The sequence below is a fragment of the Ciceribacter sichuanensis genome, assembly GCF_024055605.1.
GTDB classification, from domain to species: domain Bacteria; phylum Pseudomonadota; class Alphaproteobacteria; order Rhizobiales; family Rhizobiaceae; genus Allorhizobium; species Allorhizobium sichuanense.
The window spans coordinates 56463-171805 of record NZ_JAMXLX010000009.1; the positions used below are offsets into that span (position 1 = coordinate 56463).

At 61.5% G+C, this 115343-nt stretch carries 96 protein-coding genes and 3 riboswitches (2 of these 99 cut by a window edge); of the genes, 65 read left to right on the forward strand and 31 right to left on the reverse strand.

From position 1 onward, the window contains the following. The 4 genes from NBH21_RS21810 to NBH21_RS21825 all read right to left on the reverse strand — a co-directional run. Window positions 1-679, reverse strand: partial view of an ABC transporter permease gene (locus NBH21_RS21810; protein ID WP_250915052.1) — the 5' portion only. It extends 182 nt beyond the left edge of the window; only the first 679 of its 861 coding nucleotides appear in the window; it begins with the start codon at window positions 677-679; its stop codon lies off the left edge, out of view. Beyond that, window positions 676-1734 carry an ABC transporter ATP-binding protein gene (locus NBH21_RS21815; protein ID WP_250915053.1) on the reverse strand — a complete coding sequence of 353 codons (1059 nt, stop codon included), beginning with the start codon at window positions 1732-1734 and terminating at the stop codon, window positions 676-678. Before NBH21_RS21815 ends, NBH21_RS21810 begins: the two co-directional genes overlap by 4 nt. 141 nt (window positions 1735-1875) lie before the next feature. After that, a complete protein-coding gene (locus NBH21_RS21820; protein WP_250915054.1) occupies window positions 1876-2913 on the reverse strand; it encodes an ABC transporter substrate-binding protein in 1038 nt (345 codons plus the stop codon). A gap of 66 nt (window positions 2914-2979) precedes the next feature. Then, window positions 2980-3948 carry an isopenicillin N synthase family dioxygenase gene (locus NBH21_RS21825; RefSeq protein ID WP_250915055.1) on the reverse strand — a complete coding sequence of 323 codons (969 nt, stop codon included), beginning with the start codon at window positions 3946-3948 and terminating at the stop codon, window positions 2980-2982. 130 nt (window positions 3949-4078) lie between these two features. Here NBH21_RS21825 and NBH21_RS21830 point away from each other — a divergent pair, with 130 nt between their 5' ends. The 3 genes from NBH21_RS21830 to NBH21_RS21840 are packed head-to-tail and all read left to right on the forward strand — an operon-like array spanning window position 4079 to window position 7021. Next, window positions 4079-5197, forward strand: a complete 1119-nt coding sequence (locus tag NBH21_RS21830) for a carbohydrate kinase (protein ID WP_250915056.1) — start codon at window positions 4079-4081, stop codon at window positions 5195-5197. Between the two features lie 33 nt (window positions 5198-5230). Beyond that, complete coding sequence (locus NBH21_RS21835; protein WP_250915057.1) at window positions 5231-6172, forward strand: pseudouridine-5'-phosphate glycosidase; 942 nt, start codon at window positions 5231-5233, stop codon at window positions 6170-6172. Window positions 6173-6196: 24 nt separating this feature from the next. Next, window positions 6197-7021, forward strand: a complete 825-nt coding sequence (locus NBH21_RS21840; RefSeq protein ID WP_113339971.1) for an enoyl-CoA hydratase/isomerase family protein — start codon at window positions 6197-6199, stop codon at window positions 7019-7021. Window positions 7022-7107: 86 nt separating this feature from the next. On the opposite strand, the gene NBH21_RS21845 is transcribed toward NBH21_RS21840, so the two are convergent. The 3 genes from NBH21_RS21845 to NBH21_RS21855 are packed head-to-tail and all read right to left on the reverse strand — an operon-like array spanning window position 7108 to window position 13089. Next, complete coding sequence (locus tag NBH21_RS21845) at window positions 7108-8085, reverse strand: nucleoside hydrolase (protein ID WP_250915489.1); 978 nt, start codon at window positions 8083-8085, stop codon at window positions 7108-7110. 43 nt (window positions 8086-8128) lie between these two features. Beyond that, window positions 8129-11617, reverse strand: coding sequence for an indolepyruvate ferredoxin oxidoreductase family protein (locus tag NBH21_RS21850; RefSeq protein WP_250915058.1), 3489 nt, complete (start codon window positions 11615-11617; stop codon window positions 8129-8131). After that, a complete protein-coding gene (locus NBH21_RS21855; RefSeq protein WP_250915059.1) occupies window positions 11614-13089 on the reverse strand; it encodes an FAD-binding oxidoreductase in 1476 nt (491 codons plus the stop codon). Before NBH21_RS21855 ends, NBH21_RS21850 begins: the two co-directional genes overlap by 4 nt. A 132-nt stretch (window positions 13090-13221) precedes the next feature. Here NBH21_RS21855 and NBH21_RS21860 point away from each other — a divergent pair, with 132 nt between their 5' ends. The 24 genes from NBH21_RS21860 (at window position 13222) to NBH21_RS21975 (ending at window position 36856) form a co-directional block, all read left to right on the forward strand. After that, the gene (locus tag NBH21_RS21860) at window positions 13222-13983 is read left to right on the forward strand and encodes a FadR/GntR family transcriptional regulator (protein ID WP_250915060.1); all 762 of its coding nucleotides are present in this window, start codon (window positions 13222-13224) and stop codon (window positions 13981-13983) included. A 44-nt stretch (window positions 13984-14027) separates the two neighbouring features. Next, a complete protein-coding gene (locus NBH21_RS21865; protein WP_250915061.1) occupies window positions 14028-15023 on the forward strand; it encodes an MDR family oxidoreductase in 996 nt (331 codons plus the stop codon). 158 nt (window positions 15024-15181) lie between these two features. Then, window positions 15182-16195: an NADH-quinone oxidoreductase subunit B family protein gene (locus NBH21_RS21870; protein WP_280924246.1), complete on the forward strand. Its 1014-nt coding sequence runs from the start codon at window positions 15182-15184 to the stop codon at window positions 16193-16195. After that, window positions 16192-17634, forward strand: coding sequence for a nickel-dependent hydrogenase large subunit (locus NBH21_RS21875; protein ID WP_250915063.1), 1443 nt, complete (start codon window positions 16192-16194; stop codon window positions 17632-17634). Before NBH21_RS21870 ends, NBH21_RS21875 begins: the two co-directional genes overlap by 4 nt. A 248-nt stretch (window positions 17635-17882) precedes the next feature. Continuing rightward, window positions 17883-18965: a hydrogenase small subunit gene (locus NBH21_RS21880; RefSeq protein WP_250915064.1), complete on the forward strand. Its 1083-nt coding sequence runs from the start codon at window positions 17883-17885 to the stop codon at window positions 18963-18965. 27 nt (window positions 18966-18992) lie between these two features. Continuing rightward, window positions 18993-20783, forward strand: a complete 1791-nt coding sequence (locus NBH21_RS21885) for a nickel-dependent hydrogenase large subunit (protein ID WP_250915065.1) — start codon at window positions 18993-18995, stop codon at window positions 20781-20783. Between the two features lie 12 nt (window positions 20784-20795). Beyond that, window positions 20796-21515: a Ni/Fe-hydrogenase, b-type cytochrome subunit gene (gene cybH / locus NBH21_RS21890; protein ID WP_250915066.1), complete on the forward strand. Its 720-nt coding sequence runs from the start codon at window positions 20796-20798 to the stop codon at window positions 21513-21515. Between the two features lies 1 nt (window position 21516). Further along, entirely contained in the window at window positions 21517-22116 is a 600-nt protein-coding gene (locus tag NBH21_RS21895; protein ID WP_250915067.1) for a HyaD/HybD family hydrogenase maturation endopeptidase, read from the forward strand. Window positions 22117-22126: 10 nt separating this feature from the next. Further along, complete coding sequence (gene hupE / locus NBH21_RS21900; RefSeq protein ID WP_250915068.1) at window positions 22127-22702, forward strand: nickel permease HupE; 576 nt, start codon at window positions 22127-22129, stop codon at window positions 22700-22702. A 96-nt stretch (window positions 22703-22798) separates the two neighbouring features. Next, complete coding sequence (locus tag NBH21_RS21905; RefSeq protein WP_250915069.1) at window positions 22799-23095, forward strand: HypC/HybG/HupF family hydrogenase formation chaperone; 297 nt, start codon at window positions 22799-22801, stop codon at window positions 23093-23095. Window positions 23096-23265: 170 nt separating this feature from the next. Continuing rightward, the gene (locus NBH21_RS21910) at window positions 23266-23715 is read left to right on the forward strand and encodes a thioredoxin domain-containing protein (RefSeq protein WP_250915070.1); all 450 of its coding nucleotides are present in this window, start codon (window positions 23266-23268) and stop codon (window positions 23713-23715) included. Beyond that, window positions 23712-24560 (forward strand): hydrogenase expression/formation protein, encoded by an 849-nt coding sequence (locus tag NBH21_RS21915; RefSeq protein WP_250915071.1) that lies wholly within the window; start codon window positions 23712-23714, stop codon window positions 24558-24560. The genes NBH21_RS21910 and NBH21_RS21915 overlap by 4 nt, the downstream gene beginning before the upstream one ends. Next, window positions 24557-24772, forward strand: a complete 216-nt coding sequence (locus NBH21_RS21920; RefSeq protein WP_250915072.1) for a rubredoxin — start codon at window positions 24557-24559, stop codon at window positions 24770-24772. Before NBH21_RS21915 ends, NBH21_RS21920 begins: the two co-directional genes overlap by 4 nt. Then, the gene (gene hybE / locus NBH21_RS21925; RefSeq protein ID WP_250915073.1) at window positions 24762-25283 is read left to right on the forward strand and encodes a [NiFe]-hydrogenase assembly chaperone HybE; all 522 of its coding nucleotides are present in this window, start codon (window positions 24762-24764) and stop codon (window positions 25281-25283) included. The genes NBH21_RS21920 and hybE overlap by 11 nt, the downstream gene beginning before the upstream one ends. Continuing rightward, window positions 25280-26392: a nickel-dependent hydrogenase large subunit gene (locus tag NBH21_RS21930; RefSeq protein ID WP_250915074.1), complete on the forward strand. Its 1113-nt coding sequence runs from the start codon at window positions 25280-25282 to the stop codon at window positions 26390-26392. Before hybE ends, NBH21_RS21930 begins: the two co-directional genes overlap by 4 nt. Next, window positions 26385-26726: a hydrogenase maturation nickel metallochaperone HypA gene (gene hypA / locus NBH21_RS21935; RefSeq protein ID WP_250915075.1), complete on the forward strand. Its 342-nt coding sequence runs from the start codon at window positions 26385-26387 to the stop codon at window positions 26724-26726. The genes NBH21_RS21930 and hypA overlap by 8 nt, the downstream gene beginning before the upstream one ends. Then, window positions 26726-27661 carry a hydrogenase nickel incorporation protein HypB gene (gene hypB, locus NBH21_RS21940; protein ID WP_250915076.1) on the forward strand — a complete coding sequence of 312 codons (936 nt, stop codon included), beginning with the start codon at window positions 26726-26728 and terminating at the stop codon, window positions 27659-27661. The genes hypA and hypB overlap by 1 nt, the downstream gene beginning before the upstream one ends. A 3-nt stretch (window positions 27662-27664) precedes the next feature. Further along, complete coding sequence (hypF, locus tag NBH21_RS21945; protein ID WP_250915077.1) at window positions 27665-29941, forward strand: carbamoyltransferase HypF; 2277 nt, start codon at window positions 27665-27667, stop codon at window positions 29939-29941. Beyond that, entirely contained in the window at window positions 29932-30159 is a 228-nt protein-coding gene (locus tag NBH21_RS21950) for a HypC/HybG/HupF family hydrogenase formation chaperone (RefSeq protein ID WP_250915078.1), read from the forward strand. Before hypF ends, NBH21_RS21950 begins: the two co-directional genes overlap by 10 nt. Beyond that, window positions 30156-31313 carry a hydrogenase formation protein HypD gene (gene hypD, locus NBH21_RS21955; RefSeq protein ID WP_250915079.1) on the forward strand — a complete coding sequence of 386 codons (1158 nt, stop codon included), beginning with the start codon at window positions 30156-30158 and terminating at the stop codon, window positions 31311-31313. Before NBH21_RS21950 ends, hypD begins: the two co-directional genes overlap by 4 nt. Then, window positions 31310-32362 (forward strand): hydrogenase expression/formation protein HypE, encoded by a 1053-nt coding sequence (gene hypE / locus NBH21_RS21960; RefSeq protein WP_250915080.1) that lies wholly within the window; start codon window positions 31310-31312, stop codon window positions 32360-32362. Before hypD ends, hypE begins: the two co-directional genes overlap by 4 nt. A 3-nt stretch (window positions 32363-32365) precedes the next feature. Then, window positions 32366-34051: an enoyl-CoA hydratase-related protein gene (locus NBH21_RS21965; RefSeq protein ID WP_250915081.1), complete on the forward strand. Its 1686-nt coding sequence runs from the start codon at window positions 32366-32368 to the stop codon at window positions 34049-34051. Next, complete coding sequence (locus NBH21_RS21970) at window positions 34048-35502, forward strand: sigma-54-dependent transcriptional regulator (RefSeq protein WP_250915082.1); 1455 nt, start codon at window positions 34048-34050, stop codon at window positions 35500-35502. The genes NBH21_RS21965 and NBH21_RS21970 overlap by 4 nt, the downstream gene beginning before the upstream one ends. Beyond that, window positions 35486-36856 carry a sensor histidine kinase gene (locus tag NBH21_RS21975; RefSeq protein WP_250915083.1) on the forward strand — a complete coding sequence of 457 codons (1371 nt, stop codon included), beginning with the start codon at window positions 35486-35488 and terminating at the stop codon, window positions 36854-36856. Before NBH21_RS21970 ends, NBH21_RS21975 begins: the two co-directional genes overlap by 17 nt. 50 nt (window positions 36857-36906) lie before the next feature. Here NBH21_RS21975 and NBH21_RS21980 read toward each other — a convergent pair whose 3' ends face one another. Further along, window positions 36907-37986, reverse strand: a complete 1080-nt coding sequence (locus tag NBH21_RS21980; RefSeq protein WP_250915084.1) for a LacI family DNA-binding transcriptional regulator — start codon at window positions 37984-37986, stop codon at window positions 36907-36909. A 269-nt stretch (window positions 37987-38255) separates the two neighbouring features. Between NBH21_RS21980 and NBH21_RS21985 the strand changes: the two genes are divergently transcribed. The 12 genes from NBH21_RS21985 (at window position 38256) to NBH21_RS22045 (ending at window position 52668) form a co-directional block, all read left to right on the forward strand. Then, entirely contained in the window at window positions 38256-39050 is a 795-nt protein-coding gene (locus NBH21_RS21985; RefSeq protein ID WP_425340467.1) for an ABC transporter substrate-binding protein, read from the forward strand. 67 nt (window positions 39051-39117) lie between these two features. Beyond that, window positions 39118-40635, forward strand: a complete 1518-nt coding sequence (locus tag NBH21_RS26125) for an amino acid ABC transporter permease/ATP-binding protein (protein WP_280924990.1) — start codon at window positions 39118-39120, stop codon at window positions 40633-40635. A 60-nt stretch (window positions 40636-40695) separates the two neighbouring features. Further along, window positions 40696-41703 (forward strand): Gfo/Idh/MocA family protein, encoded by a 1008-nt coding sequence (locus NBH21_RS22000; protein WP_250915086.1) that lies wholly within the window; start codon window positions 40696-40698, stop codon window positions 41701-41703. Window positions 41704-41749: 46 nt separating this feature from the next. After that, complete coding sequence (locus NBH21_RS22005) at window positions 41750-42877, forward strand: NAD(P)/FAD-dependent oxidoreductase (RefSeq protein ID WP_250915087.1); 1128 nt, start codon at window positions 41750-41752, stop codon at window positions 42875-42877. Window positions 42878-43142: 265 nt separating this feature from the next. Next, a complete protein-coding gene (locus NBH21_RS22010; RefSeq protein ID WP_250915088.1) occupies window positions 43143-43367 on the forward strand; it encodes a hypothetical protein in 225 nt (74 codons plus the stop codon). Further along, window positions 43364-43906, forward strand: coding sequence for an RNA polymerase sigma factor (locus NBH21_RS22015; protein ID WP_250915089.1), 543 nt, complete (start codon window positions 43364-43366; stop codon window positions 43904-43906). Before NBH21_RS22010 ends, NBH21_RS22015 begins: the two co-directional genes overlap by 4 nt. Window positions 43907-44025: 119 nt before the next feature. After that, on the forward strand, window positions 44026-45030 hold the full coding sequence (locus NBH21_RS22020; protein WP_250915090.1) for a FecR family protein: 1005 nt from the start codon (window positions 44026-44028) through the stop codon (window positions 45028-45030). 136 nt (window positions 45031-45166) lie between these two features. Then, window positions 45167-47989 (forward strand): TonB-dependent receptor, encoded by a 2823-nt coding sequence (locus NBH21_RS22025; protein WP_250915091.1) that lies wholly within the window; start codon window positions 45167-45169, stop codon window positions 47987-47989. A gap of 125 nt (window positions 47990-48114) precedes the next feature. Next, window positions 48115-48858 (forward strand): hypothetical protein, encoded by a 744-nt coding sequence (locus NBH21_RS22030; protein ID WP_250915092.1) that lies wholly within the window; start codon window positions 48115-48117, stop codon window positions 48856-48858. 13 nt (window positions 48859-48871) lie between these two features. Next, complete coding sequence (locus NBH21_RS22035) at window positions 48872-50713, forward strand: type I secretion system permease/ATPase (protein ID WP_425340466.1); 1842 nt, start codon at window positions 48872-48874, stop codon at window positions 50711-50713. Further along, a complete protein-coding gene (locus NBH21_RS22040) occupies window positions 50700-52010 on the forward strand; it encodes an HlyD family type I secretion periplasmic adaptor subunit (RefSeq protein WP_250915093.1) in 1311 nt (436 codons plus the stop codon). Before NBH21_RS22035 ends, NBH21_RS22040 begins: the two co-directional genes overlap by 14 nt. Before the next feature lie 61 nt (window positions 52011-52071). After that, a complete protein-coding gene (locus NBH21_RS22045; protein WP_250915094.1) occupies window positions 52072-52668 on the forward strand; it encodes a biliverdin-producing heme oxygenase in 597 nt (198 codons plus the stop codon). A 97-nt stretch (window positions 52669-52765) separates the two neighbouring features. Here the strand turns inward: NBH21_RS22045 and NBH21_RS22050 are convergent, their stop codons facing one another. The 7 genes from NBH21_RS22050 to NBH21_RS22080 form a co-directional block, all read right to left on the reverse strand. Continuing rightward, window positions 52766-53839, reverse strand: coding sequence for an amino acid ABC transporter permease (locus tag NBH21_RS22050; RefSeq protein WP_250915095.1), 1074 nt, complete (start codon window positions 53837-53839; stop codon window positions 52766-52768). Beyond that, window positions 53836-55026, reverse strand: coding sequence for an amino acid ABC transporter permease (locus NBH21_RS22055; RefSeq protein WP_250915096.1), 1191 nt, complete (start codon window positions 55024-55026; stop codon window positions 53836-53838). The genes NBH21_RS22050 and NBH21_RS22055 overlap by 4 nt, the downstream gene beginning before the upstream one ends. 17 nt (window positions 55027-55043) lie before the next feature. Continuing rightward, window positions 55044-56030 (reverse strand): amino acid ABC transporter substrate-binding protein, encoded by a 987-nt coding sequence (locus NBH21_RS22060; RefSeq protein WP_250915492.1) that lies wholly within the window; start codon window positions 56028-56030, stop codon window positions 55044-55046. 250 nt (window positions 56031-56280) lie between these two features. After that, entirely contained in the window at window positions 56281-57633 is a 1353-nt protein-coding gene (locus tag NBH21_RS22065) for an LLM class flavin-dependent oxidoreductase (protein WP_250915097.1), read from the reverse strand. A 31-nt stretch (window positions 57634-57664) separates the two neighbouring features. After that, window positions 57665-58423 (reverse strand): ABC transporter ATP-binding protein, encoded by a 759-nt coding sequence (locus NBH21_RS22070; protein WP_250915098.1) that lies wholly within the window; start codon window positions 58421-58423, stop codon window positions 57665-57667. Between the two features lie 2 nt (window positions 58424-58425). Next, the gene (locus tag NBH21_RS22075; protein ID WP_250915099.1) at window positions 58426-59262 is read right to left on the reverse strand and encodes an ABC transporter permease; all 837 of its coding nucleotides are present in this window, start codon (window positions 59260-59262) and stop codon (window positions 58426-58428) included. A gap of 11 nt (window positions 59263-59273) precedes the next feature. Beyond that, window positions 59274-60236, reverse strand: coding sequence for an aliphatic sulfonate ABC transporter substrate-binding protein (locus NBH21_RS22080; RefSeq protein ID WP_250915100.1), 963 nt, complete (start codon window positions 60234-60236; stop codon window positions 59274-59276). 327 nt (window positions 60237-60563) lie between these two features. Continuing rightward, window positions 60564-60798: riboswitch (cobalamin riboswitch) on the forward strand. Window positions 60799-60991: 193 nt separating this feature from the next. Here NBH21_RS22080 and NBH21_RS22085 point away from each other — a divergent pair. From NBH21_RS22085 to NBH21_RS22145, 13 genes are all read left to right on the forward strand, one after another. Then, a complete protein-coding gene (locus NBH21_RS22085) occupies window positions 60992-62026 on the forward strand; it encodes an ABC transporter substrate-binding protein (RefSeq protein ID WP_250915101.1) in 1035 nt (344 codons plus the stop codon). Beyond that, window positions 62023-63051: a FecCD family ABC transporter permease gene (locus tag NBH21_RS22090; protein ID WP_250915102.1), complete on the forward strand. Its 1029-nt coding sequence runs from the start codon at window positions 62023-62025 to the stop codon at window positions 63049-63051. Before NBH21_RS22085 ends, NBH21_RS22090 begins: the two co-directional genes overlap by 4 nt. Next, window positions 63048-63833, forward strand: a complete 786-nt coding sequence (locus NBH21_RS22095; protein WP_250915103.1) for an ABC transporter ATP-binding protein — start codon at window positions 63048-63050, stop codon at window positions 63831-63833. Before NBH21_RS22090 ends, NBH21_RS22095 begins: the two co-directional genes overlap by 4 nt. Then, a complete protein-coding gene (locus tag NBH21_RS22100) occupies window positions 63830-64273 on the forward strand; it encodes a pseudoazurin (RefSeq protein WP_250915104.1) in 444 nt (147 codons plus the stop codon). Before NBH21_RS22095 ends, NBH21_RS22100 begins: the two co-directional genes overlap by 4 nt. Next, window positions 64270-65052: a class I SAM-dependent methyltransferase gene (locus tag NBH21_RS22105; RefSeq protein ID WP_250915105.1), complete on the forward strand. Its 783-nt coding sequence runs from the start codon at window positions 64270-64272 to the stop codon at window positions 65050-65052. The genes NBH21_RS22100 and NBH21_RS22105 overlap by 4 nt, the downstream gene beginning before the upstream one ends. A 99-nt stretch (window positions 65053-65151) precedes the next feature. Next, a riboswitch (cobalamin riboswitch) is annotated at window positions 65152-65362 on the forward strand. 102 nt (window positions 65363-65464) lie between these two features. Further along, the gene (gene metE / locus NBH21_RS22110; RefSeq protein ID WP_250915106.1) at window positions 65465-67810 is read left to right on the forward strand and encodes a 5-methyltetrahydropteroyltriglutamate--homocysteine S-methyltransferase; all 2346 of its coding nucleotides are present in this window, start codon (window positions 65465-65467) and stop codon (window positions 67808-67810) included. Then, window positions 67807-68616: an acyl-CoA thioesterase gene (locus NBH21_RS22115; protein ID WP_250915107.1), complete on the forward strand. Its 810-nt coding sequence runs from the start codon at window positions 67807-67809 to the stop codon at window positions 68614-68616. The genes metE and NBH21_RS22115 overlap by 4 nt, the downstream gene beginning before the upstream one ends. Window positions 68617-68654: 38 nt before the next feature. Beyond that, a riboswitch (cobalamin riboswitch) is annotated at window positions 68655-68868 on the forward strand. Window positions 68869-69136: 268 nt separating this feature from the next. Then, window positions 69137-69358, forward strand: a complete 222-nt coding sequence (gene nrdH, locus NBH21_RS22120) for a glutaredoxin-like protein NrdH (protein ID WP_099059117.1) — start codon at window positions 69137-69139, stop codon at window positions 69356-69358. A 13-nt stretch (window positions 69359-69371) separates the two neighbouring features. Continuing rightward, window positions 69372-69770, forward strand: a complete 399-nt coding sequence (nrdI, locus tag NBH21_RS22125) for a class Ib ribonucleoside-diphosphate reductase assembly flavoprotein NrdI (RefSeq protein ID WP_250915108.1) — start codon at window positions 69372-69374, stop codon at window positions 69768-69770. Further along, window positions 69758-71911: a class 1b ribonucleoside-diphosphate reductase subunit alpha gene (nrdE, locus tag NBH21_RS22130; RefSeq protein WP_280924992.1), complete on the forward strand. Its 2154-nt coding sequence runs from the start codon at window positions 69758-69760 to the stop codon at window positions 71909-71911. Before nrdI ends, nrdE begins: the two co-directional genes overlap by 13 nt. A gap of 17 nt (window positions 71912-71928) precedes the next feature. Next, window positions 71929-72918, forward strand: coding sequence for a class 1b ribonucleoside-diphosphate reductase subunit beta (gene nrdF / locus NBH21_RS22135; protein ID WP_250915109.1), 990 nt, complete (start codon window positions 71929-71931; stop codon window positions 72916-72918). 218 nt (window positions 72919-73136) lie between these two features. Continuing rightward, a complete protein-coding gene (locus NBH21_RS22140) occupies window positions 73137-74342 on the forward strand; it encodes an adenylate/guanylate cyclase domain-containing protein (protein ID WP_250915110.1) in 1206 nt (401 codons plus the stop codon). A 193-nt stretch (window positions 74343-74535) separates the two neighbouring features. After that, window positions 74536-74919: a response regulator transcription factor gene (locus tag NBH21_RS22145; protein WP_250915111.1), complete on the forward strand. Its 384-nt coding sequence runs from the start codon at window positions 74536-74538 to the stop codon at window positions 74917-74919. A gap of 61 nt (window positions 74920-74980) precedes the next feature. Here the strand turns inward: NBH21_RS22145 and NBH21_RS22150 are convergent, their stop codons facing one another. From NBH21_RS22150 to NBH21_RS22160, 3 genes are all read right to left on the reverse strand, one after another. Then, on the reverse strand, window positions 74981-75682 hold the full coding sequence (locus NBH21_RS22150; protein WP_250915112.1) for a pirin family protein: 702 nt from the start codon (window positions 75680-75682) through the stop codon (window positions 74981-74983). Between the two features lie 95 nt (window positions 75683-75777). Beyond that, window positions 75778-76380: an alpha/beta hydrolase gene (locus tag NBH21_RS22155; protein ID WP_250915494.1), complete on the reverse strand. Its 603-nt coding sequence runs from the start codon at window positions 76378-76380 to the stop codon at window positions 75778-75780. A gap of 72 nt (window positions 76381-76452) precedes the next feature. After that, window positions 76453-77385, reverse strand: coding sequence for a VOC family protein (locus tag NBH21_RS22160; protein WP_250915113.1), 933 nt, complete (start codon window positions 77383-77385; stop codon window positions 76453-76455). Between the two features lie 126 nt (window positions 77386-77511). Between NBH21_RS22160 and NBH21_RS22165 the strand changes: the two genes are divergently transcribed. The 6 genes from NBH21_RS22165 to NBH21_RS22190 all read left to right on the forward strand — a co-directional run bounded on the left by NBH21_RS22165 (window position 77512) and on the right by NBH21_RS22190 (window position 82096). Continuing rightward, window positions 77512-78411: a LysR family transcriptional regulator gene (locus tag NBH21_RS22165; RefSeq protein WP_250915114.1), complete on the forward strand. Its 900-nt coding sequence runs from the start codon at window positions 77512-77514 to the stop codon at window positions 78409-78411. A 308-nt stretch (window positions 78412-78719) separates the two neighbouring features. Beyond that, complete coding sequence (locus NBH21_RS22170) at window positions 78720-79550, forward strand: alpha/beta fold hydrolase (RefSeq protein ID WP_250915115.1); 831 nt, start codon at window positions 78720-78722, stop codon at window positions 79548-79550. 118 nt (window positions 79551-79668) lie between these two features. Further along, window positions 79669-80355 (forward strand): YoaK family protein, encoded by a 687-nt coding sequence (locus NBH21_RS22175; protein ID WP_250915116.1) that lies wholly within the window; start codon window positions 79669-79671, stop codon window positions 80353-80355. A gap of 57 nt (window positions 80356-80412) precedes the next feature. After that, window positions 80413-80601 carry a hypothetical protein gene (locus tag NBH21_RS22180; RefSeq protein WP_250915117.1) on the forward strand — a complete coding sequence of 63 codons (189 nt, stop codon included), beginning with the start codon at window positions 80413-80415 and terminating at the stop codon, window positions 80599-80601. Between the two features lie 55 nt (window positions 80602-80656). Then, entirely contained in the window at window positions 80657-81172 is a 516-nt protein-coding gene (locus tag NBH21_RS22185) for a Dps family protein (RefSeq protein ID WP_250915118.1), read from the forward strand. Window positions 81173-81505: 333 nt separating this feature from the next. Then, on the forward strand, window positions 81506-82096 hold the full coding sequence (locus tag NBH21_RS22190; RefSeq protein WP_250915119.1) for a sugar transferase: 591 nt from the start codon (window positions 81506-81508) through the stop codon (window positions 82094-82096). A gap of 356 nt (window positions 82097-82452) precedes the next feature. Here the strand turns inward: NBH21_RS22190 and NBH21_RS22195 are convergent, their stop codons facing one another. The 7 genes from NBH21_RS22195 to NBH21_RS22225 all read right to left on the reverse strand — a co-directional run bounded on the left by NBH21_RS22195 (window position 82453) and on the right by NBH21_RS22225 (window position 91441). After that, window positions 82453-83262: a TIGR04325 family methyltransferase gene (locus NBH21_RS22195; RefSeq protein ID WP_250915120.1), complete on the reverse strand. Its 810-nt coding sequence runs from the start codon at window positions 83260-83262 to the stop codon at window positions 82453-82455. Window positions 83263-83319: 57 nt separating this feature from the next. Beyond that, window positions 83320-84843, reverse strand: coding sequence for an oligosaccharide flippase family protein (locus NBH21_RS22200; RefSeq protein ID WP_250915121.1), 1524 nt, complete (start codon window positions 84841-84843; stop codon window positions 83320-83322). A gap of 363 nt (window positions 84844-85206) precedes the next feature. Next, on the reverse strand, window positions 85207-85386 hold the full coding sequence (locus NBH21_RS22205) for a hypothetical protein (RefSeq protein WP_250915122.1): 180 nt from the start codon (window positions 85384-85386) through the stop codon (window positions 85207-85209). A gap of 180 nt (window positions 85387-85566) precedes the next feature. Continuing rightward, the gene (locus NBH21_RS22210; protein ID WP_250915123.1) at window positions 85567-86856 is read right to left on the reverse strand and encodes a glycosyltransferase family 4 protein; all 1290 of its coding nucleotides are present in this window, start codon (window positions 86854-86856) and stop codon (window positions 85567-85569) included. 2 nt (window positions 86857-86858) lie between these two features. Beyond that, window positions 86859-87803: a glycosyltransferase family 2 protein gene (locus NBH21_RS22215; protein WP_250915124.1), complete on the reverse strand. Its 945-nt coding sequence runs from the start codon at window positions 87801-87803 to the stop codon at window positions 86859-86861. A gap of 28 nt (window positions 87804-87831) precedes the next feature. Then, window positions 87832-90141, reverse strand: coding sequence for a GumC family protein (locus NBH21_RS22220; protein ID WP_280924995.1), 2310 nt, complete (start codon window positions 90139-90141; stop codon window positions 87832-87834). 43 nt (window positions 90142-90184) lie between these two features. Then, window positions 90185-91441 carry a polysaccharide biosynthesis/export family protein gene (locus NBH21_RS22225; RefSeq protein WP_250915126.1) on the reverse strand — a complete coding sequence of 419 codons (1257 nt, stop codon included), beginning with the start codon at window positions 91439-91441 and terminating at the stop codon, window positions 90185-90187. 424 nt (window positions 91442-91865) lie between these two features. Between NBH21_RS22225 and NBH21_RS22230 the strand changes: the two genes are divergently transcribed. Next, window positions 91866-93041 (forward strand): glycosyltransferase, encoded by a 1176-nt coding sequence (locus tag NBH21_RS22230; RefSeq protein WP_250915127.1) that lies wholly within the window; start codon window positions 91866-91868, stop codon window positions 93039-93041. A gap of 29 nt (window positions 93042-93070) precedes the next feature. Beyond that, complete coding sequence (locus NBH21_RS22235) at window positions 93071-93271, forward strand: hypothetical protein (protein ID WP_250915128.1); 201 nt, start codon at window positions 93071-93073, stop codon at window positions 93269-93271. 231 nt (window positions 93272-93502) lie between these two features. Here NBH21_RS22235 and NBH21_RS22240 read toward each other — a convergent pair whose 3' ends face one another. The 4 genes from NBH21_RS22240 to NBH21_RS22255 all read right to left on the reverse strand — a co-directional run bounded on the left by NBH21_RS22240 (window position 93503) and on the right by NBH21_RS22255 (window position 98188). Beyond that, window positions 93503-94183, reverse strand: a complete 681-nt coding sequence (locus NBH21_RS22240; RefSeq protein ID WP_250915129.1) for a response regulator transcription factor — start codon at window positions 94181-94183, stop codon at window positions 93503-93505. 413 nt (window positions 94184-94596) lie between these two features. Then, window positions 94597-95136 carry a Crp/Fnr family transcriptional regulator gene (locus NBH21_RS22245; RefSeq protein WP_250915130.1) on the reverse strand — a complete coding sequence of 180 codons (540 nt, stop codon included), beginning with the start codon at window positions 95134-95136 and terminating at the stop codon, window positions 94597-94599. A 428-nt stretch (window positions 95137-95564) separates the two neighbouring features. Continuing rightward, window positions 95565-96740, reverse strand: a complete 1176-nt coding sequence (locus tag NBH21_RS22250; protein ID WP_250915131.1) for a polysaccharide pyruvyl transferase family protein — start codon at window positions 96738-96740, stop codon at window positions 95565-95567. Then, the gene (locus NBH21_RS22255) at window positions 96737-98188 is read right to left on the reverse strand and encodes a hypothetical protein (protein WP_250915132.1); all 1452 of its coding nucleotides are present in this window, start codon (window positions 98186-98188) and stop codon (window positions 96737-96739) included. The genes NBH21_RS22250 and NBH21_RS22255 overlap by 4 nt, the downstream gene beginning before the upstream one ends. A 339-nt stretch (window positions 98189-98527) precedes the next feature. On the opposite strand from NBH21_RS22255, the gene NBH21_RS22260 reads away from it, so the two are divergent. From NBH21_RS22260 to NBH21_RS22280, 5 genes are all read left to right on the forward strand, one after another. Further along, window positions 98528-99310: a glycoside hydrolase family 16 protein gene (locus NBH21_RS22260; RefSeq protein ID WP_250915133.1), complete on the forward strand. Its 783-nt coding sequence runs from the start codon at window positions 98528-98530 to the stop codon at window positions 99308-99310. Between the two features lie 393 nt (window positions 99311-99703). Beyond that, on the forward strand, window positions 99704-101635 hold the full coding sequence (locus tag NBH21_RS22265; RefSeq protein ID WP_250915134.1) for a non-ribosomal peptide synthetase: 1932 nt from the start codon (window positions 99704-99706) through the stop codon (window positions 101633-101635). Continuing rightward, window positions 101632-109770, forward strand: coding sequence for a non-ribosomal peptide synthetase/type I polyketide synthase (locus tag NBH21_RS22270; RefSeq protein WP_250915135.1), 8139 nt, complete (start codon window positions 101632-101634; stop codon window positions 109768-109770). The genes NBH21_RS22265 and NBH21_RS22270 overlap by 4 nt, the downstream gene beginning before the upstream one ends. Further along, window positions 109767-112295: a condensation domain-containing protein gene (locus NBH21_RS22275; protein WP_250915136.1), complete on the forward strand. Its 2529-nt coding sequence runs from the start codon at window positions 109767-109769 to the stop codon at window positions 112293-112295. Before NBH21_RS22270 ends, NBH21_RS22275 begins: the two co-directional genes overlap by 4 nt. A 1-nt stretch (window position 112296) precedes the next feature. Continuing rightward, window positions 112297-113934 carry a glucosamine inositolphosphorylceramide transferase family protein gene (locus tag NBH21_RS22280; RefSeq protein ID WP_250915137.1) on the forward strand — a complete coding sequence of 546 codons (1638 nt, stop codon included), beginning with the start codon at window positions 112297-112299 and terminating at the stop codon, window positions 113932-113934. Between the two features lie 28 nt (window positions 113935-113962). On the opposite strand, the gene NBH21_RS22285 is transcribed toward NBH21_RS22280, so the two are convergent. Both NBH21_RS22285 and NBH21_RS22290 read right to left on the reverse strand, forming a co-directional pair. Continuing rightward, complete coding sequence (locus tag NBH21_RS22285; RefSeq protein WP_250915138.1) at window positions 113963-114685, reverse strand: 4'-phosphopantetheinyl transferase family protein; 723 nt, start codon at window positions 114683-114685, stop codon at window positions 113963-113965. 1 nt (window position 114686) lies between these two features. After that, on the reverse strand, window positions 114687-115343 hold the 3' portion of the coding sequence (locus NBH21_RS22290; protein WP_250915139.1) for a DegT/DnrJ/EryC1/StrS family aminotransferase. The gene runs 534 nt beyond the window's last position; the window shows 657 of its 1191 coding nt (coding positions 535-1191); the start codon falls outside the window, past its right edge — the gene reads right to left on this strand; its stop codon occupies window positions 114687-114689.

Consider the following 115343-nt stretch of genomic DNA (forward strand, 5'->3'; position numbering starts at 1 on the left):
CATAGGCTGACAGCGACAGGACGAAGGTCAGGATGCAGCCGGCCTGGATGCCGGGCATGGCGAGCGGAAGGACGATGCGCCGGAAGATGGTCGTCTTCGATGCGCCGAGCGAACGAGCGGCCGATTCCAGCGAGGGATCGATGCCCTGGATGGCGTTCATGATCGGCAGGATCATGAAGGGCAGGAAGACGTGGGACAGCGCGATGACGATACCGAGCGTGTTGTACATCAGGCCGACCGGGCGATCGACGATGCCGAGGTTCATCAGCGTACGGTTGATGACGCCGTTATTGCCGAGCAGGATTGTCCAGCCATAGCTGCGGATGACGATGCCGACCAGAAGTGGCGATAGCACGATGCCATAGGCGAGGCCGCGAAAACGCGAGGTGCCGCGGGCAAGCTGCCAGGCAACGGGGAAGCCGAGCACGAGACAGACGATGGTGCAGATGAAGCCGATCATCAGCGTGTTCAGCGTCTGTCCGATGTAGAAGCTGTCGGACAGGAAGCGAATGTAGTTCGCCAGCGTATAGCCTTCGCCATAGGGCGCACCCTGTCCCGGCGTGCGAAAGCTCATCACGACGATGGTGAGATAGGGCAGCACGATGAAGACGAAGAGCAGGATTGCGGCGGGTGCGATCAGGAGAAGCGGTGCGTGACGTCTGAAACCTGCCTCCGTCATGCGCCGGCCTCCAATACCCAATAGCGATCGGAGGGGACGGTCAGCTTCACCCGTTCGCCATCGGCGAAACGGTGGCGCGGGAAGGTCTGCACGTCGATTTCGGTGCCGCCATCTAGCTTCAGGCGATAATCCATGAGGCTGCCGGAATAGTAGCTGGACAGGACGGTCGCCGCAGTCCCTTCGCCCGACGTGGCGATCTCGATACCTTCTGGGCGGACTGCAAGGGTTATCGTCTCTCCCTGTTTCAACGCGCGGTCGCAGGCGATTTCGGCCGGGCCGAGCGCGCTCTTCACACCGTAGCGGCCATCGCCAGCAACCGTCTCGACCGTTGCTGGCAGGAGGTTGACCTGACCGACGAATTTCGCCACCTCGGTGCTGGCGGGACGCTCATAGATATCCGAAGGGCTGCCGCACTGGGCGATCCGTCCGCCGAACATGACGACAACGCGGTCGGACATGGTCATCGCCTCGGCCTGATCGTGGGTGACGTAGACGGTGGTGATGCCGACGCGGCGCTGGATGTCGCGGATGAAGACGCGCATTTCCTCGCGCAGCTTGGCGTCGAGATTGGCGAGCGGTTCGTCGAGCAGCAGGATCTTCGGCTCGATGACCAGCGCGCGAGCAAGCGCCACACGCTGCTGCTGGCCGCCGGAAAGCTGGCGAGGATAGCGGTCGGCATGGCTCGACAGCTGCACCATGTCGAGCACCTTTGCGATGCGGTCGCGCATCTCGGCCTTCGGCACCTTGCGCATCTCCAGCCCGAAGGCGAGATTGCCGGCAACCGTCATGTGCGGAAACAGCGCGTAGTTCTGGAACACCATGCCGATATCGCGCTTTTCGGCGGGAACATGCACGACATCCTTGCCGTCGAAGCGGATCGCGCCGCTTGAGACATCCTCGAAACCGGCGATCATCTTCAGCGTCGTGGTCTTGCCGCAACCGGATGGTCCCAGCAGCGACACGAACTCGCCTTCGCCGATGCGGATGGAGATCCCGTCCACGGCGCGTGAGCTGCCGTAGTCCTTGGTCAGCCGCTCGATGCTAACCTCTGTCATGGTGTTCAACTTTCCCTGTGGCCCACGAGAAAAAGCGCAGGCATGCCTCGATGTCGAAAATCCAGGCCGGCGGAGGGATTGCCGGCCTGGCATGCATGGGGACGGGGATACGCTGCCGTACCACCCGCCCTTCCGGCAAGATTACTTGACGGTCTTTGCCCAGGTCTCGGCGAATTCGGCCTGCTTGCCGTTCATGAATTCCCAGTCCCAGGTCAGGATATTGTCCATCTGGGCGCCCGAGATCGGAACGTCGGCCTTCAGGTCATCGGGAACCACGACCTTGGCATTGGTCGGCGAGACGAAGAATTCCTTCATCAGCAGCGTCTGGGCTTCCGGCGACAGCATGAAGTTCGCGTATTCGTAGGCGAGTTCCTTCTCCGGCGCGTTGACGAGGATGTTGAGCGTCTGGTCGAACATCAGCATGCCTTCCTCCGGCACGACGATATCGATCGGCAGACCCTGCTTGCGCAGGCGAGCAACTTCGCCGAAGTCGAAGGGGGCGACGACGAATTCACCGGCGGCGATGCCGGTGGAGAGGTTGAAGTCCGCCTGGATCACGGGGCCGAGGTTTTCGAGCGCCTTGAAGCCTGCGTCGACGTCATACTGGTCCTTGCCGAAGATCTTGGAGAAGAGCATCAGCTCCATCTTGCCGGCGGTATTGGCGAAGTTGTAGAGGCCGATGCGACCCTTGAATTCCGGGTTGTTCCACAGATCCTTCCAGCCCTTCGGCGGCGTCGATACGAGGTCCGTGCGGTAGGCAAGGCCGATCGGCGACACCATGGCGACTGCGCCCCAGCCGTCGGTCTTCTTGGCGAGCGGATAGAGGTCGGCGTAGTTCGGCAGCTTGGTGAGATCGAGCTTTTCGAAGAAGCCCTCCTTGCGCAGGCTGTTGGCGAAGGCCTCATTGGTCATCAGGAACGAATAGGGCGGCTTGTCGACGCCGGCGGCGCGCAGGTTGGCGCTCCAGACGCGGCCATTGCCGGCGTCGAGCGTTACCGCGGCTCCGCTCTTGGCCGTGAAGGCCGGGGCGAGCGTTGTGCGCCAGAACTGTTCCCAGGCGCCGCCCAGCGTCGGCACCACCAGGGTCTTTTCCTGAGCGCGCGCCGGCAGGCCGAACATGGCGGCGGCGGAAAGTCCCGCCATCGCCGAAAGCGTCTGGCGTCTCGTCAAATTCGTCATTTCAGTTCCCCTTGTTGTTCAAATCGTTCAGTGCATGCGTATGCGGGTCTTGTGTTGCTCTTTCCGTCAGGACTTCGAGAAGGCCTGGCTGGTCTTCAGCGCGATGTATTCGCCGTAGGTGATCGGCTGGTATTTCGCGGCCTTGCCGTCCCGGGTGAACGGCTCGAGGCATTCGATCACGGTTCCGGCGTTCGGGTTCAGGAAAAAGGGAATGGACTGGCGCCGTGCGCTGCCCTTGCGGTCGCCGGGCGGGTTTGCCACCCGATGCGGCGTCGAGACCCATTCGTCATTCGTCCAGCGCATGAAGGCGTCGCCGATGTTGACCACATAGGCGCCTTCGATATTGGGTGCATCCAGCCACGCTCCGTCGCGGCGCTGGACCTGAAGTCCGCCGGGGGACGCTTCCGAGCGCAGGATAGTCATGAAGCCGTAATCCGTATGCATGCCGGCGCGCATCTGGCCGGGCAGGGGCGTTTCTTCCTGCTCCGGATAGTTGATGACCCGAAGTGCCGAGAGGTGATCGACGAACGAAGGCTCGAAGTATTCGGCCGGCAGGCCGATTGCCGCGCAGAATGCCCGGCGGAGATGAAATGCCAGCCGTTCCATTTCGCCGAAATAGTCGATGAAGGCCTGCCGAAGCCCGGCCGGCTGGTCGGGCCAAGCGCCACCCTTGAGACGGGGGCCGAAGTTCAGGCTTTCCTTGTAGTCGCCGGGGGTCTTGATGCCGAGCGTTGCGGCAAGCGCCTCGTCCGCGATGGGCGAGAATGCGACGCCGCCGTCGAGATCCGTGGTCCGGCCCTGTGTCACTTTCCATTCCTGCGGGAAATCGAAGAACGAACGGGCGAGATCGTAGAGCCGCTTTGTGATTTCCGGTGAGACGCCATGGCCGGTGACGAGGAAGAAGCCGGTGTCGCGAGCCGCCGTTTCGAGCTGGCAAACCACCTCGGAAGCGCCTTCGGCTCTCGCGATGAACGGAGCGACATCGATGACCGGAATGGTCTGTTCAGAGACCTGTGGCGTTGTCTCACGCTGCATGACGACGATTTCCCTCTGGCATGGAGCGATCTTGATCGTTGCTCCTTTTGTAAACAGATGTTGACAAAAACATCTGTTGTTGTCCATATCCCGATAGCAGCAATTTTTCGAAAAACGCGGTCGGGCAAGGATGGAAGAACTCGGAGAGCAGGAACGCGCGGTTCTGGAGCTGGTGAAGGCCAATCCCTTTGCCGGGCAGCAGGAGATCGCCACCATGATGGGGCTGGCGCGCTCCACCGTTGCCGCACATATCGTCCAGCTCATTCAGAAGGGCTACATTCTCGGTCGCGGCTATGTGCTGCCGGCTGTCCGGCGTGTTGCCTGCCTTGGCGGTGCCGTCTTCGACCGCAAGTATCGCGCACTCGATCCGCTGGTGGAGGATACCTCCAATCCCGTTCAGGGATCGCGCACCAGCGGTGGCGTCGCCCGCAACGTGACGGAAAACCTTGCCCTGCTCGGCACGGAAACGAGCTTCATCTCGATCATCGGCAATGACGAGCCGGGCCGGGAGATTCTCGGCCATCTGCGCGAGCGTGGCGTCGATGTCAGCCAGGTGCAGATCAGTGACAAGGGCCGCACCGCCGAATACGTGGCGCTGCTGGAATCGACCGGCGCTTTGCGCTTCGGTCTTGCAGACATGGCCATCTTCGAGGAGTTCCAGCCGGCTGTGCTTGACCGCGTCTGGTCGCATATCGGCTCGGCCACCTGGATTTTCGCAGACTGCAACCTTCCGGCCGAAACCCTCGAAGCGCTGATCGTGCGCAAGCGCGGTTCGCGCGCCAGGCTCGCGATCGATGCCGTTTCGACACCGAAGGTCGCCCGGCTGCCGAAGGACCTTTCCGGCGTCGATATCATCTTCATGAACATCGGCGAAGCCTACGCCTTCCTCGGACGGCATCTGCCGGCATCCGGCGTTTCGCTGGACGAGGCGCGCGACGCCGCGCGGGCGCTTCAGGCTGCGGGCGCCACGGAAGCCGTGGTCACGCTCGGTTCCACTGGTGTTGCCGTTGCCGCGCAGGACGGGATTGCGAGCTTCGCAGCCGTGCCGGCCCGACCGGTCGACATGACCGGCGCCGGCGACGCGATGATCGCGGCGACGCTCAACCGGATCATTTCCGGCGACGATATCGTCCGCGCGGCCCGCATCGGCAGCCTCATGGGCACGCTTACCACCGAATGCACCACCAGCGTTCATCCAGCACTTTCGGCGCATTTCATCGAGGCGAACCTTCATCGCCTCGAAGACTGACGCGCCTGCATACTGAAAGGAACATCTGAAATCATGCCTCTCCTGAAACCCGAAATGAGTGCCGAAGTTGCCGCAGCGCTTGCTGATGGCCGGCCCGTCGTGGCGCTCGAATCGACCATCATCACCCATGGCATGCCCTATCCGGCCAATCTGGAGACCGCGATTGCGGTGGAAGACACCATCCGGGCGAACGGCGCGGTACCTGCGACCATCGCCGTGATCGGCGGCAAGCTGCATGCTGGCCTCGATCGCGACACGCTTGCCGCGCTTGCCGCTGACAAGAGCGCGGTCAAGGCTTCCGGCCGCGACCTTGCCTCGGTCATGACGCGTGGCGGCACGGCCGGCACGACGGTTTCGGCCACCATGCGCATTGCCGAGCTTGCCGGCATTCCGGTTTTTGCGACCGGCGGCGTTGGCGGCGTGCATCGCGGCGCCGAGGAGAGCTTCGATATCTCTGCCGACTTGACCGAACTCGGCAGGACCGGCACGGCCGTCGTCTGCGCTGGCGTAAAGTCGATCCTCGATATCCCGAAGACGCTCGAGTTTCTCGAGACGCAGCGGGTTCCGGTCATCGCCTATGGCACGGATGCCTTCCCCGCCTTCTTCACTCGCGATAGCGGAGAAAAGGCCGATCATCGCCTCGACAGCGCCGAGGAGATCGCCAGGGCCATCATCAGCCATCACGCGCTCGGTTCGGGAACGGGTCTGCTCATCGCCAATCCCATTCCGGAAGAGGCGGCACTCGACCCAGCCTTCATCAATGCGACGATTGCCGATGCTTTGGCAGAAGCCGAGGAGCGCGGCGTGACCCGCAAGGACGTGACGCCCTTCCTGCTCGCCCGGATCAACGAACTGTCCGAGGGCCGCAGCCTCAAGGCAAATATCGCGCTGGTGATGAACAATGCCGCGCTTGCCGCGAAGATCGCCGTCGCGATCAGAGCGTTGGCCCCAAGTGTGTTGGCCAGCGGTCGCTAGAGATTTCACGAAAGGAACGCCCCCATGAGCGACATGCCTGTTTTCGAGACCATTCTTTTCGAGAAGGACGCGACCGACAAGTTCGCGACCATTACCCTCAACCGTCCTGACAAGCTGAATGCGATGAACAAGACGGCGATCCGCGAGATCGACGCTGCCGTGGCTGCGGCCGTCGCGGATCCGGATATCAATGCGCTGGTCATCACCGGCGCCGGCCGGGCGTTTTCCGCCGGCTATGATCTGCAGGGCGCCGACTACGACGTCGATATCGAGGACTGGCATGCCGATATGGGTGAGAACACCCAGGCGCTGCTGAACATCTGGAAGGCGCCGATCCCGGTCATCGCTTCCGTCAACGGTTACGCGCTTGCCGGCGCTCTCGAACTGATGATGGCTTGCGACCTTGCGATCGCCGCCGACACCGCCAAGTTCGGTGAGCCGGAAGTGCGGCACAATTCCGGTCCGCCGTCGCTGTTCATGCCCTGGCTGCTCGCCACCCGCGATGTTCGCTGGCTGATGTATACCGGCGATGTCGTGGATGCCGAGGAAGCATTGCGCATGCATCTCGTCAACAAGGTCGTGCCCGCCGCCGAACTCAAGCAGAAGACCGAAAACCTCGCCCGTAAACTGGCGCGCATGCCGGTTCCGGCGATCAAATACGCCAAGGCTTCGATCAACAACCAACAGATCGCCGCCGGCCTGATGACCTCGATGGACTATAACGTGCATGCGATCGCCGCACTTCACGTCAGCCGCAAGGGCCAGGAGTGGATGGCCAATCTCGGCAGGATGTCCCTGAAGGAATATCTCGAGGTGCGTGACGCGCCGTTCAAGGGGCTTGACGACTGAGCTTCCCCCGGCCTTCTCATCCCCCGAAGGCCGGTCTTTGGGGCGGTGTCCGGTAGCTTTCGGCACCGCTCCCTCTTTCCTTCGGTTCATGCGCCGACCCGCTGGCGCGGTGCAATGGATGTCGCAGACGCCAGCACCGCAAGACGCTCCGTGAGAAGCGAGAAGAATGCCGCGTCGTCGACGTCGCGAATGAAGAGCGCGTTGGCCGGGCGGCCGCTGACTTTCCACCAGTCGACCACGGTCATGCCCTTGGTCAATTCGGATTCGGTTTCGATCTCGACGTTGCAGTGGCGGCCGCCGTAGATGTCCGGCCGGATCAGGTAGGCGATCACATTCGGATCGTGCAGCGGGCCGCCGTCGGTTCCGTATTTCTCCTCGTCGAAACGCTCGAAATAGTCGAGCCAGCCGGCAGCCACCGCGCCGAATTCACCTTCCAGCGCGCGGATGTGTTCTACCCGTTCGCGCGTCGTGCGCACCTTGTGGGTGACGTCCAGCGGCATCATGACGATCGGGACGCCGGAGGCGAAGACGATTGCTGCTGCCTGTGGATCGACGAAGATGTTGAATTCCGCGGCAGGTGTGATGTTGCCGCCTTCGAACAGGCCTCCACCCATCAGCACGATGCGACGGATGCGCGAGGCGATTTCCGGGGCCTTGGTCAGCGCTGTCCCGATATTGGTCAGCGGACCGAGCGGGCAGAGCGTCACTGAACCTTCGGGCTCCTTCATCAGCGTGTCGATGATGAATTCGACGGCATGGCGATCCTGCAGCGGCATGACGGGTTCCGGCAGTTCGGCGCCGTCAAGTCCGGTCGCGCCGTGCACATGTTCGGCGGTGACCAGCGGCACGGCCATCGGCCTTGCGCAGCCGGCGAAGACGGGGACTTCGGAGCGTCCCGCGAGTTCGAGCACCTGCCGCGCATTGCGATGAGTGAGGTTGAGTGGAACATTGCCGGCGACGGTGGTGATGCCCAGCAGTTCGACTTCGGGGCTGGCAAGCGCCAGTAGAATGGCAAAGGCGTCGTCCTGACCCGGATCGGTGTCGATGATGATTTTCTCAGCCATGGGCTTGTCCTTCGGTACCAGTTTCATCCTCGACGCCTCCTGTTCATGCCGTCCGGGAAAGCGGCGCTTCGTTGCGCCAGCGTCCGACCAGTTCGCTCTTGCGCGTTTCGTATCGACCGGCGCTCTCAAGTTTGACCGGTCCGAACCCGCGCACCATGTCCGGCAGGCCGGCAATCTCGACGGCGGCGTTCAGGCCGGCTCGGGAAAGGTTTGCGGAGAGTTCCTCGATAAGCGCCGCATAGTCTTCGATCATGCGGCGTTCCATCCGACGCTCCTCCGTCCGTCCGAAGGGATCGAAACGGGTGCCGCGCAGGCCCTTCAGCTTTGCGAGGATGCCGAAGACGGGGCTGATCCATGCGCCGAGCGCGATCTTTGCCGGCCGGCCGGTGCGCGCGTCGATGCGGCGCGACAGAAGCGGCGGCGCCAGATGATGGCGGATGCGGAAATCGCCCTCGAACTGTTCGGAAATCGCTTTGGCGAAGGATGGATCGCGATGCAGGCGGGCTACCTCGTATTCGTCCTTGTAGGCCATGAGCTTGAACGCGTTGCGGGCGACGGTCTCAGCGAATTCGCCCTTGCCGCCGATGGCTGCTTCGGCGGTGCGCGCCCGTTCCACCAGTGTACGGTAGCGCCGGGCATAAGCCGCATCCTGATAGTCGGTCAGGAAGGCGACGCGCTTGTCAATCAGCATGTCGAGGGTTTCCGCCTCGGGCACTTCCTGCGAGAGGCCTGCGGCCTTGGCAACAGCATCGGGCTCGACGGCGAGGCGACGGCCCCAGTCGAAGGCGGCGCGGTTCATTACGACGCCGGTGCCGTTAAGTTCGATGGCGCGCTGGATGGCGTCGAGGCTGATCGGGATCAGCCCGCGCTGCCAGGCGTTGCCGAGCAGCAGCATGTTGGCGGCGATGGCATCGCCGAGTAGCGCGGTTCCGGCGGTCGTCGCCGGAACCAGCGCGAGAGCGTCCTCGCCGGCCGCCTTCTTCAGCGCGCGCAGCGTGGCTTCCTGACGAAGGTCGATTGCGGTGTTCTGCACGAAGGCTGCGGTCGGGGCGAAATGATCGTCGATGACGGCCCGGGTGCGGCCCTTGACGAAGGTCGGAAGCGCGGTGCGCCCGGCTGATACCACAACGTCGAAGCCCAGCACGACATCGCTTTCGCCGGGGCCGATGCGTACGGTGTTCAGCGCCTCGGGATTGGCGGCAATGCGAAGGTGAGAGACGACGGCGCCGTTCTTCTGCGCAAGTCCGGTCTGGTCGAGCGTCAGCACAGCGAGGCCGTCGATATGGGCTGCCATCGACAGGATGGCGCTGACCGTGATGACACCGGTGCCGCCGATGCCGGCGAGCAGCATGTTGTAGGGCTGGTTGAGGTCGGCCTCGATCACCGGCAGCGGCAGGTTTGAGGCGTCGATGCTTGCCGCGCGGCCCGCAGGCTTGCGGATCTTGCCGCCCTCGACCGTGACGAAGCTCGGACAGAAGCCCTTGATGCAGGAAAGGTCGGTGTTGCAACTCGACTGGTTGATCCGCCGCTTGCGTCCCAATTCGGTTTCCTTCGGCTCGATCGAAATGCAGTTGGAGACGGCGGAACAGTCACCGCAGCCTTCGCAGACGAGTTCGTTGATGAAGGCGCGCTTGTCGGATACCGGGAATGCGCCGCGCTTGCGGCGGCGGCGTTTTTCTGCGGCGCAGACCTGATCGTAGATCAGTGCGGTCACGCCCTCGGTTTCGCGCAGGTCGCGCTGCACGGCATCCAGTTCGTCGCGCGGATGAATGGAGACTTCACGCGGCAGGCGGCCGATCCAGGCATCGGGATTTTCTGCCACGACCACGACCCGACGCGCACCCTCGGCGAGCATCTGGTCGACGACGGCGGGGACGCTGAGTTCGCCGTCGTGACGCTGGCCGCCGGTCATGGCGACCGCGTCGTTGAACAGGATCTTGTAAGTGGCATTGACCTTGGCAGCGATGGCCGCCCGGATGGCGAGAAGGCCGGAATGGAAATAGGTGCCGTCGCCCATGTTGACGAAGATGTGCTTCTCGTCGGTGAAGGGCGAAAGGCCGATCCACGCACCGCCTTCGCCGCCCATCTGGGTGAAGGTCGATGTGTTACGATCCTCGACGCCGATGATCATCATGTGACAGCCGATGCCGGTCGTGGCGCGGCTGCCATCGGGGATGCGCGTCGAGATGGAGTGCGGACAGCCCGAACAGAAATAGGGTTCTCGCTTGAGGGCAGGGGTGTCGTCTGCCACGGCGCCGGTGATTTCCTCGAGCCGCAGTGCTGCCGGACCGAGCGGGCCTTCCTTGCCGCCGAGGCGCTGGACCAGAACGCGGGCGACCGCGACCATCGAGATTTCCCCGATCGACGGCAGCAGCCGTTCGCCGGCGTCACCGGTCTTGCCGAAGACGCGCGGACGCCGGTCGGCGGGCAGATTGAAGAGCAGGGCCTTCAACTGTTCCTCGATCACCGGGCGCTTTTCCTCGACGACGAAAATCTCGTCGAAATCCAGCGCGAAGCGGGAGATGCCTTCCGGCTCCAGCGGCCATGTCAGGCCGATCTTGTAGAGGCCGATGCCGAGCCGTTCCAGATCGCCTTCGCTCAGCCCCAATGCAGCGACCGCGCCGAGCAGGTCGAGCCAGGACTTACCGGTCGAGATGATGCCGAGCCGGCCGCGCGATGGAGTGCCAGAACGGCGGTCGAGATTATTGGCGCGCGCAAAGGCCTTCACGGCCTCGATCTTGCGCTCAAGCCGCAGCTCCATCGCGTGCGGGCCATCGGGCCAGCGCAGCGACAGCTCGCCCGGCGCGGGTCCGTCCGTGGGAAGGATGATCGAGGGACGGCCGGGGCCGATCTCTACCGTCGCCGTGCATTCGACGATTTCCGTCTGGCATTTGTAGCCGATCCATGCGCCGGAATAGCGGCTCATGGCCCAGCCGTAGAGGCCGTAGTCGATATATTCGGCAATGCCCGCCGGTGAAAGCAGTGGCACCATGGCGGAGATCAGGTTGTGTTCGCTCTGATGGGGCAGGGTGGAGGAGGCCGCGCCATGATCGTCGCCGACGAGAAGCAGCACACCGCCATGCTGGCTGGTGCCGGCGGCATTGGCGTGACGGATGACGTCCATGCTGCGGTCGACGCCAGGGCCTTTGCCGTACCACATGGAGAAGACGCCGTCGTAGCGGTTGCCCTTGAATATGCCGGTCTGCTGCGTGCCCCAGACGGCGGTGGCAGCCATGTCCTCGTTCAGGCCCGGCTGGAACTTGATATGCGCCTTTTCGAGATATTTGCGCGCCTTGACCATTTCCCGGTCGAAGCCGGCAAGGGGAGAGCCGCGGTAGCCCGAGACGTAGCCCGCCGTATTGAGGCCGGCGGCGAGGTCGCGTTCTCGCTGGATCATCGGCAGGCGGACGAGGGCCTGGGTGCCGGAGACGAGGATGCGGCCTTCCTCCAGCCGGTAGCGGTCGTCGAGGTCGATGCTCTCGTTGATCTGGTGGCTGGCGGCAATGCGCGACGGAGCGACGGGAAGGTTCATCTTGCGGCCTTTCCAGCGGCTTCGGTCTCCATGTCGAAGACGCGACCCGGATTGAGGATGAGATTGGGGTCGAATGCGCGTTTCATGCGGCGCATGGCGGCAATCTCGGAGGCGCTGCGCACCAGCGGCAGCCATTTCTTCTTTTCGAGACCGATACCGTGTTCGGCGGAAATGGCTCCACCCGTTTCGGCAACGACGGCGAAGACGGCATCGGCTATATCCTCGTAGCGATCCGTCCTGACCATGTAGTGCAGGTTTCCGTCACCAAGATGGCCGAAGACATAGGGGCGGGCGGAGCCGTCTATCGCAAGCAGGCGGACGGCCGCATCGGTCAGGAAATCCTGCATGCGGGCGAGCGGAATGCTGACGTCGAAGCCGACCATGCGGTCCATGCTGAAGATGAAGGCGCTGCATGCCTCGCGAAGCGCCCAGAGGCCACGATAATCCCTCGGTGATTGCGACACGACCACGTCATCCACGAGACCGGCCTCGACCGCGCTCATGAGCGTTGCGGCGAAACGTTCGTGGTTCTCGCTTTCGTCCTGCCCCTGAATCTCGACGAGGGCATAGAGGCCGGCGCCGACGGGAAGCGGCGGTGTGGCGAAACCGCCGGCGGCCACCCCCGCATAAACCTCGGGAAAAATCACCTCGAAGGCGGAGAGCAGCGGGCCGAGCTCCTGGCGAAGACGTGCAAGCAGCGCCTGGGCGGCGGCAAGCGACGGCAGAGCGCAGAGCGCGTTGACCTGCAGCGGCGGCAGCGGATGCAGGCGCAGGCAGGCTTTGGTGACGACGCCGAGCGTGCCCTCGGAGCCGATGAAGCACTGGTTGAGGTCGTAGCCGGAATTGTCCTTTGGCAGTCCCTTGAGTGAGGAGAGCACCGAGCCATCGGGCAGCACCGTTTCAAGCCCGAGGACCTGGGCGCGGTACATGCCATAGCGCAGGACGCGAATGCCGCCGGCATTGGTGGCGATGTTGCCGCCCACTGTGCAGGAGCCCCGGGCGCCGATATCGACGCCGAACAGGAAACCGGCCTCTTCTGCCGCCTCCTGAACCGATTGCATGGTGACGCCGGCTTCCACGACGACCGTTCCGGCCCGCAGGTCCACGCTCTCAAGACGCGTCATGCGCTCCAGCGAAAGCGACACCTCGCCCTCGCATGGGCGTGCGCCGCCGGAAAGGCCGGTTCTGCCGCCCTGGATCACCAAGGGCTGGCCGAGATCATTGCAGGTGGAGAGAATGAGGGAAACGTCCGCGGTATCACGCGGTCTCAATACGAGAGCCGGGCGAGGGCCGCGTGCATCCGTGGCGTCGCCGAGATAGGCGTCACCGACATCGTCGCCCATCAGCAACGCGCCTTGGTCGAGGCGTGCGGAAAGCGCTCCGATCAACGCCGAGAGCCTCGCCTCCTTGGCATCGCTGGTCGCCGGGCGCACGTCGCCAACGGCCGGGTTTGAGCCCGTCCCGCTATTCATTTTTTGTTGTTCCCCTGAATGGTTAGGGGCATCGTTATACAGGTTCCCATATTTGTCAAACCTATATTTAAAAAGCTATGGTGTTCCCTCGGCAATCATGGCATGCTCGCAAAAATCAAGGGGAGATGGGCAATGATCCTGAAATATGACGAGGTCGTGCGAACGGGCATTGCCAAGCAGGTGTCCGACAATATCCGGTCGGCGATCATGGACGGACGGCTGAAGATCGACGAGCGTCTACCGAGCGAGGAAGAGCTTGCGCGCAGCTTCGGCATCTCCCGCCCGACGGTGCGCGAGGCGTTGAAGCGACTTGCCGCCCAAAACCTCATTCATTCCAAGCGCGGCCCGACCGGCGGAAATTTCGTCAAACGACCCGACCCCGAGGGGCTTTCCAAGGCGATCACCGGTGCGGCGACGCTTCTGGTTGGCATTGGCGCTTTCGATATCGACGAGATCGTGGTGGCGCGTCGCGAAACCGAGACGATCTGCTGCCGGCTGGCTGTCGAGAACCGCAGCGACGAGCACCTTGCCCTGATGGAAGACGAGATCCGGGTTCAGGAAGACGAAACGATCAGCGACGAGGATTTCTGTGCGTCCGACGTGCGCTTCCATCGCGCGCTTGTGGATTCGACCGGCAATGGGCCGCTGAAACTGATGATGTACACCGTCATCGAGTCCTTTATTCCGATCACCAACATGATCGTCTTCCGGGTGCGCGAGCGCCGTCAGGTTGCGGCCTTCCACCGGGAAATTCTCGACGCCGTCCGTCTGAGGGACGCCGACCGCGCGATTGCGGCGCTTGGCGCTCTTCTCGACTATGTCAGCCAGTCCTATGCGACCGCCGTTTCTGCGCGTGAGAGCCGTGCGGCTTCCGCCGGCCACGCTCCCGCGTGAATTCAAACACCATCATCATCCAAGGCCAGGAGCATCACCCAACCATGACCGAAACCTTTACCGCGATCGTCATCGATGCCGTGGATGGAAAGCCGAAGCCGGAATTCCGTGAGCTTTCCCTGTCCGATCTGCCTGACAATGACGTGCTGGTCGAAATCGCGTTTTCGACGCTCAACTACAAGGACGGCCTTGCCGTCTCCGGCAAGGGCCGCATTGCGCGTCGTATGCCACTGGTGGCTGGCATCGATCTCGCGGGTACGGTCGTCGAATCCCGGTCGCCGCTGTGGAAGGCCGGCGACAAGGTCGTGGTCAACGGTTTCGGTCTTTCCGAAACGGAGTGGGGCGGCTACTCGCGCTTCCAGCGCCTGAAGCCTGAATGGCTGATGCGTCTGCCGGAGACATTTTCGTTCGAACAGGCGATGGCTATCGGAACCGCCGGTTATACGGCGGCGCTCTGTGTCAACGTGCTCGAGGATTGGGGCAGCATCAAGCCGGGTGAGGGCGAAGTGCTCGTCACCGGCGCTGCAGGTGGCGTCGGTTCGGTCGCGATCAGCCTTCTGGCGGCGCGGGGTTACAAGGTGACCGCTTCGACCGGACGTCCCGAAACCCATGACTACCTCGCCTCGCTCGGTGCTTCAGCCTTCATCGACCGTGCGAGCCTTTCCGAGAAGGGTGGGCCGCTGCAGAAAGAGCGCTGGAGCGGCGCGGTGGATAGCGTCGGCTCGACCACGCTCGCCAATGTTCTGGCACAGACGGTCTATGGCGGCGGCGTTGCGGCTTGCGGACTTGCCGGCGGTGCGGATCTTCCGGCGACGGTTCTGCCGCATATCCTGCGCGGTGTTGCCCTGCTGGGCGTCGATTCCGTCATGGCGCCCATGGCGAAGCGCGTGCGGGCCTGGCAGACCCTTTCGGAATCGCTCGACATCAAGCATCTCTCGGCGCTCACCACTGTCGAACCGATGTCGAAGCTTCCCGAACTCGCCGACGCCATCGTCGCCGGCCAGATTCGCGGCCGTGTCGTCATCGACGTCTCCCGCTAAGCGAGGTGTCTGCTTTCCGGTCGAGCTTGGTTTTCGTGGGAAAGCAAATGGATTGCCGGATCGAAATCCGGCAGCCCCGGAATGCGCGAGCCGGCGTCTCGAACGCCGGTTGACCGCTTCGTGCCGGGATGCGACATTCCGCCATCATGTTTGCCGGAATGACAAAAGACAAGCGACCGATGACGCTGCTGTGGCTGCAAGCCGGCAGTTGCGGCGGATGCACGATGTCTGTGCTGGACAATGGCGCGCAGGGCTGGGCTCGTGAACTCAAGTCATTCGGCATCGAACTGCTGTGGCATCCTTCCTTGAGCGAAGAGAGCGGTGTCGAGGCCATCGAGATCCTCGAGGCCGTGGCCGAGGGCCGAACACCGCTCGATTTCCTGTGTATCGAAGGATCGATCCTGCGTGGACCCAATGGCAGCGGGTTGTTCAACCGGCTGGCAGGGACGGGACGTACAATGCTGGAATGGGTGACCCGGCTTGCGCCACACGCCCAGTACTGTCTGGCGGTCGGCACCTGTGCGTCCTACGGGGGCATTCATGCTTCGGCGCCCGACCCGACGGAGGCCTGCGGGCTGCAATATGAAGGGTCTCTTTCCGGCGGTGCGCTCGGCGGCGACTATCGTTCGCTTGCCGGCCTGCCGGTGATCAATATCGCCGGCTGCGCGCCGCATCCGGGCTGGATCATGGAAACCATCGTCGGCCTGCAGATGGGCGACTTCGACGAACGCGACCTCGACAGTCTGGGGCGGCCGAAGTTCTATGCCAAGACGCTGGCCCATCACGGCTGCGAGCGCAACGAATATTACGAGTTCAAGGCGAGCGCCGAGAAGCTGTCAGATCTCGGCTGTCTGATGGAACATCTCGGCTGCAAGGCGACGCAGGCGGTCGGCGATTGCAACCAGCGCGGCTGGAATGGCGGCGGTTCCTGCACCCATGGCGGCTTTTCCTGCATCGCCTGCACCTCGCCCGGTTTCGAGGGCACGACCGGTTTTCTCGAGACGCCGAAGGTGGGCGGTATTCCGGTCGGGCTGCCGCTCGACATGCCGAAGGCATGGTTCGTGGCGCTGGCCGCGCTGTCGAAATCGGCAACGCCGGATCGCGTGCGTGAAAACGCAACCTCCGACCGCGTTATCCTCGATCCCAAGCGCAACGGGAAATCAGGCGAATGAGCCGCGTTGTTGCCGGTCCCTTCAATCGTATCGAGGGCGATCTCGAGGTTGCGCTAGACATCAAGGACGGCGTGATCGAGAAGGCCGAGGTCACCACAACGCTTTATCGCGGCTTCGAGCAGATGCTGAGTGGTCGTCCGGGGCTGGACGCGCTGGTGATTGCGCCGCGCATCTGCGGCATCTGTTCGGTGTCGCAGTCGGTTGCTGCGGCCACGGCACTGCGCAATCTCGCCGGCGGCAGGGCAGCTACGAATGGTTATCTGGCGACCAATCTCGCGCATGCGGCGGAAAACATCGCCGATCATCTTACCCACTTCTACCTGTTCTTCATGCCCGATTTCGCCCGCGACGAATATGCCGCCAGAGGCTGGTTCGGGCATGCCGTCGAACGCTTCAAGGCGGTCAGCGGCGGCGGTTCGGCGCAGTTCTTGCCCATGCGCAAGCGGCTGTTGGAAGTCATGGGGGTGATTGCTGGCAAGTGGCCGCATTCGCTCGCCATCCAGCCCGGCGGCACGACGCGTGCGATCGACGTCGGGGAGCGGGTGCAGCTGGCGACCCTTCTGGGCGAGTTCGAGGTTTTCCTCGCGCAGACGCTTTATGGCGCGCCGCTGGAGCAGATGCTTGCCATGGAGACGCCGGAGGAGCTTGAGGCCTATGCGCAGGAACCCGGCGGCGACTTCCGCTTCTTCCTGAGGCTGGCCGACGATCTGACGCTTTCGCGGCTTGGCAAGGGGCCGGGCAAGCTCCTGTCCTACGGCGCCTACCACACGGCGGAAAGCTCGCTGCTGCCGGCGGGTGTCATGCGGGCGGACGGTACGATCTCGCCGCTCGATATCGAGGGCATCTCCGAGGATGTCGCCCACTCCTGGTTCGTGCGGACGGGCGACCGCCCATGGGACGCCGAAACCATTCCCGTTGCGGAGAAGGAAGGAGCCTATTCCTGGGCCAAGGCTCCACGGCTGGATGGCTTTCCGGTGGAAACCGGCGCTGCCGCACGGCTTGCGGTGGCAGGGCATCCGCTGGTTCAGGCGCTGATCGCCCGTGATGGAGGCACTTCCGTCAGAACGCGCGTCGTCGCGCGACTGATCGAGACGGCGCTGCTCGTCTACAGCATGCAGGGATGGCTCCGCCAGCTTCGGCTGAAGGACGAATTCTGCAGCCATTTCGCCCTGCCGGAAGAGGCGAGCGGCGTCGGTCTGGTGGAGGCCGCCCGTGGTGCGCTCGGCCACTGGATGGCTGTGCGTTCAGACCGGATCGAGCGCTACCAGATCATCGCTCCCACCACCTGGAACTTTTCGCCGCGCGATGCCGCGGGTGTTCCGGGGCCGCTCGAAAGTGCGCTTGCCGGTCTCGATACCGGCTGTTTCGGCGCAAAGTCGGCCGCATTGCAGCATGTTATCCGTTCCTTCGATCCCTGCATGGTCTGCACTGCCCATTGACGACGGTCAGGCGGTCATGAAGCCGACAACACGGCTTGCAGCGGTGTAATGCTGCTTTTCATGTTGTCTGCGGCAGCGGATATTTCCTGCGACTCTTTTTCATAAAATAACGCAGTTATATCAATCTCATATCCAGAAAAATCTCGGGTGCATCCAAAGTGGTCCGCTTCTTGCTGTGCGTTGCTTTGACGCAGCCGCGATGAGTTCGAACGGCGCGGCCACGGAATGGAACTGCCGGAGGGATACTTATGGCAACTGCTGAAACTTTCTATGACGTCATTCGCCGCCAGGGGATCACCCGGCGCAGCTTCACCAAATTCTGCAGCCTGACGGCCGCGAGCCTGGGCTTCGGTCCGGGAGCTGCAACCGCCATGGCCGAGGCGCTGGAAACCAAGGAACGCGTTCCGGTCATCTGGATGCACGGGCTGGAATGCACCTGCTGTTCGGAGAGCTTCATCCGCTCGGCCCATCCGCTGGTCAAGGACGTCATCCTGTCGATGATCTCGCTCGACTATGACGACACGATCATGGCGGCAGCCGGTCATCAGGCCGAGGCGATCCTCGAAGAGACCAAGGAAAAATACAAGGGCAAGTATATCCTCGCCGTTGAAGGCAATCCGCCGCTCAACGAGGACGGGATGTTCTGTATCGACGGCGGCCGGCCCTTCGTCGAAAAGCTGAAGTGGATGGCCGAAGATGCCTTCGCCGTTATCGCCTGGGGCGCCTGCGCTTCCTGGGGCTGCGTGCAGGCCGCCAAGCCGAACCCGACCCAGGCCACCCCGATCGACAAGGTCATCCGCGACAAGCCGATCATCAAGGTTCCCGGCTGTCCCCCCATCGCCGAGGTCATGACGGGCGTCGTCACCTACATCACCACCTTCGGAAAGCTGCCGGAACTCGACCGTCAGGGTCGTCCGAAGATGTTTTATTCCCAGCGTATTCACGACAAGTGCTACCGCCGTCCGCATTTCGACGCCGGCCAGTTCGTCGAGGAATGGGACGACGAAGGCGCACGCAAGGGCTACTGCCTCTACAAGATGGGCTGCAAGGGTCCGACGACCTACAACGCCTGCTCCACCGTTCGCTGGAACGGCGGTGTCTCCTTCCCGATCCAGTCGGGCCATGGCTGCATCGGCTGCTCGGAAGACAATTTCTGGGATCAGGGCAGCTTCTATGACCGCCTGACCAATATCCAGCAGTTCGGCATCGAAGCGAATGCCGACAAGATCGGCATGACAGCAGCCGGCGTCGTGGGCGGGGCGATCGCCGCGCATGCGGCACTGACCGCCGTCAAGCGCGTTACCGCCAAGCGCGAAAAAGCCGACGCATAAGAACCAATCCGGGCAGGAAACAGCACCATGACAATCCAGACTCCAAACGGTTTTTCGCTGGACAATTCCGGCAAACGCATCGTCGTCGACCCCGTTACCCGTATCGAGGGTCACATGCGCGTCGAGGTCAATGTCGACCAGGACAATATCATCCGCAACGCGGTCTCGACCGGCACGATGTGGCGCGGCATCGAGGTGATCCTGCGCAATCGCGACCCGCGCGACGCATGGGCCTTCACAGAACGGATCTGCGGCGTCTGCACCGGCACGCATGCGCTGACCTCGGTGCGCTCCGTCGAGAATGCGCTTGGCATCACCATTCCGGAAAATGCCAACTCGATCCGCAACCTGATGCAGCTTGCGCTGCAGGTGCATGACCATGTGGTGCATTTCTACCACCTGCACGCGCTCGACTGGGTGGATGTCGTTTCGGCGATTTCCGCCGATCCGAAGGCGACCTCGGCGCTGGCGCAATCGGTATCCGACTGGCCGCTCTCGTCGCCGGGCTATTTCAAGGACATCCAGACCCGCTTGAAGAAGTTCGTCGAATCCGGCCAGCTCGGCCCGTTCAAGAACGGCTACTGGGGCAATGCCTCCTACAAGCTGCCGCCCGAAGCCAATCTGATGGCCGTGGCGCACTATCTGGAAGCGCTCGATTTCCAGAAGGAAATCGTCAAGATCCACACCATCTTCGGCGGCAAGAACCCGCATCCGAACTGGCTGGTCGGCGGCGTTCCGTGCCCGATCAACATCGACGGTACCGGTGCCGTCGGCGCGATCAACATGGAACGCCTCAATCACGTCACCTCGATCATCGACCAACTGATCGAGTTCAACGACAAGGTCTATGTGCCCGACGTCATCGCCATCGGCTCGTTCTACAAGGACTGGCTTTATGGCGGCGGTCTCTCCAGCAAGAACGTGATGTCGTACGGCGACGTGCCGGAGCATGCCAACGACTATTCCGAGGCGAGCCTGAAGCTGCCGCGCGGCGCGATCATCAACGGCAATCTCGCCGAGGTCCTGCCGATCGACCACGCCGACCCCGAGCAGATCCAGGAATTTGTCGCGCACTCCTGGTACAAATATCCGGACGAGACCAAGGGTCTGCATCCGTGGGACGGTGTCACCGAGCCGCATTACGAACTCGGCCCCAATGCCAAAGGCACGAAGACCAACATCCAGGAGCTCGACGAGAGCGGCAAGTATTCCTGGATCAAGGCTCCGCGCTGGCGCGGCCATGCCATGGAAGTCGGTCCTCTGGCGCGCTGGATCATCGGCTATGCCCAGAACAAGGCCGAGTTCAAGGACCCTGTCGAAAAGCTCCTCAAGGATCTCGACCTGCCGGTCTCGGCATTGTTCTCGACCCTTGGCCGAACTGCTGCCCGTGCACTGGAATCCCAGTGGGCCGGCTACCAGATGCGCCACTTCCAGAACAAGCTGATCGCCAATATCAAGGCCGGCGACAGCAACACGGCCTTCGTCGACAAGTGGAAGCCGGAGACATGGCCGAAGGAGGTCAAGGGCGTCGGTTTCACCGAGGCTCCGCGCGGCGCGCTTGCCCACTGGATCAAGATCAAAGACGGCAAGATCGAGAACTACCAGTGTGTGGTCCCGACCACCTGGAACGGCAGCCCACGCGATCTGGACGGCAATATCGGCGCTTTTGAGGCTTCGCTGCTCGATACGCCGATGGCCAATCCCGAGCAGCCGCTCGAGATCCTGCGTACGCTGCATTCCTTCGATCCGTGCCTTGCCTGCTCGACGCATGTGATGAGCCCGGACGGTCAGGAAATGTCCAAGGTTCAGGTCCGGTGAGGAGGGGTCGCCATGAACACGAACAAGTCATTGGCGGCTGATTCCCATGGGGAAGCCACTGCGCAGGTCGAGACCGTCTACGTCTACGAGGTGCCGGTCCGTATCTGGCATTGGGTGAACGCCTTCGCGATCTTCACGCTGGCGCTCACCGGATATTTCATCGGAACGCCTCTCCCTTCCATGCCGGGGGAGGCCAGCGCCAACTATCTGATGGGTTATATCCGGTTCACGCATTTCGCCGCCGGCCAGATCCTGACGGTCTTCCTGCTGCTGCGCGTCTACTGGGCCTTTGTCGGCAATCCGCATGCCCGGCAGATCTTCTTCGTACCGTTCTGGAGCGCGCAGTACTGGAGGGAATGGTTGCACGAGGTGAAGTGGTACTCTTTCCTCGCGTCGGAGCCGAAGAAATACATCGGCCACAATCCGCTGGCGCAGTTCTCGATGTTCCTCGCCTTCATGCTGCCGCTGGTCTTCATGGTCGTCACGGGCTTCGCGCTCTACAGCGAAGGCACCGGGCGCGACAGCTGGCAGTATGCGCTGTTCGGCTGGGTCTTCTCGATCTGGCCCAACAGCCAGGACGTCCACACCTATCATCACTTCGGCATGTGGGTGATCCTGCTGTTCGTCATGGTGCATATCTACGTGGCCGTTCGCGAGGACATCATGAGTCGCCAGAGCATCATCTCCTCGATGATCTCGGGCGAGCGATTGTTCAAGGACCGGGAGGACTGAGATGGCTGTACAGCCGGATACCGGTTCCCCGCGCATCCTCGTGCTCGGCATCGGCAATATACTCTGGGCCGACGAAGGCTTCGGGGTGCGGGCGGTGGAGGCCTTTCACAAGGTCTACGAAGTGCCTGACAACGTAACCATCCTCGACGGCGGCACGCAGGGGCTTTACCTCGTGCAGTTCGTCAACGAACACGATCGCCTGATCGTCTTCGATGCCATCGATTACGGCCTTGAGCCGGGCACGATGAAGGTGGTGGAAGACGACGAGGTGCCGAAATTCACCGGCGCCAAGAAGATGAGCCTTCACCAGACGGGCTTTCAGGAAGTGCTGAGCGCTGCCGACCTCATGGGCCATTACCCGGAACGCCTGACCCTGATCGGCTGCCAGCCGCTGGATCTTGAAGACTGGGGCGGTCCGCTGACCCCGCCGGTCAAGGCCGTCATTCCGGCGGCCGTCGAGGCGGCGGTGGGCATCCTGCGAAACTGGGGCGTCACGGTCACACGGCGACCACAGGGCGCGGCGGTTCCGCCGCTTCTGGAAAACGACATCGATTTTGAAAGCTACGAGCGGCGCACGGAAGCGGCTGCCCTCAACCCTTGAGGAGACTATCATGAACTATCGCAAACTGGCGCTGACGCTTGCAGTCCTGGCGCTGCCGGGCGTCGCCAATGCGCATGTCGGGCTTCATACGGACGGGGCCATGGCCGGTATCGGCCATCCCTTCAGGGGCCTCGATCATATCCTGGCCATGGTTGTCGTCGGCTTCTGGGCCTCGACGCTCGGCGGGCGCGCCCGCTGGATCGTGCCGGCGGCCTTCGTCTCGGTGATGGCGCTTGGTGGCCTCATGGGCATTTACGGCGTTCCGCTGCCGATGGTCGAAACGGGCATTGCGCTGACGGTTGCCGTGCTCGGTCTGCTGGTCGCTTTCGAAGTCAAGGTCCCGACTGCTGCTGCCGCAGTCATCGTCGGCATCTGCGCTCTCTTCCATGGCCATGCTCACGGTTCCGAATTGCCTGAGATGGCGCATGCCGGCGGCTATGTTGCTGGCTTCATGGCGGCGACCGTCGTCCTGCACCTGATCGGCATCGGGCTCGCATCGCTGCGCTTCGGCAAGGCGGGGCAGATTGTCGGTCGTATCGCCGGTGCGGCGGTCGCCCTTACCGGTGCGGCGCTGATCGCCGGCTGAACCGGAAGGTCCCGGATCGATATCTTCCGGGGGCCGGGAGGCGCAGGTCGCCTCGGCCCCCGTTCTTTGCAATACGAATGATGGAGAACGGATGCCATGTGCATAGGCATTCCCATGCGAGTGGTCGCGGGCGGCGAGTTTGTCGCGCAATGCGAGCGCCACGGTACGATATCCCCGATCTCGCTGATGTTGGTCGGCCCCCAGGAACCCGGAACCTACCTGCTCACCCATCTCGGCACCGCGATGCGCGTTCTCGATCCTGAGGAAGCGCAGGCCATCGACAATGCGCTCACCGGTCTGGCCGAGGCTGTCGAAGGCCGTGACTTCGAAATGCTGTTTGCCGATCTCGTATCCCGCGAGCCGGAACTCCCGGCGCATCTGCGCACGGAGTGAAAAGATAGTTCTCACTATGGAAATTTACTTTCCATTTGGTCGTCGAAAATAATCGGTCGGTCTGAAAATTTCCCTTCCGGAACAATGGAATCCATCTTTGCCCAGTCTGGCACGCCGCTTGCTGATCAGTTCTTGAGAATGTTTTGCACGGCAATCTTGTGGAGGAAATGATGCCATCCCATCTGGTTCGCGCTCTCAGTGAAAGAGCGCAACTGCCCGTCGTCGACGAAACGAATATCGACGCCTTCCTTGCCCCGACTGAAGGCGAGGCGGAGAACACTGTGCTGTTCTTCACCGGTGATCCCGCGCAGCGGCCCGAGGCCGATGACGTGGCCGTCGTGCTTCCGGAAATCCTGCAGGCCTTTCGCGGCCGCCTTCGCGGTGCGGTGGTGAAGCGGAGCGCGGAAGACAAGCTCAAAACGCGCTTCAGCGTCATGGTCATGCCGAGCCTCGTCGTGACCCGTCGCGACCAGCCCGTCGGCGTGCTCGGCAAGATCCGCGACTGGTCCGAATATGTTGAAAAGATCAGCGCATGGCTGTCGCCCGATGCGCCCGTCATTGTTCCCTCCGGCGGGCCTAAGGTCGAAATCACGCATGCCGGCAAGGAGATCGTACGATGAAGGCAGGTTTCTGGGTTTCGCCCGACGGCGATGACGCTCCGATGACGGTGATGGAAATCGGCGCCGAGCCACCGCTTCGCGCAAGAAAGCTGAATTTCCTGGCGACGAGCACTGCAGAGGAGATGATCCGTCGATGTCGGCGGACGGCGGAGCTCCTGCCGGAGCTCGCCGATGCCCTTGCTGTCCAGAAGGCTGACCGTCCGGGCCGGCTGTTCGACATCACCGATTATCCGGAGGATGACAAGGAACTGATCACCCAGACGCTCGGCGAAGGCGAGGTGGCGGGCGTCGCCGTGCTGCCGTCGGGTATCACTGCGCAGATGCAGGAAGCGGTGATGGCCGGTGTTTGGCGCATCCGTTTCACCGATGCCGAGGGACGGCTGGTTGCCGACTATATCGAGGTCGCAAGCATTCCGGCTGCCGTCAGGCAGGCCTGTTCGGCGCTGCCGGCATCGATCGACCATGGTCCGGCTCCTGACGGCACGATGAACGTTATGCCCGTGCTGACCGAGATCGGCGACCGGACCGGTCGTTATCGGGATGGCGATCCTGCCCATATCATCACCTTCTCGCTGTTCCCTATGAGCCCGGAGGACATGAACTTCCTGCAGGAGACGCTGGGTGCTGGACCGGTGCAGCTCACCTCGCGTGGTTATGGTTCGTGCCGCATCGTGGCCACCGGCATCCGCAATGTCTGGTCGGTGCAGTTCTACAACGCCATGGATACGATCATCCTCGATACGCTGGAGATCTGTGACATCCCCGCCGTCGCGATTGCGGCGGAAGAGGATTTTCTCGATTCCGAGGCTCGCCTGCGCGATATCGAGGAGGCCTATTTCAAATGAGCGCGTTCGAGAATTTCGACAGGCGGGAGATCATCTCCGACGGGGATCGCATGGAATGCGGCATCTGCTGGCATGTCTACGATCCCGCGGAAGGCGATCCCGTGTGGCAGATCGAGCCGGGTACGCCGTTCTCGGCGCTTCCTGAGGACTGGCGCTGTCCAAACTGCGACGCGCTGCAGTTGAAGTTCATGAGGCTTGGCGATGCAGGCTGAAACGGCTGCAGATGGGCTGGCCGGTGGCGATCCGGCACAGGAGCTAGGCCAGAGGCTGGAGACGTGCTACCGGCACATCCACGCCACGGCCATGGCCGATGTGCCGATCTGCAATCCGGCGCTCGGCGTGGCGGCAACCGGTTTCAGGATTTATGGCGGGCGAGCCTTCGGCATCGTCACGACGCCCTGGTTCATGAACCTGATCGCCAGCGACTTGCTGGGCGGCACTCCGTCCGCACCCGCAGGCATGGGCATGACCGTACGGATCGGCCTTCCCGCGGGGGAGGTCGATTTCATCGCCGGCGAACTCGAGGGGATCGGCAGGATCGATTCCTGTTCGTTGTTCTCGCCGGTTTTCGAATTCGCCTCGATGGAGGCGGCGGTGGAAACGGCGGAAGAAGCCGTTCGCGCCTTCTTCAATCCTGCAACGCTCGAACCGCCACCTGCGCCGGTCAACCGGCGCGACCTGCTGCGGGGAAATTTTGGCAAGCGTGAGGAGCCGGCGGAATGACGTTCCTTCTCGGAGCAGGTGGCATTACGATCGACGTGACGGTGTCCCGCGCGCTCGCCTGTTCCGTGGCGGTCAAGGCGAAGCGCCCTCAGGGGATCACGCGCATGTTCGTCGGCCGCCGGCCGGACGAGGCGCCGATGCTGGCCGGGCAGGTCTTTTCCCTCTGCGGCTTCTCGCAATCGGTTGCCGCACGGCTCGCCGTGCTCAATGCAGCTGACCTGCCGATGGGTCCCGAGGCACGGCTTCGCGCCGGAGCGGGATTGCTGGCCGAGCGTATCTTCGAATCCGTCCGGGCGTTGATCCTGCATTGGCCCGATCCGTTGTCGGAGCAGGTTTCCGCTGCGGTTGGCAAATATCTGCGCGATGCGCTCGCCGCCTCGCAAGTGATCATTTCCGAGGTCAATGGACCGAGGCTCGACCGGGAAAACCTGGTGGCAGCCGTTGCCCGGCTGACATCTGCCGCTGGCGCTCTCGGCATTCCCGAGACCGGATCGAAGCCGCAGCCGGAGACGGCCTGCGCGGCGATCTTTGCGAAGATCGCCGATGACAGCACTTTTGCTGGCCGGCGTCCCGATCCGTTGGGTTCCACGGATGATGTCGAGGTCATCGCCCGGCTGTGCGAAGAGCCTGAATATGCCGGATTGCCCTATCTTTACGACCGCGTCGCAGAGACCGGAGCCTATGCTCGCCCCCGAGCCACGGCAAAATCCAGCGGCTCTCACCTTGCAGACCGTTTTCTGGCCCGCATCGGCGACGTCCGCCTCTGTCTCGAAGAACTCGAACGGCTGGTGAGAACAGGCAGCCATGACTGGGCCTCGCTTGCCTGCGGCGGTCCGACGCCCGGTTCGGGAGGCTATGGTGCGGTGGAATGCGCTCGCGGGCGGCTCTATCATCAGGCGGAAATCGGCAGCGACGGGCGTCTCTCGGCCTACCGTATTCTTGCTCCGACCGAATGGAATTTTCACCCGGCCGGCCCCTTTGTCGATACGGTGCTTTCATCGCGCATCGGCAAGGGCGAAGAGGCGATAAGGCTTGTCTCGCGGCTCGCCGTCCTGTTCGATCCTTGCGTGGCCTTCGAGGTCGGCGTTCGGGAGGTCAGCCATGCATGAGATGTCATTGATGGAAAGCGTGATCGATATCGCCTGCGAGACCGCGCGCGAGCATGGCGCGGCGCGGGTGAAGTCCATTCGCCTCGATGTCGGCGTGCTCAGCCATGTCGATCCGAGCGCCCTGCTGTTCTGTCATGAGGCCGTACGCCACGGCACGATTGCCGGAGATGCGACGCTGGAGATCAACCGTATTCCCGGGGAGGGCTGGTGCCTCGACTGCGGCAAGACGGTCGCTTTACAGGAGCGGTTCGGGGCATGCCCGGACTGCGGCAGGCACCGCGTCCAGATGACGTCGGGCGATGAATTGAAGATAAGGGATCTGGAGGTTATCTGATGTGTACGGTTTGTGGCTGCGGAACTTCGACCATCGAGGGACACAAGCACGGTTCGGATGCTCAAGGGCATGAGCACCACCATGCCCACGATCACGACCATGACCATGGGCACCATCACCACGGTCATCACGACCATGACCACGGCCACGATGAGCACCATCATCACGATGGGGGCGAGCATGATCATCATCACGCCGAGGATGGCAGCGTTCATTACGGGCAAGGCATTGCCGGGGTTCATGTTCCGGGCATGAGCCAGGAACGCATTATCCAGGTTGAGCGGGATATCCTGTCCAAGAACGATGGCTATGCCGCCGAAAACCGTCGTCATTTCGAGCGTCAGGGCATTTTCGCGCTGAATTTCGTCTCCAGTCCCGGTTCAGGCAAGACCAGCCTGCTGGTGCGCACCATCAGCGACCTTAAGGGTCGTCTCGTCATCAACGTGATCGAGGGCGATCAGCAGACCTCGAACGATGCGGCGCGCATCCGCGAGACGGGCGCCCGCGCGATCCAGATCAACACCGGCAAGGGCTGTCATCTCGATGCCCACATGGTCGGTCATGCGACCGAGGATCTTGCGCCGGAACCGGGTTCGGCACTGTTCATCGAGAATGTCGGCAATCTGGTCTGTCCCTCGGCCTTTGATCTCGGCGAGGCTCACAAAGTGGTGGTTCTCTCGGTGACCGAGGGCGAGGACAAGCCGCTCAAATATCCCGACATGTTTGCCGCCGCCGACCTGATGATCCTCAACAAGTCCGATCTGCTGCCGCATCTGGATTTCAATGTCGGGCTCTGCATCGCCAACGCGCTGCGCGTCAATCCGCGCCTGCAGACGTTGACCGTTTCGGCTCGCACCGGCGAGGGCATGGAAGCCTTCTACGCCTGGCTCGAAACCTCGGCCGCTCGCCGCTCCACCCGGGCGAAGGTGGCTTGAGCCATGACGACTGCGCTCGTACGATCTCTGGAAAGCCCGGTTCGCCGGTTGCGGCTCAGGGTGCGCGGCGTGGTTCAGGGCGTGGGCTTCCGGCCCTTCGCCTACAGGCTTGCGCGCAGCATGGGGCTTTCCGGCTTCGTGCTGAACGACAGCGCCGGCGTGCTGATCGAGATCGAGGGTGCCGATGCCACGGGCTTTGCCGAAGCGATGCGAAGCAAGGCGCCGCCGCTTGCCCGTATCGACGCCGTCGAGGTGATGGAGCTGATGCCGGCTGGTGGCGAGGGCTTCGAGATACTGGAAAGCCTTGCCGGCCGCACGGTCACCCGCATCGGCGCCGATGCCGCGACCTGCGCCGAATGCCTCGATGAACTGAGGGATCCGTCAAGCCGCTTCTTCGGCTATGCCTTCGTCAACTGCACCCATTGCGGCCCAAGATTCACCATTACACGGGCGCTTCCCTATGACCGTGCCCAGACGTCGATGGCGCCTTTTGCCATGTGTCCTGCCTGTGCTGCGGATTATGCCGATCCGGAAAACCGGCGTTTTCATGCCGAGCCGGTCGCCTGTCCCGCTTGCGGTCCGAGGCTCAGCCACCCGATAGTGGACGTTGCGGCTGCCATCGAGGCTGGCGGGATCGTTGCGCTCAAGGGGATCGGCGGATTTCATCTCGTCTGCGACGCCCGCAATGACGCAGCGGTCGCAACGCTTCGCCAGCGCAAGGCGCGCGACGAGAAGCCCTTTGCCGTGATGGTTGCCGATATCGAAGCGGTGCGAAAGCTTTGCGATCTGAGCGAAGCCGAGGAAGCATTGCTGATCTCAGCTGCCCGGCCGGTGGTGCTGGTGGAGGCGCGTGCAGCCGAGCTTTCGCCTCTGCTTGCGCCGAGGCTCAGCCGGATCGGGGTGATGCTTGCTTACGCGCCGGTTCATCATCTGCTGTTCGATGCGCTGGCTTCGATGGATACTGTTCGTCCCGCAGCGCTGGTCGCTACCAGCGCCAATCCCGGCGGCGAGCCGCTGGTTGCTGACAATGTCGGTGCCGAACGTCGTCTCGCCGCCATCGCTGACCTGATCGTTACGCACGACCGCGATATTGCCGTGCGCGCAGATGATTCCGTGATGCAGGTGATCGACGGCGCGCCGGCCTTTGTCCGCCGTGCGCGCGGGTTCGTGCCGGAGCCGGTCGATCTCGGTGAGGACGGACCGTCGGTGATCGCAACGGGAGCCGACCTGAAGAATACCGTCTGCGTGACGCGCGGGCGCGAGGCGTTTCTCTCCCAGCATGTCGGCGGTCTCGACAATGCCGAGGCGATCCGTTTCCAGAATGAGGCAATTGCGCAGCTCTGTTCCATCCTCGACGTGAAGCCGAATTATGCGGTCTGCGATCTGCACCCGGATTTCCGCTCGGTGCGGATGGCCGAAAGCCTCGACCTGCCGGTAATCCCGGTCCAGCACCATCTTGCCCATGTTGCGGCCGTTGCCGCCGAACATCGTCTGTCAGGCCCGGTTCTCGGGCTTGCGCTGGATGGCCACGGTTTCGGCACTGACGGAACGGCCTGGGGCGGCGAGATGCTCATAGTCGATGGTTACAAGTGGGATCGCGAGGGATCGCTTTCGCCCTTGCCTCTGCCGGGCGGAGACAAGGCGGCGCGCGAGCCATGGCGAATGGGTGTCTCTGCTCTCGTCGAGGCTGGCCGCGCCGATCTGGCGAGCGAACTCTGGCCTGGACATTCCGGCGTTTCACAGTTGGTCTCGATGTTTGCCCGTGGCATGCAACCGCCTCGAACGACGAGCCTTGGCCGTCTCTTCGACGCTGCTTCGGCGATTGCGGATGTGCGCCTCGTCCAGAGCTATGAAGGGCAGGCGGCGATGGAGTTCGAGGCGCTGGTCCGCGAACCGGGTCCGCTTGAGGGTGGTTATGCCATCCGTGATGGTGTCCTCGATTTCCGCTCGCTCATGCTGCATCTGGCGGAACAGCGGCCCGGCCCGGCCGAGGCTGCCGATCTTTTCCATGGCACGCTGATTGCGGGTCTTTCTGAATGGGCCGCCGCTGGCGCGAACCGCCTCGGCATCCGGCAGGTCGCGCTTGGCGGCGGATGCATGATGAACCGCATTCTCGCAAGCGGGCTTGCACGAACACTTCGAAACCACGGCCTCGAGCCATATCTGCCACGCCTTGCGCCCGCCAATGACGGCGGCATAGCGCTCGGTCAGGCGGCCTATGCGCGACAGGTCATCATGAATGAACAGATGAAATTGGAAGGAGGCCGGACATGTGCCTAGCGATACCGGTTCAGGTCAAGGAAATCCTGCCCGATGACATGGCGAAGGTGACGCTCGACGGCGTCACGAAGATCGTGTCCATCGCGCTCGTCGATGATGTGAAGCCCGGCGATTATCTGGTGCTGCATGTCGGTTACGCTCTGGCGAAGATCGACCCGGAGGAAGCGGAGAGGACGCTTGCGCTCCTGCGCGAAGCGGCGATGGGAGACGCAGCATGAAATACATCGATGAATATCGCGACGGCAGACTCGCCAAGGATATCGCCCGGCAGATCGCCGCAGCCGTGGACCCTGCGCGTTCCTACCATTTCATGGAATTCTGCGGGGGGCATACCCATGCGATCTCCCGCTACGGCCTCGAAGACCTGCTGCCCGCCAATGTGCGGATGATCCACGGGCCGGGCTGTCCCGTCTGCGTTCTGCCGATCGGTCGCATCGATGCGGCGATTGCGCTTGCCATGCGTCCGGAAATCACGCTCTGCACCTATGGCGACCTGATGCGGGTGCCGGGGTCCAACGGCTCCAGCCTGTTGAAGGCGAAGGCTGCCGGCGCCGACATCCGCATGGTCTATTCCACCCTCGATGCGCTGAAGATCGCGGAAGCCGAGCCCAATCGGGAAGTCGTGTTCTTCGCCATCGGCTTCGAGACCACGACGCCGCCAACGGCGCTGGCGCTCAGGGCGGCGATTGCAAAGCGGCTTCCCAACTTCTCGATCTTCTGCAACCACGTGCTGACGCCGGCGGCGATCCAGAACATTCTGGAGAGCCCCGATGTGCGCAAGCTCGGCACGATCAAGATCGATGGCTTCATCGGTCCCGCCCATGTGAGCACGGTGATCGGCACCGAGCCTTACGAATTCTTCGCCGAGGAATTCCAGAAGCCGGTGGTGGTCGCGGGCTTCGAACCGCTCGACGTCATCCAGGCGATCCTGATGCTGGTGCATCAGGTCAATGACGGCCGGCACGAAGTGGAAAACCAGTATATCCGTGCCGTCACGGCGCTCGGCAACGAGAAGGCGCAGAACGAGGTGGCGAGGTTCTTCGAACTGCGCGAAAGCTTCGAATGGCGTGGCCTTGGTGAAGTGCCCTATGGCGCGTTGCGTCTCAGGCCGGAATATGCCCAATACGATGCCGAGAAGCGGTTCTCGATGGTGACGCCTGCCGCCAAGGACAATCCTGCCTGCGAGTGTGGAGCGATCCTGCGCGGGGTGAAGAAACCGGCGGATTGCAAGCTGTTCGGTACGGTCTGCACGCCGGATACGCCGATGGGGTCCTGCATGGTGTCTTCGGAGGGTGCCTGTGCCGCGCACTGGACCTATGGGCGCTTCCGGGAGAAGGCGCGCACGCAGGATGAGGGGAGGGCAGTGGCATGAATGTGGCGATCAAAGCCTATAAGCGTAAGCTCGACATTACCAATGGCCGGGTGGATCTTTCGCATGGCGCGGGCGGCCGGGCGATGGGGCAATTGATCGAGGGCATCTTTCACAAGGCCTTTGACAATGAATGGCTGAGGGCCGGAAACGACCAGTCGGCCTTCACCGTAGCGGCTGGCCGCATGGTGATGACCACCGACGGCTATGTCGTCTCGCCGCTGTTCTTTCCGGGCGGCAATATCGGTACGCTTGCCGTGCATGGCACGATCAACGACGTCGCCATGGCCGGTGCCGTGCCTCTTTATCTCTCCGCGAGCTTCATCATCGAGGAAGGCTTTCCGCTCGCCGATCTGGAGCGCATCGCCGAAAGCATGGGGGCTGCCTCGCGCGAAGCCGGGGTTCCGATCATTACCGGCGATACCAAGGTGGTGGAGCGTGGCAAGGCCGATGGTGTCTTCATCTCGACCGCCGGCGTCGGCATGGTTCCGGCCGGTCTTGACCTGCGTTCGGATGCGGCGCGGCCGGGCGATGCGGTGATCGTCTCGGGCTCGATCGGCGACCATGGCGTTGCCGTCATGTCGAAGCGCGAGAACCTGGAATTCGATACCGACATCGTCTCCGACAGTGCGGCGTTGCACGGCCTCGTAGCTACAATGGTCGAGGCCAGCGGCCAGCATATCCGCCTGATGCGCGATCCCACCCGTGGCGGCATTGCCGCGACGCTGAACGAAATCGCGCATCAGTCGAAGCTCGGTTTCCATATCGATGAGGAAGCCATTCCGCTGAAGCCGGAGGTTGCGGCGGCCTGCGAGTTTCTTGGGCTCGATCCGCTGAACGTCGCCAATGAGGGCAAGCTCGTGGTCGTCGTTGCGCCGGAGGGTATCGAGGCGGTGCTTGCCGCCATGCGGGCGCATCCTCTGGGGGAGGAAGCCGCACTGATCGGCCATGCCGTGGCCGACGATCATTGCTTCGTGCAGATGGCGACCAGCTTCGGCGGCGGCCGGATTGTCGACTGGCTGTCCGGCGAGCAGCTGCCGCGGATCTGCTGAACGATGCGCATCCTGCTTCTCTGTCATAGCTTCAATTCATTGTCCCAGCGCCTGCATGTCGATCTGCGTCGGGCGGGGCATGAGGTGTCTGTGGAGCTGGATGTGCATGACGACCTGACCCGTGAGGCTGTCTCGCTGTTTTCGCCTGATGTCATCGTCGCGCCTTTCCTGAAGCGGGCGATCCCGACAGATGTCTGGCGGCGGACCCTCTGTCTCATCGTTCATCCCGGTATTCGCGGTGACAAGGGACCGAGTGCGCTGGACTGGGCAATCCTCGATGGCGAGGAGCGCTGGGGCGTGACGCTGATCGAAGCGCGGGAGGAAATGGATGCCGGCCCCGTCTGGGCGTGGCGGGAATTTCCGATGCGGCTTGCGCGCAAGTCGAGCATCTATCGACATGAGGTGACGGAGGCCGCCGTCGCCTGTGCCTTCGAAGCCATCGGCCGGTTGGAGCGGCAGGAGGGCGCGGAGATGCCGGCAAACTGGGGCGGAGGGCGCGAGCGCCCCGCCTGCCGCAGGGCGGACCGGATGCTCGACCCCTTCACGCAGACGGCGGAGGAAGCGCTTCGCATTATCCATGCTTCGGATGGTGATCCGGGCGCCTGGCTGACAATAGGCTCGGAGGCGTTTCTGTCTTTCGACGCCAGTCTTGCGTCGGGCCTTTCAGGCGCGCCCGGTGCGCTTGTCGGACGCTGTCGGCAGGCCGTGGCCGTTGCGTTCCGGGAGGGGGGGCTCTGGATAGGCCATTTTCGCAGGGCGGAATCGGGCAGCCTCAAACTGCCGGCGCTGGCATTGCTCGGTGAAGATGCGCGGGACCTGCCCGTTATCGCGGGACCGGAGAACTGCCGCTATCACGAAGAGGGTGGCGTCGGGTTTCTCGATTTTCGCTTCTACAATGGTGCCATGTCTTCGGAGGATTGTGAGGCTCTGCGTGAAGCAGTCGCGACCGCAAAGACGCGGGCCTTGCCGGTGCTCGTCCTGCAGGGCGATGCCGATTGCTGGTCGAACGGTATCCATCTCGGTCTCATCGAAAACGCCGCAAGTGCTGCCGACGAATCCTGGTGCAACATCAATGCCATGAACGACCTGGTGCGGGAGATCATCGTCTCGGACGACCGGCTGGTGATCGCGGCAGTTATCGGCAATGCCGGCGCCGGCGGCGTTTTCCTGTCGCTTGCCGCCGATGAAGTCTGGATCCGCGAAGGCGTGGTCCTCAATCCGCACTACAAGGATATGGGAAATCTCTACGGCTCCGAATACTGGACCTATCTTCTGCCTGCCCGCGTCGGGGAGGAGCGTGCCCGGCGCGTCACGCAGGCGCGGCTGCCGATGGGGATAGACGAGGCGCTGGAACTCGGTCTCGTGACGCGACGCCTTCCCGTAGATGTTTCATCTGCTGTTGCGGAGCTTCGCCGGGCGGCAATCGAACTCGCCGCATCGCCGGATCTGGCTGACCGTATCGCCGCCAAGCGCAAACGCCGGCTTCGTGACGAGGCCGACAAGCCGCTTTCTGCCTATCGCGCAGAGGAGTTGCAGCGCATGCGGCGGAATTTCTATGGCTTTGATCCGAGCTATCACGTGGCGCGGCACAATTTCATCCGCAAAACGCCGAAGTCGCGCACGCCGGTGACACTCGCTATACATCGTGCCGGGAGGAATGGCGTGGACCGCAGGAGGAGCATCACATGACAAACCCGCACGCAACCGTCCTTGTCGTGGATGACGAGGTTCGTTCGATCGAAGCGATCCAGCGGGTGCTCTCCGACGAGTTCGAGGTGATCGGCGCTCGTAACGCCAAGGAGGCGGAGGAGGTACTTGAAGGCGAGATGGTGCAGGTGATCCTGTGTGACCAGCGCATGCCCGGCGAATCCGGTGTCGACTTCCTGAAGCGGGTGCGCGAGCTATGGCCGGATACGATCCGCATCATCATCTCGGGATATACCGATAGTGGCGATATCATCGAGGGCGTCAACAATGCTGGCATCTACCAATATATCACCAAGCCGTGGAGCCCCGACAAGCTGATCGCCTGCGTGCGCGAGAGCGCCAATCTCTGGCGCCTGCAGCATGAAGTCACCGACATGCGCATCGAGGTGAAGCCCGCGAGCGAGGCGTTGCAGAAGGTCATCAGCGACCGCCGCCGCAATCAGGCGCAATCCTTTAGCTTCGACCGGATCGTTCATCGCGCTGACAGTCCGCTGGTCAACTCCATCGCGCTTGCAAGACGGGCGGCGCGCTATGACGTTTCGGTGCTCGTTACAGGTGCATCGGGGACCGGCAAGGAGCTGCTGGCGCGCGCCATCCATCAGGAATCCGCCCGCGCCGACAAGACATTTGTGGTTGAGAATTGCGGCGCGCTGCCTGACGAGCTTCTCGAAAGCGAACTCTTCGGCTGCAAGAAGGGAGCCTATACCGGCGCCTATCAGGATCGCATCGGGCTTTTCGAACTCGCTGACAATGGCACGATCTTTCTCGATGAGATCGGGGAGACCTCGCCGGCCTTTCAGGTGAAGCTGCTGCGTGTTCTGCAGGAGGGCGAAATCCGGCCGCTCGGCGCGCAGCGGCCGCGCAAGGTCAATGTTCGGGTTATCTCTGCCACCAACCGCGATTTGCTGGCCGAGGTTGCGGCCGGACGCTTTCGCCGTGACCTCTACTATCGGCTGGCGGCCTTTCCGATCCATATGCCGGCGCTTAGCGACCGGATCGAGGACATTCCCGCCCTTGCGGGCCGGATCCTCACGCAGGTCAACCAGTCGTTCAACCGGCAGGTGGCGGGTTTCCATCCGCGTACACTCGACCTGATGACCTCCTATTCCTGGCCGGGCAACGTGCGCGAACTGCAGAACGAGATCCAGCGGATGACCGTGCTTTCCGACGGCAATGAACCGCTGCCACCCGAGCTTCTGTCGCCGGCCATCCGCAACGGCGAGGTGACGGCCACACAGACCCCGGATGGCGGTCTGCGGCTGCTCAAGGACATGGTGGAGGAGGTCGAAAAGGCGGCGATCGAGGCAAGCCTCGCACGCCATGACGGCAATATCAGTCGTACCGCCGAGGAACTGGGCTTGTCACGCGTCGGGCTAAGAAGCAAAATCGAGCGGTACGACCTCAGGCGTTATCGCGATGACGAAAGTGATTGACAAGACGGACCGTCCCGCCGGCGAAGACCTCGCCGGAAAAGTCTCGCTGCCCAGCGTCTTTGCGCTTGATGGCTCGGGCGAAGCCATGTGGGTGGATGTCATTCACCGCATGGAGGAGGTCTATTCCGAACTCCTGCGCAACGAGACGGATCTTGAGCGCAAGAATGCCGAACTCGAGGAGGCGCAGACCTTCATTTCGAGCGTCGTCGCTTCCGTTTCGGATATTCTCATTGCCTGCGGTCGCGATGGCGTGATCCATAAGGTCAATCCGGCATTTCTCACTCTGGTCGGCATGGAAGAAGCGAAGGTGATCGGCACCCGCATCTTCGATTACGTGATCGAGGCCGATCGCAAGGAAGCTGAAAGGCTGATGAGCGCGGGGCAGCAAGGCCGGGTTCTGGAAGGCGACCTGCATTTCAGGGCGGCGGCGGATCGCGAGGAATGCCTCGCCATGCGTTGCGCCGCTCTTTTCGACAGCCGGCGGCGGCGTCTTGGTGCGGTGCTGACGGGGCGGCCGATCAGCGAACTCAGGCAAGCCTATCAGGCGCTGCATCAGGCGCATCTCGAATTGCAGACGGCGCAGCGCAAGCTGATCGAGCAGGAGAAGATGGCAAGCCTCGGCCGGCTCGTTGCCGGTGTCGCTCACGAGCTCAACAATCCGATCAGCTTCGTCTACGCCAACATCTACACGCTCGACCGTTATCGCAAGAACCTCGTCTCTTATCTCGATGCAGTGCATCAGGGTGCCGGAGACGATGAGATTGCGGACCTCAGGCGTGGGCTCAAGATCGACAGTATCCTCTCAGACATCGCGCCGCTTCTCGAAGGCACTCTGGAGGGCGCCGACCGGGTCAGCGAGATCGTCAAGAATCTCAGGCGTCTCTCGTTCAGCGAGACGGGCGAGCGCCATGCAGTCGATCTCGACAGGGTGCTGCGTAACTCCACGCATCTTGCCGTGCGGGCCAAGAATGCGATGGCGGAAGTCTCGATCGACAGCGATGCCAACCTCTTCGTCGATGCCCATGAAGGGCAGATCCATCAGGTTCTCGTCAACCTGATCGCCAATGCGCTGGATGCCGTTGCCGACCGGCAGAACGGGCGGGTGGACATCTCCACAAGGCAGCGCGGGGATTCCGTCGAGATCGTGGTCAGCGACAATGGTCCGGGTATTGCGGAAACCGAGATGAACAAGGTTTTTGAACCCTTCTTCACGACCAAGGATGTCGGCGAGGGAACGGGCCTGGGGCTCTGGATCACGTTCACCATCGTGCAGGACTATAACGGCGAGATCACCGTGCGCAACAACGAGGCGGGCGGTGCCGAATTTCATGTGCTTCTACCGCTCGCGCGATAGGCAGTACGGATTGGATATGCGGTTTTCTCCCGTCGAGCGGGATTTTTCCCTTACGAACCGGATGAGGGGGCAGCGCCCACGGATGCGCGCTCGATGAGCCGTGTCTGCAGCACGACCCTGCGGCCTTCGCCAACTTCTCCGTTCAACCGTTCCACCAGCAGCGTGGCGGCGGCTTCCCCAAGCTGGTAGACGGGCTGTTGCACGACGGTCACCGGTGGTGAAGTGACGGATGTCCAGTCGGCGTCGTGAAAGGACACCAGCGAAAGGTCGTCCGGCAGGGTGAGGCCCAGTTCACGCGCGACCTTGAAGACTTCAAGGCCGATCACGCTGTCGGAAGCGATGATGGCGCTCGGCCGTTCCGCCGATTGCAGCATGTTCAGCACGGTCCGACGTGTTGCCTCGGGGCTGTTGGCTCCGACACGCACCCATTCCTCCATGCTGGTCAGCGATGCCTCGCGACAGGCGCCGAGATGCCCCTCGATGCGGCGCCGGACGGAGTCGGTATAGATGTCGTCCAGCGAATGAAACACATGGTCCGGGGTGTCGCAGGCCGTGACGTAGGCGATGCGGCGATGTCCGCGCCCGATCAGCAGTCTGGTTATGCCCTCCGCCGCCTGCATGTCGTCCGCAATGACGGTGTCGACGTTCAGGGATGGTGCCGAGCGATCCAGCAGGGCAAGCGGGCGGCCGGAACGTTCGATATCTTTCAGATGTTCGACATCGCCTTCCTTCGCCGGAGAGACGATGATGCCATCGACGCGCTTGGCGACCAGCGTGCGGATCGCCGCCTTTTCCGCGGCGACGTCTTCTCCGGAATTGGACAGGATGACGTTGAAGCCGGCGAGGCGGGCGACATCGGTGATGCCGCGCACGGCAAGGCTGAAGAACGGGTTTTCGATATCGCCGACGACGACGCCGATGGTTCCGGAGCGTCCGGTGGTCATGCTGCGGGCGAGTTCATTCGGGCGATAATCGAGTGCGCTGGCAGCAGCCTTCACCGCCTCGCGGACCTTGGCGCTGACTGTACCGTAGCCTCCCAGAACACGCGCCGCGGTTGCCTTCGAAACGCCCGCCTCGCGAGCGACATCGGCGACCGTAACGGAGGAAGATCTGGCTGGACTCTGTTCCATGACATTAGCCTTACAAGAGATATTGACGACTGGCAAATGCGAATATAACAATTGTCAAAACTGAAAGAGACCGGTCTCAAACTAAAAAGAGACCGGTCTCATAATCAAAACGGAATCCCCGGCATATGCGACGAGCATGGGCTGGACGGTTGACCTCGGTCACCGTCCGGATGGGACCCTTGCGCCCAAAACCGTCGCAAACGAGACCACCAGAGCAGGAGAACGAGCACATGAAACTTTTCGAAAACACATCTTCTCCGATAGGCCGGATGCGCGCTGCCATGCTCGCGCTGGCTCTATCCTTTACAGGCGTTACGGCCGCGACGGCACTCGCGGAAGACAATCCCTATGGCCTGATCGATTCTAAGATCATCAGCGTCGGCACGATGGGCGATGCCAAGCCCTATACGTTTACCACCGCTGACGGCAACTTTACCGGCTTCGATATCGAACTGTTCCTCAACGTCGCCGAACGCATCGGCTACAAGAAGGATCAGGTTGTATTCACCGGTCAGGAATTCTCGGCGCTGATGCCTTCCGTCGCGAACGGCCGTTTCGATGTTGCGGTTGCCGCGATCGGCACTACCGAAAAGCGCAAGCAGACCATCGACTTTTCCGACGGTTATCTGGCCGGCTATCTCTCGGTGCTGACGCCGGATGCCAAGATCACCGACGCTGAAGGGCTGAAAGGCAAGCGCCTCGGCGTCGTGCAGGGCACGCTGCAGGAAATCTATGCCCAGAAGAACTTCACCGGCGCCGATCTGGTCAAGTTCCCCGACAACAACTCTGCCGTCGTTGCTCTCAACAATGGTACGATCGACGCTCACTTCCTCGATTACGAGGCGGCCAAGGACTATACCGCCCGCTATACGGATCTGAAGGTTACCGTCAACATTCCGAGCTTTGACGCTCCGGCCGGTTTCGTGATCCGCAAGGGCAACGACGCCTTCCGGGAAGCCCTGAACAAGGGTCTGCACGAAGCCATGCAGGATGGGACCTGGAAGACCCTTTACGAGAAATGGTTCCCCGGCTCGCCGATGCCGGCTGAATATCTTCCCAAGTAAACCCGCCAAGTGATCCCGTTCGGCCCGGCGGCCTGCCGCCGGGCCCCGCATTTCAAGGAAGAGCTTGATGAACTGGCTTGAAAATCTGCGTCGCAGTTTCCTCGACTGGAACGCGATGGCCGAGGTGCTGCCGACCATGATCGCGGTCGGCCTGAAGAACACCCTGATCCTCGCTGCCGCCTCCACCGTCTTCGGCGTGATCATCGGCATGGTGCTGGCGATCATGGGTATTTCCCGTTCACCGTGGCTGCGTATTCCGGCGCGTGTCTATACCGATATCTTTCGGGGCCTCCCGGCCATCGTCACGATCCTCCTGATCGGTCAGGGTTTTGCCCGCATCGGCCGCGAATTGTTCGGGCCGTCGCCCTATCCGCTGGGGATCATGGCGCTCAGCCTGATTGCGGGCGCATATATCGGCGAAATCTTCCGTTCGGGCATCCAGAGCGTCGACCGCGGCCAGATGGAAGCCTGCCGCGCGCTGAGCATGAGCTATGGTCAGGGCATGAAGCTGATCGTCGTGCCCCAAGGTGTGCGACGGGTGCTGCCGGCGCTGGTCAACCAGTTCATTGGCAACGTCAAGGATTCGAGCCTTGTCTATTTTCTCGGTCTCCTGGCCTCCGAGCGCGAAATCTTCCGCGTCGGGCAGGACCATGCCGTCGTCACCGGCAATCTTTCGCCGCTTCTGCTCGCGGGTATTTTCTATCTCGTCATCACCGTGCCGTTGACCCATGTCGTCAACATGATCGACACGCGCCTGCGGCTCGGCAAGCAGAAGCCGTCGAGCGTCTCAAGCGGTCTCGAGGAGGTCGATGAACTCGATGGCGCAAAACGCGCCGATCCGAAATCCGGGGCGGGCTTCAAGGGCGGAAGCCTCGATGTGAAGAACCTCGGCATGGCCTATGGCGAACTGGATGTGCTGAAGGGTGTCGACCTTTCGGTGCGCCCGGGTTCCGTGACCTGCATCATCGGACCCTCCGGTTCGGGCAAGTCGACGCTGCTGCGCTGCCTCAATCGTCTGGTCGAGCCGAAGGCCGGCGACGTGTTGCTGGATGGCGAGAGCATTCTTGCCATGAAGCCGGAAAAGCTTCGCCGCCGGGTCGGCATGGTGTTCCAGCATTTCAATCTCTTCCCGGACCATACGGCGCTCGAAAACGTCATGCTGTCGCTCACCAAGATCAAGGGGATGCCGAAGGAAGAAGCCGAGCGCATCGCCAAGGCACGGCTGGCCGATGTCGGGCTGGCAAGCCGCCAGCATCATCGTCCCAGCGGTCTGTCCGGTGGTCAGCAGCAGCGCGTGGCCATTGCCCGGGCGCTCGCCATGGAACCCGAAGTCATCCTTTTCGACGAGGTAACGAGCGCGCTCGATCCTGAACTGGTGAAGGGCGTCCTCAACCTGATGGCTGATCTCGGCCAGCGCGGCATGACCATGGTGGTGGTCACCCATGAGATGGGCTTCGCACGGCGCGTGGCCGATCAGGTGGTGTTCATGGACGAAGGCCGCGTCGTGGAGGCGGGAACGCCCGAAGCGATCTTCGACAGCCCGCAGAGCCCGCGTCTCCAGCGCTTCCTGGCGGAAGTGCTCTGATCCCGCCGCCCGCATGAAGGCCCGTGATCGCATGGAAAATTGCATGAAGGAAGGTGCAGAGTGACACAGACGATAAGATGGGGGGTGCTGGGTGCCGCGGGCATCGCGGTGAAAGCTGTCATCCCCGCCATCCAGACAAGCCAGTTTGGAAGGGTGCAGGCCATTGCCTCCCGCTCGCCGGACAAAGCTGCGGATGTCGCGGCGAAATTCGGCATTCCCAAGGTCCATGGCAGCTATGAGGAGCTGCTTGCCGATCCCGAGATCGATGCCATCTATAATCCCCTGCCCAATCATCTGCATGTGCCGATGACGGTTGCGGCCCTGAAGGCGGGCAAGCCCGTGCTGTGCGAGAAGCCGGTCGCCTTGTCGGCGGATGGCGCGCTCTCGCTCGTCGAGGCGCAGAAGGCGTCGGGCCTGCCGGTGGCGGAGGCCTTCATGGTTCGCCATCATCCGCAATGGCAGAGAGTTCGGGTGCTGGTGAACGAAGGCCGGATCGGCGAGGTTCGCGTCATCCAGACGATATTCTCCTACTTCCTCGACGATCCGCAGAATGTGCGCAACCAGGCCGAGATCGGCGGCGGCGGGCTCTATGATGTCGGCTGCTGCGCGGTGAATACCGCGCGCTACATTTTCGGCACGGAGCCGCAACGCGCCGTCGCGCTGATGGATCGGGACAGCCGTTTCGGCACCGACCGGCTGACGAGTGGCCTGCTGGCATTTCCCGAAGGCCGGCAGCTTGCGTTCACCTGTTCGACCCAGCTCGCTTTGACCCAGAAGGTCACCATTCTCGGGACGAACGGGCGCATCGAGATCGCCATTCCGTTCAACGCGCCGGCGGATGCCGAGACAGTCATTGCAGTCGATGACGGCCGTGATCTTACCGGCGGCGGGCGGGAGGAAATCGTGATCGAGCCTGTCGACCAGTATCGCCTTCAGGCGGATGCCTTTGCGCATGCCGTTCTTACGGGCGAGCCGCTGCAAACGGGCCTAGACGATGCCGTCGCCAACATGAAGGCGATCGACGCGCTGTTCCGTTCGGCCCGCACCGGGCTGTGGGAAACCCCCTGATTACATCCAACGACATTTTTGATCCGTCAGACGAGAAGACAAGACCATGACAAACAAGATTTCCTCAGCAGTCATCATCGGCGCCGGTATTTTCGGCGTTTCCACCGCGACCCAGCTTGCCCGCCGGGGCGTGAAGGTGACTATCATCAATGATGGCCCACCAGCCAATGGCGCATCCGGACGCTCGCTTTCGTGGCTGAACTCCGCCCGCATGCGCTCGGAGGAATATCATCGCCTGCGCATGGCCGGTGTCGATCGTTACCGCACGCTGTCGGCGAAGCTGCCCGATGTGGACTGGCTGCGCTTCGAGGGCGGCCTCACCTGGGACGCGGACGGCGCCGGCAACGAGATCGACGCCGCCTATCGTTACGAGATATCGCTGGCCTATGACGCGCTGCATGTTCAGGGTTCGGATATCGCCAAGGTCACTCCCGGCATCGACGGCCGGGCGATCACGCCGCAGGGCGCAATCTTCAATCCCGGCGAGGGCTGGGTCGACCTGCCAATCCTGATTGACCATCTCCTTAAGGAGTTCTCGGCGCTCGGCGGCGTTCTGGTCACGGATCAGGGTGCTGCGTCGCCACTGGTGGAAGGCGGTTGCGCGATCGGAGCCGTGACGGCTTCCGGCAAGCGGTTCGAAGCGGACGCCGTACTGATCGCGACCGGGCCGGCGGTTCCGCGAATGGCTTCCGATATCGGCGCGACTATCGGCGATGGAACGCCGATTGCCCTGCTGATCCAGACCAAGCCCCTCGACCATCCGCTGCGTGCCGTGTTGAACACTCCCCGCGTTGCGGTTCGTCCCGCGCCGAACGGTACCTTCTCGCTCGATGCGGACTGGGCAGCCGAGGAGGTCGAGGTGAAGGCGGACGGGTCGCTCTTCGTGAAGCCCGAGACATTGCAGGGATTGCTGACCGAAGCCTCCAAGGTGATGGAAGGCAATCCGGTTCTGGAGGTCGCCTCTTATGGAGCCGGTCCGAAGCCGATCCCGGGCGACGGGGAGCCGGTGCTTGGAGAATTGCAGGGCGTTCCGGGTTGCTTTGTGGCCTTCAGCCACAGCGGTGCGACGCTCGGCCTGATCGTCGGCGAACTGGTCGCCTATGAAATGGCAACCGGTGCCCGTCATCCGATGCTTGCCACCTTCCGTCCGGAACGGTTTGCCAAGGCCTCCTGACAACTTAGCATTAGCAACGCGCGGCTCTGAAGCGTCGGCTCGATACTCGTAGCGCCATCCCGGTCCAGCGGTCGGGATGGCGCTTTGCGTTTGCACCGATGTTCCCATTTCGGAATCACGGAAAGTTGAATGTGCGCCAAAAAAATGTGGCTGACTTGTTCGTCTGGCGAGGCACTCTTGCCATTGGCGCGAATGTATTGATAAATATGATAAAATAAGTCTAGTTTAATTCCAGTCACGCGTCATGCGCCCGAACCCCCTGTAAATGCTTGGTATTGCCAAGGATTTTTCTGCCGCCTATTCGTTCGCGGTCGACAGGAAACGACCGGCGGCATGTCTGTGGGGTCTGTTGCAGGACGGAGATGGCGGCCGTGGCGGCGGTTCGGATTTCGAAGGATTGGGCTGGGGTGCCTCTGATGTCAGGGGCGTGCGCCGGCGTTTGTTGGGCAGGAAGACGAGTTTGAGTGCTATCTGGGAAAATGCCGGATGAACGAACGGCCCGATCTTCATTTCGGCCTGTACATGGCCCATCGCCCTGTGCTGATCGACTATGCGAGCCGTCTGCTCGGCACGCGTGAGGGCGCGGAGGACATCGTGCAGGAAGCCTTCCTGCGGTTCCTGCCGGCGACATCGCGCGGGGAGGCGGCCTTGCCGCCGAGGTCCTATCTGTTTCGCATCGTTCGCAATCTGGTGATCGACCGGCATCGCAGGCGGAAGCTGGAGGCGAAGCAGAGCGAGCAGGACGCTCCGGACTGGGCGGCGCCGCAGGCCATGCCGACGCCGGAGGAATCCGTTTTGTTTTGCGAGGGTATGCGCCGCGCCATGGACATGATTGCCAGCCTGCCGGAAAAACAGCGCATTGCATTGGAGATGGTCAGGTTCGGCGGGTATTCCGCCGAGGACGTTGCTGCCCATCTCGGCGTTTCGCTTCGTACCGCCTATCGGTTGGTAGAGGACGCGATGATCGCGGTGACCACTCGTCTGCAGCAGGATACGGACGATCTTCCTCCCCACGGGAGAAAGCCCTAATATGACAAGCATGAAGTTCGCTGCCGCTGGCACGGACCTGAACGATGAAACGGGAGCAACGGCTGTATTTTTCGGCCAGGCCGTTGGAAAGACTTAAGGAGCCCGCAAGGGGAACGACGTTGGGCAGCAAGGCAAGGACAGAGAGGGAACTGCTCGGCGAGGCGACACGCTGGATCCTCCGGCTGCGCGGTGTTCCGGAGGGTTCTCCCCTGCGGTTGGAATTCGATGCCTGGGTGTCCACGTCGCCGGATCATCAGTCCGCCTGGGCGAGCGTCAATCAGGCCTGGAACGTTCTCGGCGCGGCTCAACCCGCCTATGCCGATAGAAACTGGGCCGTTGCTGCGTCTGATAGGACGGTTTCACCCTCGCGCCGCTCGCATCGGATTGTCCGACGGCTGCCGCGCCGGCCGTTTGCCCTTGCCGTTTCCGCCCTTGCAGCCATCTGTCTTCTCTGGGTGTTAGTGCCGGGGATGCTGATCGACTTGCGTTCCGATTACCGCACGGCGGCGGGCCAGACGGAACTCGTCCGCATGGCGGATGGCTCGACGGTCGAACTCAGCGGCAGCAGCGCCATTTCCACGCAGATTGCTTCCGGCGAGCGCCGTGTCAAGTTGCTTGCCGGCGCCGCATTCTTCGATGTCGCCCATGACGAGGGACGGCCGTTTCTTGTCGATGCCGACGGCATCGAGGTGACGGTGCTTGGAACCGCCTTCGATGTTCAGGTCTCCAGTGCTTCCACCACCGTTGCCCTGTTGCGCGGCTCGATCCGTGCGGAGATGACGAGAAGCGATGACGCTCCCGTCGTTCTCCATCCGGGTCAGGTTGCTGTCATCGATCACGCCGATGGCAAGGTTACGGTCAGGGACATCGCCCTTGAGGATATCGGCGCGTGGCGGGATGGAAAGATCCTGCTCGAAGGCGCGACCGTGCGCGAAGCGATCGAGATCGTGCAGCGCTATCACCCGGCCTGGATCGTCATTCCGGATAGCGGGCTTGCCGAACGCCGGATCAGCGGTCTCTTCGATCTTGCCGATCCCGACAAGGCGCTGACCGCTATCGTCGGTCCCTTCGGCGGCAAGGTGCGTGCAGTAACGCCGCTTTCCCGTGTGATTTCAAGACTCTGATTTATTATTTCCGCGATCCGGCGAAAAATTTCGAAAAAACTTGAGTCATTTTGGCAATTTTTCTGAGCCGCTCGTCTCTACTCATGAAAGCGCAGGACATGACGTCTGGCGGGCATGATCGGAGACGGAAAGCGGAATGCGTATCGGGGGTAGGGTAACAGGGGCGGCAGGGGGCAAGGCGCTGGCAGCAGTGACGTCCCGGTTGCTTGTCGGCGTGGCAGTGTGTGCATTATCGGGCGTACCGGTCTTTCTTGCCGGAGCATCTTTTGCACAGACTGCGCAGCCGCAGGTGCCTGCGCAGCCAGGAGCCCGTTCCTTCAACATTCTGTCCCAGCCGCTGACCGGCGCGCTGACGCAGTTCGGACGGCAGTCCGGTTTTCAGGTGGCTTTTCCGACGGAGGTCCCCAAGGGCTTGCGTTCGAATGCCGTGGTCGGCTTTTTCACGCCGCAGCAGGCCCTTGCACTGATGATGCAGGGGACGGGTATCTCCTACCGTATCACGGCGGAAGGGACCGTCATCGTTACCGGTCCGCAGACCGCGAACGATGGCGACGCGGGTGCCGTCGAAACGGGTGATGACACCGTCCTTGCGCCAATCGTCATTTCCGGAAAGACGGGGCGCTATGTCGCCACCGGCTCCGGTTATCAGGGCACGCCCGACTGGGTTTATCAGGAACCGGCATCGGTCAGCGTCGTTTCGCGCGAGGCTATCCGGGGCAGCGGGGGCCGCAATACGCGCGACCTGTTCAACAACATTTCCGGCGTCTATGCGGGCGAAGGTAATGGCAGCTTCCCTACGGTATCCCCTAACATCCGCGGTCTTCAGGATGCCGGGCGCGTCGTGGTTTCGATCGACGGCGCGCGGCAGAACGCGCAACGCGGTCTGGGCTTTGGCGGGAGCGATGGCGGCTACCAGTCGGATTCCGGGCAGGCCTATGTCGATACGGCCTTCATCCGCTCGGTCGAGGTGGAAAAAAGCACCGATGCTTCATCAGGCAATGTCGGTTCACTTGGTGGTTCGGTCGATTTCCGCACGGTGGGTGCCGAAGACCTGATCAAGGACGGCAAGAAATGGGGCGTGGAGCTGAATGCCGCGCGCGGCAACAACGCCTATGACTTCCAGGGTTCGATCCTCGGGTCTGCCCATCTCGGCGATACGCCGTTCTCCGTGACCGGCGGTTACAGCCGTACCAAACTCGGGGAATACGAGATCGGCGGCAACGGTGATGCGACAACCACGGAAGACACGATGAAGAACCAGCTCGGTCGCGAGAGCTGGTCTTCCCTGGCGAAGATCGAGGGCGATTTCGGAGACGTCCAGACCTCGCTCTCCTGGATGCATCAGGAAAACGAGTTCCTCTACGGCTCCTCCGGCGGCACCAGCCGCAACTTCGAGGACGCGCGCAACGACAGCGTTTCGGCGGAACTCAAGTGGGATCCGGAAAGCGAACTGATCGATTTCACCGGTCGGTTCTGGTTCAACGATTCCATGACGAAGGAAACGCGCGAGGCTCGCAGCAACGGCACGCCCGATACCTTCATCGATGCCGGGCTGAAGAGCTTCGGCGGCTCGCTGGAAAATACCAGCCGCTTCGATACGCAGGCCGGTGCGCTCAGCGTCAACTACGGCGTCGAGGCGTTTCGCGATATCGCGGCTTCCAGCGCCTCAAGCGCGACCATCGCTCTCAATCCCGACTGGGCCAGCAACTATACATCTTTCAGCCCGGACGGGCGGCGCGATATGGCGAGCCTATTCATCAACGGAGCGTTGGAGCCGACGGATTGGGTCACCCTGCGGGCTGGACTACGCTATGACTGGTCGAGGTTGCAGGGAACGTCGACCTATTACACGCGTCGCTCGACCACCACCGATACCTCGCGCGTGGCGACCGCCGTTTCGGTCTATCGCGACTTTCTGCTGTCGCTGGGATCGGCGGGCGCGAGCACTTACAACACCCTGACAATGCTCTGCAATGTGCGCAATATCGCCAGCGCCTGCGCAACATTGAATGGTGGTGGAGAAATCGTTAACGGCAGTTGGTATCGCACGGGGCAGTGGATCCCGGGCGAGATCGTTACCACCGTCGACTATCCTTCCTACGAGATGGACATCAACCGCACAGACGATGCGTGGCTGCCCTCGGCGAGTATCGAGTTCAAACCCACCGACTGGTTCCGTCCCTTCGTCACCTATTCCCACAGCTTCCGTCCGCCGACCATTCTCGAAACCTTCTTCTCCGGCGGTACTCCGGGCGAAGGTGCACCGGGCACGATTTTCGCGCCCAATGAGTGGCTGAAGCCGGAAAGGGCGCGTACTGCCGAAATCGGCGCCAATATCCTCCTGGATGATGTCTTGCAGGATGGCGACTCCCTGCGGCTGAAGGCCACCGCCTTCTATCGCGAAGTGGACGATTACATCGTCCTTGGCTCCATCCTGACCCCGGGTGTGACCGACAGGAGCTACTACGGTTTCGTCAATTATGACGGCACCACCACGATGCGTGGCGTCGAGCTGGAAGGGAACTACAATGCCGACCGTTTCTGGCTCGGCGGCTCCATGACCTTCCTCGATACGGAGTGGCCCGAAAAGACACAGGTCTTCTCCAACGGCACCGTCACGACCGATGGCGAAGTCTTCGCTACCTCGGGTGCGGTGGCTCCAAGGTTCAAGGTCACGCTTGACGCGGGCCTGAGGTTCTTTGAAAATCGTCTCTCCATCGGTGGTCGCCTGACGCATGTCACGCCGACCCAAAGCCGGACTCTTGATGACGACGGCAACCTCAGGGAGGTCACTGATCCCTACACCGTGGCCGACGTCTATGCTTCCTACGCGCTGACGGACAGCGCCACGCTCAGACTGGCCGTCAACAACGTGACGGACCGCAACTACATCCCGGCGACCAGCTCCTACACAGCGCCGGGGAGAACCTTCCTGGCATCTCTCAACATGAGGTTCTGATGCAAGAAATCCGCGATGACTTTCCGATGCAACGCAGTCTCCCCGAAACCGTGGCGGTTTTGTCCGGGGAGCACTGTCCGGGCTGAGATCCGGCATTTTGCAACACCCATCCGAGGAGCAGACAAATGGCTGCAATCATTGAACTCACTTCGGCTTCTTCCAATCTGGAAGCTTACCTGACAAGTTGGACCAGCGGTTTCCAGACGAGCTACGGCGCGTTCTGGGACGAGGGCGCAGGCCTTGTGACCAACCCCGTGGCTGGCACGACCTATGAGCAGTGGGGCAACGGCACCGCCGGCAGCAAGGGCATCTACCTTGAGGGCGAGGTCCAGTATGCCCGCGGTAACCTGACGGGCACTGTCGACACGATCACGCTCGGCAGCGGCTTCAGCCAGTCGAACGCCAGCGGCTTCAGCGTCTCGGCCGAACTCGTGATCACGCCTGACAGCACGATCCCGGGCGCCGGTCAGGATTCCTTCGATTGGGCGATCTATGATCTGACGGTCAACGGCTCGCTTTCCAGCTTCTACGACTACCTCGGCGAAGTCGGCACCGTTATCGAAGACACCACCGCCTCCAACGTTCTCGTCGGCTTCTCCGGTGCTGACACCTTCGTCTTCTCCGGTGGTGTGGACACGGTCAAGGCGGGCCCTGCCGGCACCTATGGATACCAGGACGGAACGGATACGCTGGACGTATCGGCATGGGGCGCCAGCTCGGTCGACGATATCTACTGGTATGACGATACCGACGGCTATGCGGTCATCGGCTCGGTCACCGACGCATCCGTCGGCATCACGCTCGTCGGTGTCAGCTCCAGCGTTCTCGACGTGAGCGACTTCATCTTCGCTCCGGCGCTGGCCGCTTGATGACGGCGCCGACGTGCTGAGGAAACCGACATATACGCCGCCGCTGTCTCTGACAGCGGCGGTCGTCTCGCCGCTGAGGCAATCGCTTGTTGCGATCGCCCTCATCAGTGGTGTCGTCAACGTTCTGACGCTGACCTCGCCCCTGTTCATGCTTCAGGTCTATGACCGGGTGCTTTCGAGCGGCAGCGTACCGACGCTGGTGGGTCTGTCCGTGCTGGCGGCCGGGCTCTATCTGTTCCAGGCAGCGCTCGATATCCTGCGCGCGCGGGTGCTGCTCAGGATCGGGGAGCACTTCGACAACAAGCTCTCCGGCCGTGTCCATGATGCCGTGGTGCGGTTGCCGCTCCTGACCCGCATGCCGGGCGACGGGCTTCAACCTCTGCGGGATCTCGATAGCGTGCGGGGCTTCCTGTCCGGTGCCGGACCGACCGCTTTCTTCGATCTGCCGTGGATACCGCTCTATCTCGGGATCTGCTTTCTCTTCCATTTCTGGATCGGCGTCACCGCACTGGTCGGAGCGATCCTGCTCGTTCTCCTGACCATTCTTGCCAACGGGCTTTCGCAGAAATGGGTCCGCGAAACCATAGCGCAGAACATGGCTCGCAACGCCCTTCTGGAGAGCACGCGGCGGAATGCGGAAGTGGTTGCCGCCATGGGGTTTTCCGGCCGTATGGCGAGCCGATGGCGTGTCGCCAACGAGGCTTATCTCGCAGCAAACCGCAAGGCCGGTGATGTCGCCGGAGGGCTTGGCGGATTGTCGAAGGCGATGCGGGTCATGCTCCAGTCGGGCATACTCGCTGTCGGCGCATGGCTGGTGGTCGAGCAGCAGGCGACGGGCGGCGTGATTATCGCCAGTTCCATCATGATGGGCCGTGCCCTTGCGCCCGTCGATCTCGCCATCGCCAACTGGAAGTCGTTCCTGATGGCACGGCAGGGTTGGTCCCGCCTTCGGGAACTGCTGTCGAAGATCCCGGATGGGCCGCCAGTGATGGCTCTGCCAGCGCCACAGCAGGAGTTGCGGGTGGAGAACCTCGCCATCCTGCCGCCGGGGGAGCGAAAGCCGACCGTCACGCAGGTTGGCTTCACCATTCAGAAGGGCAGCGCGCTTGGCATCATTGGGCCTTCCGGTTCTGGCAAATCGACCTTGTCCCGCGTGCTGGTCGGCGCATGGACCCCCGCAACCGGGAAGGTTCGCCTCGATGGCGCAAGCCTCGACCAGTGGGATCGGGAAGAACTCGGCCGTCACATCGGCTATCTGCCGCAGGGTGTCGAACTCTTCGATGGCACGATCGCCGAAAATATCGCTCGCTTCGAGGACAATGCCGAACCCGAAGCCATCGTTGCCGCGGCAAAGGCGGCCGGTGCTCACGAACTTATCCTGAAGTTCGACATTGGCTACGACACGCGCATCGGCGAGGGTGGCTCGTCACTATCGGCTGGGCAGCGCCAGCGGATCGGGCTTGCCCGCGCGCTGTTTAGAGACCCCTTCCTTGTGGTGCTCGACGAGCCCAACGCCAACCTCGATGCCGAGGGCGAAGCTGCCGTGGTGCAGGCAATCGCCGGCGTGCGCAGCCGGGGCGGCATTGCCGTGGTGGTTGCTCACCGTCCGAGTGCGCTCGGCGTGGTGGATCAGGTTCTCGTCATGGAAAACGGGCGGCAGAAGGCATTCGGGCCGCGTGACGAGGTGTTTGCGCAGGTACTCAAGATGCCGTCCGCGTCTGTGCTGCCAACCGTGAAGGGTTTTCCGGTGACAGCCCAGGCGCTCAAGCCCTTGCGGGTGGTCGCCAAGCGGGCGGAGCCGGCGGATGAATCGCAAACCGAACAGCAGACGGAGGATGCCGATGTCCGCCACTAACGACGATCATGTCATGCGTTCGATCCGCCGCCATCTGGTGGCCGGGCTGGCCATCGGCCTTGCCCTCGTCGGGGGTGCCGGCGGGTGGGCGGCGACGACGGAACTGGCCGGTGCTGTCGTCGCCTCCGGTTCCTTCGTCGTCGATTCCTACGTCAAGAAGGTGCAGCACCCGAAGGGCGGCGTGGTCGGCGAAATCCTCGTGCAGGAAGGCGCGAGGGTGAGGGCGGGAGACGTCGTCATGCGCCTCGACGCGACCCAGACCCGCGCAAGTCTCGCCATCGTTACGAAACGGTTCGACGAATTGACGGCACGGCTGGCGCGGCTCGAGGCTGAGCGTGACGATGTCGAGACAATCGTCTTTCCGGACCAGTTGCTTGCGCGGCAGGACAATGCGGATGTGGCATCCGCGATCCGCAGCGAGACGCGGCTGTTCGAATTCCGCAAGGCGGCGCGGGACGGAAAGCGGGCCCAGCTTGGCGAACGCATCGCTCAATATGAGCACGAGATCGAGGGGCTGAAGGCCCAGGAAGTTGCTTATGCCGATGGTCTCGAAGTCCTGCGGTCGGAGATCGTCTCGCAGGAGGATCTGCGCGAAAAGGGCGTGGTCTCGGTTCAGCGGTTGAACAGTCTGCGCACGCAGGCGGCGACCTTCGGCGGCGAGCGCGGCGAGAAGATCGCCTATCAGGCGCAGGCGGAAGGCCGGATCACCGAGACGCGGCTGCAGATCCTGCAGATCGAGCAGGACCTCAAGACGGAAGTCGGCCAGGAACTTCGAGAGATACAGGGACAGATCGGTGAGTTTATCGAACGCAAGGCGGCGGCCGAGGACGATCTGAAGCGGATCGATATCGTCGCGCCGCAATCCGGTACGGTCCATCAGCTTGCCGTGCATACCGTCGGAGGGGTCGTCGCCCCCGGCGATCCGATCATGCTGATCGTACCGGAGGGTGACGATCTGGCGCTCGATGTGCGCATCCAGCCCAAGGACATCGATCAGGTGCATCCCGGACAGAAGGCCGTCCTGCGCCTTTCCGCTTTCAGTCAACGGACAACCCCTGAGCTCAACGGCCGTGTCGGCCGCGTTGCGGCGGATCTTTCGACCGATGAGAAAAGCGGCCTGTCCTATTACCTTGTCCGGCTCACTGTGGAGCACGAGGAATTGCAGAAGCTTGGCGGTCTGGCGCTGGTGCCGGGGATGCCGGCCGAGGCGATGATCAGGACCGGAGACCGCACGGCGCTTTCCTATCTCGTCAAACCGATCGAAGACCAGATTAACCGGGCATTCCGGGAGGAATGACGGCAATGCCATCCATTTCATCACCCAACCTAACGATACAATCGACATATGAGGATCATAAATGACTGCTGAAGCCGTACTTGCCGAGCCAGGCCGTGCGATGCGCCTGCGCCTTGGAACTCATGCCACCCATGAGAAGCTCGACAAGCGGATCATGAGCGCCGATCCATTCGGCGGTCTCGACCGTTACGCCGCATTTCTCAGGGTGCAGCACGCCCTGCACAGCAGGGTGGATCGCTACTATCTCGATCCACAGCTTGAAGCCCTGCTTCCCGGCCTCTCCACGCGTCGGCGGCTCGATAGCGTTCTGAAGGATTTCGAGGATGTTTCCGGTGAGTTGCCGGTGCCTGCCGTGGAAGTCGATGAGCCGGTGGATGTGCCGACGGCGCTCGGTTGGCTTTATGTCGTCGAGGGCTCCAATCTCGGTGCGGCCATTCTGCTGAAAACGGCGACGAAGACGCTCGGTCTTTCAGAGACCTTCGGAGCGCGTCATCTCGTTGGCCATTCCGACGGTCGTGCCTTGCATTGGCGCAACTTCACTGCGGCGCTGGATGCCGTTTCGTTGCAGCCGGAAGAAGACGTGCGCGCCGTCGAAGGTGCCCGTCAGGCCTTTGCCTTCGTCTACGATCTGGTCGAGCGGGAAATGCCCCGGGCCTGACCGGATCGCTCTGCCTTCTGTTCCCTTTGTGGAGCCTTTTCGATGCCCGGACCTGTTGTTTGAAGCGCAGGTCCGGGCATTTTGCCTTTTGCATGTTTCAGTGCTGGTCGCTTGCCCGCAGATAGCGTTCCAGCCAGAGGCTGTAGCGCGAGGCGCTGAAGCTGATGGCGAAATAGATCGCGGCGGCGAGGATGTAGGCTTCCGTGTAGTAGCCCAGCCATTGCGGATCGGTCGCGGATGCCTTGGCGGCATTCAGCAGGTCGTAAATGCCGATGACGGCCAGCAACGACGTGTTCAGCAGAATGCCGACCGAGAGATTGACGATGGCCGGGATGACGGCGCGCAAGGCCTGTGGGAGGATGACCAGTCGCGCGGTCTGCCAGTAGGTGAGGCCAAGCGCCGATGCCGCATCTGTCTGTCCGGCCGGCAGCGCCTGCAGCCCGGCGCGGATGATTTCGGCAAGGTAGGCGGAGGTGAAGAGCGTGATGCCGATCTGGGCGCGAAGCAGCTTGTCGACCAGCGCGCCGGCCGGCAGCGCCATGGGCACGATCAGCATGGCGACATAAAGCACGACGATCATCGGCACACCGCGCAGGATTTCGATATATCCGACTGCGAGACTACGGACGATGCGCATGCGAGACTGTCTCGCAAGGGCCATGGCGACTGCGATGGGGAAGGCAAAGCCAAGGCCTGCGATGGAGACGAAAAGCGTGATCGGCAGGCCACCCCACTGGTTTGTGGAGATCGGCGGCCCAATGACGGTGCCGGAGACGAGCAGCCAGGCCGCGGCCAGCGTCGCGAGCCATACGGTAACGAGATTCCGGCCCCAGAAGCGGGGCTGCGCAGTGCCGATCAGCAGAAGCAAGGTGGCAGCGACGGCGAGTGCGGGTCGCCATTGCAGGTCGGGTGGATAGAAGGCGAAGAGGATGAAGCGCAGCTTTATCACTACGAAGGCCCAGCAGGCCCCGGCGGTTTCCGCCGCGCAGTCGTCCGCCGTTCCCCACCAGACGGCGTCGAGAAGCGCCCAGCGCAGGATGGGCAAGCCGAACCAGACAAGCAGCGCGACGAGCAGGAAAGTGATTGCGGTGTTTGCCGGATGCGCGGAGATCAGTTTCCATCTCTTCATCAGTACGGCATCGGGAGGCCCCTGAAGGGAGAGCATCGTCATCGGGAAAGGGCTCCCTTGAGCGCGATCTTGCGGTTGTAGATGTTCATCAACGCGGAGACCGCGAGATTGATCGAGAGATAGAGCAGCATGATCAACGTTATCGACTCGATCACCTGTCCGGTCGTGTTGGCGGTGGTGTTGGCGACGCTGACGATATCCGGGAAGCCGATCGCAACCGCAAGGCTCGAATTCTTCGTCAGGTCGAGATAGTTCGATGTCATCAGCGGGGTGATCACGCGAAGGGCCTGCGGCAGGACGACGAGGCGCATGACCTGGCCGGGTTTCAGGCCGAGTGCGCGGGCCGCTTCCCATTGACCGCTTTTCACCGACTGGATGCCGCTGCGCACGATCTCCGAAATGATGGCCGAGGCATTGATAGTCAGCCCGGTCAGGAGAGCTGCGAATTCCGGTGTGAGCGACCAGCCGCCGCGGATATTGAAGCCGCCGCGCACCGGCGCTTCCACGACGGGCGGGTGACCGAACAGGGCGAGAATGGCGAGCGTCACGCCGACGGTAGCGGTGACAAGGGCGGCACTTTTCGTGACGTAGAAGCTCTTGCCCTTGAACAGCTTTCGCGCGGCGACAATGGGTGCCGCGACGACCGCGATCAGGAGCGGAAGCCAGATGGTGGAGGAAAAACCGTCAATGGCAAGCGACGGGACGAAGACCCCACGATTACTGAGGAAGGCGAGGTCGAGAACCGTGATGGCGTTGCGGGGGGCGGGCAGGCTCTGGAAGACGCCTGTCCAGAGAAAGAGCTGCAAGAGCAGCGGCGTGCCGCGCAGGATCTCAACATAGCCGCGGATCAGCGCCGCCAGAAGCGGATTGCCTGCCAGCCGGGCGATGCCGAGAAAGACACCGAGAACGGTTGCCAGAATGCAGCCGAGCAGGGCGACCCTGCCGGTGTTGGCAAGTCCGGCCAGAAGGGCGCGGCCATAGCTGTCTCCGGCCTGATAGGCGACCACGCTTTCGCCGATCTCGAAATTGGCCTGCTGGAAGAGGAAGCCGAAGCCGGGCGCGAGGTTTGCCTTCTGCATGTTCTGGAGCGTATTGGCGCTGAAGAACCAGAAGGCGAGCAGTACGCCGAGAAGGAGCACCACCTGCCTGAAGGGCAGGGGTCCGATCCATGTCGAGAACTTGACGAGCAAACCGGGCCCTATCGGACCCGGCAGGGTTTTCGTCGTCATGGGTGTTGCCGTTTCGATCAACGGAAGGGCGGAGAATAGAGGAGGCCGCCATTCGTCCAGAGATTGTTGTAGCCGCGCTCGAGGTTGAGCGTGGTGCCCTTGCCGATGTTGCGGTCGAAGATTTCGCCGTAATTGCCCAGCGTCTTGATGATGTTGTAGGCAAACTTCGGATCGAGACCGATCGCCTCGCCGAGGGAGGGGTCGACGCCAAGGAAGCGCTTGATCGCCGGATCTTCGCTCTTCAGGAAGTCATCGACATTGGCCTTGGTGATGCCATACTCCTCGGCCTGGATCGTTGCGTAGACGGTCCAGTTGACGATTTCGAGCCACTGGTCGTCACCGCCGCGGATTGCCGGAGCCAGCGGTTCCTTGGAAAGGCGCTCGGGGAGCAGGACGTAGTCGTCGGGGTTCTTCAGCTGGGTGCGCTTGCCGGCAAGGTCGGTGGCGTCCTGTGTGAGGGCGTCGACGCGGCCGGATTCCAGCGCCTTTACGAATTCGCCGGTTTCCTCGATCGTCACGGGGGTGAACTTCTTGCCGGTCTTGCGGAAGAAGTCGGCGATGTTGAGTTCACCCGTGGTGCCGCTCTGGACGCCGATGGTGGCGCCATCGAGTTCCGTGCCCTTGGTTACGCCGAGATCCTTGCGGACCAGCAGGCCCTGGCCGTCATAGAAGATCACGGGACCGAAGTGGAAGCCGAGCTTGAAGGCGCGGGTGATGGTCTGGGTGACGCCCGAGAGCAGGACGTCGTATTCGCCTGACTGCAGGGCCGGCAGACGCTGCTGCGGCGAGGAGTTGGTGAATTCGACCTTTTCCGGATCGTTGAACACGGTGATCGCGAGTGCGCGGCCGTAATCGATGAAGAAGCCGTTCCAGCGGCCGTTGCTGTCCGGGGAGAAGAAGCCCGGCGTGGTGCCGACGCCGACCTTGATGAGGCCGCGTTGCTTGATCTTGTCCAGAGTTTCGCCGGCGTTGGCGAGGCCCGCAGAAAGTGCTGTGGCTGCCATCAGGGCGATGGCGGCGATACGGCCGGCGCGGCGATTGATTTTCGAAAAGTCCAGCATGAAATCTCCTGCTCGTTTTTGAAATTCCCATCGCTTGATGCCGATGCGGAACTGTTTTGATCATAAATCGACTAATTTTATGGAATAGGTATTTTATTTTGCATTGCGCACAAAGTTTGGACATGTCGCCCAAATTTTGGAGCTTTTCAGGGTTGTATTGCGTGTCGCCAAAAAGGCCGCCAAAGCGCCTGTTTCAGCGGAGGCCGGCCGCAGGATGAGGAGCCAGCAGGCGGTCGCCATGACCGAACAGCCGGTTGCGGAAGGAGCCCTTCTCATAGGCTGTCTTGTAGAGGCCGCGCTCCTGAAGCACGGGTATGACGACGTCGATAAAATCGTCGAAGCTTTCGGGAACCACGGTCCGGGTCAGGTTGAAGCCGTCGATCTCGCCTTCCTCGATCCAGGTCTGGAGCTCATCGGCAATCGTCTCGCCATTGCCGACGATTACAGGATATCTGCCGCCGAGCGACAGCTTTTCCAGTAGTTTGCGCTTGGTCAGGCCCGTGTCGCGGGCCGTCTGGATGTTGGATTGTATGGCGTTGCCATTGTCCGCGCTCTGCGCGATGGGCGTATCCAGATCGAGACGGGAGAGATCGATGCCAGTGCCGGCTGAAAAATGCGCCAGTCCCGCCTCCGGGCTGGCGTAGCGGCGGTAATCGGCATATTTCGCCTCCGCTCTGGCCATGGTCTGGTCTGCGACAACCGTGATGCCGACCAGCATCTTGATATCGTCGGGCCGGCGGCCGGCATCGGCAACAGCTTTGCGGATGGCGCGGGATGCGGCGCGCGCTGACGCCGGATCGGTTGCGTTGATGAATGTGCATTCGGCGTGACGCGCCGCAAACGCCTTGCCCCTCGGCGATGTGCCGGCCTGGAAGAGAACCGGGGTGCGCTGACGCGAGGGTTCGCTCAGGTGATAGCCTTCCACGTCGTAATAGCGGCCATGATGGCTGATGGGCTGCACCTTTTCCGGGCGCGCATAGATCCGCTCGGTGCGGTCGAGAACGACGGCATCGTCGTCCCAGCTTGTCTCCCAGAGCTTGTAGAGAAGCTCCATACATTCGTCGGCCTGATCGTAGCGGCTGTCGTGTTCGTTCAGGCCCGTCTGCCCGAGGGCGCGGGCGGCGCTGTCGAGATAGCCAGTGACGATGTTCCAGCCGATGCGGCCGGAGGTCAGGTGGTCGAGCGTGGAGAACCGGCGTGCCAAGAGATAGGGATGTTCGGCGGCGATGTTCACGGTCACACCGAACCCGAGATTGGAGGTCGCCGCCGCCATGGCGGAGACCAGCATCAGCGGATCGTTGACGGGAAGCTGGATGGTTTCGCGCAGCGTCAGGTCTACGGAGTTTTCATAGACATCGTAGACCCCGAGAATATCGGCGATGAACAACCCGTCGAACAATCCGCGCTCAAGCGTACGGGCCAGATCGGTCCAGTATCCCAGCTCCTTGTAGCGATGGGAGGTATCCCGTGGATGCGCCCAGAGGCCATGATTGATGTGCCCCACGCAATTCATGTTGAAGGCGTTGAGCAGGATCTGCTTCGGCATGCTGGTATCCTTGAGGGGCTTGGCAGTGATCTCAGGCCGTCCGGGCGTAAGCCGGGCGGTGCCGCAGCGAGTCGTTCAGCACCAGCAGCAGGTCATGACGGGCTGCGGCGAATTCCTCCGAACCCCTGTCGCGGCGGCGCGGAAGATCGATGTCTATCGTCCTGAGGATACGGCCGGGCCAGGGCTGCATGACGACGACGCGGTCCGCGAGAACCAGCGCTTCATCGATGTCATGCGTGACCAGCAGCATGGTTGGCCGCGCGGTTGCCCATATCTCGAGGAGGTGGTCCTGAAGGTCAGCGCGGGTGAAGGCATCCAGCGCCGAAAACGGTTCGTCGAGCAGCAGCACCTGCGGGCGGGTGACGAGTGCCCTTGCGATTGCCACCCTCTGCGCCTGTCCGCCGGACAGTTCCTTGGGCCAGCGGTTGGCGTAATCGGATAGACCGACGCGGCGAAGCCCGCCCTCGATCAGTTCCCCGCGCGCATCGATTTCCGCATCGGCGAGGCCGAAGCCGACGTTTTCGGCGACCGTCAGCCATGGCAGGAGGCGTGGTTCCTGAAAGATCAGGTTGACCAGTGGATGCGGGGTCCTGATCGGCTGACCAGCGACGGTGACGGTGCCCTGGCTCGCGGTCTCCAGTCCCGCAATCAGCCGCAGCAAGGTGCTCTTGCCGCAGCCCGAACCGCCGATCACGGCGACGATCTCGCCGCGGTCGACATTCAGCGAGAAGCGTTCCAATGCGTGGGCGCCGTTGGGATAGGTCTTCGAAAGGTTTTCGATCGCCAGCATTATCAGTGCTCCTGCCGGAAGTTGTCCTGCCAACGCAGCAATGGCGCCGTTGCGGCAAGGAGGAGGCTGTCCGTCAGTTTGCCGGCGATTGCGAAGACGATGATGGAGGCGAGAACCTGATCTGGCTTGCCGAGCTGCTGTCCGTCGACGAGCAGATAGCCCAGTCCTTCAGACGCTCCCATGAATTCGGCGGCCACGACGAACATCCAGCCGAGGCCGAGGCCGGCTCTCAGTGACACGATGTAGGTCGGCAGAACGGCAGGGAGCAGGATGCGCCGGACGAGGGCAAAGCCGGAGAGGCGGAACATGCGCCCGACCTCGACGATCTTGCGGTCGACGCTGAGGATTGCGCCGACCACGCCAAGATAGACGGGGAAGAATACGCCGACGGCGATCAGCACCACCTTGGACGTCTCGAAAATGCCGAACCAGAGGATGAACAGCGGCACCCAGGCGATCGAGGGGATCGCCCGAAGCGCCTGCAAGGTTGGGTCGAGCAGCCTTCGCAGGGTGGCGAAATAGCCGACGAGCGCGCCTGCCATAGTGGCTGCGGCCGCGCCGACGGCAAAGCCGATCAGCACACGCAGCGTCGTGGCGGCGATATGCCGGTAGAGTTCACCGGTCTCAGTGAGGAACCATAGCGTCGCGAATGTGCGTGATGGCGGCGGCATGAGACGCGCGTTCAGCCAGCCGGCAGAGGCCGCAAGCTCCCAGAGAAGCAGGCCAAGGACCGGTACGGCGACAGCGACGGCGAACTTCGACGCGAGCCGCGTCGCAAGTCCGCCGGATAAGGTTGCCGGCGCCGAAGGCTGAAGCGTTTCTTCTACCGCGTTGGTCATCGCTTTCCGCCTTACTGGCTGACTGCGAAACGGTCGTCGATCAGCTGCGAGACCACTTGTTCGATCTTGACATCGGCCGGGAGCACGCCTGCCTGTTGAAGAGCGAGGCCGGCGGCAAGGATCGTCTCGCGCTGCTTCTCGCCGATCTGCGGCTGGGAGAGGTCGGTTCGTTCGAGTTGCTTGGCGATCACGTTCTCGGGAAGCTTGGTGGCTTCGACGACGGCTGCTTTGAGCGCGGCGGGATCGGCGATGGCCTGGGCGCGGGCGGCTTCATAGACGGCGATCACGCGGCTGACGATTTCCGGATGTTCGCTTGCGAAGGTTTCGGTTGTGTTCAGCACGCCCCAGGTGTTGTTTTCCGGCTTGCGGAAGAACAGCTGCGCGCCGCTTTCCACTTCCGCCGAAGCCATCAGGGGGTCGAGGCCTGCCCAGGCATCCACATCGCCGCGCAGCAGTGCGAGCTTGCCATCGGCGTGCTGGAGAAGAACGAGGCTGACATCCTTTTCGCTGAGGCCGGCGTCGGCAAGCGCGCGCACGAGGAAGATGTGCGGATCCGTTCCGCGGGTCACGGCGATTTTCTTGCCCTTCAGGTCCTCGACCTTGGTGATGCCGGTATCGGGGCGGGTGACAAGGGCGGTCCACTCAGGACGGGAATAGACGTAGACGGATTTGACGGGATTGCCGTTGACGCGCGCGATCAGGGCTGCCGCGCCTGCCGTCGAACCGAAATCGATCGACTGGGCGTTCAGGAATTCCAGAGCCTTGTTGGAGCCGGCGGACTGTACCCAGGTGACGCTGATGCCGTCCTTCTCGAACTCCTTCTCCAGCAGGCCTTCCTTCTTCAGGAGAACGCTCACGGGGTTGTAGGTGGCCCAGTCGATGCGGATTTCCTTGAGGTCGGATGCCTGAACGACCTGGAGGCCGAGGGCAAGTGCCGCCGCGAGGCCGAGCACGGTCGTACGGATGAAGCTCATGTTGGTCTCCCCAATCTTGATAAATGGCATTTCCGCAAGACTAGGGGGCAATGGGGAGTAGAGGGAGATTAATCAGACTAAATTTGTAGATTTAAAGGGAATAAGATTCGGTGCGTTCTGCGTTCGCTGGCACGATGTCTCTCGCGGCGCCAACGGGCGTGCATATTCATATGATATGTTATTACATAACTTTCAATTGACGAGCGTAACAACATTACATATTCAGCCATGGCAACCTGTGGAGCCAACATGACCGATCCTCCGTCTGCCGTCGCGATGCGATTGTGAAACTGTCCACCTTTCGGCTTGACGCAGGGTCATGCCGCCCCTTATCTGAGGGCCGACGGTTCCCCGAGCCTAAAGCAAGGGGATTAATAGGGAACACGGTGCGGAGGACCCAAACAGGGACCAAGACCGTGGCTGCCCCCGCAACTGTAAGCGGATTGCCGTCCATCCCCGTGACGCCGAAGGGCGTCATGCCACTGTGCCGTAAGGGCGCGGGAAGGCAGATGGACGACAGATATCCGTAAGCCAGGAGACCTGCCGTCAAAATCGATCCATCGTCACGGGCGGGGAAGCCCGGAACAGGAGCATGTCATGTTCATGTCTGTCGCTCATTTGCGTTTCGACGCTTCGCACTCCCCGTATTCCGACGATCGTTTGACCGACCGGAATGCCCACCGGGCATTCTGATCTCATCGCCGTCTCGCACTCACATCCCGGGCCGGCACTCACATCTTTTTCGGGGAATTATGATGAAGACCATTTTCAAGCGGCCGATGCGCGCGGGCCTTTGCGCCCTGTCCTTGCTCGCTTCCGGCTTTTTCCACAATGCCATGGCTGCGGGAACCAGCTATCCGCTGACGCTCGAGAACTGCGGCCGCCAGGTCACTTTCGAGAAGGCACCCTCGCGGACAGTTTCCATCGGCCAGAGCAGCACCGAGATCCTGTATCTCCTCGGCCTTGCGGACAAGGTGGTCGGCACCGCTGTCTGGATCGGTCCGGTGCTCGAAGGCTATGAAAGCGCGAACGCCAAGGTAGAACGGCTGGCCGACAACGATCCGAGCTTCGAAAGCGTCGTTGCGAAGAAGCCGGACCTCGTCACTGCTCAGTTCCAGTGGCACGTCGGTCCCGAGGGTATCGTCGCAACGCCGCAGCAATTCGAGGAACTGGGCATTCCGGTCTATACCTCGCCGGCCGATTGCATCGGCAAGGACAATTCCGGCGGTGGCGACGGCGTGCGCAACGCGGTCTTCACCATGGACCTGATCTATCAGGAAGTGCGCGACCTCGCGAAGATCTTCGATGTCGAGGCAAAGGGCGAGGAGGTCGTGGCCGACCTGAAGAAGCGCGAGGAGGCCGCCCGCGCGAAGATCGCCTCGGCACAGGGCAAGCTCTCCGCCGTTTTCTGGTTCTCCAGCGCCGAATTGGACGTCGATCCCTATGTTGCCGGCAAGAAGGGCGCTCCCGCCTACATCATGTCCGCACTTGGTATCAGCAACATTATCGAGAGCGATGAGGAGTGGCCGACGGTCGGCTGGGAAACCATCGCCAAGGCCAACCCGACGATGATCGTTGCGGGCAGGATGGACCGTCGCCGCTTCCCGGCTGATGACGTGGCCGTCAAGCATGAGTTCCTGAAGGCGGATCCGGTCGCAAGCCTGATGCCGGCGGTGAAGAACGGGCATGTCTTCGACATGGATGCACAGGCTATGAACCCGACGATCCGCACGATCGAGGGTATCGAGACGCTTGCCGACGCCATCGAAGCTGCCGGTCTGAGCAAGTGACATCCGCAGTCACACGCTTCGGACGAACGGGCGTGGCTCTTGCCGCGCTCGTCATCCTGCTTGCCGCGCTCTGGCTAGGCGCGGCAATCGGGGAGACGGCAATTCCGCTCGATACAGTGGCGAAAACCGTGGCCAACCGGTTGTGGGGTGCGGGCTATCCGCTGGAACCGATCGATGAGGGCATCGTCTGGAGCTATCGTCTCAGCCGGGCCGTCGTCGCGGCCTGTTGTGGTGCGGCGCTGTCGCTGTCCGGCGTCGTGCTGCAATCGTTGCTGCGCAATTGTCTCGCCGATCCTTATCTTCTCGGCATTTCGGCCGGCGCTTCGACCGGTGCCGTCAGCGTTGCGATCCTGGGTGTCGGGGCGGGCTTTCTGACCCTTCCGATGGGTGCTTTCGCCGGCGCGCTCGTTGCCTTTGCGCTCGTCAGTCTGCTGGCGATGAAGGCGGGCCGTGGAACGGCTGCCATCATTCTCGCAGGGGTGGCCGGATCGCAGCTCTTCAACGCACTGACCTCTTTCATCGTCACCAAGGCGGCGACCGCCGAACAGGCGCGGGGCATCATGTTCTGGCTGCTTGGCAATCTCTCCGGCGTGCGCTGGCCTGATGCATGGCTTGCCATTCCCGCGACGCTTGCCGGTTTCGTCGTCTGTCTCTGGCATGCGCGTGCGCTTGACGCCTTTACCTTCGGAGCGGAATCCGCAGCATCTCTCGGCATTTCGGTCCGTCGCACCCATTTCACGCTTGTCGGCGTCTCTGCGATGATGACAGCCGTCATGGTGTCCATCGTCGGTTCGATCGGCTTCGTCGGTCTCGTCATCCCGCATGCGGCGCGTATGATGGTCGGAGTTCGCCATGGCGTGCTTCTGCCTGCGGCCGCGCTGATCGGCGCGGTGTTTATGATCGGTGCGGACATACTTTCGCGTATCCTGATCACCGGGCAGGTCCTGCCCATCGGCGTCATCACGGCGCTGGTCGGAGCGCCGGCCTTCGCCTTCATTCTGGGGCAGAAGAGGGGGCGTGCATGACGCTTTCAGCCAGAAATGTCTCATGGGGCGTCGGCAATGTCCCGATCCTGAAGAATGTCACGCTCGATGTCCGTTCAGGTGAATTTCTCGGCATCATCGGGCCGAACGGCTCCGGCAAGACCAGCCTGATGGCCTTGCTCGCCGGCATCAGGAAGCCGAAGTCGGGAGACATTTTCCTCGACGGCGCGCCGATCAGCGCGCTCGGCCGGCGCGAAGTCGCCCGGCGTCTGGCGCTGGTGGAGCAGCAGGCGGAAACCGGCGAGCGGATCACCGCCCGGCAGGCCGTCGAACTCGGGCGCACGCCCTATCTCGGCGCGCTTTCACCATGGTCGGTGAAGGACGCGGCAATCGTCGATACGGCGCTTGCCAATGTCGACATGACCCATCTTGCCGACCGGTCCTGGCACACGCTTTCGGGCGGTGAACGCCAGCGGCTGCATATCGGCCGTGCGCTCGCCCAGGAGCCGGGTATTCTGCTTCTCGACGAGCCGACCAACCATCTCGATATCGGCCATCAGATCGGCCTGCTCGATCTCGTCCGCCGCCAGGAACTGACCGTGGTGGCGGCCCTTCACGATCTCAACCACGCAGCCATGTTCTGCGACCGCATCGCCGTCATGTATTCCGGTCAGCTGATCGCGCTCGGCAAGCCCCGCGACGTGCTGACGCCGACGCGGATCCGCGATGTCTTCGGTGTGGAGGTCGCTATCGACCGGCACGGCGCGGATGGCTGTTCCATCCGTTATCTGCGCCCTGAAAAGGAGAAAGCACTCGTTTCATGAAGACATATTTCCTCGTTCTGGCGGCTTTTATCGCCTTTGCCGCTCCGGCCTTTGCCGAGACCTTCGAGGTGAAGATGATGAACCGCGGAGAGAAGGGTTCTATGGTGTTCGAACCGGATTTCCTGCATGTCCAGCCGGGCGACAGGGTGAAATTCATCGCGACCAACAAGAGCCACAACGTCGCGACCATCGACGGGATGTTGCCGGAGGGCTATCCGGGTTTCAAGGGCAAGATCAATGAAGAGATCGAGGTCGGCTTCGACCAGCCGGGCTTCTACGGTATCAAGTGCTCGCCGCATTTCGGCATGGGCATGGTGATGCTGATCAAGGTCGGTGAGGCCGAGCTGCCGGAACAATATCGCCAGATCGATATCCCGGCGCGGGCCAGACCGCGCATGCAAACCCTGTTCGACAGTGCGACTGGCAAGACCTCGCCATGAGCCGGCAGCCTTCGAACCATCACCTCAAGGAAGACATCCGCGATTACTGGTCGAAGCGCTCGGAAACCTTCGACCTTGCCTTCGGGCACCGCATTCCACCCGGTCCCGAACTCAATGCCTGGGCGAATGCGGTCCGCCAGCGTCTCGGCTCTGAACCGCTGAAGGTGCTGGAACTGGCGTCCGGTACGGGCGAGGTGACGAACGTCCTGCTTTCGCTCGGCCACGATGTCACGGGGCTTGATTTTTCCGAGGCCATGATCGATGTCGCCCGCCGCAAGCATGCGGACAGGTCGGGGGTGTGTTTCATCCTTGCCGATGCGGAACAGACCATGGAGCCGGACGGAACCTATGATGCGGTCGTTTGTCGTCACCTCGTCTGGGCGCTTACGGAACCGCAGCAGGCCTTTGCGGAGTGGTTCCGGGTTTTGAAGCCGGGCGGAAGGCTGTTGATCTTCGACGGTAACTGGGCGGCGCCGACGCCTCTGGGGCGGATCGTTTCCCGCGCGATAGAGCTGATCGACCGCATTGTCGGCGTCGATCCGTATTATGACGGAGCTATGAGCGACAGGCATGCGGACATCATGCGGCGATTGCCATTTGGCGAAGGGCTCACCGTGGAGCGTCTTAAGCCGCTTCTCGATGCAGCCGGTTTCAAGGCTGTCGAGATCGGGTCCCACACTCCGATCGCGGCGGCGCAACGGCAGACCGCCGATCTCAGAAACAGGCTGAGAACCTTGCTCTACCGGCGTTTCATCCTCTCCTGCAAACGTCCTGAATAGGACGCGTAACGCTCCTTCGCGTCGCGGTTGGATGCATGCAGGTCTAGATCCTTCATATAAAGATATCTTTATATCCCTTGACGAGGGCTACCCGGTCCGTCATGGTGAAGTCATCGTGGTTCTGCGGATCGGATGGTCCGGAGCTAAGAGGGAATACGGTGAAGGTGCTTTTTGCACCCATGCCGAAGCTGCCCCCGCAACTGTAGGCGGTGAGCTTGCATCCATTATGTCACTGAGGAAGACGCCTCGGGAAGACGGATGCCGGCTGTGACCCGCAAGCCAGGAGACCTGCCGCGATAGATAACGTCCACGGGCGGGGTGTCCCGGTGTGCCGCTTTTGCGAACGGCGCATTCGCGTGCCTGTCGCATCGCGCTCGCCAATGCCTTGCCCACAACCTTCGGGGTCAAGGAAATGAGCATCAAGACTGCAAATCTCGGATTTCCCAGAATCGGCAAGCATCGTGAACTGAAGTTCGCGCTGGAAGCCTATTGGTCGGGAAAGAGCGACGCGCAAACCCTGCTGGAAACGGCTGGAACGCTTCGGGCGAAACACTGGAAACTCCAGCAGGAAAAGGGGATCGACGCGATCCCTTCGAACGATTTTTCCTTCTACGATCATGTTCTGGACACTGCCGTCATGGTCGGCGCCATTCCGGATGGCTATGGCTGGTCCGGCGGTAATGTCAGTCTCGACACCTATTTTGCGCTGGCGCGGGGTTCGCAGGGTGAGGCAGCATGCGGTTGCGGCGGCACTCATGGCGAGCCGCGGGCCGCGCTGGAAATGACCAAGTGGTTCGATACGAACTACCATTATCTGGTGCCGGAATTCAGTGCCGGGCAGGGTTTCATCCTGACGGGAAACCGCCCGCTCGAGGTTTTCCTTGAAGCCCGGGCCATCGGCATTCACACCCGGCCGGTAATCCTTGGACCGGTGACATTCCTGAAGCTCGGCAAGGCACGGGACGGTTCCGATCCCGTTGATCTGCTCGACAGGCTGCTGCCGGTCTATCGCAAGATCCTTGTCGAGTTGCAGGAGGCCGGGGCCGACTGGGTGCAGATCGACGAACCCTGCCTCGCACTCGACCTGACGGCCAAGGAGCGGGACAGTCTTGTGCGGACTTACAACGCCTTCGCCGAGGCGGTGCCGGGGCTCTCCATTCTGGTCGCCAGCTATTACGGACCGCTCGGGGACAATCGCGATACCGCATTGTCGCTTCCCGTTGCCGGCCTGCATCTGGATGGCATTCGCGGGGGTGAGGAACTCGCGGCAATTGCCGGGGATGCGCCGGCTGGCCTCCTCCTTTCCCTCGGGCTGATCGACGGCCGCAATATATGGCGGGCCGATCTCGAAGAGGTGGTGCAGCGCATCGAACCGCTGGTTGCCGGGCGCGCGCCCGATCTTCTGCAGATCGCGCCATCCTGCTCGCTGCTTCATCTGCCCTTCGATCTCTCGGACGAAACCGCGCTCGATCTCGAATTGCGCGCTTCGCTCGCTTTTGCTTCGGAAAAGCTGGATGAGCTTGCGGTTCTGAAAGAGGCGCTTTCCGGAAACCGGCCAGCCGTCGAGGCAAAGATAGCTGCGTCGAGCCGGATCGCGCGGACGCGGCGGACCTCGCGCAAGGTTCATGACCCGCTGGTCAAGGGACGGCTGCTTGCTGTTTCGCGTGACATGATGCAACGGGCGCGTCCATACTCCGCTCGCCGTACCGTGCAGCAGCACCATCTGCATCTGCCGGTCCTGCCAACCACCACCATCGGTTCGTTCCCGCAGACGACGGAGGTCCGGCGGGCGCGCTCCGCCCACCTCAAGGGTCAGCTTTCCTATATCGACTACAAGGCCTTCCTTGAGCGCGAGACGGAAAGCGCGATCCGCTGGCAGGAGGATGCCGGCATCGACGTGCTCGTGCACGGCGAGTTCGAGCGTAACGACATGGTCCAGTATTTTGCCGAGCAGATGGACGGTTATGCCTTCACCAGGAACGGCTGGGTCCAGAGCTACGGTTCCCGTTGCGTCCGTCCTCCTGTCATCTATGGAGACGTCTCGCGGCCGCGCCCCATGACGGTCGATTGGGCGATGTTTGCGCAGTCGAAAACGTCGAAGCCGATGAAGGGCATGCTGACGGGGCCGGTGACCATGCTGCAATGGTCCTTCGTGCGGGACGATATTCCGCGTGATGTCGTGTGCCGTCAGATTGCGCTCGCTATCCGCGACGAAGTGCAGGATCTGGAAAAGGCGGGTATCGCGATCATCCAGATCGACGAGCCGGCGCTTCGCGAGGGCTTGCCGCTACGGCGCAGGGACTGGCAGGCCTATCTCGGCTGGGCCACGGAGAGCTTCCGCCTTTCCGCCTCGGGCGTGGCCGACCGCACTCAGATCCACACACATATGTGCTATTCCGAGTTCAACGACATCATGGACGCCATCATCGCGATGGATGCCGACGTGATCTCGATCGAGACATCGCGCTCCAAAATGGAGCTTCTCGATGTCTTCGCGGACAAGCGCTATCCGAACGAGATCGGCCCCGGTGTCTATGACATCCATTCTCCGCGCGTGCCGACGGTGGAGGAAATCGTCGAACTGATCGAGGCCGCATCCGATCGCCTCGACCCTTCCCAGCTCTGGATCAATCCCGATTGTGGCCTGAAGACGCGCCGCTGGGAGGAGGTGAAGCCGGCGCTTGCCAACATGGTGCAGGCGGCGCGGCAGCTTCGCCTGCGGTTTGCCGAAAGCGACGGCTGGAGGGTGATCGCATGAAGCGGGAAACACCATCTGAAGGGGAGCCGGCCGGAGGGCCGGCTCCCACCATCCTCGTCGATATCGTCTTTCCCGGTGCGGTCAACCATCATGGCACGCTGTTCGGCGGCGCCGGTCTCGCCTTCATGGACCGGGTGGCCTTCGTTGCGGCCACGCGTCATGGACGTGTGCCCTTCGTCACCGCATCCTGCGAGCGGGTGGATTTCAGGAAACCCGCGCATATCGGCGAGATCGTTTCGTTCACCGCAACGCCGGTCTGGGCGGGACGGCGCTCCCTGACGGTGGAAGTGGAAATGGCGGCGGAAAGCATTCTTGCCAGCGAGCGACAGGTCTGCACGCGCGGTGTCTTCCACATGGTCGCGGTGCCGGGGGATGCCGGAGGCGAAGGGTGGACGCTGCCGCCGCTGCCGACCAGTCATCCGACGGAGGCCGACGGCGAGGTTCGCATGGCGGATGTCGTCTTCGCCGATCAGACCAACAGTTCCGGCTCGATGTTCGGTGGAGACGCACTTGCCTTCATGACCAAGGCAGCCTTCGTCGCGGCCTCGCGCCATAGCCGCAGGCAGGCCGTTCTCGCGTCGTCCGAGCGCATCGATTTCCACTATCCGATCCGGCTGGGCTCCATCGTCGAGGTCGTCGCCCGGGTCGTTTCCACAGCCCGCTCATCGATGCGGATCGGGGTGGAGCTGTGGTCCGAAGAACTGCTGACCGGGCTTCGCCGGCAGACGGCGAAAGGGCTTTTCGTCATGGTCGCAGTCGATGCCGAGCATCGTCCCGTGGCGGTTATCCCAGATGAAATTGGGTGACGGAAAACATAATTGTTGACGTTAAATTTGCCTTGGATACTATATCTAGTGTTCAAGGTTCCTTCGATTCGAGAGGGTCGAAGGCTAAGACGGGAATTCGGTAGCGGGCATGATGCACGCGATGCCGAAGCTGCCCCCGCAACTGTGAGCGGTGAATGTTCGTTCGATCCGGCCACTGGGTGAAAGCCCGGGAAGGCTGAGCGGGCATGATGATCCGAGAGCCAGGAGACCTGCCTTGAACATGAACGTCCACCGGCGGGGTGCCCGGAAGGTCGCGGTTATCTGTGTCCGGTTTTCCCCGGTCAGACCGCTGCCCCGCGCTTCGTCTTCTGTCGCTTCGGGGTGAAGTCCATGTCTGAATTGTTGCGTCCCTTAAAACCCGCTTTCTAATACCAGTCTTTCGGCCGTTGCCGGCCGATAGACCGTGTTCTGCTGCGCTCTTTCCAGTTTTCAATCCCGATCCCGGTTCATCGGCGGATGTTCCGGAACCCTTTCGCATGCCAATTTCACGAGGAAACCCATGACCATCACCGTTTATTCCAAGCCCGCCTGCGTTCAGTGCACCGCAACCACGCGCGCTCTCGACCGGCAGGGGATCGAATACACCGTCATCGATGTGTCCGCAGATACAAACGCCTATGAACTGGTGCAGGAACTTGGCTACCGGCAGGTGCCGGTGGTGATTGCCGGCGAGCAGCACTGGTCGGGTTTCCGGCCCGACATGATCAGCGCACTCGCCTGACGAGGCTATACCCATGGGCGGCCTCGTCTATTTCTCCAGCCGGTCGGAGAACACCCGGCGCTTCGTCGAGAAACTCGACCTTGGTGGGCTGAGGTTGCCAGTCGATGCGAGCGAGGAGCCGCCGGAGGCGGAGGCTCCCTTCGTGCTGGTCACGCCGACCTATGGCGGAGGATCGGAAAAGGGGGCGGTGCCGAAGCCGGTGATCCGCTTTCTCAACAATCCTCGCAATCGGAGCCTGATCCGCGGTGTCATCGCGGCGGGAAACACCAATTTCGGCACAGCCTACGCCATCGCCGGAGACATCGTCTCGGCGAGGTGCGGGGTGCCGTTCCTCTACCGTTTCGAACTTCTCGGAATGGCGGAGGATGTCGACAACGTCAGACAGGGACTGGGAAAATTTTGGACACGCTGACACAAACCCGACCGGTGGGCGCGAGCGAGGTTTCGCTCGACTATCATGCCCTCAACGCGATGCTGAACCTCTATGACGAGGATGGCCGGATACAGCTCGACAAGGATCGACTGGCAGCGCGCCAGTATTTTCTCCAGCATGTGAACCAGAATACCGTCTTCTTCCATAACCTGCGGGAGAAGCTCGATTATCTGGTGAGCGAAGGCTATTACGAGCAGGCGGTGCTGGACCAGTATTCTTTCAACTTCGTGCGGGACCTGTTCGATGAGGCCTATGCGAAGAAGTTCCGCTTCCCGACCTTTCTTGGGGCCTTCAAGTACTACACCTCCTATACGCTGAAGACCTTCGACGGGAAGCGTTACCTCGAGCGCTACGAGGATCGTGTCTGCATGGTGGCGCTGGCGCTTTCGCGCGGCGACGAGGGCCTTGCCCGCGAATTGATGGAAGAGATCATTTCCGGCCGCTTCCAGCCTGCGACGCCGACCTTTCTCAATGCCGGCAAGCAGCAGCGGGGCGAACTCGTTTCGTGCTTCCTGCTGCGCGTGGAAGACAACATGGAGAGCATCGGGCGGGCGATCAATTCGGCGCTGCAGCTTTCCAAGCGCGGTGGTGGCGTTGCCCTGTCGCTGACGAATATCCGCGAGGCAGGTGCGCCGATCAAGCAGATTGAGAACCAGTCCTCCGGCGTGATCCCGGTGATGAAACTGCTGGAAGACTCGTTTTCCTATGCGAACCAGCTTGGAGCCCGGCAGGGAGCAGGGGCCGTCTACTTGCATGCCCATCACCCCGATATCATGCGGTTCCTCGATACCAAGCGCGAGAATGCGGATGAAAAGATCCGCATCAAGACGCTGTCGCTCGGCGTCGTGATCCCCGACATCACCTTCGAACTCGCCCGCAACAACGAGGACATGTACCTGTTCTCGCCCTATGACGTCGAGCGTGTTTACGGCGTGCCGTTCACCGAAATTTCGGTGACGGAAAAGTATCAGGAAATGGTCGCCGACAGCCGGATTAAGAAAAAGAAGATCAAGGCGCGCGAATTCTTCCAGGTGATCGCGGAGATCCAGTTCGAAAGCGGTTATCCCTACATCATGTTCGAGGACACGGTGAACCGTGCCAATCCGGTGGCCGGGCGCATCACCATGAGCAACCTCTGCTCGGAAATCCTGCAGGTAAGCGAGGCCAGCGAGTTCAACGAGGATCTTTCCTACAGCCATATGGGCAAGGACATTTCCTGCAATCTTGGCTCCCTCAACATTGCCGCCGCGATGGATGCGCCGGATTTCGGCAAGACCATCGAAACCTCGATCCGGGCGCTGACCGCGGTTTCCGACATGAGCCATATCGGGTCCGTGCCCTCGGTCGCGAAGGGCAATGACGAGAGCCACGCCATCGGCCTTGGCCAGATGAACCTGCACGGCTATCTCGCCCGCGAGCGCATCTTCTACGGTTCGGAAGAAGGCATCGATTTCACCAATATCTACTTCTACACGGTGACTTATCACGCCCTGAAAGCTTCGAACCGGCTGGCGGTCGAGCGGGGCGTCAGCTTCAAGGGCTTCGAGAATTCGAAATATGCGTCGGGCGAGTATTTCGACAAATATACGCAGCAGGAATGGGTGCCTGCGACGGAGCGGGTGGCGGAACTGTTCGAGAAAGCCGGCATCGCCATACCGACACAGGAAGACTGGCTGGCGCTGAAAAAGGCGGTGATGACGGGCGGGCTCTATAACCAGAACCTGCAGGCCGTGCCGCCGACCGGCTCTATTTCCTACATCAACCACTCGACGTCTTCGATCCATCCGATCGTCTCGAAGATCGAGATCCGCAAGGAAGGCAAGATCGGCCGCGTCTACTATCCCGCCGCCTATCTCACCAATGACAATCTCGAATATTATAAGGATGCCTATGAGATCGGCCCGGAAAAGATCATCGACACCTATGCGGCGGCAACGCAGCATGTCGACCAGGGGCTTTCGCTGACGCTGTTCTTCCGCGACACCGCGACCACCCGCGACATCAATCGCGCCCAGATCTATGCGTGGAAGCGGGGCATCAAGACCATCTATTACATCCGTCTTCGCCAGATGGCGCTGACCGGCACGGAAGTGCAGGGCTGCGTTTCCTGCGCGCTGTGACAGCAAGGATTGAATCCATGAACATCCAACTGAAGTCCAAGCCTGTTCGCTCTCAGGGGGCAGTCCCTGCCGTCAACTGGAACCGCATCGAGGACGACAAGGACCTTGAGGTGTGGAACCGCCTGACCTCGAATTTCTGGCTGCCGGAAAAGGTGCCGCTGTCGAATGACATTCCATCCTGGGCGACGCTGAAGCCGGAGGAGCAGAGGCTTACGATCCGCGTCTTCACCGGGCTCACCTTGCTCGACACCATCCAGAACGGCGTCGGCGCGATCAGGCTGATGGCCGATACCCAGACCTCGCATGAGGAGGCGGTGCTCTCCAACATCTCCTTCATGGAAGCGGTGCATGCGCGCTCCTATTCCTCGATCTTCTCGACGCTCTGCTCGACGCCCGATGTCGACGACGCCTATCGCTGGTCGGAGGAAAACGAGTTCCTGCAGCGGAAAGCAGCGCTGATCATGGAGCAGTACGATTCTGATGATCCGCTGAAGAAGAAGATCGCCAGCGTCCTTCTCGAAAGCTTCCTGTTCTATTCCGGCTTCTATCTGCCGATGTACTGGTCGAGCCGGGCGAAGATCACCAACACCGCAGACCTGATCCGTCTCATTATCCGCGACGAGGCGGTGCATGGCTATTACATCGGCTACAAGTTCCAGCGGGCGCTCGACCGCGAACCGGAAACGCGGCGGCAGGACATCAAGGATTTCGCCTTCGAACTCCTGCTCGACCTTTACGACAACGAGGCGAAGTATACCGAGGACCTTTATGACGGCGTGGGTCTGACCGAAGACGTCAAAAAATTCCTGCATTACAACGCCAACAAGGCTCTGATGAACCTCGGCTACGAGGCGCTGTTTCCGCCCGAGGCATGCAAGGTCAATCCCGCGATCCTGTCGGCGCTTTCGCCGAACGCCGATGAGAACCACGACTTCTTTTCCGGCTCCGGTTCCTCCTATGTCATCGGCAAGGCGGTCGCCACCGAAGACGAGGACTGGGATTTCTGAGAGCGCGCCGCACGCGACGAAATGGCATGTATTCCCTATGTCTCGTGCCCACAGATAAGCCCCCCTTGTCGCTTCATGAATCGGTGGCGGGGTGATGCTGTGTGCTGTTCCGGCAATTGCTCATATATCTTTGAAAGCATGGGTTGAAATTCGCCTTCGGCGTTTTCAGATAATGCGCCGATATATGATGCGCGCGACAGGTGCGGGAGGGCATACCCATGGACAGGGAAACGCTTGATACGATCAATGACTGGGTTATCGAGCAGGGACTGTTGGGGTTGCGCGAGACCGATCTCGTAGACGGTTTCTGTAACCGCCTGCGCGAGGGCGGGCTGGAAATCGTGGGAGCCGCCCTTTTCTTCGATACGCTCCATCCGGTGCAGGAATCGGAGGGTGTGTTCTGGAACATTACCAATCAGAACGGCCCGGTGCATCGGGAGTTCACGCGGCAGGAGGCGATACGCAACGCTCACCTCTGGCGCAGCAGTCCCTTTCATTACATGAGCGAGAACGGTCTTTCGGAGCTGCACATTCCGCTTGTGAATGCAGACCGATCGAGGTTCGGCATCATCAGCGATCTCCTGGAAGAGGGGCACACCGACTATTTTGTGCTGATGCACAAGCTGGGTGGCAAGACGACGATCGGTGAAGTCGAAAACATCTATTCCCGATGGTCGACCAGCCAGCCGGGTGGTTTTTCCGAGGATGACCTGAATGTGCTGCGCAAGCTCGTCGCGAGCCTTGCGCTGGCAATCAAGTCGGCTTCGCTAAGCCAGATCGCGCGGTCGCTGGTCCAGGTCTATCTCGGCCGGGATCCCGGCCGGCGGGTGCTTGAAGGCCGTATCGAGCGGGGGAAGGTCGAGACCATCCGGACGGTCCTCTGGTATTCCGACATGGAGAATTACACCTCGCTTTCGGAAACCATGGAAAGCGGAAGGCTTATCGCCTTTCTGAACGACTATGCCGATACGGTCATCTCGGCCGTCCATAATGCAGGCGGCGATATCCTGAAGCTTGTTGGCGACGGCATTCTCGCCATCTTCAACCACGGCGATCAGCGAGAGGCCGCGCGCGCTGCGCTGCAGGCGCAGGCCGATGTCGGCAGGAGGATCGCGGAGCTCAATCGCAGGCGCGGTGACGAGGGGCTGGCCACGACTTCGGTCTATCTCGCGCTTCACGAGGGCGAGGTCTTCTATGGCAATGTCGGAAGTGACGAACGGCTCGATTTCACGGTGATCGGCCCGGCCGTCAACGAGGTGTGCCGCATGGCGGCCATGTGCCGTTCCGTCAACGAGACCGCGCTGGCGTCCCGCGAATTTGCGGCGCTTGCGCCCGAAGAGGGCCTGAGCGCGTTCCACAATCTCGGCTCGTTTCACCTCAAGGGCGTGCAGGAGCAGAAGGCGCTCTTTGCGCTTCGCCAGTAACCGGAGGCAGGCTGTTTGGAGTGGGGGGAACTATACGGAGAACTACGGTCGGGAGACGTTCGACGTCGGATGCCAAGGTTTACCTTTCGGTGCTGTCGGTAAACCTCTGTATAATTCATCCGTCGCACGGCTGGAGCTATACAGAGCTATCAGCAATTGTGTGCCGGTACGCCGGAGATTGGCTACTTCCTCCGTGGCAACGACCAGTTTCATTGCAATCATAGACGACGAGGCCGATGTCCGGCGGGCAACGAGCAGCCTCGTCCGCTCACTCGGCTTTACGGCGAAGTCATTCGTTTCCGCTGAGGAATTTCTGGCGGACGCGGATAACCGGTCCGCATCCTGCATCGTTTCAGACGTCAACATGACCGGCATGAGCGGCATCGAGCTTTATCTCCGGCTGCAGGAAGAGAAAGTGAGCCGAGTTCCGTTTGTCTTCATCACTGCCTTCGCGGAGAGCCAAGTGCGCGAGTATATCGGCGAGCATGTCCGGGTGCTGCAGAAGCCGTTCCATGCCGATGCATTGGCGGCCTGTCTCGACGCCGCCCTGCAAGCGAAGGGCGGCGGATCGAACTGAACCCACGTCCGCCGGAGGAGCGACGGGATGGAGTTCCCGCCGCTCCTCGGTTCAGATTTTCTCATCGGGGCATGTCGAACAGGAGGGCCTTTCCGTTCGTCAGCCAGTTGAGTTCCAGAGTCTCCGGGTCGGAGATCTGGAGCCCGTCGCCCGGTCTCAGGTTCTCGTCATCTATCCTCGCCAGTCCGTCCACGATATGGACGAAGACGAGGCGTCCGGGCCGTGCGGGAATGGTGCCGACGTCACCTTCCTTCGGATTGGCGATCAGTATCCTGCTATCGGACAACAGGTGAAGCGGAGCCTCGCCCTCGGTACCGGATGCGATCGGCGTCCAGTCCCGGGTGTCTTCCGCGGCCGGCAGGCGAGCCTGCTGGTAGCGCGGTGCGGTTCCCCTGACGTCCGGGATCATCCAGATCTGCAGGAGATGAGCGGTCTCGTCTTCCGAAGCATTCATTTCCGAATGGCTTACCCCGGTGCCGGCGGACATCAACTGGATCTCCCCGGCCTCGAACGTCGAGACGTTTCCCATCGTGTCCTGGTGGCGCAGCTTGCCTTCGAGCAGGACTGTGAGAATATCCATGTTGTCATGGGCGTGCTCGGAAAAGCCCGAGCCCGGAATGACCCAGTCCTCGTTGATGACGCGAAGCGGGCCGAAGCCCATGCGCGTCGGGTCCTGGAAACCGCCGAACGAGAAGGTATGAAAGCTGTTCAGCCAGCCCTTGCTGGTTTTGCCGCGGCTCATGTTTTCGTGGATCAGGATCATCGGTTCTCTCCCGGATTGCATCGAGGCACGAGGCCTCCGATGGGTGGTTTCGCAGTTTTGTTCCGGCCAAGGCCGTGTCGTCTCGGCCGGAACGCTTATCGGGTGAGGAAGGTGCTCAGCGCCTGCAGTTCCGTCTGGCGAATTTCGTGTCCGCCGGCATGGATGCTGGTTTCCACCTTGGCGCCCTGACGTTCGAAGTAGTCGACAAGCGCTTCGGTCAGCGGCAGCGGGCAGATGGGATCATGCCGCCCGGCTGTGACGAGTACCTGCCGATCCTTCAGCGCGCTGTTGTTTTCCGGCTTCCACGGGATCAGCGGATGCAGGAGCGCCACGCGGTCGAAGAGGTCGGGCTTTTTGAACGCGACGGCGGCGAGAATGTTCGCTCCGTTCGAGTAGCCGAGGGCATAGACCGCGCGGCCGGGGTTCTCCGCTTTCTTTTCAGCGAGGAAGTCGATCATCTTGTCCGTGCGTCTGGCGAGGTCGTCCATGTCGTAGACGCCTTCGCCTGTGCGGCGGAAGAAGCGCAGGGCACCGTATTCGGAAACGTCGCCCCTCGGGGATACGATCCCGGCATCGGGAAGGATTTGCTCGACCAATTCGGTGAACTGGAGTTCATTGCCGCCGGTGCCGTGGAAAGCGAAGACGAGGGGAGCCCCATCGGAACCCGGCTTGGTGAAGGCATGATATGTGCTGGTCATCGTGTTCATGATGTCTTTCTCCTGCGGACGGGACCATACGGTCCCGCCGCTCCATCCATCGTTGCCACTGCTTTAGTCGGCGATCGGCTGAAGCTGCTTTTCGATCTGGCCTCGATAGGGCTCGTAGCGGGATGGCAGCTTCAGGGCTTCGCCGAGGTGCGCGGTATCCTCGTCTCGGTCGAAACCCGGTTCGTTGGTTGCGATTTCGAACAGCACGCCACCCGGCGTGCGGAAGTAGATCGCCCAGAAGTAATCGCGGTCGATGACCGGGGTCACCTGATAGCCGGTGTCGAGAAGCGCCTTGCGGACCTCAAGCTGTGCCGCCCTGTCTTCCACCGCGAATGCGATGTGGTGGACCGAGCCTGCGCCAAGGCGGGCAAAATCTGCCTGCGGGACGGTTTCGAGATCGATGAAATCCGCACCGTTGCCGCCGGCGATGGCAAAGCGAGCCCATTCGCCCTTTTCGTCGACCTTCTCGTAGCCCATGAAGCCGAGCAGTTCGCGGGTCGCGCCGGTGTCCTTGAGCCTCATGCTCGCACCATGGAAACCCTTGATGGCTTCAGCAGCGCCGATCTCGTCATGCAGCCAGCCTTCGCGCTTGTCGTTGTCGACCTCCACCAGCGAGAAACCGTCACTGTCCGGACCGGCGAAGCGCAGGCGTTTTTCGCCGAACACTTCCGTCTCCGAGAGGTTCTTCACACCAAGCTTGGTCAGGCGTTCTGTCCAGTAGCCCAGCGAACCCTTCGGTACGGCGAAGTAGGATTCACCAACTTCACCGGCACCCGGGCGGCCGGCGGCAATATGCGGGAAGGGGAAATAGGTCATGACAGAACCGGGGGTGCCGGCCTCGTCACCATAGTAGAGGTGGTAGACATCGGGGGCATCGAAGTTGACGGTCTTCTTCACACGGCGCAGTCCGAGCGTCTTGGTGAAAAAGTCGCTGTTCTCCTGGGCGTCGGCAGCCATGGAGGTGATGTGGTGCAAGCCTTTGATCTGATTAAGCATTTTTGTCATCCTTCTGTTCGGATGCCGTTGCATCCCTTGTTCCGAGGCAGAAGATGGGGCCAAAGCTTATTGAAGTGAATGGCAATAATATTGACAATATTATTTCAAAAAGTGAAATTATCTGACATGAGTGATCTGAACGATATCCGCATCTTCCTGGCCGTTGCCAAGGAGCGCAGCTTTGTCGCTGCAGCCCGGCAGCTTTCGATGACCGCGCCGACGGTGACACGTGCCGTCAGTGCGCTTGAGGAGCGTCTCGGTGTGCAGCTTCTGCTCAGAACCACCCGGCATGTGTCCCTGACTTCGGCGGGTGCGGTCTATGCAGCGCGCATCGAGCCGCTGGTGGAGGCCTTCGAGGCGGTAGCGGACGAGGTTCGCGCTGAAACCGGCCATGCCGCAGGCCTCATCCGGCTCAATGTGCCGTTGTCCCTCGGGCAGCGTATCCTGCCGGATGTCGTTTCCGGTTTCCGCGTCGAGAATCCGGGTATCGCGGTGTCGCTGACGCTGACCGACCGGTTCATCGATATAGTGTCCGACAGTTTCGATCTCGCCGTCCGCATTTCCGAGCCGCCACGGGACAAGTCCACCATCTGGCGCAAGATCTGCCCGGTGCGTCGCATGCTTGTGGCATCTCCGGGCTATCTCGCCGCCAACGGTACACCGAAATCGCCCGATGATCTCGATGAAGCGGCATGCATTGCCTATGACGAGGAAGCGCTTTCTGAAACATGGGAGCTTTCCTCCGCCGGCAGGACGCGCAAGGTGAGGGCGGGCCAGGTGCTTGCAGGCAATAACGGCGAACTGACCGCGCGGCTTGCGGAAAACGGCGAGGGGATCGCCCTGCTGCCGTCCTTCATCGTCGAAAGGGCTATTGCCGACGGCCATCTCGTCCAGATCCTGCCTGAATGGCAGTCGCCCGAACTCTGGCTGACGCTCTATTATCCTCCCTATGAAAAGTTGCCGATGCGGGTCGCCAAGTTCTCGGATTTCTTCGAGAATTTCGTCACGGCCGTCCGCCCCGTCTGAGACGGTTTTCCGGTTTCTGAGGGTCGCATGCGCCCCGTCCAATCCGGAACGGCGAACAGGCGGTCTTTATCCAAAGTACAGTCGGAATAGACAATCCAGATCTCGGTTCCGGTGAAAATATGTCGCCGCAAACCCAGGGGCAGCGGGATTGCGTCACGCTGCCCGACGAACAGGATGATTTGCGATGACGGATACTTTTTCGTTCCCGCTTTCCCGCCGGCAAACGCTGGTCGGCGGGGTGGGCGTTTCGCTTGCCCGCGTTTGCGGCGCAGAAGGCGTCCTCCAACAGCAACACAGGAACCACTCCCATGACCGAGAGCTTCATCAAGACCAAGGATGGCGTCGACATTTTCTACAAGGACTGGGGCACGGGCCAGCCGCTCGTCTTCCATCATGGCTGGCCGCTCTCGTCTGACGACTGGGACGCCCAGATGCTCTACTTCGTCAACAAGGGCTTTCGCGTCATCGCGCATGACCGTCGTGGTCATGGCCGTTCCAGCCAGGTGAGCGACGGTCACGACATGGAGCACTACTCGGCCGATGTCGCCGCGCTCGTCGAGCATTTCGATCTGCGCAATTCGGTCCATATCGGTCATTCCACCGGTGGCGGCGAGGCTGCAGCCTATGTTGCCCGTCACGGTAAGGGCCGCGCTGGCAAGCTGGTGATGATTGGCGCCGTACCACCGATCATGCTGAAGACGGAGAACAATCCGGGCGGCCTCCCGATGGAGGTTTTCGACGGCTTCCGTTCGGCGCTTGCCGCCAATCGCGCCCAGTTCTATCTGGATGTCGCCTCCGGCCCGTTCTACGGCTTCAACCGGCCGGACGCAAAGGTTTCCCAGGGCCTCATTCAGAACTGGTGGCGGCAGGGCATGATGGGCAGCGCCAAGGCCCATTATGACGGCATCAAGGCCTTCTCCGAAACCGACTTTACCGAAGACCTGAAGAAGATCGAAGTGCCTACGCTCATCATGCATGGCGACGACGACCAGATCGTGCCGATCGCCGATTCCGCCCTGCTTGCGGCCAAGATCGTCAAGAATGCCGAGCTCAAGGTCTACAAGGGCTATCCGCACGGCATGATGTCGACCGAGCCTGAGCCGCTCAACGCCGATCTCCTGAAGTTCATTCAGGCCTGATCAGATATCGAACCTCGCGGCATGTGGCCGATTACGCTGCATGCCGCGGGGACAGCGCGGCTTCTTTCTGATGTCCGGGCGCCTTTTGCCCGAAGCCCGAACCACCTGGAGGTTTGCCATGCTCCGACCGCCCCTGTCCGCAATCTTGAGCTTCAACGGCGGCTATGTCGATACCATGGGCTTTCTCGCCCTGACGGGCCTTTTCACCGCCCATGTGACGGGAAACTTCGTGACGCTCGGCGCGGTGATCGCGCTCGGGACCGGCGGCGCCATCGCCAAGATCCTGGCCTTGCCGGTCTTCTGCATCGTCGTCCTGCTGGCCCGTCTGCTTGATCTCAGGCTCGAGAGTTGCGGACGCTCTGCGATGCCGATCCTTCTTTCGATCAAGTTGGTGCTGTTTGTCGCTGCTGCGGCTCTGGTGGTCCGCCACGGGCCGTTCGGTCCTGCGGAAAACCTGGCGAGCATTATCGTCGGCATGACGCTTGTCGCTGCGATGGCGATACAGAATGCAGTGCACCGGGCGCATATGGCGACGCAGCCGCCGACGACGCTGATGACGGGCACGACGACGCAGATCATGCTGGATCTCGCCGATCTCCTGACCGGAGGACATCCAGCCGATGCCGGTACAGTGAGGAGCCGGCTTATGCGCATGGGGTTGAGCGTGGTGACGTTCGCGCTCGGCTGCGCAGGCGGTGCGCTCGCCTTCATGGCGTCCCCGGTGTGGTGTTTTGCAGTGCCGCCGGTTCTCGTCGCTCTCGGTCTGGCCGTGCATCTTGCGGCAGATAAACAGCCAGCGACGTGATATAATGTCACCGTTGGTGCGGCGCCTATGAACGATAGTCATCCAAGGGAGATCGTCATGAAACGGCAGGGCAATGAAGAAAAGCAGCAATACCGGGACGGCAAGGAAAGTCTCGCGGAGCCTGTAGACCTCGAAGAGTGTTCTCCTGCGGACATCAAGAAGCGTCATGACGACGGCAATCTGGACGAGGCCTTGCGGGAAACCTTTCCGGCAAGCGATCCGCCGGCTTCCGGACGGTTCGAATAGTCCTTTCATTCAGCATGGCGGGGCGTCATGCCCACGCCGGAAAAGGAGCCTGATAATGGATAACTCTGCCAAATCTCGCCGCTCGGCGGATCTTCACACTCCGTCCGGTCTCGGCCAGGATGCGGTGCGCGATATTTCCGCGGCGGCCAATGCGCTGCTTGCCGATGTCTTCGCTCTCTATCTCAAGACGAAGAACTTTCATTGGCACATGTCGGGCGCGCATTTCCGCGACTATCACCTGCTGCTGGATGAACAGGCGGCGCAGATCTTTGCCATGACCGACGATCTTGCAGAGCGCGTGCGCAAGCTTGGCGGCAGCACGATCCGCTCCATCGGCGATATCTCGCACAAGCAGCGGATCAAGGACAACGATGCGGAATTCGTTCATCCGCACGAGATGCTCGCCGAATTGCGCGACGATAACGGTTCGCTCGTCGCCAGCATGCGCGCGCTTCACGATCTCTGCGACGAGCATCGCGATGTCGCTACCGCCAGCCTGCTCGAAAACTGGATCGACGAGGGCGAGCGCCGCCGCTGGTTCCTCTTCGAAACCCTGCGCCAGACCAACTGAACGGTTCCGGCGCGACACGAACGAGCCGGGGCATCCGCCGCTCCGGCTCGTTCCCATTTTCCTGCCTTAGGCAGCAAGGTTGCCGGCCCTTTTCCGGGTTCGGGAACCGGGTTTGGCTGAAGTTTCCTGCCACCAAGAAGAAAATGGGAGCAGTCGTCTACCTCCATCAGCGGAGAGCTTTGCCTATCAGTATCAATTGAATCGTTTCGCTTTCAGGAGCAGCCTTGTTGTCGGCTGGAGGTTTGCGAAATGTCATTGGTTTCCGAGAATATTGCACAGCGGCATGCCGCCGTCTCTCCTGCACGGGTTGTGAGGAGTCGGGGTGGAAAACGTGTGTTCGACATCATCTTCGCGCTCTCCTCGATCATCTTCCTGCTGCCGGCACTGGCGCTGATCGCGCTTGCTCTTCTGATCATCGATGGCCGACCGATCATCTTCCGCCACAGACGTGTCGGGCGAAATGGCAGGTCGTTCGACTGCCTGAAATTTCGCTCCATGCGCAAGGATGCTGACAAGGCGCTGAAAGAGCTTCTTGCCAGCAATCCGGATCGTCTGCGGGAATGGACGGAGACCCAGAAGCTCAAGAGCGATCCGCGGGTTCATTGGCTCGGCAAGTACATGCGTATCACGAGCCTCGACGAGCTTCCCCAGTTGTTCAACGTCCTGCGCGGGGAGATGAGCATTGTCGGCCCGAGGCCGATCGTTGCGGAGGAACTGGAGCGCTACGGGCCGCAGGCCCACTGCTACCTGGCGATGTATCCGGGAATTACCGGGCTCTGGCAGGTCTCCCGCCGCGAAGGCACCTCCTACGAGGAGCGGGTTCGCTTCGACGTCGATTATTATCACAGTGTTTCGCTCGCGAGGGATGTCGGTATCATCGTGCGGACCGTCGGCGTGGTGCTCTTTGCACAAAACGAACGCTGACCGAGAAACAGGCTCCTAGCGCATCGACCCGAAAATCGGAATCGATTTTCGGAAAGCTCGATGCGTAGATTCAAGATGTTAGAGCGTCCTTTGTCGTCCAAATGGACGCACGGCGCTCTAGGGTTTTACCCCGGCGCCTTCAACCTTCGAATGTCCGCACCCGGCAAGCATTTCGCCTTGCCGGGTTTTTCACGGCCTCGATTGAACTCGCAGATCTCGCAATCCCGTGATCGTCGTCAGGCGCACAAAAAGAGAAACCGGCATGTGGTACCGATTCTCATGGGTGTTTTGGTGTGATCGAAACGGAACCGATATCCTGCCGGGCAGATCGGGATGCGGGCTTGCGCCCGCTTTCCTCAGGCCAGACGAAGATAGAACCCGGTGCTTTCGCTTTCGCCGAGCTCGGGGTGGGTTTCGATGGTGTGGGAGAGGGTCGGAATGGTCCAGCGATCCACGACCTCGTAGCCGAGGCGCGAGAGTTCGGCCATGAACGTAGCCTCGTTGCGGATCTGGTAGGGAACCGTGACCTCCTCGAAGCGTTGCAGGGTGAAGACGGTAGGTCCTTGCCTGAGCGCCACCTTGTTCAGCAGCATGTGTCTGGGCAGCCGCGGGAGGCGCGACAGCAGCGTGGCGAGCGGCACGTCGAGATATTGCAGAAGGCCGGAACCGATGAAGAGATCCGGATCGCCCGCATCCTCCATGCGTTCGACGAAGCGCAGTTTGTCGAGGCCGTCGGCTTCGGCGCGCCGCCGTCCTGCCCGGACGATTGCCGGGACGTCGTAGACCACCCAGTCGACGGAAGCCTCTATCGGCAGCAGCTTGCGGAAGGCGCGGAACTTGGTGCCCATGTGCCCGCCGGCATCCACCAGAAGATCGATTTCCGGCAGTATCCCGCCGAGCCAGAACAGCAGCGGATAATCCCAGGGCGTGATCTCGCACATGCGCTCGAAAGCGATGTCGGTGACCTCGTCGTGGTCGAAGCCGACCTTGCTACCGGAACGCCCGGCGGCGATGGCCGTATCGTAGGTAGGATAGGCGCCCGAAAACTGCGGCGGGAAGGGCGAGAGGAACTTCATCCGCCCGCCCGCGATCTGCAGCGGCGTCATCGTGCGTCTCAACCCGTGCACCAGATGCCGGATCGAATTCGTTGCTTCCGATTTTGCCATGACCATTTTCCTGTTCCCCTCTGGTGGCTTTTGTTCAGGCCATGTCCGGCATGGCCTTCAGGAATTGCGTTGCTGGGCGAGCGGTTCGGCGGTGGCCACCACCAGTTTGTGGAGGATAGCCAGAACCGCGACGTAGGCGATTGCCCCGCCTGCCACCTGGAAGCCCGTCGTCAGGGCATTCGGCAGAGCGGCGGGAAGCGTGATGTAGTTCAACGCGAAATCGGCCAGCAGCATCGCCCCTAGGGCTGCGAGCGTCGGGCCGCAACGTCTGGCAATGCGGCTCCAGTCGAGACCGCCATGGCGTTGCTGCAGCCAGATCATGGTGCCCAGCCAGAATGCGCCAACGGCGACCTGGCCGAGGGCGAGCGGGATGAGGCCGAAGGGTGCCAGCGCCACGATCAGGGCGATGGAAATCCCGCCGTTCATCAGGGCAATCGGCGGGAGCCTCCGCAATTCACCGACCATGGAAAGCAAGGGTTCGATGATGGCGGCCGGGATGAGCAGGAGCTGGCGGATTGCGAGGATCGAAACCACGATCGCGGCCGGCATCCATGCATCGCCCAGCACGAAATTGATGAGCGCGCCGGAAGCAAGCGAAAGACCGAGATAGAAGGGGGCAGCAATGGCGATGAGCAGTACGACGAATGAGTTGGCGGCAGTGGCGATCCGGGCATTGCCGCCGGCGATATCCTGCGGCTGGCGGTCGCGGGCTTTGCGGAAGACCACCCAGCCCAGCAGGCGGGCGGGTTCAGCCAACAGTTCGGAGATGCTTGCGACGATGCGTTCGGCCGCCCGGTAGTAACCGGCCTCCGCGAGGCCCAGGAAGCCACCGACGGCGAGCGTTGCCGAATAGGAGCGCAGGAAGACGATCAGCCTGTTAGCGAGTATGTGTCGCGAGAACCCCAGGATTTCGCGCAGGAAGGGACGCGTCAGGCGGATCTTCGGCAGCCACAGGACCGCCAGCATGGAACAGCCGAGGCTGGTGAGCTGCGCCGCCAGCCTGCCGGCGAAGAGGGCAATGATATTCCAGCCGCTCCAAAGGCCGGCTGCGACGACGGCAAAGCCGACGAGTTCTGATATGATGCGTATCTTCGCCTGATCCTTCAGCCTGCCCTGTGCGACGAGAATGCCGTCATAGATGGTGGAAAGGGCGCAGGCGAAGATCAGGACACTGGAGATCACAAGTATCTCCAGGTGAAGCATGTCTCCGAACCAGGAGCCCATGGCGAGCGCGCCGGCAAGCGCCAGTGTCGAGACGATGAGGCCCGAGATCATGGCGGTGGTGGCGACCTGATCGTAATCGGCTTCCCTGTTGTGGGATTTCATCAGAAATTCGCCCCAGCCGCCTTCGGCCAGAACGATCAGCATGACGACGAAGGCCGAGGTGAAGGCGAAGAAACCGAATTCGGCTGATGTTAGCACGCGCGCGCCGATGATGAAGATCAACAGTTGCACCAACTGAGAGGTGCCCTTGGCGATCATCGTGAACATGCCATCGCTGACAAGCGAATGCTGGCGTGCAATGAGACCCTGCAGGCGGCGTTTCAAAGCCTGCACGGCCTTGAGTTTCGCGATGTTCATCGGCGTTCCCCCAGCCGTATCGAGGAGGCTTCGGCTGCGCAAAGGCAGTGAATCAGGTGGTCGCTGGTCTGTTTCGAAAGGAGTTTGCGCGCTAATGTGATCCCGCTGGGGATCGGCCGCACGGATGAGATGCCGCTGCATGGCGCGACAGCAAGGAGATGTTCTGGAATGGGTGACCGGTCTGCTTGGTATGTAAAGTACGGTCTACGCTGGCTCATCATTCTGCTTTGCCTGGCCGTGTGGCTCATCGCGGTTTACCTTGTCTTTTTCTGAAGCCGTCGGCCGCCCGTTCTCTCGGGCGGCCTGCCAGGTCATTCGGATTGAAGGTGAAGTTGCCGGCGAACGTCCCCTGCCTGAACGGCTCTACAGAACCGCCCGGCCCGTTATCTCTTCGGCGATCAGGAACAGTCCCAGCGATAGCAGGGCCATTGCGAAAAGGAGACCGACGATATCGATCGTCTCCGGCATGCGGGCGCTTTTCGCGACGGTCTTCGCTCTGTTCTGCTGGTCCCGTTTGGTCGTCTGGTCCGTAACAAACCGCATTGTTCAGCCCTCCCGTTGAAATACCCTTGAAGAGGCTGACAGCGGGGAGCCTACTTTTCAATTGATCGTGGCGGGCAGCCGCTAGTTCAATGGCGGTAGGCGGAGTAGCGGGGCTGGCCGGGTGGCTGTTGTTCCCGGCAATGTCAGTTTTTTTCGACGAGAAAAGTGAGATGGACGTGATCATCCGGATATCCTCGCCGGATGCGTGGTCGACACGGGGCGATGCCCTGGGGAGCGTCGAGGATCGGCGGCTTGTCTGAGGACACGATCGTAGAGCGCCATGATCGCATTTCCCCATGACGCCGGCGTATGGGCGAGGTTACCGGCGTTCACCCGGCATCGTTCGCTCATTGCCCGGACAAGATCGTCGTCTGTTGCGAGGCGGCGAAGACCATCGGCAAGGCCTTTGGTATCGCCGCTCCGAAATGTCAGGCCGCAGCCGAGTTCTTCCAGCTCGCGACCGAGCAGGGCCGCATCCGGCATGATGACCGGGATGCCGGCGGAGACGGCTTCCAGCGCTGCGAGGCCGAAGGGTTCGGGAACACGCGAGGATATGACGACCGCCCGCGCATTCCGCACCAGTTGGCCGATTTCCTCACGTCCGCGCCAGCCATGGATGGTGATTTCGGGATAGATGTTTTCCAGCAAGGCCCGGCCATTGCCGTCACCGATGACATGCAGTTTGGTTCCGGCGAGCCGCGCCGCCTTGGCCGCATCCTCGAAACCCTTTTCAGGTTCCAGTCGTCCGATGAAGAAGAAGGCGCTGTTCCGCGAGGGCATGACCGGTCCGGTGGGAAACGGCTCGACCGGGTTGCGGATTGTTTCGACCCGCTCGACATTGACGCCGGAACGCTCGAACATCTGCCGCATCCGTTCGTGGACCACGACGATATTCGCAGGAAGAGTGGTGGGATAAAACTGTTCGCGCAGCAAATGGCGGGCGCTGCGCCAGAGTTTCTCGTGATAGCCCCGCTTGTCGCATTGGGTTGCGAGACACTGCGCGGACATCGGTATGAGGTCGCAGACCTGTTGTTTGCGGTAGTTGGCAAAGCCGCCATTGGGGCACGCGAGGAAATAGTCGTGGGCGTGCAGGACCGTGCGTTCGCGCACCTTTGCCAAAGCCCGGAAGATGGAAGGCGAGAGGATCTTCGACCATCCGTGAACATGATAGATAGTCGATGGCGTGTCGCGGAGCGAGATCAGCTCGTGGAGGGCATCATAGGCCCTTGCATTGTAGATCCCACCGACGAAGGCGGAGAGCTTGCCCTGTTGCACGAGGGGTTTTCCGGCAAGATTGATCGTATCGTCTACCGGTTTGTCCCGGGATGGGTCGTCGCCGGCAAAATAGGTTACCCGCAATCCGTGGCGCTCCAGGAGACCAGCGGAGAGAATGGCGAGGTTCGATGCGCCGCCGACCATGGCAGAGCGGTCGTTGATGACCACGACCCGGTCGGGTTGCCACAGGGTCATGGTCAGTCCAGCCTCTCGATGTTCTGTGGCGTAAGGCGGCCCGCGATAAGGTCCGAGAAGGCCAGCATGTTTCCTCGCAGCCGGCCACGCCGGTCGATCCACGGTTCCGGCTTCCAGATTTTCACTATGTTGGCGACCAGGTTGCGCCCCATCTGAACCCAGGCGTGGCGGGCTGTCATGGTCTCCTTACGCATGAGGTAGATCGGATTGGCGATTTGCGAGTAGCCGAACCTCACGCCGGAAGTGCGCCCGACCTTCGTTCCCAGATGAACGCCGACAAGATGGGGTGAGGAAACGACACGGCCGTGTCGTGCGGCGATCCGGCTGAAGTCCACGTCCTCGAGCCATCCGTAAAGCGGCAGGTTCTCGTCGAAACGCAGCCCGCCGATCCGAACCGCCGACATGCGCACGGCCATGTTGCAGCCATAGCCGGTGTAGGTCGGGGAAACTGGGAGGTGTTTACCCTTCGGACGTCCATGGGGCCGCAGCATCTGCCAGCCCTCGGTCACGGAAATGCCGGGTCCGGTGATCCCGTCCGCTATGACATTGCCGGTGCAGATATCGACATCGGGATTGGCCGCAAAGATCGCCTCTGTCTGTTCCAGATAGGGTGGAGCCATGAGGAAATCGTCATCAAGGAAAACGACAATATCGGTTTCCGGAACGGATTCGAGAATATGGTTGCGTTGCCGGCAGCTGCCTTTTGCCGAAACGAGCACCCGGACCGGGCAGGGCAGGCGCGACAGCGCCTCCCGGTCCGCATCCTCGATGGACGGCACGCAGACAACGATCTCGTCCGGCAACCGGGTCTGCCGGGCGATATGCGGGGTGACAGCGGCCAGTATATCCCGTCTGCCTGCACTGGGTATTCCGACAATGAGCCTGAACTGGTGAGAGCTGGCGGTTGCAGCACGGCGTTCGCCGATCTGGTCCAGGGCATTTGTCATCAGCTTCCGTTCCTTCGTCGGTATGGGCCTAACCGGCCGCATGTCTTCGCCGTGCGTCGCTCCGGTTGGAAATGACGCCCAGCAGGGCGATGCGGGACTTGCCGAAGGCCGACAGGGCGTCGGCAAGACGTTCGATTGTCATCTTGTTGGAATTACCGAGAACGAGAATGATGCCGTCGACATAGGTGCAGATGGCTCTCGTATCGGCGGAGTCCTCGAAGCCGGACATATCGACGATGATGACCTTGTAGCGCCGGCGCATCTTCACGATGGCTTCCTTCAGCGTGGTCAGGTGGCCGTAGCGCTGGTTAGCGGCGGAAGCCAGCTTGGCCTGCTCCACTGTCACCAGCGGGACCGGGTTCGTGTCGCCCGCGTCTTCATCGATATCGACATCGTCCCTCTCGAGTTCCGAGACGGCCGCACCGCGGATACCCTTGCCTGCCGACGAACGGCTTGGCTGCAGAACCACGGGCTGCTCGCCCAGGAAGGAGAGTTCGACCGGCCTCACAGCGACATCCTTCGCAGCGCTTGCCGCAAGGCGAGAGAGCCGCGAGCCGATGAAATCGGCATCGACCAGAAGGACCGATTGCCCCTCGTTCTGGTAGAGCTGTGCAAGGTTGGTCGCGATCGTCGTCTTGCCTTCACCAGGGCCGACCGAGGTTACGCCGATCACGATCGAACCGTTCGCCGGGATGATCGAGTCCAGGGAGTTCTTGACGCTTCGCAGGGCCTCGGAGAAGCGCGAATACGGCATGTCGAGCACTGATCTCAGCGGCAGCATCGTCGTCGGCAGGGGCTTTCCGGCATTGCCGCCGTCAAGTTGGGGTCGGTAGACCGGAATGCTCCCGAGCGAGGTGATGCCCAACTCACGCTGCAACCTTTCGCCGGAGCCGGCACGGCGGTCGAGCCCGCTGCGCAAGATCGACGCCATGAGCCCGCCTGCAAAGCCGAGCACTGTGGCGAAGGGCAGGATGATCGAAGGTTTCGGCCAGATCCTGCCGAAGGGTGCTGTGGCCGCCGTCACGACACGAGCCTTGCCCAGCGGGAAGGACTGCGTCTGCATGGTGCCGACATATTGCTGGAGGATGCTTTCATACAGGCGCCGGTAGGTGTTCGCCCGGCTTTCCATTTCGGAAAGCTCCACCCGCGCGATGTTCTTGTCCGCCCCCTTTTCCGTGGCGTTGGTGAACTGCTCCTCTGCGAGTTGCTCGCGGGTGCGCGCGGTTTCGACGTTCGAGCGATAGATGGCCTCGATCTGGCGAAGCTCGCCGTTGATGGCTGCTTTCATCCGGGCAATTTCGTCCTGTGCCGCGATGATGGCGGGGTTGCCGTCATTGTAGCGGCTCTTCAGGTTTTCGAGCTTCGTTTCCGCGAGGCGGATATCATCCCGCAGTTTCTGGATCTGCGGGTTGTTGGCGATCTCGTCCATATTGCCGTCTGCGGACTTGCCTTCGATCAGCCTCGTCAGCGTGGTGAGCTTGGCGGATTCAGCGGCGGTTGCCGCCCTTGCGGCGAGCATCTGGCTGCTGACCTCGGCTAGCTGTTGCTGGTCGAGCGTGGAGGAATTGGCCATCGCGGTGATGTCGTGCTTGTTCCGGTATTCTTCTGCGGCCAGTGCCGCTTCCCGCGCCTTGCGGCCCACCTCGATCAGCCGGCTTTCCAGCCAGCTGGCGCCGCGCTTGGCGGCGTCCGCGCGATCGTTCAAGCCATTGCGGATATAGGCTTCCGCCAAGGCGTTTGCCGTTCTCGCCGCCTTCTCCGGATCGCCGGATGTGTAGCCGATCTCGAGTACGTAGGATTGACCGACACGGCGCACCGAGACGCGGGACAGGAAGCCGCCCATCGTGCGCCGCATCAGTTCTTCGTCCGTGGTTGGCTCTTCTTCTTCGTCGGTTCCGCCGGTGAAGATACCGGCTACCGACGTCACGAAGCCCTTCAGGGCAGACTTCAATGAACGGGAGTTGATGATTTCCGGATCCTCGGTAAGTCCGAGCTTATGGATGACGGCCTGGGCGATCGCTTCCGACTTGACGATTTCCACCTGGCTGGCGATTTCCGCGGCTTCGATGATGACGGTGCCGGTGGCGGCATCCTGCGAGACGATCCTGCCCTGTTCCGGGTCCATGACCAGACGTGTCGTCGCCATATAGGTGGATTTGGAATTGAGAACGTAAATGCCGCCCAGTACCGCGCCAGTTGCGGTGCATGCGGCAATGACGATCATGTTCCTCTTCAGGAAATTGAATATATCGCGGAACGAAATGTACTCTTTTTTCGAGACGTCCTTCTTTTCGAGGTGCGACACCGTCTCAATGTTTCCAAACTCATGGAATCCCATTTACGCCACCCTGTTGTTTTTATTGCCTGCCCCACTGAACTGATTACTGCGACTGCTGCGGCCGGCTGGACAATTGCAGCGGGCCGGCCAGCCCCGCGGATACGTCGTAGCGAACATCGAGAACGTCCCCCGGCTCGAGTGTCGCCGTCTCCGACACCTTGGTCGGCGAACGCACGTCGTTGCGGCGCGTGATCCAGTATTCCATCGGCTGGATCTCCAGCGCCTTCATGGCGTTGTAGCGGGACAGCGAGGCGCCGCTTGCCTGCAGGAGCTGCAGGGTCGTGGCCCGCTTCAGCTTTGTGTCGTCGATTTCGGCCTCGACCGTCTGCAGGTCGCGCCCTGCGTCCGTGCGGTACTGTCCCTTCAGCGCGATCGCGTCGCGCTGCGTCTCGCTCACCTTCTGCTTGGCGCGCATGGCGGCGACGACGAGATCGAGCTTGCCGCTGCTGAGGTCGGCGACCACGCGTTCAAGCGAGGTTTCGCGGGATTTCGCCAGTGTTCCGGTATCGACGAGCGATGCGATGCTGGCGAGTTCCTGCTGGGCGATCTTGATCTGGCGCTCCTGCACCGCGCTCTTTTCCTCCAGCACCTTTATTTCGTTCTGGAGCAGGGCCTGCAGTTCATCGAGCGAATCCAGCTGCCGTTTCAGGGCTTCGGCACGGGCGACAAACAGGCTGTTCTCGCTTTCCGTAATCAGCCGGCCGGTGCTCTGGTCCCGGGCATTGAGAAGCTCGGGCGGGAAGTCGACGGTCGGGCTTCCCTTGAGTTCCGCCGCAAGCCTGGCCCGGCGCGCCGAAAGCTGCTGGAGAGACAGGTCGTAGCGGTTCAACTCGCCGGCATAGCGGATCTGTTCCAGATCGTTGGAGCCGTTGGGGTTTGTCCGGCGCTCTCGTCCGCCAGCCATTGCAATGGCCTGCATGACGGTGAGACCTGGCCGGAATTCAAGCTCTCCGGGCCGGTCGACCGCGCCCGAGACATAGATCATCGGATATTTCATAACCTCGACCGTTGCGACCGGAGGCGAGGCAAGACCGGTCTTTTCCTTCAGCGCACGGGCAATGCGATCCGCCATGTCGGTGGTCGTGTCGTCCACGACGACCAGTTCGCCGATGAGCGGGATCGAGATCGTTCCGAGCGGCGAGACGGAGTATTCCCCGTTGAGCGCCGTCCATTCCTTGTATTCGCCCGTCGATGCGACCCATTCGACAATCGTGACTTTCACTCTTGTCTGGGGACGCAGGCGATATCCGTCGCCGGAAGCGGCCATGGCGCCGCCCGAGGAGAGGACAATATGGAGCAATCCCGTCAACGCACAGACGAGCAATAGGCTTCTGTTTCGGGATGTAAGCTGCCGCTTTCCAAAAGATACAATCGGCATGAACGCGCCTCGCAATTTCGGCAACACAGGACCTGTCGGGTCTGCCCTTCAGGTTCGAACGTAAGGCCAGGCCTCTGATCGCCGATTGTCGGCTCAAAGCGATGCGAGTAAATCCCCTGCGTGTTGCGGTGACGCTACTCCCTTAGGGTAGAGGGGCCTAAGCCTTCACCTCGAACGGATGAAGGCTGATCGGTGGGAGCATCGTTATCCTGTCCGATCAGCCAGTTCAGCCGCCTTCGTTCCGGTCCATTCCTCACTTTGACTATGTCCGCAGCCCTAAGGTGGTCCTGTGCCCGTCGCGTCCGCCGCTTCTATGATGCCCTTAACAATTGTGCGTGAGGGAAACATGCGGGTAGCGATCGTTCATTACTGGCTCGTGTCGATGCGGGGCGGGGAAAAAGTCGTCGAGGCGCTTTGCGACATGTATCCGGAAGCGGACATCTTCACGCTGGTCTGCGATGAGAAGAAGATTTCCGAAAAGATACGCCGCCACAAGATCACGACGTCCTTCCTGCAGCGGATACCAGGTGCCACGCGCTACTACCAGTCGCTGCTGCCGCTGATGCCCTTCGCACTCGAAAGCCTCGATCTTCGCGGCTACGACCTGATCATTTCAAGCGAATCCGGCCCGGCCAAGGGCATTATCCCGCCGCCCCATGCGGCGCATGTCTGCTATTGCCATTCGCCGATGCGCTATCTCTGGGATCACTATCATTCCTATCGGGACAATGCGGGGCTGGCTGCCCGGATCACGATGCCCGTGCTCGCGCCTCTGCTTCGATCTTGGGATGCCAATTCCAGCCTGCGGGTGGACCGTTTCGTCGCCAATTCCCATCACGTCGCCGGGCGTATCCGTAAATATTACCGGCGGTCCGCCACGGTCGTTCCGCCTCCTGTCTCCGTCGAGGACTTCGCGCCGGTAACCGGCGTCGAGGACTTCTACCTCTGCGCTGGCCAGATCGTTCCCTACAAACGGATCGACCTGGCTGTCCGAGCCTTCTCGAAGATGGAGCGCAAGCTGGTCATCATCGGAGAGGGTGCTAAGGGGGATGTGGAGGCATTGAAACGGATTGCAGGGCCAAGCGTGACCTTCATGGGCCGCACGGCCTTTCCGGTGCTCAAGGCCCATCTCGCCCGCTGCCGAGCCCTGATTTTTCCGGGTGAGGAGGACTTCGGCATCGTTCCGGTGGAGGCCATGGCCAGCGGCCGGCCGGTGATCGCTTACGGACGTGGCGGAGCCCTTGAAACCGTTATCCACGGGCAGACCGGCATACTGTTTGACGAGCAGTCGGTCGAGGCGCTGATCGAGGCGGTCGAGACGTTCGAACAGCAGGAACGTGGCTTCCGCGCGGAAGCTATCCGCATGCATGCGGCTCGTTTCAGCCTCGCGAAGTTTCGCGCCAGCATGCAGAAAATCATCGATGACGAGCTTGCGGCAAAACAGGCACCCGGTGCGAGGGAAACGGGCATGGTGGCTGCGCCATATCTCTACAACGACGACAGGCCGGTTCCTCTGCATTGATCAGGGTATCGGGAGTGGGGAGGGGAACGATGAACCTGATGATGAGACGCTACATCGCGCTCGACAGGCACGGCATGGGAGGAGTGGGCAAGCTGCCCGGGAAGGCCGCCGGTCTTCCGGCTCTGCTGTTCTATCCGATCGAATATCTTGTTTTCTACGCCATCGGTGTTTGTGTGCTGATGGTCGTGCTGATCCTGCTCGCTGCCCGGTGGATGGTTCGCCTGCAATAAGGAGAGTTGCCGCGACAAGAGCGTGCGAGCCAAGCAAACCAGGTATGGTTCGACGGTCCGGATTTCGCACGTTGAAAAACGTCGCTTTCTTGCCGGCGCAAAAACAGAGGGTTGCGTGACTGCCTCTCCTTGAGGACAAGCGTCCACGCAACCCTTGTATCTTTCATGTAGTTTCAACGTGAGTTTCGATCCGGCGGGTGGACCATTGTGTCCCGCCCGCCGGTTTCCGGATCATCTCAGCTTGAAGGCGACTTCCGTGCGGTTGGTCGCGTTCAGTTTTTTCATGATGTTACGGATGTGAACCTTCACGGTGCTTTCACAGAGGTTCATCTCATAGGCGATGATCTTGTTGGCCTTGCCGCGGCGCAAGGCCTCTGCAACTTCGATCTCGCGTGGTGTGAACGCCTCGTTGGAGTAGGTCGAGCCGGTTACCATCGAACTCAGTGCCTCCTTCCTGGCGAGAATGCTGCTTGCGGGAATGAAAACGCCACCGGCTCGCGCCAGGGCGATTGCCTCCGCCGCAACGCTGATGTTGACGCTTGTGGGAATGTACCCGCAGGCGCCGGATTCCACGGCCTTGAGGATGTCCCCGAGATCGTCGGAATCGGCGATGACGATGACCGGGCTCTGCCTGAAGGCATCGACCACGCCGGTAATCTTTTCACAGGCCCCGCTCTCGGTGAGCTTCTTGCTGCCGAACACCAGCAGGACCGCCGAAGGTTGATCGGACATATGTCGCTTGCGCCATTCCTCGACCGACCCCGTCGTGACGATGTTCATCGCCGGGTTGTAGATCGAGAGGCTCCGCGACAGGCATTCGCGATCAAGCGCCCGCGGATCGATAATCAGTATATATTTCTCCGATTCCGAAGCTGGTGTGACGCTTTCCGAAATTGAGTGAATATAATTCAAGTCTGCCTTTTGAAGAGATGCGATTTTATCGGGAAGTGCAGTGTGTGTATTCATCGTTCTTCTCCTGTCCCTGTTATGTTTTGCATTCTTCTTCTACGTCGTCAGGGCAGTAAATACCTGTGCCATTTTGACCAATTGTCTGAGGCGTTATCGAACGGATATCTGTATTTCTGGATGACGACGGTTAAACGTTTTCATAAAATTATATCGACCGCATTAACGTGAGTTAATTTATAGTCGTAATAGGGTAAGAATTACTGCGTAATTTGCGTGTGGATTATGCTTTTAATGAAAGTATTACCCGAAGTGATTAGTCCGGAAAACTAAATATAATACCGTGCATTAGGTATCGTAATTTCGCGCCAAATCGATGCTGGGCGATATATTTTACAAAAGTTTCGGGGTCTGGCTGGTTAGCCCATGTGGCCTGCCAGATAGGAAGCGTCGAACTCGATGAGTTCCTCAAGCTTCCTCCGGTTCAGGAACTCGACAATCCCGTTCCTGAATGAAACGAGGCCGTTCAGCCTCATGTCCTTGAGGACACGGTTGATATGGACTGTCGAGAGGCCTACGGCGTCGCCTATATCCGATTGCTTGAGCGGGCATTCGAAGCCATCGAAGCCGGGTCTGGTACTCACGCCCGAGCGGGTCGCGAGTTCGAGCAGCAGGTGGCCGGTTCGCTCAAGAGCATCACGCCGGCCGATATTGGCAAGGCGCTCCGCCATCCGGGCCTGGCGCTTCATCATTTCGATGATGATGATGAGGGAAAGCTGCGAAGAGACGTCGGATCCCTTGCCCGTCAGCTGGCCGACGAATTCATAGCCGGTGACAGGCGAGACTGCTTGGACGCTTTCCTGTGCCAGCGCGGCCGAAACCGAGGAGAGCATGTCGCCGCCCAGAGCAAACTCCGTGACGATCCTTGTGCCGTTGGACAGGTTCTTGCTGGAGATCACCCACCCGCTTTTTATGAACAGGATTCGCGAGCTGTCATTGTCGGGTTCGAAGATGGTGGCACCGGCGGGGAAACTGCGCAGAAATGCTCCACTGAGTTTCGGCCCATGTTTACTGTACTGAAATGTTACCGCTTGTCTGTCGTTCGACAGATTCCCGTTACTCATTCAAACGCCCACCCAAACTACCCCTTTTGATGGAGAAAAAGTGTATCAGCAAATAATAAGATAAGAAAGTGACTTGCACGCGCTAAAATTGTTGTCAATTTTAGTAAAAATCTAAGGATTTTTCACAATTGAAACGACAATAAGTTTTCAATGGACAAATATTAGTTTGTCCTGAATTAAAATGTTATTTCATGAAACGGTGATTATGCGCGACCGATGACGTGCGGGCTTGCCCCAAAATGGGCCTTTCGCTGCGTGAGGTGTCAAAGATTATTTTGCATGCCCCGCACGCTTTCGAGCGCTTCGACGAGTGTTGCGCCATGCCTGTCCGGGTCGATTCCATCGGCCACGGCGGCCGTCACCAGCGCCGCGACATGGGGTGGTGACGCCGTCTTGCCCCCGGCAAAATAGGTTTCGCGACCAACAGACCGGAAGAAGCTGGCGACCTTGCTATCCCATCCCAGGCCGACATGCGGCACGCCGAGTGAATAGGCTGCGATACACGCATGCAGCCGGTGAGCGACGACCACGGAGAGCGATCGCAGAATACCGATGACATCCTCGGGCAGCTGCGGGCGTTCGATCAGGTCGATCACGCCGGTGGCACGGTAGAGTATCATGTCCTCGTCATCGAGGATCTTCTCGGCAAATCTCTGGTCCTCCCTCGCGCCATTGGTAAAAAGACGGACGGAATAGCCCTGCCGGGCCAGAAGACGGATAAGCTCGCGATATTCCGCTGCCGTCCTGAAGCAGATATCCGGCGAACGCCTGCCAGCGTGGCGCATGAGAATGACCGGGTCCGTTACGCAGATGCCGACCTTGCCTCCGGTTCGGTCGAGATCCTCTACCTGCTCGAGAAAATGGGCAGCGAGCAGACCGGGATCGGGAACTATGGCGGGGGTTGGCCCCTCTCGAAAATGTCTGTTCCAGTTTTCGAGCGCCTTGCCGTCGCGAACGGAGAGGTGAACGAGGTCCGTCTGCTGGACGAGGCCGAATAGTTCGCGCGCCTTGACCGACCAGTCTTCGCCGACGCCGACGGCATAGATCGCCAGCGGCTTGCCGCTGCGACGCACGCAATCCAGCAGCGTGCCGATCTTGAGCGGGAAGTTCAGGTCGTCATCCTGAAAAAGGTTTCCGCCTCCCAGCACGACCGCATCGACGGAAGCAAGCTTTCGGCTCCATTCCTTTTCGAGCTTTTCAAGCTTGGGCCGGAGAATGAACGCGACCGCGAGACGACGGGCGAAGGAGGGCAGGGCGTGCAAAACATGGATGGCATATTGGCGATGCTGGTGGGTGGTGCCGAACCCGGTGCGTCCGGCAAGGTCGATCGTCTCGACCTGCGTGCCGGCGTCCATGGTCAACGCGTTTTCGATGCATTGGGCGAGAATGCCGTCCCCAAGGTTCTCGCTGTATTTGACGTTGAAGACCAGGATCTTCATTGGCGTCCATCCCGGATACCCGGAAAGCCATTGAAACTGCCGGTGACGGGAAACGGCCTCTCCACGGACATGCGCTCGCCTGCAAGGGCGGCAACGCTTCCGGCCAATATGTAGAACATCAGTCCGAGATCGTAGACGGTGCCGGAAATACAGGCCGCAGTCAGCAGACCGATCAGGCCGGTTTTTGCAGCACGTATCGTTGCCCCGGTGACGTCCTCGTCACGGGAGGTGGGTTGCGACCGGCCGATCAGGATGGAAAAGACGAATAATCCAAACAGCGCGGTTCCGGCGATGCCCAGATTGGAAAGCAGAACGAGAATATAGCTCGAGGCGCGAGCGCTTCCGAGACCGGCTCCGAAACCATTGGTGTTGAGGAAAGCCTCGTGGGCCATGGCATTCCACATGAAGCGTTCCTTGCCCGACTGGCTCTCGGCCTTGGAAAGCAGCATTTCGTCGAGGAAGTCACCCAGTTGATCGACGAGGCCCGGGAAGACGACGAATGTCGTGAGGATGGCAAGCGGAATGATAGCGACACAGGCGGCGATGAAGACCGGCCGCCCTTCTCCTGTCGAGCCCCGCATCGTGCCGAGCACTGCGCGTGTCCACAGATAGGGTACCACCACGCCGACGCCGATGAGAGCCGTTGCGGATGTCGACAGCAGCAGCGCCACCAACAGCGCCAGGGACAGGATGCCGGTGTCGCGTGTGCGCACCCGGTCGAGCCAGAGGCTCGCCATCACGGCAAACAGCACGAGCGTATATTCCGAGAAGGCCGAGGCCTCAGGAAACGTTCCCGAGATACGTTTCAGGCCGCCTTTCTCGGAGGCGGTGAGGAGGGCGTAGTTTGCCGTACGGACGAAGCTCAGCAGGTATTCCGTGCCGGTGAAATAGGTGACGACATCGATCACCGCGAAGCCGAGGTCCACGGCGGCAAGCAGGAGGATGGCCTTGATCAGGTGCTCCGGTTTTCCAGCGTGGCGAAAATAGGCGAAAACCGCAGCGAAACAGACAAGGCCGCCCAGAGCGTAAACGGTCTGGGTGATGTTGTTGGACGAAAAGCGAAGCGGTGTCAGCGCAATCGTTGAGCGCGTGCTGCTCACGCGTTCCACCGTCATCGTGTCGGTCATGCCTTCGAACAGTCTCGGAAAGTAGATCGCACTCAGCAGGCCGAAGGCCGTCAGCAGCAAAAGCCAGAAGCCTGCTCGCCCCGGCTGCATGGACACAAGCAGCGGGCCCTCTCCGGCGGCCATGAGCACCCGAATGGCGAAGAAGACGAGAAACAGGCTTGGCACAAGCACCGTCGGTCCGCCAAGCGCCGGAAGGCCGATCGCCGCCGCAGCGCCGAAGACCGTCGAAACCACCATGATGGTGAAGGCCCAGGTGGCGGGCGCCGCGAGGATCACGCAACCCACCAGGATGGTGATCAGTCCCATCAACTCAATACCCATTTGGTCCTCGTCCCGTCCGGCGGATCATCGAAGGGCGCCGGAGGCAAGAAGCCATTCCGGCAACTCCCGCCCGCGTCCGGAAACTCGGCATCGACGGGCATTCAAACCTCAGTCTTCGCTCAACTATCTGTGAGCGCTCGATAATTTAGCATGGAAGGAAAGCCCCTGTATTTACATCTGCGCTTAAGTCTTTTTCGGTAGGGACCGATCCGAATTCGGTTCTATGCGGCTAGGTGATCGGCGCGATATGCATTTGCCATGTCGTACTTCGAGCAACGATACGCCAGCTTCCGGTGTGGTTTTGGACTTCGTGGAGGTTCGGGCGGTTGGGTTGCGGGATTGGCCCTGGCAGCTTTCCTGCTGGTTCCGGCTACGCATGCCGAAGAAGCCGCTTCAGGCGACAGCGGCGATGGCATCGACCTCACCGCCATGACGCTTTCCTTTTCCGAGGAATTCGAAGATCTCGACGTTTCCGAATGGGGGCCGGGAACTCGCTGGATCGCGCATACGCCGTGGTCCGGAGATTTCGGGGGCGCACGTTTTGCTGCGCCCAAGGAAGGCTTCCCTTTTACTACGGATGAGGGGGTGCTTCGCATAGAGGCCAGCAGCGACGCAGAGGGCGACTGGCGGTCCGGCATGCTCGCCTCTGTCGATACCAAGGGTAACGGCTTTGCCCAGCAATACGGCTATTTCGAAATCCGTGCGCGCCTGCCGCTCGGGTCCGGCGTCTGGCCGGCTTTCTGGCTGATCGGCCGTGACCGTTCCAAGGCGACTGCGGAAATCGATGTGCTCGAGTTCTACGGTGATAAACCGGAGGCTTACTCATCCGTCGTCCATGTGTGGCACAAGGGCGGGGAACACTATTCCAAGGGCAAGCGCGTCGAGGTCTTCAAGGATGCCGACCCGACCGAATTTCATACCTATGGCGTAAAGATCGATCCGGTATTCATCCGGATGTATTTTGATGGCCGTCTTGTCTGGAAGACCGAGACACAGCCGGAGCATCGCCAGCCGATGTACATGCTGATCAATCTTGCTCTGGTCGAGGAGGGCGTCAGGGCTCTGACCCCCGATCCCTCCTACATGTATGTCGACTATGCCAGGGCCTACACGCTCGACTGACCCCGAGCCGTTATCTTCACCATGAGCGCAATTATCAGAAGCGGGCCTGCAGACTGCCGGCAGCATGGTCTCTTTCCCGCATGTGTTTGTTTTCCCTTGCCTCCAATGCGATCGCATCGGGCGTGTGGTGCCTGGCGACGATAGTGCTTTCGGCCAGCCGAATGGGTGGACGAGGGGATAGCGGAGGGGCCGGATGTGTCCCGACTGGCCGAATGACTTAGTTCACAGGTCCCTATCGGTCTCAGGGTTCACCCCAATGACCAGCTTTCCATTTCTCCCCGTCGTGAAATTCTGGCCACGGGGGAAAGCCGCAAGCCATGCTCGTTTTGGCGGAGGCATGTGAAGTTTTCCCGTCGATGCGTGTTTCGGACCATCCAGGTAAGGGGGAAGCCGATGAGTTACACCACAGGTTACGGAATGAACGGCGCCAGTATCGCGCCGGACGGAGAGTTCCGGAGAAGAGTTCATTACGACAGGCAACGGAGCATCCATGATATCTTCCGTGACCATGCTCATTCGAATCCCGATGCACGGGCGCTGGTCTTCGGTAGTTCCTCCCTTACCTATGGCGAACTCGACCACCTTTCGGATGCATTGGCGGCCTACCTGCTTTCGTGTGGAGTGGGAAAGGGCGAAGTGGTCGCCCTGCTGGTTCCGCGCGCGCTTTCGACGGTGGTTGCCAAGCTTGGCATCCTGAAGGCCGGCGCTGCCTATCTTCCCGTCGATCCGGCCTTCCCAGCGGATCATCTGGCCTATGTCATCGGCGAGTGCGCGCCAAAGGTCATTTTCACCGATTCCGCGCACGGGCCTGATATCGAGCTGCCTACTGCCGGTGCGGGCAAGATCGTCGATCTCTCCGCGCTTCTTCCCACGCTGACGGCCGGAATTTCCTGCACCTTGCCGGAGGTCGGCGGAGCGGATCCGGCCTATGTTATGTATACGTCCGGCTCGACCGGCCGTCCCAAAGGGGTCGTCATTCCGCACAGGGGTATCGCGCGGCTGGTGCTCGACCAGAACTATGTCCTCTTCGATCATGAGGACGTGGTCCTTCACACGGCAACGATCTCGTTCGATGCCGCGACATTCGAGATCTGGGGCGCGCTTTTGAACGGCAGCGCTCTGGCCGGCATGCCCGCCGGCAGTTTCTCGCTTGCCGAGCTTTCCAACGTCATCCGCGAAAACGGGGTGACGGTGATGCTGCTGACAACCGGCCTGTTCAACCTTTTCGCCGATCATGCGGTTGGAGACCTGCCGAGCCTGCGCCATGTCTTCTTCGGTGGCGAGGCGGGTTCGGTCGAGCATGCCCGGCGTTTCCAGAACGCCCATCCCGGCTGCCGCCTCACCAATGCCTACGGCCCGACGGAGGCGACGGTCATTGCGACGACCTTTACCATTCCGGCGGGTTTCGACGCAAAGGACCTGCCGATCGGCAGCGCGATTGCCAATACGGACCTGCTCATCCTTGATGAAAACCTGCGTCCGCTTCCGGCGGGTGCCGAGGGGCAGCTTGCGCTGGCCGGCGACGGGCTGGCGATCGGCTATGTCAATCGTCCTGACCTGACTGCAGAGAAATTCGTCATGGTGGAAAGCGGCGATGGCGACGCGGTGCGCTGCTATCTGACCGGCGATCTCGCGACAATGGGGGCCGATGGCATGCTGTTCTTCAGAGGGCGGCGGGATCGGCAGATCAAGATCAACGGCAAACGCATCGAACTCGATGAAATCGAGGCAGCGTTGCGCCGAGACCCTCGGGTTCTGGATGCCGTTGTCGCCTGCCACGAGCAGGGACCATCCCTCAAGCGGATTGTCGCCTATCTTCACCCGCGCAACGAAAGCGATGTCGATAATCCGGGCTTTCTTCCGGCGGTGATGGAGAAGCTGCGCAGCGCGCTTCCGGCCTACATGATCCCCAGCGCCGCCATGGTTCTCAAGGAATTTCCGCTGACGCAGGCCGGAAAGACGGACCGGGCGAAACTGCCGTTACCACCCGTCGAAAGCGCAAAGCCGGAGGCTCCGGGGAGCCGCAGCGAGGAAATACTGACAGGGCTCTGGCAGGAGGCTCTCGGCGCCGCCGAGATACCTGTCGATCGCAATTTCTTCGATCTCGGCGGGACCTCGCTTCAGCTCCTGAAGGTCCATGCGGGGCTGGAGGCCGAACTCGGGCGCAACGTCGATGTGATCGCGTTGTTCAAGCATCCCACCATTCGCGAACTCGCGCGCTTCCTCGATGGCAGGACGCCGCAGGCGTCCAGGGGCATGACGCCGGACCAGAGGGCAGCATTGCAGAGACGGACCGCATCCAATTTCCGCAGGAGTTCCACATGACGGAAGACGATCAGCCGCTCAATATCAGGTCGGGCGAGAGTGACCACGAAGAATTTTATGCACCGGATGGAATTGCCATCGTCGGCATGTCCGGTCGTTTCCCCGGCGCACCCAGTGTCGAGGCCCTCTGGCAGCTTGTCGAGGAGGGGCGAAACGGCTTCGTCACCTTCTCGCCCGACGAGATCGAGGATGCTTTTACCGATGAGGAGCGCGCCGGCGCGGACTATGTCGCAGCCCGTCCCTTCCTTGCGGATGTCGAAGAGTTCGATGCTGAATTCTTCGGCATGTATCCGCGCGAGGCGGCGGTGACGGATCCGCAGCATCGCGTTTTCCTCGAAGTCTGCTGGGAGGCGCTGGAAAGCGCCGGTTATGACCCTTATGCCGACACCGGCCTTGTCGGAGTTTTCGCCGGCTGCTCCATGCCGACCTACCTCATCAACAACGTGCTTGGTGACAGGTCGAAGACCGAGGAGTTCACCTCGAATTACCAGATCGGTTGCTTCAACCAGATCGTCGGATCGGTGGCGGACGCGCTTGCGACCCGCATCGCCTACAAGTTCAATCTTCGCGGTCCGGCGTTTACGCTGCAATCGGCGTGTTCCACGTCGCTGCTCGCCATTTCCCAGGCCTGCCAGAACCTCCTGACCTATAGCTGCGATATGGCTCTCGCAGGCGGGGTGTCTATCACCCTGCCGCAGAAGCGGGGTTATCTCTATCAGGAAGGCGGCATGGTCTCGAAGGACGGCGTCTGCCGTCCCTTCGATGCGGAGGCCTCCGGCACGGTGTTTGCCAGCGGTGCCGGCGTCGTGCTGCTCAAGCGGCTGGAAGACGCGCTTCGCGATGGCGATCGCGTTTATGCTGTCATCCGCGGCTACGGAGTGAATAATGATGGTTCCGAGAAGATCGGATTCACCGCCCCCAGCGCCGAGGGGCAGGCGGAAGCGATTTCGGCTGCGATCGCCCATGCAGGCATAGATCCGGCCACCATAGGCTATATCGAATGCCACGGCACGGCGACACCGCTTGGAGATCCGATCGAGTTTTCCGGTCTGAAGGGCGCCTTTTCGGGCGTTGCCCGTGGTCAGGGCACATGCGCGCTCGGCTCGGTGAAGGGAAATGTCGGCCATATGGACGCTGCTGCCGGCGTCGCGGGCGTCATCAAGACCGCCCTCGCACTGCATTACGGCAAGATCCCCGCAATGCCCAACTACAAGACGCCCAATCCGCGGATCGATCTGGAACGCAGTCCCTTTTACATCCCGACGACTACGGCGGATTGGCCGGACGGCGAAACGCCCCGGCGCGCCGGCGTGAGTTCGTTCGGCGTGGGTGGCACCAATATCCATGTCGTTCTGGAACAGGCGCCAGTTCGGGAACAGGCCGCCGTCGAAGATGGGGAGGGGCCGTATATCCTGCCGCTTTCTGCTCGCAGCGAGACGGCGCTTTCCGCCATGCGCGGAAACCTGGCCGACTACCTGGAGAAGAACACCGGCCTGCCGCTGTCAGGGGTTGCCCGCACGCTTCAGGAGGCGAGGCATCCTTTCGCCCATCGCGTGGCCGTTGTCGCTGACAGTGTAGACTCTGCCGTGGAGCAGCTTCGTTCGGAGAAGGTCAGCACCAATGTGGCGGCTGATGTCGCGCCGCCCGTCGTCTTCATGTTCCCCGGCCAGGGCTCGCAATATGTCGGCATGGGGGCGGGGCTTTATAAGCGGGAACCGGAGTTCACCCGCTGGATCGATCGCGGTGCCGAAGTGCTCAAGATGACATACAATGTCGATGTCCGCGATTATCTCTGCCACATGGGGCCGGTCACCGAAGCCATGGCGGAGGAACAGCGCGACACCCGGATCGCCCAACCGTGTCTCTATCTGGTCGAGCATGCGCTGGCGCGGCTGTGGATGAGCCGTGGCCTCAAGCCCGATGCCATGATCGGCCACAGCGTCGGCGAGTTCGTTGCGGCGACGCTTGCCAATGCCATTTCCTTCGAGGATGCGCTGACGCTGGTGGCGACCCGCGGGAAGCTGATGCAGAAGCAGCCGCAGGGGGCGATGCTCTCCGTTCGCGCAGCACCCGACGTGCTGGAGCAATACCTGCGTGGCAGCGCCGAGATCGCCGCCATCAACGCGCCGAAGCTCTGCGTCGCATCGGGGCCGTTCAAGGATATCGATGCCGTCTGCGTCGAACTCGAGAAGGCAGGCATCGCCTTCAGCCGGCTGCATACATCCCACGCCTTCCATTCCGCAATGATGGAGCCTTGCATCGACGATCTCAGGGAGCAAGCGGCGAAGGTGACCTATGGAACCGCGACCATTCCCTATATTTCCTGCGTGACCGGGAACTGGCAGACGGATGAACTCGGCCGGTCTGCCGACTACTGGGCGCGGCATTGCCGGGAGGCCGTGCGGTTCTCCGACGGGCTCTTCACGCTCTGCAAGGATCAGAAGCCGGTTCTTCTCGAAGTCGGCCCCGGACGAACGCTTTCGGTGTTCGCCTCCCAGACCATCGGCCGTGGCGGTGTCTCCGCGATCATTCAGTCGATGCCGGAACATGACCGTGCCGATGCGGCGGTAGACATGCTCGCGGAAGCGCATGGCAAGCTCTGGATGGCAGGCCGGGAACTTCCCTGGCCGGCCCTTCCGGCGGGAAGCGAGCGTAACCTGCCTCTGCCTACCTATCCCTTCCAGCGCCAACGCCACTGGATCGACGCGCCGCCATCCGCGCGACGCGCCGCCAGTGCTGCGGTGCTTCAACCCTCAATGCCCTTAGTAGAATCCAACGGCGAGATAGAAATCATGAGTACTATCAGCTCTTCTCCGGCTGCAGTTGCAGCCCGTATTCCCGAACTGGAAACGTCGCTGCTTGCTTTGCTCAGCGACATGTCCGGAGAAACGCTTGACGCCGAAAGCAAGGCAAGCACCTTCCTCGAACTCGGTTTCGACTCCCTCTTCATCGGGCAGTTCGCCCAGAAGATCGACAAGCAGTTCGGCATCAAGATTTCGTTCCGGGAACTGTTGAGCAATATCCCGTCGGTCGCCGATCTGGCCCGGTATCTGGATGGCGCGATGCCGCCGGAACCCGAGCGCGCGCCGCAGCCAGCTCCGGTCGCGGCGGCTGCTCCTGCCATCGTATCCCAACCTGTCGCAGCGGCTCCGGCAATGGCGGCCGCCATGGTCATGCCCGCAGTGTCCGTTCCTGCCACAACGACGCAGCGCGGCAGCAGTCTCGACTCCAGTCTTGAAGCAGTCCTGCAGTCACAGCTCAGCCTGGCGCAGACGTTGTTTGCGCAACAGTTCCAGGTTCTCCAGGCAGCCGGTGCCGCTTCAGGCGTTCCCGCGGCCCTGCCGGCTGTTCAGCCTTCCTTTGCCCAATCCGCTCCTCAGTCGGTTGCTGCAACACCTGTTGCAGCAACGCCGGTGCCTGCATCGGCCGCCTCGACCGAGGATCAGGGAGAAATCGGCACGGAACGTATCAAGCTCTATCGTCCCGGCACAAAGAGCAACGCTCCAGAACTGACGCCGGAGAAGAAGGCATTCATCGATAACATCATCGCGACCTATGCCGAACGGAACAAGGGATCGAAGGCCTTTACCGAGGCTAACCGCCGGCGCCATGCCGATCCGCGCACCGCATCCGGTTTCCGCGCCGACTGGAAGGAGATGATTTTCCCGATCGTTTCCAACCGCTCGAAGGGCTCGCGCATCTGGGACATCGACGGCCACGAATACATCGATCTGGTCAACGGGTTCGGCCAGACGGCTTTCGGCCATTCGCCGGATTTCGTGGTCGAGGCGATGAAGAAGCAGATGGATGCCGGTTTCGCCATTGGTCCGCAGACTCTGCTTGCCGGCGAAGCGGCCGAACTGGTCTGCGAACTCACGGGTCATGAGCGCGTGACCTTCTGCAATACCGGTTCGGAAGCCGTCATGGCCGCAATGCGCGTGGCGCGCGCCGTTACCGGTCGCGAGCGGATCGTGATCTTCGCCAATGACTATCACGGTCAGTTCGACGAGGTTCTGGTGAAGGGCCGCAATCGCGGCGGCAATCCCGTCGCGCTGCCGATTGCGGCCGGCATTCCGAACAGTTCCGTCTCCAACATGGTGGTCTTGCGCTATGGCGCGCCGGAAAGCCTCGACTGGATCCGTGCAAATGCCGACGATGTCGCTGCTGTCATCATAGAGCCGGTGCAGAGCCGTCATCCCGAACTCAGGCCGCAGGAATTCGTCCGCAGCCTCAGGGAAATCGCGACCGCATCGGAGTTCGCCCTGGTGTTCGACGAGGTCGTGACCGGCTTCCGCGTTCACTCGGGCGGCATGCAGGCCGTCTGGGGTATCCGGGGCGACATGGCCACCTATGGCAAGGTGGTCGGCGGCGGCATGCCGATCGGTGTCCTGACGGGCAACAGCCGCTTCATGGATGCGCTCGACGGCGGTTACTGGAATTATGGCGACGATTCCGTCCCGATGGTCGCTCCGACCTTCTTTGCCGGCACCTTCGTTCGCCATCCGGTCGTGCTGTCGGCCGTCAAAGCGGTGCTCGAACATATCAAGGGCGAAGGAGCCGCACTTTACGACCGCGTCGCAAAGCGTACGGAAGCGCTTGTCGCGGAGATCAACTCCGATCTCGAAAAGCGTGGCATAGGTCCGGTCGTCAACGGCTACAAGAGCTGGTTCTATACGGATTTCAGCAGTCTCGATCCGCTGGGCGGGCTGGTCTATCCCATCATGAGGATGAACGGCATCCACACGCAGGATGGCTATCCCTGCTTCCTGACGACAGAGCATAGCGAAGCGGATTTCCAGGCAATCGCCAAGGCCTATCGCGATGCGGTCGATGCTCTGCAATCCGTGGGCATTCTGGCGCCGAAGGGCGTCAGCGTACCGGCGGTTACCAGCGATGCGCCGGTCAGGAAGATCGCCATCGCAGCCGAGCGGCCTCAATCCGCCCCGCTGACAGAGGCCCAGTCTGAAATCTGGCTCGCTGCCCAGCTTGGCGAAGAGGCATCCTGCTCCTTCAACGAGTCCTTCACGCTGACCCTTGACGGTTCTCTCGACCAGGCCACTTTTCTCAAGGCGCTGAAGGAGGTCATCGACCGGCATGACGCCCTGCACATCCGCTTCGACCGCAACGGCGAGCGCTTCAGCTTCATTCCCGACTTCGATCTCGGCGTCGATATCATCGACCTGTCGCAGGAAGGCGATGGGGAGGAAGAGCTGCGGGCGATCATCAGTGATGAGGCGCATATGCCCTTCGATCTGGTGCAGGGGCCGCTGGCACGGGCAAAACTCGTCAAGCTCGGCACGGACCGGCACACCTTCGTCTTCACCGCCCATCACATCGTCTGCGATGGCTGGTCGATGAACGTGCTGGTGGAGGAACTGTCGGCGGCCTATTCCGCCCTGGTGCGCGGCGAAAACCCGCAGTTCGATCCGGCGCTTTCGTTCGCTACCTATGCGACGGATCTTGCGCCGGATGCGGAGGTCAATCCCGATACCCAGAAGTTCTGGCTCGACCAGTTCAAGGATATTCCGGAACCGGCGGAAATGCCGTTCGACCGTGCCTATCCGGAACAGCGAACCTTTGCCGGCGGAACCTGCACGGGGAAAATCGGGGCCGATGTCTACAAGGACCTGAAGAAGCGCGGTGCGCGCAGCGGCGCAACGCTGTTCTCCACCCTGCTTGCCGCCCTGCAGGTGATGGTGGCCCGCCTGTCGGGACAGCCTGACGTGGTGATCGCCGTCCCGTCTGCCGGCCAAAGCCTACTTGACGGCCAGACCCTTGTCGGCCATTGCGTCAACCTCCTGCCGCTTCGCCAGATGGTGGAGGCATCCAGCCCCTTCGAAACGCATCTGAAGGCGACGCAGCAGCTCGTGCTGAAGGCGTTCGAGCATCAGGATTATACTTACGGCACGCTGGTAAAGACGCTCGGGGTCAAGCGTGATCCGCGCCGCCTGCCGCTGACGGGCATCCAGTTCAATCTCGAAAGGGTCGCCGGCAATGCGGAATTTTCCGGGCTGACGGCGAAGATGGAGCCCAATCCGAAGGCATTCTCCAACTTCGACATGTTCCTCAACATGATCGAGGGAGCGGACGGCATCCGCATCGATGTCGACTACAATGCCGACGTGCTCGATCGCGAGACTGTCGAACGCTGGGTCGGCCATTTCGTGTCGCTGGTCACGGCGCTGGCGAAGGATATGGAACAGCCGATCGCCGCCCTGTCGCTCCTGTCTTCCCAGGAAACCGACTGGCTGGTCCATGGCTTGAACCAGAGCACGGTCGATTATGACCGGGATGCCTTCGTGTTCTCGCTGTTCTCCCGCAAGGCAGCTGAACATCCGGAAAAGGTCGCGGCCGTTCATCGTGGCAAGACGATCACTTATGGCGAACTGGATCGGCAGTCGAACAGGCTTGCCCGTCACATTGGTTCTGTCGTCTCCGGTAAAGGGCAGCGTATCGCGCTTCTGGTCGACCGGTCGCTCGACATGCTGGTGGCGCTCCTCGCCATCATGAAATCGGGCCATACCTATATTCCGCTCGATCCGGGTCATCCCGAACCGCGCCTGCGCCAGACGCTGGAAACGGCTCGTCCCGTTGCGATGATCTGCGACAGTGATGCTGGTGCTGCACTGGCCGGCAATGGTGTCGCCATCATCCGGACGGACAGTGGTGCAAAGGCCATCGGTAGTCTTTCCGGTGATGCGCTGGAGAACTTGCCGACCGATACCGAAACGACGGCCTATGTTATCTTCACCTCTGGATCGACTGGTACGCCCAAGGGTGTCGCCATTTCCCATCGTGCGCTGACCAACTTCATGCTGTCGATGGAGAAGGAACCGGGGCTTGGCGCCGATGATACACTCGTCGCGGTGACCACGATTTCCTTCGATATCGCGGGGCTGGAGCTTTACCTGCCCCTGATCGCCGGCGCCAGGGTGGTGATTGCAGACCGTACACAGGTACAGGACGGTTTCGCCCTGGTCCGGCTGGTCGAGGAAAGCAATGCCACGGTGCTGCAGGCCACGCCGACACTCTGGCAGATGCTGGTCGAGGCTGGCATGGGCAAGACGATGCGGCTGAAGAAGCTCTGCGGCGGAGAACCGCTGCCGAAGGATCTGGCCCGCACCCTCGTTCGAATGGAAGGTGAACTCTGGAACATGTATGGCCCAACGGAAACGACCATCTGGTCTTCCGTGCAACAGGTTCTCGACAATGACGCTCCCGTCACCATCGGGCATCCGATTGCCAATACGCAGCTGTATATTCTCGATCAGGACGGCCGGATCGCTCCGGTCGGCGTGACGGGCGAGCTGCATATCGGCGGCGACGGTCTGGCCCAGGGCTATTTCGACCGCCCCGACCTGACCGAAGCGGCTTTCGTCCAGCGTGATGTTGGCACGGGCGGTATGCAGCGTCTCTACAAGACGGGCGATGTCGGCCGGCGTCTCGCCGACGGTTCCCTGCAATTGCTCGGTCGTCGCGACAACCAGATCAAGCTGCGTGGCTTCCGGATCGAGTTGGGCGACATCGAGGCGGTGATCTCTGAAGTCGAGGGTGTTCGCCAATGCGCCGTCGTCGGTGTCCGCAACAGCAAGGGCGACGTCTCGCTGGTCTGCTACTATGTCACCGAACCCGGTACGTCCGTTCCCGATGCCGCAGGGCTTGCGGCGCTGGCCCGGGCGAACCTGCCGGCCTACATGGTGCCGGCGGCATGGGTGCTGGAAACCGCATTGCCGCAGACCGCCAATGGCAAGCTCGACCGTAAGGCGCTGGAAAAGCGGGATATCCGCCAGCACGAGGCTGCCGCCGCCGCAACCAAGGTCAAGCCGCGGACTGAGATGGAGACCAGGCTCTGGACCATCTGGAAGGGTGTGCTGGATGTCGAGAACATTGGTGTCGAGGACAATCTCTATGCGCTGGGGGCGGACTCGCTCACCATCTTCCGCATAGCCGCCCGCATGCTGGATGCCGGTCTGCCGCTGGAGGCCAAGCATCTGCTTCGCCATCCCTCGATTGCGGAACTCGCGGCCTATGCCGAGGAGCAGAAGGACGCGGCACCGGCCGGCATGACCTACCAGATCCCGTCGCTGAAGGACTTCCGTAACGGTGCGCGTCGCCGAGTAGAGAGTGTGTCATGAGTCAGATGGAAAACACGACAGTCGCTTCGGGCTCCGAGCCCGGCTTCATCGCAGAATTTCCGTGCACGCAGACGCAGTTGCGCTGCTGGGTTCTCGATCAGCTGAAGCCGGGCAATCCGGCGCTGAACGTCGCCGTTCGCTGGGAAATCCGGGGAGCCTTCAAGGCTTCCACGATCGAAGCAGCGTTCCGCAGGATCATCCAGCGACACGAAGTTCTCAGAACCCGCTTCGTCGAGCGGGCCGGCCGGCCTTACCAGCAGGTGGTCGAAGCGGTCGATTTCCGCATGTCGGTTATCGATCTCAGGAATATGCCAGCCGCGCAGAGGGAGCAGCGCATTCTCTCTATCGGTGAGGAGACGGCTTCGGCTCCCTTCGACCTCGGAAAACCCTGCCTGTTCAGGGTCACCCTGCTGATGGTGGAAAACGACCGCGCATTCATCCTGATCACGGCGCACCAGAGCTGCTTCGATGGCTGGTCGATCCGCGTCCTGGGGCGCGAGGTCGGGGAAATCGCCGCTGCGATCGATGCGGGCCGCCAGCCCGTACTGCCGGACCTTCCGCTGCAATACGGTGATTTCGCTCTCTGGCAGGACGAATATCTGGGAAGCTACGGTTTCGAGACGGAAAAGACCTTCTGGAAGGAACAACTGGGCAATGCGCCCTATTTCGAGGTTCCGACCGATCATCCGCGGCAGGCGATCAAGAGCAATAACGGGAACATCCTGTCCGTCGTGAGACCGGCGGATTTCGGCGAACGGATCGAGAGGGCAGCCCGCGAACAGCGCGTTTCGCTTTACGGTTACGGCGCTGCCATCATGAGCTCGATGCTGCATCGCTTCACCGGCGCGAAGGATATCCTGTTCGGAACGCAGATCGCCGGCCGGGATCACTCCGACCTGGAGGACCTGATCGGCGTCTTCATCAACAACCTTGTTCTGCGTTTTCCCGTTTCGCCCGATGTCTCGTTCTCCGAGCACATCCACGCAACGAGCGAGATCGTTACCGCTGCTCTCAATCATCAGCGGATGCCGTTCAACAAGCTGGTCGAAATGCTCAATCCGGTGCGCGACCCTTCGCGCAATCCGCTGATCTCGGTGAACTTCAATTTGCAGAAGGCGTTTCTCGAGGACCGGCGCTACGGGGATTTCGAACTGATCAGCGCTCCGTCGCAGTCGCCCGGTGTCATCTACGACCTGAGCTTCATCATGATCGGTCGTCCGTCCGGCTGGCGCATGTCGATCGAATACAACACCGATCTCTTCGATCGCGGCACCATCGAAGGTCTCCTGCAGCTCTGGCAGGACATCTACGAGCTGGCGCTGGAACATCCGGATGCGCCTCTTTCGGCCTTGCGGGTGCCGCCGCGTGGCGGACAGGTGGCGGACGTTCCGGTGATCGAGCTGTCGCGGTTCCGCCCGGCGCCCAAGGAAGTCGAGGAGGCCTCTTCGCCGGAGGACACTTCCGCCATGTCGGCGGCGCAACGCATCACGGCGCTTTCCGAGATCTGGGCTAATGTGCTCGAACTCAAGACAGTCGAGCCTGAGGGCGATTTCTTTGCGCTTGGCGGGCATTCCCTGCTCGCACTTCGGATGCTTTCGGCCGTTCGCGAGCGCTTTGGGGTGAAGGCGGATCTCGCGCTTCTCTTCAAGGAGCCGACGCTCAAGGGATTTGCGCATGCGCTGTTCGGTGACGATGAAGGCGAACAGGGCGAAAGCCCCAGGCGCTCGCCTTGGGAGATGAGTGTCTACAAGACCGGGACTGGCCCCTGCTCCGTCTACACGCTCAACAATCCGTTCCTCTACTATCGCCTTGCGAACGAGTTGGACGATTCGATCTCGGTCTATAACGTCAACATGTTCGGCGCCGCGAAGGATCAGTCGACGGTCGGGGCTTCGCTGCAGGACATTGCGGCGCAGGCGATCGAGGCCATGCAGCTTGGCGAGCATCGCGGACCTATCGTCATCGTCGGGCTTTGCGTGAACGGTGTACTGGCGATCGAAGTGGCCCGCCAGCTGCGGGACGCCGGGGTCGATGTCGCCTTTTCCGCCGTTATCGATTCCTGGGCGCCCGGCTATTTCCGGTCGCTGCCGAAGTCCCGCCAGCGCTGGTGGAACACCGAAAAGCGCATCAAGCGTCTCGGCTATTTTATTGGCAAGTTCCTGTCCGGTCGCATGCGTCTGATGGTTTTTCTCAAGGAATTCAACCTGACCCTGAACCTGATGCGGAAGCTCGGGATCGAGGGGGCGAACTATACGCCGGAGGAAAGCTCCAACGCTCTAGTGACCGATCTGCTGGTGCAGGCCGCCCGTGATTACAAGCCCGTGAAGGGGGGAGCCACGCTGCTTTTCCGCAGTCAGGCCAATCATCCGCGTGCCGGAAGGCTTCGGTTCGGATGGGGCGATGCCGCCGGTCAGGATGCCGAGGTTATCGATCTCGACGGCTGGCACGAGGATTCTCTGACCATGGACGGCATTCGTACCCTTGCGCTCTCCGTCGAAGACAAGCTTCTGGCTGAACGGTTCTGACATGGCAGACAACCCCGCTATGCATCTCAATATTTCACCGCCGCTTTCGGCTTCGAAGCCGCTGCGCATCGGCGTGGCGACCGACAGGACGGGCGGGTTCGAGAACTGGCAGTTGCGGGTGCTGGATCGCATTGTCGGTGACGGCCGCTTCCGGCTTGAAGCCCTTATGTTGTGTCCGCCGCATGCGACGGAACGCAAAGCCTCATCGTTGCTTGGTCTGGCTTCGCGGCTGGAGCGGGCAACGCTTGGCCGCCTGCCGGCATTCGTCCCGCAGCATTTCGATCTCGATGCCCAACGGTTCGAGTTCATCGGCGACGGGACCGGTCGGGGAAGTGTGGGGCGCCTGACTGCCATCCTCAAGGATGTCGATCTGGTCCTCTGCCTCGGCGCGCAAGGATTGCCGGACGAAGCCTTGCGCCTGCTGCCGTTCGGGGAGTGGCATCTGTCGTTCTCGGCCCTGAGTTCGGGAGATATCGACTGGTCAGGTTATTCCAGCATCATCGGGAAGCAGGCGTCCACCGGGCTTAGGCTTCTCGTCCGGCGCGGAAATCCGGTCGAAACCCTGTCCATCGCGTCGTCGGCCTTCAACACGAAGTTCAGTGCCGTGCGAAACGGGGATTTCGTCAAGGAGCGCGCCGTGACGCTGGTCATGCGGGAACTCGGTCGCATCGCCGATACCGGGAACCTTGGCGATGCGGTGGCGGGAGACGAGCCGGCGCCTTCGGAAACGGCGCCATCCGATATGGATCTGTTGCGCTATGGATATTCTCTGTCGAGCGCGTTGCTCGGCCGGGCCGGCAAGGCGCTGATGTCGAAGATGGGCGGCGGTTCCGCCGTCTGGACGCTCTATACAGGTCGCGGCACGATCGACGATTTCGATCCGAGTCAGGCCGTTGAAATCGTGCCCGAGGACGACGAGATTCGCGCGGATCCCTTCATTCTGGAGCATGAGGGGAAGTGCTATCTCTTCTACGAGGCCTATGCGCAAGGGCAGCACAAGGCTCATATCGCGGTCAGCCGTTTCGTCGGCGACAAGCTGGAGCGGCTGGGCGTGGCGCTCGAATGCGACCATCATCTTTCCTACCCTTTCGTTTTCCGGCATGACGGCGATCTGTTCATGATGCCGGAAACCAACCAGGCGCGGCGGCTGGAGGTCTGGCGCTGTGTCGAATTCCCGCTCAAATGGGAGCTCTATTCGACCGCGCTGGTGGGGCTGTCGTCCGCCGACAGTTCGCTGACGTTCTATCAGGGCAAGTGGTGGCTCTTCACCAACCTCTCCGATTTCCACGCCTATGAGGATCATTGCAGCGAGTTGCATGTCTTTGAGGTGGACGGGCCGAAGCTCTCGCGCGTCGTGCCGCACAAGCGAAACCCGGTGGTCATCGACAGCACGATTGCCCGCAATGCCGGGCGCATGTTCGAGCGTAATGGAAGGCTCTACCGTCCGTCACAGCGTAACGAACACGGCATCTACGGCTACGGACTCAACATCATGGAGATCGAACAGCTGGATCTCGATACCTATCGGGAGCGTTGCATTCGCACGATCACTCCGGATTTCAAACCGGGCCTGATGGGCTGCCACCACTTCGACGCCGGCGGCGGGCGATATGTCATTGATGCGAGGTTGACGCTCTAGTGGATTTCCCGCCGGAATTGCCTGGGGATCAGGACCGATAGCGCAGCCCGACGGATGTGCCGGAGGTGAGTGCCGCGACCGCACCGAAGAAGCCTTCCGGGACAGCGAGGTCGAGAAGGCTCCAGTCATCCGGCGTGCCGATAGTGTCGTCGAGGCGTTCCAGCCTGAGCGTCGTCTCGCTTCCGAGAGACACATCGAAGGCATCGAGCGCCAGTGACAGGCCGGCACCATGGGCCTTCACAAAGGCCTCCTTGCGGGTCCAGCAGCGATAGAAGCCCGGAATATAGAGATGCTGCGGCATGGCACGCAGGATCGCGCATTCCTTGGGTGAGAAGAAGTGTCCCGCAATATCTTCCTCCATCGGCCTTGCCTGCTCGATGTCGACGCCGAGCGGGAAGCGATCCGATATAGCCAGTACGGCGCGGTCGGCGCTGTGGCTGAGGTTGAAATGCAGGTCCTCACGGCTTGCCGAAGTAAGGTAGGGTTTGCCGAAGTCGTTATAGGCGAAGGTCAGCTTCCTTGGCGCAATGCCGAGATAGTCCCCGAGGATGAGGCGCAGCCGCCCCCTGCCGGCGACGTAGCGCATGGCGTCGCGCTCCTTGATGAAGCGGGCGGCACGGATGACCTCATCCGTCGAGAGTAGCGTCGAAAGTCGAGCGATTTCGTCGTCAGACTGGTCGAGCGACCAGCTCCAGATATCGACCAGCGCGAGGTCGGGTCGGGTTTCAGTCTGTGCCGTTCGCGCAAGCATCTCAGGAAATCCCCGGCGTTGCGACAAGGTTGCGCTCTGGCGTAGCATTCTGGCGAGCCATCTTGCGGGCAAAATACTGCATGAGCGGAAGAGGGTAGTTCTCCCCGAGGCCGATGCGGCAGGTGCGTTTCAGAATATCGAGGGAGCGAGGGCAGGCGTTCGGCGAATAATCGATCTTCCTCTCCGCCCAGGCGAATGGGTTCATCTTCGGATGAATGGCCCGCTGCTCCAGTATCGGTTGCCAGAAGGTGTAGACGTGGCGGCTGGAGTCGTGCAGGCGATAGACGCCGCGCTTGTTGCGGGCCGCGAAGGATTTCGCTTCTTCCTCGCTGTCGAAGATGACGTGCAGGCCGGCGGCATTGGCCCGGTCGTTATGCGGGCCGACATGCAGTTCCCCGCCGTCTTCCAGTATTCGGGAGAGGGCGTCGTAGCGCCGGCGCATCCGCCGCACCATCGGGTCGAGCTTCTTGAGCTGGACATTGAGCATGGCGCCCTGAATCTGGCTCGCCTTCATGTTGATACCGGGGAGAAGTGGTTCGTTGGCGTTGTCGAGATGGCCGCGGAACACCGAGCCGATGTCGTGATACATGCGGGCGCGGGCAAAGAAGTGATCGTCATTGGTGACGATCGCGCCGCCTTCGCCGATACTGATGTTCTT

Excerpts from the sequence above, each read along its gene's own strand:
- NBH21_RS22010 (WP_250915088.1), top strand. The coding sequence starts at position 43,143 with ATGCTTGGTATTGCCAAGGATTTTTCTGCCGCCTATTCGTTCGCGGTC.
- NBH21_RS21970 (WP_250915082.1), top strand. The coding sequence starts at position 34,048 with ATGACAAACCCGCACGCAACCGTCCTTGTCGTGGATGACGAGGTTCGT.
- NBH21_RS21985 (WP_425340467.1), top strand. The coding sequence starts at position 38,256 with ATGCGCGCTGCCATGCTCGCGCTGGCTCTATCCTTTACAGGCGTTACG.
- NBH21_RS21910 (WP_250915070.1), top strand. The coding sequence starts at position 23,266 with ATGCCATCCCATCTGGTTCGCGCTCTCAGTGAAAGAGCGCAACTGCCC.
- NBH21_RS22085 (WP_250915101.1), top strand. The coding sequence starts at position 60,992 with ATGAAGACCATTTTCAAGCGGCCGATGCGCGCGGGCCTTTGCGCCCTG.
- NBH21_RS22030 (WP_250915092.1), top strand. The coding sequence starts at position 48,115 with ATGGCTGCAATCATTGAACTCACTTCGGCTTCTTCCAATCTGGAAGCT.
- NBH21_RS21915 (WP_250915071.1), top strand. The coding sequence starts at position 23,712 with ATGAAGGCAGGTTTCTGGGTTTCGCCCGACGGCGATGACGCTCCGATG.
- NBH21_RS21850 (WP_250915058.1), bottom strand. The coding sequence starts at position 11,617 with ATGAACCTTCCCGTCGCTCCGTCGCGCATTGCCGCCAGCCACCAGATC.
- NBH21_RS22200 (WP_250915121.1), bottom strand. The coding sequence starts at position 84,843 with ATGAACATCGCGAAACTCAAGGCCGTGCAGGCTTTGAAACGCCGCCTG.
- NBH21_RS22255 (WP_250915132.1), bottom strand. The coding sequence starts at position 98,188 with ATGGGTATTGAGTTGATGGGACTGATCACCATCCTGGTGGGTTGCGTG.
- NBH21_RS22155 (WP_250915494.1), bottom strand. The coding sequence starts at position 76,380 with ATGACCAGCACATATCATGCCTTCACCAAGCCGGGTTCCGATGGGGCT.
- NBH21_RS21920 (WP_250915072.1), top strand. The coding sequence starts at position 24,557 with ATGAGCGCGTTCGAGAATTTCGACAGGCGGGAGATCATCTCCGACGGG.
- NBH21_RS22005 (WP_250915087.1), top strand. The coding sequence starts at position 41,750 with ATGACAAACAAGATTTCCTCAGCAGTCATCATCGGCGCCGGTATTTTC.
- nrdH (WP_099059117.1), top strand. The coding sequence starts at position 69,137 with ATGACCATCACCGTTTATTCCAAGCCCGCCTGCGTTCAGTGCACCGCA.
- NBH21_RS22220 (WP_280924995.1), bottom strand. The coding sequence starts at position 90,141 with ATGGGATTCCATGAGTTTGGAAACATTGAGACGGTGTCGCACCTCGAA.
- NBH21_RS21870 (WP_280924246.1), top strand. The coding sequence starts at position 15,182 with ATGACAAAAGACAAGCGACCGATGACGCTGCTGTGGCTGCAAGCCGGC.
- NBH21_RS22195 (WP_250915120.1), bottom strand. The coding sequence starts at position 83,262 with ATGGCAAAATCGGAAGCAACGAATTCGATCCGGCATCTGGTGCACGGG.
- NBH21_RS22250 (WP_250915131.1), bottom strand. The coding sequence starts at position 96,740 with ATGAAGATCCTGGTCTTCAACGTCAAATACAGCGAGAACCTTGGGGAC.
- NBH21_RS21880 (WP_250915064.1), top strand. The coding sequence starts at position 17,883 with ATGGCAACTGCTGAAACTTTCTATGACGTCATTCGCCGCCAGGGGATC.
- NBH21_RS22100 (WP_250915104.1), top strand. The coding sequence starts at position 63,830 with ATGAAGACATATTTCCTCGTTCTGGCGGCTTTTATCGCCTTTGCCGCT.
- NBH21_RS22165 (WP_250915114.1), top strand. The coding sequence starts at position 77,512 with ATGAGTGATCTGAACGATATCCGCATCTTCCTGGCCGTTGCCAAGGAG.
- NBH21_RS22095 (WP_250915103.1), top strand. The coding sequence starts at position 63,048 with ATGACGCTTTCAGCCAGAAATGTCTCATGGGGCGTCGGCAATGTCCCG.
- NBH21_RS21830 (WP_250915056.1), top strand. The coding sequence starts at position 4,079 with ATGGAAGAACTCGGAGAGCAGGAACGCGCGGTTCTGGAGCTGGTGAAG.
- NBH21_RS22180 (WP_250915117.1), top strand. The coding sequence starts at position 80,413 with ATGAAACGGCAGGGCAATGAAGAAAAGCAGCAATACCGGGACGGCAAG.
- NBH21_RS22015 (WP_250915089.1), top strand. The coding sequence starts at position 43,364 with ATGAACGAACGGCCCGATCTTCATTTCGGCCTGTACATGGCCCATCGC.
- NBH21_RS22055 (WP_250915096.1), bottom strand. The coding sequence starts at position 55,026 with ATGACGACGAAAACCCTGCCGGGTCCGATAGGGCCCGGTTTGCTCGTC.
- NBH21_RS22175 (WP_250915116.1), top strand. The coding sequence starts at position 79,669 with ATGCTCCGACCGCCCCTGTCCGCAATCTTGAGCTTCAACGGCGGCTAT.
- NBH21_RS22285 (WP_250915138.1), bottom strand. The coding sequence starts at position 114,685 with ATGCTTGCGCGAACGGCACAGACTGAAACCCGACCCGACCTCGCGCTG.
- hypF (WP_250915077.1), top strand. The coding sequence starts at position 27,665 with ATGACGACTGCGCTCGTACGATCTCTGGAAAGCCCGGTTCGCCGGTTG.
- NBH21_RS21975 (WP_250915083.1), top strand. The coding sequence starts at position 35,486 with ATGACGAAAGTGATTGACAAGACGGACCGTCCCGCCGGCGAAGACCTC.
- NBH21_RS22170 (WP_250915115.1), top strand. The coding sequence starts at position 78,720 with ATGACCGAGAGCTTCATCAAGACCAAGGATGGCGTCGACATTTTCTAC.
- NBH21_RS22150 (WP_250915112.1), bottom strand. The coding sequence starts at position 75,682 with ATGATCCTGATCCACGAAAACATGAGCCGCGGCAAAACCAGCAAGGGC.
- NBH21_RS21825 (WP_250915055.1), bottom strand. The coding sequence starts at position 3,948 with ATGCAGCGTGAGACAACGCCACAGGTCTCTGAACAGACCATTCCGGTC.
- NBH21_RS21895 (WP_250915067.1), top strand. The coding sequence starts at position 21,517 with ATGGCTGTACAGCCGGATACCGGTTCCCCGCGCATCCTCGTGCTCGGC.
- hypB (WP_250915076.1), top strand. The coding sequence starts at position 26,726 with ATGTGTACGGTTTGTGGCTGCGGAACTTCGACCATCGAGGGACACAAG.
- NBH21_RS21965 (WP_250915081.1), top strand. The coding sequence starts at position 32,366 with ATGCGCATCCTGCTTCTCTGTCATAGCTTCAATTCATTGTCCCAGCGC.
- NBH21_RS22205 (WP_250915122.1), bottom strand. The coding sequence starts at position 85,386 with ATGCGGTTTGTTACGGACCAGACGACCAAACGGGACCAGCAGAACAGA.
- NBH21_RS22270 (WP_250915135.1), top strand. The coding sequence starts at position 101,632 with ATGACGGAAGACGATCAGCCGCTCAATATCAGGTCGGGCGAGAGTGAC.
- NBH21_RS21855 (WP_250915059.1), bottom strand. The coding sequence starts at position 13,089 with ATGAATAGCGGGACGGGCTCAAACCCGGCCGTTGGCGACGTGCGCCCG.
- NBH21_RS22050 (WP_250915095.1), bottom strand. The coding sequence starts at position 53,839 with ATGACGATGCTCTCCCTTCAGGGGCCTCCCGATGCCGTACTGATGAAG.
- NBH21_RS22070 (WP_250915098.1), bottom strand. The coding sequence starts at position 58,423 with ATGCTGGCGATCGAAAACCTTTCGAAGACCTATCCCAACGGCGCCCAC.
- hypA (WP_250915075.1), top strand. The coding sequence starts at position 26,385 with ATGCATGAGATGTCATTGATGGAAAGCGTGATCGATATCGCCTGCGAG.
- NBH21_RS22075 (WP_250915099.1), bottom strand. The coding sequence starts at position 59,262 with ATGACCAACGCGGTAGAAGAAACGCTTCAGCCTTCGGCGCCGGCAACC.
- NBH21_RS22230 (WP_250915127.1), top strand. The coding sequence starts at position 91,866 with ATGCGGGTAGCGATCGTTCATTACTGGCTCGTGTCGATGCGGGGCGGG.
- nrdF (WP_250915109.1), top strand. The coding sequence starts at position 71,929 with ATGAACATCCAACTGAAGTCCAAGCCTGTTCGCTCTCAGGGGGCAGTC.
- NBH21_RS22275 (WP_250915136.1), top strand. The coding sequence starts at position 109,767 with ATGAGTCAGATGGAAAACACGACAGTCGCTTCGGGCTCCGAGCCCGGC.
- NBH21_RS22185 (WP_250915118.1), top strand. The coding sequence starts at position 80,657 with ATGGATAACTCTGCCAAATCTCGCCGCTCGGCGGATCTTCACACTCCG.
- NBH21_RS21905 (WP_250915069.1), top strand. The coding sequence starts at position 22,799 with ATGTGCATAGGCATTCCCATGCGAGTGGTCGCGGGCGGCGAGTTTGTC.
- NBH21_RS21820 (WP_250915054.1), bottom strand. The coding sequence starts at position 2,913 with ATGACGAATTTGACGAGACGCCAGACGCTTTCGGCGATGGCGGGACTT.
- NBH21_RS21860 (WP_250915060.1), top strand. The coding sequence starts at position 13,222 with ATGATCCTGAAATATGACGAGGTCGTGCGAACGGGCATTGCCAAGCAG.
- NBH21_RS22105 (WP_250915105.1), top strand. The coding sequence starts at position 64,270 with ATGAGCCGGCAGCCTTCGAACCATCACCTCAAGGAAGACATCCGCGAT.
- hupE (WP_250915068.1), top strand. The coding sequence starts at position 22,127 with ATGAACTATCGCAAACTGGCGCTGACGCTTGCAGTCCTGGCGCTGCCG.
- cybH (WP_250915066.1), top strand. The coding sequence starts at position 20,796 with ATGAACACGAACAAGTCATTGGCGGCTGATTCCCATGGGGAAGCCACT.
- hypD (WP_250915079.1), top strand. The coding sequence starts at position 30,156 with ATGAAATACATCGATGAATATCGCGACGGCAGACTCGCCAAGGATATC.
- hybE (WP_250915073.1), top strand. The coding sequence starts at position 24,762 with ATGCAGGCTGAAACGGCTGCAGATGGGCTGGCCGGTGGCGATCCGGCA.
- NBH21_RS21840 (WP_113339971.1), top strand. The coding sequence starts at position 6,197 with ATGAGCGACATGCCTGTTTTCGAGACCATTCTTTTCGAGAAGGACGCG.
- NBH21_RS22080 (WP_250915100.1), bottom strand. The coding sequence starts at position 60,236 with ATGAGCTTCATCCGTACGACCGTGCTCGGCCTCGCGGCGGCACTTGCC.
- NBH21_RS22265 (WP_250915134.1), top strand. The coding sequence starts at position 99,704 with ATGAGTTACACCACAGGTTACGGAATGAACGGCGCCAGTATCGCGCCG.
- NBH21_RS21875 (WP_250915063.1), top strand. The coding sequence starts at position 16,192 with ATGAGCCGCGTTGTTGCCGGTCCCTTCAATCGTATCGAGGGCGATCTC.
- NBH21_RS22280 (WP_250915137.1), top strand. The coding sequence starts at position 112,297 with ATGGCAGACAACCCCGCTATGCATCTCAATATTTCACCGCCGCTTTCG.
- hypE (WP_250915080.1), top strand. The coding sequence starts at position 31,310 with ATGAATGTGGCGATCAAAGCCTATAAGCGTAAGCTCGACATTACCAAT.
- NBH21_RS22040 (WP_250915093.1), top strand. The coding sequence starts at position 50,700 with ATGTCCGCCACTAACGACGATCATGTCATGCGTTCGATCCGCCGCCAT.
- NBH21_RS21980 (WP_250915084.1), bottom strand. The coding sequence starts at position 37,986 with ATGGAACAGAGTCCAGCCAGATCTTCCTCCGTTACGGTCGCCGATGTC.
- NBH21_RS22025 (WP_250915091.1), top strand. The coding sequence starts at position 45,167 with ATGCGTATCGGGGGTAGGGTAACAGGGGCGGCAGGGGGCAAGGCGCTG.
- nrdI (WP_250915108.1), top strand. The coding sequence starts at position 69,372 with ATGGGCGGCCTCGTCTATTTCTCCAGCCGGTCGGAGAACACCCGGCGC.
- NBH21_RS26125 (WP_280924990.1), top strand. The coding sequence starts at position 39,118 with ATGAACTGGCTTGAAAATCTGCGTCGCAGTTTCCTCGACTGGAACGCG.
- NBH21_RS22045 (WP_250915094.1), top strand. The coding sequence starts at position 52,072 with ATGACTGCTGAAGCCGTACTTGCCGAGCCAGGCCGTGCGATGCGCCTG.
- NBH21_RS21865 (WP_250915061.1), top strand. The coding sequence starts at position 14,028 with ATGACCGAAACCTTTACCGCGATCGTCATCGATGCCGTGGATGGAAAG.
- NBH21_RS22065 (WP_250915097.1), bottom strand. The coding sequence starts at position 57,633 with ATGCCGAAGCAGATCCTGCTCAACGCCTTCAACATGAATTGCGTGGGG.
- NBH21_RS22215 (WP_250915124.1), bottom strand. The coding sequence starts at position 87,803 with ATGACAAATGCCCTGGACCAGATCGGCGAACGCCGTGCTGCAACCGCC.
- NBH21_RS22210 (WP_250915123.1), bottom strand. The coding sequence starts at position 86,856 with ATGACCCTGTGGCAACCCGACCGGGTCGTGGTCATCAACGACCGCTCT.
- NBH21_RS21845 (WP_250915489.1), bottom strand. The coding sequence starts at position 8,085 with ATGGCTGAGAAAATCATCATCGACACCGATCCGGGTCAGGACGACGCC.
- NBH21_RS22060 (WP_250915492.1), bottom strand. The coding sequence starts at position 56,030 with ATGGCAGCCACAGCACTTTCTGCGGGCCTCGCCAACGCCGGCGAAACT.
- NBH21_RS22140 (WP_250915110.1), top strand. The coding sequence starts at position 73,137 with ATGGACAGGGAAACGCTTGATACGATCAATGACTGGGTTATCGAGCAG.
- NBH21_RS22235 (WP_250915128.1), top strand. The coding sequence starts at position 93,071 with ATGAACCTGATGATGAGACGCTACATCGCGCTCGACAGGCACGGCATG.
- NBH21_RS21950 (WP_250915078.1), top strand. The coding sequence starts at position 29,932 with ATGTGCCTAGCGATACCGGTTCAGGTCAAGGAAATCCTGCCCGATGAC.
- NBH21_RS22160 (WP_250915113.1), bottom strand. The coding sequence starts at position 77,385 with ATGCTTAATCAGATCAAAGGCTTGCACCACATCACCTCCATGGCTGCC.
- NBH21_RS21815 (WP_250915053.1), bottom strand. The coding sequence starts at position 1,734 with ATGACAGAGGTTAGCATCGAGCGGCTGACCAAGGACTACGGCAGCTCA.
- NBH21_RS22115 (WP_250915107.1), top strand. The coding sequence starts at position 67,807 with ATGAAGCGGGAAACACCATCTGAAGGGGAGCCGGCCGGAGGGCCGGCT.
- NBH21_RS21885 (WP_250915065.1), top strand. The coding sequence starts at position 18,993 with ATGACAATCCAGACTCCAAACGGTTTTTCGCTGGACAATTCCGGCAAA.
- NBH21_RS21930 (WP_250915074.1), top strand. The coding sequence starts at position 25,280 with ATGACGTTCCTTCTCGGAGCAGGTGGCATTACGATCGACGTGACGGTG.
- NBH21_RS21835 (WP_250915057.1), top strand. The coding sequence starts at position 5,231 with ATGCCTCTCCTGAAACCCGAAATGAGTGCCGAAGTTGCCGCAGCGCTT.
- metE (WP_250915106.1), top strand. The coding sequence starts at position 65,465 with ATGAGCATCAAGACTGCAAATCTCGGATTTCCCAGAATCGGCAAGCAT.